This is a genomic window from Burkholderia ambifaria AMMD, from assembly GCF_000203915.1.
Classification (GTDB): Bacteria; Pseudomonadota; Gammaproteobacteria; order Burkholderiales; family Burkholderiaceae; genus Burkholderia; species Burkholderia ambifaria.
Map to the genome: position 1 here is coordinate 2512380 of NC_008391.1, position 115343 is coordinate 2627722.

General features: G+C 67.3%; 102 protein-coding genes and 1 riboswitch (1 of these 103 only partly in view). Of the genes, 71 read left to right on the forward strand and 31 right to left on the reverse strand.

All coding sequences use genetic code 11. The features are described 5' to 3' along the window. The first annotated feature begins 61 nt into the window (after positions 1-61). Positions 62-868, forward strand: a complete 807-nt coding sequence (locus BAMB_RS27180) for a hypothetical protein (protein ID WP_041491601.1) — start codon at positions 62-64, stop codon at positions 866-868. Positions 869-1011: 143 nt separating this feature from the next. Here BAMB_RS27180 and argG read toward each other — a convergent pair whose 3' ends face one another. The 3 genes from argG to BAMB_RS27195 all read right to left on the reverse strand — a co-directional run bounded on the left by argG (position 1012) and on the right by BAMB_RS27195 (position 5475). After that, the gene (argG, locus tag BAMB_RS27185; RefSeq protein WP_011660368.1) at positions 1012-2349 is read right to left on the reverse strand and encodes an argininosuccinate synthase; all 1338 of its coding nucleotides are present in this window, start codon (positions 2347-2349) and stop codon (positions 1012-1014) included. A gap of 351 nt (positions 2350-2700) precedes the next feature. Further along, a complete protein-coding gene (locus BAMB_RS27190) occupies positions 2701-3771 on the reverse strand; it encodes an FUSC family protein (RefSeq protein WP_011660369.1) in 1071 nt (356 codons plus the stop codon). 171 nt (positions 3772-3942) lie between these two features. Further along, positions 3943-5475: a GGDEF domain-containing protein gene (locus BAMB_RS27195; protein WP_011660370.1), complete on the reverse strand. Its 1533-nt coding sequence runs from the start codon at positions 5473-5475 to the stop codon at positions 3943-3945. A 571-nt stretch (positions 5476-6046) separates the two neighbouring features. On the opposite strand from BAMB_RS27195, the gene BAMB_RS27200 reads away from it, so the two are divergent. The 4 genes from BAMB_RS27200 to BAMB_RS27215 all read left to right on the forward strand — a co-directional run bounded on the left by BAMB_RS27200 (position 6047) and on the right by BAMB_RS27215 (position 10273). Next, positions 6047-7582, forward strand: coding sequence for an amino acid permease (locus BAMB_RS27200; protein WP_041491602.1), 1536 nt, complete (start codon positions 6047-6049; stop codon positions 7580-7582). A 259-nt stretch (positions 7583-7841) separates the two neighbouring features. Next, on the forward strand, positions 7842-8087 hold the full coding sequence (locus tag BAMB_RS27205) for a DUF3717 domain-containing protein (protein ID WP_006761486.1): 246 nt from the start codon (positions 7842-7844) through the stop codon (positions 8085-8087). 294 nt (positions 8088-8381) lie between these two features. Continuing rightward, positions 8382-9299: a LysR family transcriptional regulator gene (locus BAMB_RS27210; RefSeq protein ID WP_011660372.1), complete on the forward strand. Its 918-nt coding sequence runs from the start codon at positions 8382-8384 to the stop codon at positions 9297-9299. Between the two features lie 116 nt (positions 9300-9415). Further along, a complete protein-coding gene (locus BAMB_RS27215; protein WP_011660373.1) occupies positions 9416-10273 on the forward strand; it encodes an alpha/beta fold hydrolase in 858 nt (285 codons plus the stop codon). A gap of 42 nt (positions 10274-10315) precedes the next feature. Here BAMB_RS27215 and BAMB_RS27220 read toward each other — a convergent pair whose 3' ends face one another. Together BAMB_RS27220 and BAMB_RS27225 are read right to left on the reverse strand one after the other, a co-directional pair. Beyond that, entirely contained in the window at positions 10316-10669 is a 354-nt protein-coding gene (locus tag BAMB_RS27220) for a hypothetical protein (protein WP_012365480.1), read from the reverse strand. Between the two features lie 221 nt (positions 10670-10890). Then, a complete protein-coding gene (locus BAMB_RS27225; RefSeq protein WP_011660375.1) occupies positions 10891-11511 on the reverse strand; it encodes a TetR/AcrR family transcriptional regulator in 621 nt (206 codons plus the stop codon). A 94-nt stretch (positions 11512-11605) separates the two neighbouring features. Between BAMB_RS27225 and BAMB_RS27230 the strand changes: the two genes are divergently transcribed. Next, the gene (locus BAMB_RS27230; protein ID WP_011660376.1) at positions 11606-12853 is read left to right on the forward strand and encodes a glycosyltransferase; all 1248 of its coding nucleotides are present in this window, start codon (positions 11606-11608) and stop codon (positions 12851-12853) included. Positions 12854-12869: 16 nt separating this feature from the next. On the opposite strand, the gene hutC is transcribed toward BAMB_RS27230, so the two are convergent. Further along, the gene (gene hutC, locus BAMB_RS27235; protein WP_006750813.1) at positions 12870-13565 is read right to left on the reverse strand and encodes a histidine utilization repressor; all 696 of its coding nucleotides are present in this window, start codon (positions 13563-13565) and stop codon (positions 12870-12872) included. A 494-nt stretch (positions 13566-14059) separates the two neighbouring features. On the opposite strand from hutC, the gene BAMB_RS27240 reads away from it, so the two are divergent. From BAMB_RS27240 to BAMB_RS27280, 10 genes are all read left to right on the forward strand, one after another. Then, positions 14060-14833 (forward strand): ABC transporter substrate-binding protein, encoded by a 774-nt coding sequence (locus BAMB_RS27240; protein WP_011660377.1) that lies wholly within the window; start codon positions 14060-14062, stop codon positions 14831-14833. A 66-nt stretch (positions 14834-14899) separates the two neighbouring features. Then, positions 14900-15589 (forward strand): ABC transporter permease, encoded by a 690-nt coding sequence (locus BAMB_RS27245; protein ID WP_011660378.1) that lies wholly within the window; start codon positions 14900-14902, stop codon positions 15587-15589. After that, positions 15586-16299 (forward strand): ABC transporter permease, encoded by a 714-nt coding sequence (locus BAMB_RS27250; protein ID WP_011660379.1) that lies wholly within the window; start codon positions 15586-15588, stop codon positions 16297-16299. Before BAMB_RS27245 ends, BAMB_RS27250 begins: the two co-directional genes overlap by 4 nt. An 18-nt stretch (positions 16300-16317) precedes the next feature. Beyond that, a complete protein-coding gene (locus tag BAMB_RS27255; protein ID WP_011660380.1) occupies positions 16318-17085 on the forward strand; it encodes an ABC transporter ATP-binding protein in 768 nt (255 codons plus the stop codon). A gap of 319 nt (positions 17086-17404) precedes the next feature. Beyond that, on the forward strand, positions 17405-17542 hold the full coding sequence (locus tag BAMB_RS35610; protein WP_166488190.1) for an HHHH-motif protein: 138 nt from the start codon (positions 17405-17407) through the stop codon (positions 17540-17542). Between the two features lie 382 nt (positions 17543-17924). After that, positions 17925-19163 (forward strand): Crp/Fnr family transcriptional regulator, encoded by a 1239-nt coding sequence (locus BAMB_RS27260; RefSeq protein ID WP_041491603.1) that lies wholly within the window; start codon positions 17925-17927, stop codon positions 19161-19163. Between the two features lie 23 nt (positions 19164-19186). Continuing rightward, positions 19187-19951, forward strand: a complete 765-nt coding sequence (locus BAMB_RS27265; RefSeq protein WP_011660383.1) for a flagellar motor protein — start codon at positions 19187-19189, stop codon at positions 19949-19951. A gap of 18 nt (positions 19952-19969) precedes the next feature. Then, positions 19970-20656 carry an OmpA/MotB family protein gene (locus tag BAMB_RS27270; RefSeq protein WP_011660384.1) on the forward strand — a complete coding sequence of 229 codons (687 nt, stop codon included), beginning with the start codon at positions 19970-19972 and terminating at the stop codon, positions 20654-20656. 149 nt (positions 20657-20805) lie between these two features. Continuing rightward, positions 20806-22668 (forward strand): methyl-accepting chemotaxis protein, encoded by a 1863-nt coding sequence (locus tag BAMB_RS27275; RefSeq protein WP_011660385.1) that lies wholly within the window; start codon positions 20806-20808, stop codon positions 22666-22668. A 101-nt stretch (positions 22669-22769) separates the two neighbouring features. Further along, positions 22770-23558, forward strand: a complete 789-nt coding sequence (locus tag BAMB_RS27280) for a hypothetical protein (protein ID WP_041491604.1) — start codon at positions 22770-22772, stop codon at positions 23556-23558. A gap of 82 nt (positions 23559-23640) precedes the next feature. Here the strand turns inward: BAMB_RS27280 and wecB are convergent, their stop codons facing one another. After that, the gene (gene wecB / locus BAMB_RS27285) at positions 23641-24858 is read right to left on the reverse strand and encodes a non-hydrolyzing UDP-N-acetylglucosamine 2-epimerase (RefSeq protein WP_011660387.1); all 1218 of its coding nucleotides are present in this window, start codon (positions 24856-24858) and stop codon (positions 23641-23643) included. 1234 nt (positions 24859-26092) lie between these two features. Between wecB and BAMB_RS27290 the strand changes: the two genes are divergently transcribed. The 7 genes from BAMB_RS27290 (at position 26093) to glmS (ending at position 36051) form a co-directional block, all read left to right on the forward strand. After that, the gene (locus BAMB_RS27290) at positions 26093-27622 is read left to right on the forward strand and encodes a glycosyltransferase family 2 protein (protein ID WP_011660389.1); all 1530 of its coding nucleotides are present in this window, start codon (positions 26093-26095) and stop codon (positions 27620-27622) included. A 3-nt stretch (positions 27623-27625) separates the two neighbouring features. Further along, positions 27626-28621, forward strand: coding sequence for a bactofilin family protein (locus tag BAMB_RS27295; protein ID WP_011660390.1), 996 nt, complete (start codon positions 27626-27628; stop codon positions 28619-28621). A gap of 13 nt (positions 28622-28634) precedes the next feature. Continuing rightward, positions 28635-29699 carry a YaiO family outer membrane beta-barrel protein gene (locus BAMB_RS27300; RefSeq protein WP_041491605.1) on the forward strand — a complete coding sequence of 355 codons (1065 nt, stop codon included), beginning with the start codon at positions 28635-28637 and terminating at the stop codon, positions 29697-29699. A gap of 14 nt (positions 29700-29713) precedes the next feature. Next, positions 29714-30469 carry a hypothetical protein gene (locus BAMB_RS27305; RefSeq protein WP_011660392.1) on the forward strand — a complete coding sequence of 252 codons (756 nt, stop codon included), beginning with the start codon at positions 29714-29716 and terminating at the stop codon, positions 30467-30469. A gap of 352 nt (positions 30470-30821) precedes the next feature. Next, positions 30822-32990, forward strand: coding sequence for a polysaccharide deacetylase family protein (locus BAMB_RS27310; RefSeq protein ID WP_011660393.1), 2169 nt, complete (start codon positions 30822-30824; stop codon positions 32988-32990). 91 nt (positions 32991-33081) lie between these two features. Then, the gene (locus tag BAMB_RS27315) at positions 33082-34170 is read left to right on the forward strand and encodes a hypothetical protein (RefSeq protein ID WP_011660394.1); all 1089 of its coding nucleotides are present in this window, start codon (positions 33082-33084) and stop codon (positions 34168-34170) included. Between the two features lie 63 nt (positions 34171-34233). Then, the gene (gene glmS / locus BAMB_RS27320) at positions 34234-36051 is read left to right on the forward strand and encodes a glutamine--fructose-6-phosphate transaminase (isomerizing) (protein WP_011660395.1); all 1818 of its coding nucleotides are present in this window, start codon (positions 34234-34236) and stop codon (positions 36049-36051) included. Between the two features lie 101 nt (positions 36052-36152). Here the strand turns inward: glmS and BAMB_RS27325 are convergent, their stop codons facing one another. Further along, positions 36153-37130, reverse strand: a complete 978-nt coding sequence (locus BAMB_RS27325) for a hypothetical protein (RefSeq protein WP_011660396.1) — start codon at positions 37128-37130, stop codon at positions 36153-36155. A gap of 319 nt (positions 37131-37449) precedes the next feature. On the opposite strand from BAMB_RS27325, the gene BAMB_RS27330 reads away from it, so the two are divergent. Then, entirely contained in the window at positions 37450-37860 is a 411-nt protein-coding gene (locus tag BAMB_RS27330; protein WP_041491737.1) for a TIGR02594 family protein, read from the forward strand. 63 nt (positions 37861-37923) lie between these two features. On the opposite strand, the gene BAMB_RS27335 is transcribed toward BAMB_RS27330, so the two are convergent. From BAMB_RS27335 to BAMB_RS27355, 5 genes are all read right to left on the reverse strand, one after another. Then, the gene (locus BAMB_RS27335) at positions 37924-39378 is read right to left on the reverse strand and encodes an efflux transporter outer membrane subunit (RefSeq protein WP_011660398.1); all 1455 of its coding nucleotides are present in this window, start codon (positions 39376-39378) and stop codon (positions 37924-37926) included. 16 nt (positions 39379-39394) lie between these two features. After that, entirely contained in the window at positions 39395-40969 is a 1575-nt protein-coding gene (locus tag BAMB_RS27340) for a DHA2 family efflux MFS transporter permease subunit (protein WP_011660399.1), read from the reverse strand. 13 nt (positions 40970-40982) lie between these two features. After that, on the reverse strand, positions 40983-42074 hold the full coding sequence (locus BAMB_RS27345) for an HlyD family secretion protein (RefSeq protein ID WP_011660400.1): 1092 nt from the start codon (positions 42072-42074) through the stop codon (positions 40983-40985). A gap of 64 nt (positions 42075-42138) precedes the next feature. After that, a complete protein-coding gene (locus tag BAMB_RS27350; protein WP_011660401.1) occupies positions 42139-42570 on the reverse strand; it encodes a MarR family winged helix-turn-helix transcriptional regulator in 432 nt (143 codons plus the stop codon). Positions 42571-42677: 107 nt separating this feature from the next. Further along, positions 42678-43598, reverse strand: a complete 921-nt coding sequence (locus tag BAMB_RS27355) for a LysR family transcriptional regulator (protein ID WP_011660402.1) — start codon at positions 43596-43598, stop codon at positions 42678-42680. A 108-nt stretch (positions 43599-43706) separates the two neighbouring features. On the opposite strand from BAMB_RS27355, the gene BAMB_RS27360 reads away from it, so the two are divergent. From BAMB_RS27360 to BAMB_RS27370, 3 genes are all read left to right on the forward strand, one after another. Continuing rightward, positions 43707-44135, forward strand: coding sequence for a MarR family winged helix-turn-helix transcriptional regulator (locus BAMB_RS27360; protein ID WP_041491606.1), 429 nt, complete (start codon positions 43707-43709; stop codon positions 44133-44135). A 66-nt stretch (positions 44136-44201) separates the two neighbouring features. Next, positions 44202-45449 (forward strand): aconitase X, encoded by a 1248-nt coding sequence (locus BAMB_RS27365; RefSeq protein WP_011660404.1) that lies wholly within the window; start codon positions 44202-44204, stop codon positions 45447-45449. Beyond that, the gene (locus BAMB_RS27370) at positions 45442-45891 is read left to right on the forward strand and encodes an aconitase X swivel domain-containing protein (RefSeq protein WP_011660405.1); all 450 of its coding nucleotides are present in this window, start codon (positions 45442-45444) and stop codon (positions 45889-45891) included. Before BAMB_RS27365 ends, BAMB_RS27370 begins: the two co-directional genes overlap by 8 nt. A gap of 9 nt (positions 45892-45900) precedes the next feature. Here BAMB_RS27370 and BAMB_RS27375 read toward each other — a convergent pair whose 3' ends face one another. Next, on the reverse strand, positions 45901-46983 hold the full coding sequence (locus BAMB_RS27375; protein WP_011660406.1) for an AraC family transcriptional regulator: 1083 nt from the start codon (positions 46981-46983) through the stop codon (positions 45901-45903). Between the two features lie 75 nt (positions 46984-47058). On the opposite strand from BAMB_RS27375, the gene BAMB_RS27380 reads away from it, so the two are divergent. Further along, positions 47059-49092, forward strand: a complete 2034-nt coding sequence (locus BAMB_RS27380) for an NADPH-dependent 2,4-dienoyl-CoA reductase (protein ID WP_011660407.1) — start codon at positions 47059-47061, stop codon at positions 49090-49092. Between the two features lie 179 nt (positions 49093-49271). Here the strand turns inward: BAMB_RS27380 and BAMB_RS27385 are convergent, their stop codons facing one another. Further along, positions 49272-49676 carry a DUF2471 family protein gene (locus BAMB_RS27385; protein ID WP_006750278.1) on the reverse strand — a complete coding sequence of 135 codons (405 nt, stop codon included), beginning with the start codon at positions 49674-49676 and terminating at the stop codon, positions 49272-49274. A gap of 175 nt (positions 49677-49851) precedes the next feature. Further along, complete coding sequence (locus BAMB_RS27390) at positions 49852-50745, reverse strand: LysR family transcriptional regulator (RefSeq protein WP_011660408.1); 894 nt, start codon at positions 50743-50745, stop codon at positions 49852-49854. Positions 50746-50831: 86 nt separating this feature from the next. Here BAMB_RS27390 and BAMB_RS27395 point away from each other — a divergent pair, with 86 nt between their 5' ends. Continuing rightward, entirely contained in the window at positions 50832-51617 is a 786-nt protein-coding gene (locus tag BAMB_RS27395) for an NAD(P)H-dependent oxidoreductase (protein ID WP_011660409.1), read from the forward strand. A gap of 61 nt (positions 51618-51678) precedes the next feature. Here the strand turns inward: BAMB_RS27395 and catC are convergent, their stop codons facing one another. The 3 genes from catC to BAMB_RS27410 are packed head-to-tail and all read right to left on the reverse strand — an operon-like array spanning position 51679 to position 54085. Beyond that, positions 51679-51969: a muconolactone Delta-isomerase gene (gene catC / locus BAMB_RS27400; RefSeq protein ID WP_006479534.1), complete on the reverse strand. Its 291-nt coding sequence runs from the start codon at positions 51967-51969 to the stop codon at positions 51679-51681. A gap of 43 nt (positions 51970-52012) precedes the next feature. Continuing rightward, positions 52013-52915, reverse strand: coding sequence for a catechol 1,2-dioxygenase (gene catA, locus BAMB_RS27405; protein WP_011660410.1), 903 nt, complete (start codon positions 52913-52915; stop codon positions 52013-52015). Between the two features lie 36 nt (positions 52916-52951). After that, on the reverse strand, positions 52952-54085 hold the full coding sequence (locus tag BAMB_RS27410; protein WP_011660411.1) for a muconate/chloromuconate family cycloisomerase: 1134 nt from the start codon (positions 54083-54085) through the stop codon (positions 52952-52954). Positions 54086-54176: 91 nt separating this feature from the next. Between BAMB_RS27410 and BAMB_RS27415 the strand changes: the two genes are divergently transcribed. Continuing rightward, the gene (locus BAMB_RS27415) at positions 54177-55067 is read left to right on the forward strand and encodes a LysR family transcriptional regulator (RefSeq protein WP_011660412.1); all 891 of its coding nucleotides are present in this window, start codon (positions 54177-54179) and stop codon (positions 55065-55067) included. Positions 55068-55413: 346 nt separating this feature from the next. Here the strand turns inward: BAMB_RS27415 and andR are convergent, their stop codons facing one another. Next, positions 55414-56373, reverse strand: a complete 960-nt coding sequence (gene andR / locus BAMB_RS27420; protein ID WP_041491607.1) for an anthranilate 1,2-dioxygenase regulatory protein AndR — start codon at positions 56371-56373, stop codon at positions 55414-55416. 209 nt (positions 56374-56582) lie between these two features. Here andR and andAc point away from each other — a divergent pair, with 209 nt between their 5' ends. From andAc to BAMB_RS27445, 5 genes are all read left to right on the forward strand, one after another. Further along, the gene (gene andAc / locus BAMB_RS27425) at positions 56583-57872 is read left to right on the forward strand and encodes an anthranilate 1,2-dioxygenase large subunit AndAc (RefSeq protein ID WP_041491608.1); all 1290 of its coding nucleotides are present in this window, start codon (positions 56583-56585) and stop codon (positions 57870-57872) included. After that, positions 57869-58357: an anthranilate 1,2-dioxygenase small subunit AndAd gene (gene andAd, locus BAMB_RS27430; protein WP_011660415.1), complete on the forward strand. Its 489-nt coding sequence runs from the start codon at positions 57869-57871 to the stop codon at positions 58355-58357. Before andAc ends, andAd begins: the two co-directional genes overlap by 4 nt. A 17-nt stretch (positions 58358-58374) precedes the next feature. After that, positions 58375-58701 carry an anthranilate 1,2-dioxygenase ferredoxin subunit AndAb gene (gene andAb, locus BAMB_RS27435; RefSeq protein WP_006756593.1) on the forward strand — a complete coding sequence of 109 codons (327 nt, stop codon included), beginning with the start codon at positions 58375-58377 and terminating at the stop codon, positions 58699-58701. Continuing rightward, positions 58691-59911 (forward strand): anthranilate 1,2-dioxygenase system ferredoxin--NAD(+) reductase, encoded by a 1221-nt coding sequence (gene andAa, locus BAMB_RS27440; protein ID WP_011660416.1) that lies wholly within the window; start codon positions 58691-58693, stop codon positions 59909-59911. Before andAb ends, andAa begins: the two co-directional genes overlap by 11 nt. Before the next feature lie 187 nt (positions 59912-60098). Beyond that, positions 60099-61385: a DUF445 domain-containing protein gene (locus BAMB_RS27445; protein WP_041491609.1), complete on the forward strand. Its 1287-nt coding sequence runs from the start codon at positions 60099-60101 to the stop codon at positions 61383-61385. Between the two features lie 51 nt (positions 61386-61436). On the opposite strand, the gene BAMB_RS27450 is transcribed toward BAMB_RS27445, so the two are convergent. Both BAMB_RS27450 and BAMB_RS27455 read right to left on the reverse strand, forming a co-directional pair. Then, positions 61437-61736 (reverse strand): addiction module antidote protein, encoded by a 300-nt coding sequence (locus BAMB_RS27450; protein ID WP_006750245.1) that lies wholly within the window; start codon positions 61734-61736, stop codon positions 61437-61439. Positions 61737-61739: 3 nt separating this feature from the next. Then, positions 61740-62057 (reverse strand): type II toxin-antitoxin system RelE/ParE family toxin, encoded by a 318-nt coding sequence (locus BAMB_RS27455; protein ID WP_321572861.1) that lies wholly within the window; start codon positions 62055-62057, stop codon positions 61740-61742. 324 nt (positions 62058-62381) lie between these two features. On the opposite strand from BAMB_RS27455, the gene BAMB_RS27460 reads away from it, so the two are divergent. The 13 genes from BAMB_RS27460 (at position 62382) to BAMB_RS27520 (ending at position 79731) form a co-directional block, all read left to right on the forward strand. After that, positions 62382-64022 (forward strand): acetolactate synthase large subunit, encoded by a 1641-nt coding sequence (locus BAMB_RS27460; RefSeq protein ID WP_011660419.1) that lies wholly within the window; start codon positions 62382-62384, stop codon positions 64020-64022. 28 nt (positions 64023-64050) lie between these two features. Then, positions 64051-65484 (forward strand): aldehyde dehydrogenase family protein, encoded by a 1434-nt coding sequence (locus BAMB_RS27465; RefSeq protein ID WP_011660420.1) that lies wholly within the window; start codon positions 64051-64053, stop codon positions 65482-65484. Positions 65485-65727: 243 nt separating this feature from the next. After that, positions 65728-67311 carry a Na+/H+ antiporter gene (locus BAMB_RS27470; protein WP_011660421.1) on the forward strand — a complete coding sequence of 528 codons (1584 nt, stop codon included), beginning with the start codon at positions 65728-65730 and terminating at the stop codon, positions 67309-67311. A 575-nt stretch (positions 67312-67886) separates the two neighbouring features. Then, positions 67887-69020, forward strand: a complete 1134-nt coding sequence (locus tag BAMB_RS27475) for a hybrid sensor histidine kinase/response regulator (protein WP_011660422.1) — start codon at positions 67887-67889, stop codon at positions 69018-69020. Between the two features lie 120 nt (positions 69021-69140). Further along, a complete protein-coding gene (locus BAMB_RS27480; protein WP_011660423.1) occupies positions 69141-70817 on the forward strand; it encodes a methyl-accepting chemotaxis protein in 1677 nt (558 codons plus the stop codon). Then, entirely contained in the window at positions 70814-71326 is a 513-nt protein-coding gene (locus BAMB_RS27485) for a chemotaxis protein CheW (RefSeq protein ID WP_011660424.1), read from the forward strand. Before BAMB_RS27480 ends, BAMB_RS27485 begins: the two co-directional genes overlap by 4 nt. Further along, positions 71323-72885 carry a CheR family methyltransferase gene (locus tag BAMB_RS27490; protein WP_011660425.1) on the forward strand — a complete coding sequence of 521 codons (1563 nt, stop codon included), beginning with the start codon at positions 71323-71325 and terminating at the stop codon, positions 72883-72885. The genes BAMB_RS27485 and BAMB_RS27490 overlap by 4 nt, the downstream gene beginning before the upstream one ends. Before the next feature lie 45 nt (positions 72886-72930). Next, a complete protein-coding gene (locus tag BAMB_RS27495) occupies positions 72931-73638 on the forward strand; it encodes a chemotaxis protein CheW (RefSeq protein ID WP_041491611.1) in 708 nt (235 codons plus the stop codon). Continuing rightward, positions 73635-75944 (forward strand): hybrid sensor histidine kinase/response regulator, encoded by a 2310-nt coding sequence (locus tag BAMB_RS27500; RefSeq protein ID WP_011660427.1) that lies wholly within the window; start codon positions 73635-73637, stop codon positions 75942-75944. The genes BAMB_RS27495 and BAMB_RS27500 overlap by 4 nt, the downstream gene beginning before the upstream one ends. Further along, positions 75941-76960: a chemotaxis response regulator protein-glutamate methylesterase gene (gene cheB, locus BAMB_RS27505; RefSeq protein WP_011660428.1), complete on the forward strand. Its 1020-nt coding sequence runs from the start codon at positions 75941-75943 to the stop codon at positions 76958-76960. Before BAMB_RS27500 ends, cheB begins: the two co-directional genes overlap by 4 nt. Positions 76961-77019: 59 nt before the next feature. Continuing rightward, a riboswitch (Fluoride riboswitch) is annotated at positions 77020-77123 on the forward strand. Between the two features lie 79 nt (positions 77124-77202). After that, positions 77203-78444 carry a voltage-gated chloride channel family protein gene (locus tag BAMB_RS27510; protein ID WP_011660429.1) on the forward strand — a complete coding sequence of 414 codons (1242 nt, stop codon included), beginning with the start codon at positions 77203-77205 and terminating at the stop codon, positions 78442-78444. Positions 78445-78520: 76 nt separating this feature from the next. After that, complete coding sequence (locus tag BAMB_RS27515) at positions 78521-79153, forward strand: shikimate kinase (RefSeq protein WP_227739357.1); 633 nt, start codon at positions 78521-78523, stop codon at positions 79151-79153. Then, the gene (locus tag BAMB_RS27520; RefSeq protein ID WP_011660431.1) at positions 79150-79731 is read left to right on the forward strand and encodes a hypothetical protein; all 582 of its coding nucleotides are present in this window, start codon (positions 79150-79152) and stop codon (positions 79729-79731) included. Before BAMB_RS27515 ends, BAMB_RS27520 begins: the two co-directional genes overlap by 4 nt. An 18-nt stretch (positions 79732-79749) precedes the next feature. Here the strand turns inward: BAMB_RS27520 and BAMB_RS27525 are convergent, their stop codons facing one another. Together BAMB_RS27525 and BAMB_RS27530 are read right to left on the reverse strand one after the other, a co-directional pair. Continuing rightward, positions 79750-80463: a riboflavin synthase gene (locus BAMB_RS27525; RefSeq protein WP_011660432.1), complete on the reverse strand. Its 714-nt coding sequence runs from the start codon at positions 80461-80463 to the stop codon at positions 79750-79752. A 220-nt stretch (positions 80464-80683) separates the two neighbouring features. After that, the gene (locus BAMB_RS27530) at positions 80684-82546 is read right to left on the reverse strand and encodes an ABC transporter ATP-binding protein (RefSeq protein ID WP_011660433.1); all 1863 of its coding nucleotides are present in this window, start codon (positions 82544-82546) and stop codon (positions 80684-80686) included. A 506-nt stretch (positions 82547-83052) separates the two neighbouring features. Here BAMB_RS27530 and BAMB_RS27535 point away from each other — a divergent pair. Continuing rightward, positions 83053-83934: a Dyp-type peroxidase gene (locus BAMB_RS27535; protein WP_011660434.1), complete on the forward strand. Its 882-nt coding sequence runs from the start codon at positions 83053-83055 to the stop codon at positions 83932-83934. A 142-nt stretch (positions 83935-84076) separates the two neighbouring features. On the opposite strand, the gene BAMB_RS27540 is transcribed toward BAMB_RS27535, so the two are convergent. Next, positions 84077-84478 (reverse strand): OsmC family protein, encoded by a 402-nt coding sequence (locus tag BAMB_RS27540; RefSeq protein WP_011660435.1) that lies wholly within the window; start codon positions 84476-84478, stop codon positions 84077-84079. Positions 84479-84596: 118 nt separating this feature from the next. Then, complete coding sequence (locus BAMB_RS27545; RefSeq protein ID WP_011660436.1) at positions 84597-85517, reverse strand: LysR family transcriptional regulator; 921 nt, start codon at positions 85515-85517, stop codon at positions 84597-84599. Positions 85518-85936: 419 nt separating this feature from the next. Between BAMB_RS27545 and BAMB_RS27550 the strand changes: the two genes are divergently transcribed. The 6 genes from BAMB_RS27550 (at position 85937) to BAMB_RS27580 (ending at position 91890) form a co-directional block, all read left to right on the forward strand. Next, a complete protein-coding gene (locus tag BAMB_RS27550; protein WP_041491612.1) occupies positions 85937-87010 on the forward strand; it encodes a helix-turn-helix domain-containing protein in 1074 nt (357 codons plus the stop codon). Continuing rightward, complete coding sequence (locus BAMB_RS27555) at positions 86959-88275, forward strand: Nramp family divalent metal transporter (protein WP_041491613.1); 1317 nt, start codon at positions 86959-86961, stop codon at positions 88273-88275. Before BAMB_RS27550 ends, BAMB_RS27555 begins: the two co-directional genes overlap by 52 nt. Before the next feature lie 81 nt (positions 88276-88356). Then, entirely contained in the window at positions 88357-88944 is a 588-nt protein-coding gene (locus tag BAMB_RS27560) for a phosphatase PAP2 family protein (RefSeq protein ID WP_041491614.1), read from the forward strand. A gap of 437 nt (positions 88945-89381) precedes the next feature. Then, the gene (locus BAMB_RS27570) at positions 89382-90170 is read left to right on the forward strand and encodes an SDR family oxidoreductase (RefSeq protein WP_011660440.1); all 789 of its coding nucleotides are present in this window, start codon (positions 89382-89384) and stop codon (positions 90168-90170) included. Between the two features lie 35 nt (positions 90171-90205). After that, positions 90206-91222 carry an NADP-dependent oxidoreductase gene (locus BAMB_RS27575; RefSeq protein WP_011660441.1) on the forward strand — a complete coding sequence of 339 codons (1017 nt, stop codon included), beginning with the start codon at positions 90206-90208 and terminating at the stop codon, positions 91220-91222. A gap of 164 nt (positions 91223-91386) precedes the next feature. After that, positions 91387-91890, forward strand: a complete 504-nt coding sequence (locus BAMB_RS27580) for a hypothetical protein (RefSeq protein ID WP_011660442.1) — start codon at positions 91387-91389, stop codon at positions 91888-91890. Positions 91891-91899: 9 nt separating this feature from the next. Here the strand turns inward: BAMB_RS27580 and BAMB_RS27585 are convergent, their stop codons facing one another. From BAMB_RS27585 to BAMB_RS27600, 4 genes are all read right to left on the reverse strand, one after another. Then, positions 91900-92952, reverse strand: a complete 1053-nt coding sequence (locus BAMB_RS27585; RefSeq protein ID WP_041491616.1) for an AI-2E family transporter — start codon at positions 92950-92952, stop codon at positions 91900-91902. Positions 92953-93177: 225 nt separating this feature from the next. Continuing rightward, positions 93178-93762, reverse strand: a complete 585-nt coding sequence (locus BAMB_RS27590; RefSeq protein WP_011660444.1) for a BPSL1445 family SYLF domain-containing lipoprotein — start codon at positions 93760-93762, stop codon at positions 93178-93180. 70 nt (positions 93763-93832) lie between these two features. After that, entirely contained in the window at positions 93833-94222 is a 390-nt protein-coding gene (locus BAMB_RS27595) for an ElaB/YgaM/YqjD family protein (protein ID WP_011660445.1), read from the reverse strand. 337 nt (positions 94223-94559) lie between these two features. Further along, complete coding sequence (locus BAMB_RS27600) at positions 94560-96362, reverse strand: ExeM/NucH family extracellular endonuclease (protein WP_041491739.1); 1803 nt, start codon at positions 96360-96362, stop codon at positions 94560-94562. Between the two features lie 207 nt (positions 96363-96569). Between BAMB_RS27600 and BAMB_RS27605 the strand changes: the two genes are divergently transcribed. The 8 genes from BAMB_RS27605 to BAMB_RS27640 all read left to right on the forward strand — a co-directional run bounded on the left by BAMB_RS27605 (position 96570) and on the right by BAMB_RS27640 (position 103547). Beyond that, positions 96570-96923, forward strand: a complete 354-nt coding sequence (locus BAMB_RS27605; RefSeq protein ID WP_011660447.1) for a YciI family protein — start codon at positions 96570-96572, stop codon at positions 96921-96923. A gap of 131 nt (positions 96924-97054) precedes the next feature. Then, a complete protein-coding gene (locus BAMB_RS27610) occupies positions 97055-97477 on the forward strand; it encodes a YciI family protein (protein WP_011660448.1) in 423 nt (140 codons plus the stop codon). 26 nt (positions 97478-97503) lie between these two features. Continuing rightward, the gene (locus BAMB_RS27615; RefSeq protein WP_011660449.1) at positions 97504-97920 is read left to right on the forward strand and encodes a VOC family protein; all 417 of its coding nucleotides are present in this window, start codon (positions 97504-97506) and stop codon (positions 97918-97920) included. Continuing rightward, positions 97917-99185, forward strand: coding sequence for an RNA polymerase sigma factor (locus BAMB_RS27620; protein ID WP_011660450.1), 1269 nt, complete (start codon positions 97917-97919; stop codon positions 99183-99185). Before BAMB_RS27615 ends, BAMB_RS27620 begins: the two co-directional genes overlap by 4 nt. Before the next feature lie 211 nt (positions 99186-99396). Then, positions 99397-99819 carry a rubrerythrin family protein gene (locus tag BAMB_RS27625; RefSeq protein WP_011660451.1) on the forward strand — a complete coding sequence of 141 codons (423 nt, stop codon included), beginning with the start codon at positions 99397-99399 and terminating at the stop codon, positions 99817-99819. A 125-nt stretch (positions 99820-99944) separates the two neighbouring features. Next, positions 99945-101282 (forward strand): heterodisulfide reductase-related iron-sulfur binding cluster, encoded by a 1338-nt coding sequence (locus BAMB_RS27630; RefSeq protein ID WP_011660452.1) that lies wholly within the window; start codon positions 99945-99947, stop codon positions 101280-101282. A 48-nt stretch (positions 101283-101330) separates the two neighbouring features. Beyond that, positions 101331-101912, forward strand: coding sequence for a DUF3501 family protein (locus tag BAMB_RS27635; protein WP_011660453.1), 582 nt, complete (start codon positions 101331-101333; stop codon positions 101910-101912). Positions 101913-102605: 693 nt separating this feature from the next. Then, positions 102606-103547 (forward strand): transposase, encoded by a 942-nt coding sequence (locus BAMB_RS27640; protein WP_011660454.1) that lies wholly within the window; start codon positions 102606-102608, stop codon positions 103545-103547. A 121-nt stretch (positions 103548-103668) separates the two neighbouring features. Here BAMB_RS27640 and BAMB_RS27645 read toward each other — a convergent pair whose 3' ends face one another. Beyond that, positions 103669-105195, reverse strand: coding sequence for a mannose-1-phosphate guanylyltransferase/mannose-6-phosphate isomerase (locus BAMB_RS27645; RefSeq protein ID WP_011660455.1), 1527 nt, complete (start codon positions 105193-105195; stop codon positions 103669-103671). Between the two features lie 439 nt (positions 105196-105634). Here BAMB_RS27645 and BAMB_RS27650 point away from each other — a divergent pair, with 439 nt between their 5' ends. The 8 genes from BAMB_RS27650 to BAMB_RS27685 form a co-directional block, all read left to right on the forward strand. Continuing rightward, complete coding sequence (locus BAMB_RS27650) at positions 105635-107008, forward strand: undecaprenyl-phosphate glucose phosphotransferase (RefSeq protein WP_041491740.1); 1374 nt, start codon at positions 105635-105637, stop codon at positions 107006-107008. A 67-nt stretch (positions 107009-107075) separates the two neighbouring features. Beyond that, entirely contained in the window at positions 107076-108488 is a 1413-nt protein-coding gene (locus BAMB_RS27655; protein WP_011660457.1) for a UDP-glucose dehydrogenase family protein, read from the forward strand. 40 nt (positions 108489-108528) lie between these two features. Beyond that, complete coding sequence (locus BAMB_RS27660) at positions 108529-108972, forward strand: low molecular weight protein-tyrosine-phosphatase (RefSeq protein ID WP_006752506.1); 444 nt, start codon at positions 108529-108531, stop codon at positions 108970-108972. Then, complete coding sequence (locus BAMB_RS27665; protein WP_011660458.1) at positions 108966-110144, forward strand: polysaccharide biosynthesis/export family protein; 1179 nt, start codon at positions 108966-108968, stop codon at positions 110142-110144. Before BAMB_RS27660 ends, BAMB_RS27665 begins: the two co-directional genes overlap by 7 nt. Positions 110145-110194: 50 nt before the next feature. Beyond that, the gene (locus BAMB_RS27670) at positions 110195-112420 is read left to right on the forward strand and encodes a polysaccharide biosynthesis tyrosine autokinase (RefSeq protein WP_011660459.1); all 2226 of its coding nucleotides are present in this window, start codon (positions 110195-110197) and stop codon (positions 112418-112420) included. Positions 112421-112481: 61 nt separating this feature from the next. Beyond that, positions 112482-113441, forward strand: coding sequence for a glycosyltransferase family 2 protein (locus tag BAMB_RS27675; protein ID WP_011660460.1), 960 nt, complete (start codon positions 112482-112484; stop codon positions 113439-113441). Positions 113442-113551: 110 nt separating this feature from the next. Next, positions 113552-114688 (forward strand): glycosyltransferase family 4 protein, encoded by a 1137-nt coding sequence (locus tag BAMB_RS27680; protein WP_011660461.1) that lies wholly within the window; start codon positions 113552-113554, stop codon positions 114686-114688. A gap of 10 nt (positions 114689-114698) precedes the next feature. Further along, positions 114699-115343, forward strand: partial view of an O-antigen ligase family protein gene (locus BAMB_RS27685; RefSeq protein ID WP_011660462.1) — the 5' end (the start) only. The gene runs 822 nt beyond the window's last position; 645 of the gene's 1467 nt are visible here — the first part of the coding sequence; its start codon is at positions 114699-114701; its stop codon lies off the right edge, out of view.

Below are 115343 nucleotides of genomic sequence, written 5' to 3' on the forward strand. Positions count from 1 at the left end.
ACGCGCCGTGTGCGACGGCCCGATGAACACGTTCCGTCAACAACAAAACGCCACTCATCCAATGAAGAACCCCTCCAAAGCCACCCTGTTCGGTTGCGGCCTGCTCGTCACGCTGCTGTCCGGTTGCGTCACGTTGCCGAACACGGACATGAAACCCGAAGCACGTCAGAAGCTGCATTCGATCGCGATCCTCGACGTCACCGAGCCGAAGCGTGTCGCGGTCGTCAACCTCGGCGGCGCGGCGGCCGGGTTCGGGCTGATCGGCGCGCTCACGCAAGCCGCCGTCAACTCAAGCCATACGAGCACCTACACGGATCACGTGACGGCCGGCAAGATCGCGTTCGCACCGGACATCGTCGACGGCGTAACGGGCCGCCTTACCGATACCGGATATCAGGTCGTGAGGCTCAATGGCCAGAAGGTGAAGCTCGCCGATGACGGCAAGTCGGATGACTATTCCGCGATCCAGACCGACGCGGATGCGATCATGAACGTATGGTTCACGTCGTTCGGCTATATCTCGCCGCCCAACCAGCCCGATTACATCCCGTGGGTGGTCGTCCGCGCGCGCATTCTCGACGCGAAGACGAAGCAGGACATCTATTTCAAGACGTTCGCGTGCGGCTACGACATCAAGGCGAACAGCGTCCACGTCGACAGCGATTTCGCTTACACGTACGGCAGCTTCAGCGATCTCGAGAAGAACTTCGACAAGTCGCTGGAAGGGATCAAGTCGTGCGAGAAGTCGGTCGCGGACATGATCGGTCGGGATCTGGCACGCACGCCGGCGCCGGTGACTGCTGCCACCACGATGACGACGACTGCGGCCACTGCGACCGCGACGGCCACGGCCACGGCAGCGAAATAATCGTGATGCGCGTGCAGGATCGTCGCGACACGCGTTCGCGATCCGAATCCGGCAGTGCTTGAAGAAAAGGCGGAGAGGGAAGTGCTGCGGGCGGGCAGGCGGTTTTCATACCACCCATCCGCCCGCCCGCGAAAGCGACCGGCTTACTTGTCGCTATCGCCCTTGATCTGCGGCAACGCCGACGATTCACCCGGCGTCAGCAAGCCGACTTGCGAATACACGCGCAGCTTGTCGCGCGTATCGGTGATGTCGAGGTTGCGCATCGTCAGCTGACCGATCCGGTCGCGCGGCGAGAACGTCGATGCAACCTTCTCCATCGACAGGCGTTCCGGCTGGTACGTGAGGTTCGGCGACTTCGTGCTCAGGATCGAGTAGTCGTTGCCGCGGCGCAGTTCGATCTTCACTTCACCGGTGATCGCGCGTGCAACCCAGCGCTGCGCCGTTTCGCGCAGCATGATCGCCTGCGGGTCGAACCAGCGGCCCTGATACAGCAGGCGGCCGAGACGGCGGCCGTTCTCGCGGTACTGCTCGATCGTGTCTTCGTTGTGGATGCCGGTGACGAGACGCTCGTAGGCGATGTACAGCAGCGCGAGGCCCGGGGCTTCGTAGATGCCGCGGCTCTTCGCCTCGATGATGCGGTTCTCGATCTGGTCGCTCATGCCGAGGCCGTGGCGGCCGCCGATGCGGTTCGCTTCGAGCAGCAGTTCGACCGGATCCTTGTACTCGACGCCGTTCAGCGCGACCGGCTGGCCGGCTTCGAAGCGCACCGTCACTTCCTCGGCGGCGATCTTCACGTCGTCACGCCAGAACGCGACACCCATGATCGGGTTCACGATCTTGATGCCGCTCTCGAGGCTTTCGAGATCCTTCGCCTCATGCGTCGCGCCGAGCAGGTTCGAGTCGGTCGAATACGCCTTCTCGGCCGACATCTTGTACGCGAAGCCGGCCTGGTTCATGAATTCGGACATTTCGGCGCGGCCGCCGAGTTCGTCGATGAACGTCTGGTCGAGCCACGGCTTGTAGATCTTCAGATCCGGGTTCACGAGCAGGCCGTAGCGGTAGAAGCGCTCGATGTCGTTGCCCTTGTACGTGCTGCCGTCACCCCAGATGTTGACGCCGTCTTCCTTCATCGCGGCGACGAGCATCGTGCCCGTCACGGCGCGGCCGATCGGCGTCGTGTTGAAGTACGTGACGCCGGCCGTCGTGATGTGGAACGCGCCGCTTTGCAGCGCCGCGATGCCTTCGGCGACGAGCTGCGCGCGGCAGTCGATCAGGCGGGCGCCGGCTGCGCCGTATTCGATCGCGCGTTTCGGGATCGCGTCGTAATCGTCTTCGTCGGGCTGGCCGAGGTTCGCCGTGTATGCGTACGGGACGGCGCCCTTCAGTTTCATCCAGTGCAGCGCGGCGCTGGTGTCCAGGCCGCCGGAGAAGGCGATACCGACCTTCTGGCCGGTCGGGAGGCTTTCGAGAATCGTGCTCATAGGAATTACCGTGGATTGAAGCCGGTGGGATCGTATTTCGCGGAATACGCGAGTATCGGCTGTCCGGGAAGTTGGGGCAAGACCTGATTTTCGCGCCAATGCATCGTCGCGCCTGTCGCGGCGGGCCTGGCGGGCGGTTAACCGCCCGGAGAATCCGCCGCGAAGCGGCCCCGAAAGGCGGTCGAAACCGGTGGGCACGCGCCGGTACGTAAGCGCTGTTTCCAGGGCCGGATCGGCCGGAAAGTGCGGCCGATGTCGTCAAGACGCGGTCTCGCCCCGATGAAAGAAAGATGAAAGATTTCCGGCGTCTGCCTAAATCCGTCGGCTTCAGACATTCACGCCTTCACACCTTCAAATATTCCACGCCTGCGCGGTATCGAGCAGTTTCTCGCGCAACTGATCCACTTCGGCGGCCAGCTTGGCCGTGATCGACACGTAGCCCGACAATTCCGGCGGCGGCGCGTCGTGCGGCGCATCCGCCGGCCGGCGGCGCGGCGCGAGCCGGCTCGGCGTGCCGAACTTGAGCGCTCGGCTCGCGCCGACGAGCGTGTCGCGGATGCGCCGGTTCACGGCCTTCATCGCGGTTCGCATGTATTCGCGGGCGGCGAGGTCGTCGCGGGCCGGCACGGCGCTCGACAGGATCTCCAGGTAGCCGATGCACAGGCGCAGGCTGCGCTGGATCGCCTCGAGGTGCGTAACCGAGATCTCGCACTCCTTCGACACCGACGGCATCAGCGAACGCAGCTGCACCAGCAGCGCGCTCAGCGCGGCCATTTCCTTCAGGTGCGCGTCGTCGCTCACGGGGCGGTCGCCCGCGAGCCGTGCGTGCACGGCCGCGCACGCGCGCAGCGCGTCGGCGAGCTTGTAGCGCCACGAGTAGGTCGCATAGAGCGGCAGCGCGAACGAGAACGCCAGCGCGATCGCGATGCCGACCAGCACGTTCACCGCGCGCCACAGGCCGTCGACGATCTCGTTGTCGCCGTGTCCGGCGACGATCACCATCGTGATCGCCGACAGCAGCGCGATGTAGCCGGCCTTGCCGATCGCGTGATACGCGCAGAGCCCGCACGCGATCGACATCAGCAGGTAGATCGCGAACGGCATGTGCAGGACCGAATACAACACGATCAGAGCGAGCCCCGCGAGCGCGCCGATCGACGTGCCGAGCGCGCGCTCGGCCGCCTTCTTGCGGATGTTGCCGTGATGCTGCAGCCCGCCGACGACGATCAGCACGGTGATCGTCGACCATTCGCCGTGCGGCACGCGCAGGCCGGTGGACAGGCCGATCGACACGAGGATCGCGAGCGCGACGCGCGCCGCATGGATCAGCTTCGCGTGCCGGTAGCGGCGGTACGGGTCCAGCAGAGGACGGAGCGCGTGGCGCAGGATGGGCGGCAGTCGGGCAGGGAGCTGGGCAGTCATGACGGAGCGGGGGTGGCCGGCGGGGTGGCCGCCGGGGTGGCCACAATACGCGCGGGCGGCCTGCGCGGGCCGGCGCCGCGCCGCACGCGCAGCTGACGTAACGCTAGCCGAACCCGCGCGGGCTGTCCACGGCGAGGCGGCGGAGCGTCGGGGGAGTGGGCGGCCGCCGCGTCACGCGTCGGCCGTGCTCGCCTCGGCATCGGACACGCGATTGCGGCCGCCGGACTTCGCGCGGTACAGCGCCTCGTCGGCCTGCCGCAGCAGCGCCGCGGCGTTCACGCGCCCGCCGGTGGCGGTCGCGGTGCCGATGCTCGTCGTCACGTGCCCGTACGGGCTGCGGCCGTGCGCGATGTCGAGCCCGGCGATCGCGCGGCGGATCGTCTCGGCGACGGTCGCCGCGCCCCGCGCATCGGTGTCGGGCAGCGTGACGACGAATTCCTCGCCGCCGTAGCGCGCGACGTGGTCGCTGTCGCGACGCAGGCAGCGCGACGCGGATTGCGCGACACGGCGCAGCACGTCGTCGCCGGCGAGGTGGCCGTAGTAGTCGTTGAACGCCTTGAAATGATCGACGTCGACGAACAGCACCGACAGCGGGCGGCCGCTGCGCGACGCGCGCTGCGCTTCCTTCGCGAGCACCGCGTCGAAGGTGCCGCGGTTGTCGAGGCCGGTCAGCGAATCGGTGTGCGCGAGCCGGTACAGCTTCGACTCGGCGATCTGCCGGCGCCTGAGTTCGCGCGACAGCGCGAGCGAGCCCCACGCGATGAACGCGGTGAACAGGCCCATCAGCACGGCGGTCCAGATCGCGCGATGGCGCCACGATGCGTAGATGTCGATCTCGGCGGGCGCGACGTCGACGAGCAGCGGCAGATTCGCGAGATGCTTGTAAACATAGATACGGCGCACGCCGTCGATCGCGCCGACGCCCGTGAGCGCGCCTTCGCTGCGGCGCTGCGACTCGATGAAGAGCGGCGAGTCGTGCAGATCGAGGCCGACCACGCGCGCGTCGTACGGCAGGCGGGACACGAGCGCGCCGTTGTCTTCGATCACCGCGGCGCTGCCGTGCCTGCCGACGGCGATCCCGTCAAGCAGCGCGCGGAAGTAGTCGATGTTCAGCGTGCCGACGACGATCCCGCCGAACGTGCCGTCGGCCTTGACGATCCGGCGGCTGAGCGCGATCGTCAGTGCGCCGCCGCGCAGCCGGGACGCATAGGGCCGGCTGATGTAGAGGCCCGGCGCAAGCCGGTCACGATGCACGGTGAAATAGTCGCGATCGGCGAAATTGCCTGGCCGCGGCGGCGATGTGGCCGAATCGATCACGATATTGCCGTGCGGGTCCATCACGAAAATGGCGCCGAGATACGCGCCGGTCGCGGCGCGGTCGAACAGCAGCCGGTGACGCTGGCGCGGCGGCAATGCCATCAGTTCCGGATCAGAGAGACCGTCGACCACGTTTTGTAGTGACAGATCATAAAGTTCGATATTGCGTGAAATATCGCGCTCGATCAGCAGCATCAGATTGCGCGCATTTTCGACCGCATGGCCGTACGCGTCGTTGCGTGCCTCGATTAAAAGCGACGTCGAAAATCCCCAGCTGAGCAGCAACAGCACGATGCCCGCGACGAGTACGCCGCGGGGCGACAGAATGCGGGCCACGGCCGACACGGTATGGCGGCGCAGCGTAGCAGGCAGCGGGTATGAATTCATCCTCGGGGGCGGCAGGCGGCGGATATTGGTGTGTCGGGGGGTCCGCGCGCTGAATATTTCGAATTAACCCGTATTATCTCGCGAAATCTTGAAGCTGGCCGCGCGATGCAAAACATGCTGCGCAAACTACCGGGTTTCAGGCGGTTACGCATCATTACTGCATGGCTCGGGGCCGATTTTGATTTGAATCAATCGTCAGTCCGTAACATTTTGTCTGATTATTACGGTGTATGTCGATTGATTTGTCGCTTTAATGCGAGATCGGCATAGGAGGCGAAGTCGATTACCGGTGGCTTGGGTTGGAATGACGGATAACCGGTCGGCGAATAGGCGTTTCGCCGCCTGCGCGGCCGCGTGCGGCGGGTGGCCGCTCGTGCGCCGTCCAACCCGTTGATTCCGTGGGCGTTCGGACCCGAGCGATCCCGATGACGAATCAGGTAGAATCCGCGCTTCGCCGCAGGCGCCCGCCGCGCAACGCGTATCGGGGCCGCATCGAATGCATCGCAGGCGGCGCCCCCGATCCCGCTTGCGCCGGCTCCGGATGCCGGCCCGCTCAACGTTCGTCTCGTTTATGTCCGCACTTCCGAATTCCGACCCATCCGGTTCGCCCGCGAACCCACCCAAGCTTCATCGCGCGCTGAAGGCGCGCCATCTGACGATGATCGCCATCGGCGGCTCGATCGGCACGGGCCTGTTCGTCGCGTCCGGCGCGTCGATTTCGCAAGCCGGCCCCGGCGGCGCGATGGTCGCGTACATGCTGATCGGCCTGATGGTCTACTTCCTGATGACGAGCCTCGGCGAAATGGCCGCGTTCATGCCGGTGTCGGGCTCGTTCGCGACCTACGGCGCGAAATACGTCGACGAAGGCTTCGGCTTCGCGCTCGGCTGGAACTACTGGTACAACTGGGCGGTGACGATCGCGGTCGAACTCGTTGCCGCGCAGCTCGTGATGCACTACTGGTTCCCGGACGTGCCGGGCGTCTGGTGGAGCGCCGCGTTCCTCGCCGTGATGTTCCTGCTCAACGCGCTGACCGTTCGCGGCTTTGGCGAAGCCGAATACTGGTTCGCGCTGATCAAGGTCGTCACGGTGGTCGCGTTCATCGGCGTCGGCCTGCTGATGATCTTCGGCATTCTGAAGGGCGCGCCGGGCAACGGCTGGGGCAACCTGACGATCGGCGACGCGCCATTCGCGGGCGGCCTGCCGGCGCTGATGGGCGTCGCGATGATCGCGGGCTTCTCGTTCCAGGGCACCGAGCTGATCGGCGTCGCGGCCGGCGAATCGGAGAACCCGCGCACGACGATCCCGCGCGCGGTGCGCCAGGTGTTCTGGCGCATCCTGCTGTTCTACGTGCTCGCGATCTTCGTGATCGGCGTGCTGATTCCCTATACCGACCCGAGCCTGCTGAAGAGCGACGTGACCGACATCGGCGTGAGCCCGTTCACGCTCGTATTCCGCCACGCGGGCCTCGCGTTCGCGGCCGGCGTGATGAACGCGGTGATCCTGACGGCCGTGCTGTCGGCCGGCAACTCGGGCATGTACGCGTCGACGCGGATGCTCTACAACCTCGCGACGGAAGGCCGTGCGCCGAAGCTGTTCGCGAAGCTGTCGCCGGGCGGCGTGCCGCGCAATGCGCTGTACGCGACCACCGCCGTCGGCGCGCTGTGTTTCTTCACGTCGCTGTACGGCGACAAGACGGTGTACCTGTGGCTGTTGAACACGTCGGGCATGACCGGTTTCATCGCGTGGCTCGGCATCGCGATCAGCCACTACCGGTTCCGCAAGGGCTACGTGAAGCAGGGCTACGCGGTCGACCAGCTGCCGTACCAGTCGAAATGGTTTCCGTTCGGGCCGCTGTTCGCGTTCGTGCTGTGTCTCGTGATCGCGCTGGGGCAGGACTATCAGGCGTTCCTCGCGAACCGGATCGACTGGGCGAGCGTGGCCGCGACCTACGTCGGCATCCCGCTGTTCCTCGTCGTCTGGCTCGGCTACCGGTTCCTGAACAAGAGCCGCTTCGTGCGCTACGAAGACATGGAAATCGCGCCATGGGTGGCCGCGAACCGCGGCGCGCAGACGCAGCGCGTGGCGAACCGCGAAACCGCGGGCTGATAGCGGTGCGGCAGGGCCGCGCGAGATGCGATGAAACGGGAAGCCGCGCGCTTCCCGTTTTTTTTGTCGGCTTTCCCCTGCACGGGGTCAAAGCCGGTTATATTTCCCGACCCTACCGGGCCACGGCCCGGCCGGCGCGACGAGCGCGGCGCGGATCGGGCATCCGGCGCGCGCCTGTTGCGGCGGCCGGCGGCGCCCGGCGATTCAATCGTTCCGCCGCGGCCGGCACGGCCCGCGGAGCGGCAACCCAGAGGAATTCATGAGCGCATCACCCGCCGAGCGGAAGGCCGGACCCGTTTCCATCGTGCGAATCGAAGCCGCGATCAATGCGTGGCGCGAAGTGTATCCGCCGGCGCCGGACGGCGAGGACGGCTACGCGCTCGACGCCGGCAGCAACTGCCTGGCCGAGCTGTACGGCGCGATGATTTGCTATCGGCTGCCGGACGTGCCGCTCGATTCGCTGAGCGACGCGCAGCGCGATGCGCTGTACGCAACCGAGGCGTGACGCGCGGCCGGGACGATGCCGCGACGCGGCGTCGATGAACGAACGGGAAGCCTCGCGGCTTCCCGTTTTGCTTTGCGCGGTGCGCGACGCGCGCGTGCGGGCGCGACGCTGCTCGCGCCGGTCGCGGCACGCTGTGAGGTATCGTCATGGCATCGGGATCAGGCGAGCACGGGGTGACCGGCGTGGGCGACCAGCGTGGGCGACCAGCGTGGGCGACCAGCGTGGGCGACCGGCGCGGGACGCATCCGCGCGGGGCCGAATGAACGTCCGTGGCCTGTCCGGGAGGGTTCGAACATGGAGTTGAGACACCTCCGCTACTTCGTCGCGGTTGCCGAGGAGCGGAATTTCACGCGTGCGGCCGAGCGCCTGCACATCGCGCAGCCGCCGCTCAGCCGGCAGATCCAGCAGCTCGAGGAGGCGCTCGGCGTACCGCTGTTCGAGCGCAGCGCGCGGCCGCTGAAGCTGACCGACGCGGGACGCTTCTTCTATTCGCACGCGGTGCAATTGCTCGCGCAGACGACCGAGCTCGAATCGATGACCAAGCGGGTCGGCAAGATCGAGCGCAGCATGTCGGTCGGTTTCGTCGGCTCGACGCTGTACGGGATGCTGCCGAAGATCATCCGGCGCTTTCGCAGCGAGTATCCGGCCGTCGAGCTGAGCCTGCACGAGATGTCGACGATGGACCAGATCAAGGCGCTGAAGGAAGGGCGTATCGACGTCGGGTTCGGGCGCATCCGTCACGAGGATCCAAGCGTGCGGCGCGTCGTGCTGCGCGAGGAACGGATGATCGTCGCGCTGCCGGTCGGTCACGTGCTCGATGGCGCGAAGCCCGTGCTGTCGCTGCACGATCTCGTAAACGACACGCTGATCATCTTTCCGAAGGCGCCGCGGCCGAGCTATGCGGACCAGGTGCTCGCGGCATTCCACGATCGCGCGCTGCAGCCGCGGCGCATCTACGAGACGCGCGAGCTGCAGATCGCGCTCGGGCTCGTCGCGATGGGCGAGGGCGTGTCGGTCGTGCCGCACAGCGTGTACGGCCTGAAGCGCGACGACATCAGCTACAAGCCGCTCGACGATCCGAACCTCGTGTCGCCGATCATCATGAGCATGCGGATGCTCGACGAATCGGAGGACATCCGCGCGATGCAGGCGCTGATCTACCGGCTCTACGACGAGGCGCAGATGGAGTATCTGCCGCCGCAACCCGAATGAGCGTGCGGGCGGTGGGGGCTTGCTTGACGCCGCGCGCGTCGCCGGGCCACCATCGTCGGCATTCGATGCGGCACGCCCGCGTGCGGCCGCCTTCATGCAGACGACGACATACACACATGACTGACATCGTGACCGAGGAGACCTGGGTCGAGACGCCGCAAGGGCGTCTCTTCGCGAAGCGCTGGCGCGGTGCGCCTGCGGGGGAAACGGCCGCGCCTGAGCCGGCCGCACCTACGCCGGCCACACCTACGCCGGTCGCACCTAAGCCGGCCGCACCGATCGTGCTGCTGCACGATTCGCTCGGCTGCGTCGAACTATGGCGCGACTTCCCCGCCCGGCTCGCGCGCGCCACCGGCCGCGACGTGATCGCGTACGACCGGCTCGGCTTCGGCCGGTCCGATCGTCATCCGGGGCAGCTCGCCGCGACGTTCGTGCGCGACGAGGCTGGTCACGGATTCCATGCGCTGCTCGAACGATTCGGCATCGATGCGTTCGTCGCGTTCGGACACAGCGTCGGCGGCGGGATGGCGGTCGGGTGCGCGGCCGCGTATCCGGCGCGTTGCCGCGCGCTGGTGACGGTCGCCGCGCAGGCGTTCGTCGAGGATCGCACGCGCGACGGCATTCGCGACGCGGCGCAGCAGTTCGACGCGCCCGGCCAGCTCGACCGGCTCGCGCGCTATCACGGCGAGAAAGCCGAATGGGTGCTGCGTGCGTGGGTCGACACGTGGCTGTCGCCGGCGTTTCGCGGCTGGAGCCTCGACGACGAACTGCCGCGCGTGCGCTGCGCGACGCTCGCGATTCACGGCGAGCAGGACGAATACGGGTCGGACGTGCATCCGAAGCGGATCGCCGCGCGCGTCGCGGGGCCGTCGACGTTCCTGCTGCTCGACGGATGCGGGCACATGCCGCATCGCGAGCGGCCCGACGACGTACTCGCGGCGGTGGCGACGTTGCTGCGCGACGCGCCTGCCTGAACGTACCAACCTATGTGACCGGCGGGGCGAACCCGCCGGCGCTCAGAACGCCAGCTGGATCGCGAGATCGATCGCGAGCAGAGCGATCGAGCAGCCGATGCCGAGGACCACGTTCGGCAGGCGGTGCTCGAAATCGCGATGGTCGCGGCGCATCGCGGCGCCAAGCAGGAAGATCGCCTCGACGACGATCTGCAGCCCGACGAACAGCAGCATCAGCAGATACTCGTAACCCATCTGCTTGAACGCGGCGAATTGCATCCCGTGATCGCGGATCCACTGGCCGACGCGCAGCAGTTCGTAGACGAACAGCAAGGCGGGAAACAGGTAGCTGATGAAATACGTCGGCGCGGTGGCGTGCCGTAGCTCGAGGTGGAAGTGCTGATGTGTCGTAGCCATCACGAAGCCCTCCTTGCAATGCATGATTGCGGATGCGACGGCCGCGCGGCGACGTGCGGACTAGGGGATTGCCCGATGTATCGGGCGCGGCCGTACGACACCAGCATACTGCCGCGCGGGAAATTTGGCATCCCGTCTGATCATTCGTTGTAAAAACCCCTGCGCGTCGGGCGTCGCGCGGCGCCCGCGCAATCAGCGCGGTATCCGACCGCGGCGGCCGCTCACGGCTTCGCTTGCGCGCCCTCGACGAACAGCTTCGCGACTGACTGGAATTCCCGTTTCAGCGACAACCCCGGCACCGTCAGCCAGCGCAGCATCGCCGCGAGATACAGGTGATGGAACCACGTGGCGAGCTGGTCGGCCGCCAGCGCCGGGTTCAGCTCGCCGGCCTGCTGGCCGGCCGCGATCAGCTGCTGCCACACGAGCGCGATGTCGCTGCCGTGCTCCGTCGCACCTTCCGCTTGCACTGCCCCGATGCTCAGGAATCGATGCCGCAGGTATGCGAGCAGATACACCGGATGCTGTTCGCACCACGCGGCCGACGCATCGAGCATGCAGGCGATTCGCGACGCGAAGCTTTTCCGTCTTGCGACGTCGCGCTCGAGATGGGCGAGGTCGCGCGCGAGTTCGCCTTCGAGCCAGTGCGCAAGCACGGCTTCCTTCGTCGGGAAGTGGTTGTAGAGCGTTCGTTTCGCGACGTCGGCCTGCGCGGCGATCTGCTCCATCGTGACGGCGTCGTAGCCGTGCGCATCGAACAGGCGTGCGCCGGTGGCGGCGAGGTGCGTGAGCATCTGGATGCGCTTGCGCGCGCGGCGGCCCGGATCGTCGGTCGTCATCGGCATGGCTCGGGGTTGACGGAAAGTGTACGAATTGCATTAGTATACGACGTGCACTTTTTTGAATCCACTCGTTCTCGCCGTGCACGAGGAGTCACGCATGAAACTCGTCATTGCCACCTACGGCACCGAAGGTGACACGCGCCCGCTCGCGGCGCTGGGTTGCGCGCTGATGGCGGCCGGCCATGAGGTCCGGTTGCTGGCCGACGCCGCGACGCTCGGTTCGGCCGCCACGCTCGGCGTGCCGTGCGCGCCGTTGACCGGCGATATCCGCGCGGCGATCGCGCCGGATGGCGCGTTGGCCGATGCGGTGCGCGGGCGCGGCGGCTTCAACGACACGTCGAAGGCGCTCGCGGCGATCGCGAATGCGAATGCGAACACGGAAGCGTGGATGCGCGAAGTCGCGGATGCGTCGGCCGGTTGCGATGCGATCCTCGTGTCGGGGCTGGCGTCGTTCGTCGGGCTGTCGGTCGCCGAGTATCGCGGCGTGCCGGCAATCGGCGCGGGGATGATCCCGATCACGCCGACCGCGGCGTTCGCGTCACCGTTCCTGCCGCCCGGCAAGGTGCCGCGCCGGCTGAATCGCGCCAGCCATCGGTTCGTGAACGCGCTGCTGTGGCAGGCATTCAGGAAGGCGACCAATGCGGCGCGCGCCAGCGTGTGCGGATTGCCGCCGCGCCGGCGCGTATGGACCGATCATCCGATGCTGTACGGCGTGTCGCCCGTGCTGCTCGCCGAGCCGGCCGACTGGCCGCCGAATGTGCTGGCATGCGGTCAGTGGCGTATCGACGCGCCGGCGTGGACGCCGCCGCCCGCTCTCTCGGCCTTTCTGGAAGCGGGCGATCGGCCCGTGTATATCGGCTTCGGCAGCATGGCCGGGTTCGACCGCGCCGCGATGGTCGACGCGCTGGTGCAAGCGCTCGACGGCCGGCGTGCGCTGTTCCAGCCGGGCTGGAGCGGCATCGATGCGTCGATGCTGCCCGCGCACGTGTGCGTGATCGGCGACACGCCGCACGACTGGTTGTTTCCGCAAGTATCGATGGCGATCCACCACGGCGGATCGGGCACCACGCATTCGGCCGCGCGGGCGGGCATTGCGTCGGTCGTCGTGCCGTTCGCCGGCGATCAGTTCTTCTGGGCGAACCGGCTGCAGCGGCTCGGTGTGGCCGACGCGCCGGTGGCCGGGCGCCGCGTGCGCGCCGCCGGGCTCGCACGCGCGATCGCGTTCGCGGCGCGGGCCGACACGCAGGCGCGCGCCGCTGAACTCGGTGCGCGGCTCGGGCAGGAGGACGGGTTGCGTGTCGCGGTCGACGCGATCGAACGCTGCGCGCGTCGCGGCGCGCAATGAACGCGCGAGCCGCGCGTCAGAAATGCCCGGTGAACCGGTAGCGGCTGCCCGGGTGCCATAGATTCGCGACCGACGCGACCATCCCCTGCGACCACGTGCGCCGATGCAGCAGCAGGCAAGGCTCGCGTTCGTCCATCGTCAGGTGGCGGCGCGTCGGCGCATCGGGCATCGCGGCCTCGATCCGGTATTCGACCCGCTGTAGCGGCGCGACGCGCGTCAGGTACTGGTTCGGCGTCGTCGTCGTGAAGTCCTGCAACGCGTATTCGGGCGCGCAGGCCGGATTGACCCAGCGTTCCTCGAGCTGCACGGGTGTGTCGTTTTCGAAGTGCAGCACGCGCGAATGGAAGATCGGGTTGCCGGTGTCGAGCCGCAGCTCGTCGGCAAGCTGCGCGTCGGCGATGGCCGCGCCCACCTCCAGCACCTGTGCCCGATACGCATGGCCGCGCGCGGCGACTTCATCCGAGATGCTGCGGATCGCGACCAACGTCGATTCGTATTTCGGCGACGCGACGTACGTGCCGGAGCCGCGCGTGCGCGTGAGCACCTGCTCGGCCGTCAGCTCGCGCAGCGCGCGGTTGACCGTCATCCGCGCGACGTTGAATTCGCGCGCGAGCTCGTTCTCCGACGGCACCTGGTCGCCTTCCGCCCACTCGCCCGCGTGGATGCGCGCGAGGATGAAGTCCTTGATTTCCTGATAGATCGGTGTGGTCATGGGGTTGCTGTTCAAGTGACGGCGGCCGCGTGCCGTCGCAGTCCGGCCTTCGTGCGAGGCCCGGCGGAGTGTACCGGGTTCGTTGCGGGATCCGCCCGGCCATCGACGCATGATCCCCATTATTTCGGCACATATCCACACGGGAAATCGCGCACAGGCGTGATTCCGGCGAACGTCGCGCACGAGGCGCGCGCGCACGGCAAACGGAAAAGTATAGACAAATGCGCGTGCGGCCGAGAAGCACGGACTCGTCGCATGAAAGCTCCGTTACAGCCGGACGTAAGCATAATCGATTGAAATATAAGGGAATCTGATGCTCAGGCGGCGCTTTTCACGCAACTAGAGATAAACACGGATTGCCCGGGGGCCCCTGCAAAAGGCAAAGTTGTATGTACAACTTGGAGCGCCGTCTAGATGGCGACCTCCCGGTTGGAAGGGTTCGCGGCGGCGACGCCCGACGGGCCCGTGCCCAGTTCGCCTATGACAGGAACGCCATGAAGAAACTCGCCCTCAGTATTGCCCTCGCCTGTATCGCGGTGGGTGCCCACGCCAAGGATTGGTCGACGATCCGGTTCGGCGTCGACGCCAGCTATCCGCCATTCGAATCGAAGGACGCAAGCGGCAAGGTCGTCGGCTTCGACGTCGATCTCGGCAACGAAATCTGCGCGCGCCTGAAGGCGAAATGCGTGTGGATCGAGAACGACTTCGACGGGATGATCCCGGCGCTGAAGGCGAAGAAGTTCGACGGCGTGCTGTCGTCGATGTCGATGACGCCGGCGCGCGCCGAACAGATCGCGTTCTCCGACAAGCTGTTCAACACGCCGACGCGGCTCGTCTCGAAGAAGGGCGCGCACCTGCAGCCGACGGCCGAATCGCTGAAGGGCAAGTCGGTCGGCGTCGAGCAGGGCACGATCCAGGAAACCTACGCGAAGGCCTACTGGGCGCCGAAGGGCGTGCAGATCGTGTCTTACCAGAACCAGGACGGCGTGTACCAGGACCTGATGTCCGGCCGCCTCGATGCCGCGCTGCAGGACGCGGTGCAGGCCGACCTCGGCTTCCTGAAGACGCCGCGCGGCGCGAACTTCGAATTCGCGGGCAAGGACATCGACGATCCGAAGACCCTCGGCAACGGCGCGGGCATCGGCCTGCGCAAGGACGACGCCGACCTGAAGGCGAAGATCGACCACGCGATCGCCGACATCATCAAGGACGGCACGTACAAGAAGCTCGAGAAGAAGTACTTCGCATTCGACGTCTACGGCGGCTGACGCCTTCGCGGCGCACGCGGCTCCGGCCGCGCTGCGCCGCCCGTCTTTCTGGATGGATACGCTGACATGATTTTCCAGGGATTTGGCCCGCTGCTGTGGGCCGGCACGGTGGAAACCGTGAAGCTGGCGGTGCTGTCGCTCGCCGCGTCGCTCGTGCTGGGGCTGGTCGGTGCGAGCGCGAAACTGTCGACGAACCGCGCGCTCAAGGCGCTCGGCACGTTCTATACGACACTGATTCGCGCGGTGCCCGATCTCGTGCTGATGCTGCTGCTGTTTTACGGGATCCAGATCCTGCTGAACATGGCGACCGACGCGCTCGGCTGGGATCAGATCGACATCGATCCATTCGTCGCCGGGGTCATCACGCTCGGCTTCATCTACGGCGCGTACTTCACCGAGACGTTCCGCGGTGCGTTCCTCGCGGTGCCGCGCGGCCAGCTCGAAGCGGGCTTCGCGTACGGGATGAGCGGCTGGCGCGTGTTCCACCGGATCCTGTTCCCGCAGATGATGCGCTTCGCGCTGCCGGGCATCGGCAACAACTGGCAGGTGCTCGTGAAGGCCACCGCGCTGGTGTCGATCATCGGCCTCGCCGATGTCGTGAAGGCGTCGCAGGACGCCGGCAAGAGCACGCTCGATTTCTTCTTCTTCACGCTCGCGGCGGGCGCGATCTACCTCGCGATCACGACGGTGTCGAACGTCGTGCTGCACCATCTCGAGAAGCGTTATTCCGTCGGCGTCCGGAGGCTCGCACTGTGATCGAACTCATCGGCCAGTACTGGCAAAACTATCTCTACACCGACGGCTACCGCTTCAGCGGCCTCGCGATCACGCTGTGGCTGCTGGTCGTGTCGATCGCGTTCGGCTTCGCGCTGGCCGTGCCGCTCGCGATCGCGCGCGCGTCGTCGAACCGCTGGATTTCCGGCCCGGTGTGGCTCTATACGTACGTGTTCCGCGGCACGCCGCTCTACGTGCAGCTGTTGATGTGCTACACGGGCATCTACAGCCTGCAGGTCGTGCACGACCACGTGCTGCTCGACACGTTCTTCCGCAACGCGATGAACTGCACGCTGCTCGCGTTCGTGCTGAACGAATGCGCGTACGCGACCGAGATCTTCGCGGGCGCGATCAAGGCCACGTCGGCCGGCGAGATCGAGGCCGGGATGGCGTACGGGATGTCGCGCTTCAAGCTCTATACGCGCATCATCCTGCCGTCCGCGCTGCGCCGCTCGCTGCCCAGCTACAGCAACGAAGTGATCCTGATGCTGCACGCGACGACGCTCGCGTTCACCGCGACCGTGCCCGACATCCTGAAGGTCACGCGCGACGTCAACTCCGCGACGTACATGTCGTTCCAGGCCTACGGCATCGCGGCCGTGCTGTACGCCATCGTCGTGTTCACGCTCATCTGGGCGTTCCGCAAGCTCGAGACGCGCTGGCTGGCGTACCTCTCGCCGCGCGGCCATTAATGCAAGGAAGGATCAAGCATGTACAAGCTCACCGTTGATAACCTCCACAAGAAGTTCGGCGACAACGAGGTGTTGAAGGGCGTGTCGATGAAGGCGAAGGCCGGCGACGTGATCAGCATCATCGGCTCGAGCGGCTCCGGCAAGAGCACGTTCCTGCGCTGCATCAACTTCCTCGAGCAGCCGTGCTCGGGGCAGATCACGATCGGCAGCGAGCCGATCGAGACCACGCGCGACCGCAACGGCTCGCTGCGCGTGGCCAACCAGAAGCAGCTGCAGCGGATGCGCACGAAGCTTGCGATGGTGTTCCAGCACTTCAACCTGTGGTCGCACATGACGGTGCTCGAGAACGTGATCGAGGCGCCGATGGCCGTGCTCGGAATCGGCAAGGGCGAAGCGGTCGAGCGTGCGCGCCAGTATCTGGAGAAGGTCGGTCTCGCGCCGCGTGTCGAGGGCATGTATCCGTCGCATTTGTCGGGCGGCCAGCAGCAGCGTGTCGCGATCGCGCGTGCGCTCGCGATGGAGCCCGAGGTGATGCTGTTCGACGAGCCGACTTCAGCGCTCGATCCGGAACTCGTCGGCGAAGTGCTGAAGGTGATGCAGAAGCTGGCCGAGGAAGGTCGCACGATGGTCGTCGTCACGCACGAGATGGGCTTCGCGCGCAACGTGTCGAATCATGTGATCTTCCTGCATCAGGGGAAGATCGAGGAAGAGGGCGATCCGCAGGAGATTCTCGTCAATCCGAAGAGCGAGCGGCTCGGGCAGTTCCTGTCGGGGCGGTTGAAGTAAGTCGCGAGATCGCGTGCCGCGCCACGCGGTGGTTTTTCGTATCGGTTCTCATTGCCTGTCGGCGCGATCGGTCATCGCGCCGTTTCTCTTCCTGACCCTTCTTCTCGCGTACGTTCGCCCGTTCCGGCCGCGTCGCTTCATTCGAAGTCCAGACTGTTGTGGTGATGAAAGCTTCGAAAGCATGCGGGTGCACAGCCGCCTTCGAGCGGCCGATGTCAAAGATCGTCAATTGCGGGCAGGTGCGGTGCACGGAGATCGGGTGATCGGCGTTAAGCAGATACCAGCCGGATCACCGGCTGACCTATCCCGGAGAATGTCCATGAACCGCATCGCGAAGATCCTGACGGCCACCGCACTGGCTTGTGCCGTTCTCGTGCCGGCCCTTGCCGAAGCGCACTCGCACCGCGTGTGCCATTTCAATTACCACCACCATCGCGTGTGCCACTGGGTGCACTAAGCAGGGTTTTCCCGGCGCCGCTCCGGGAAGGCGAAGACGAAGGGCTTCCATCCGTCGCACGGCAAGGCCTGCTCGTAAGCGGCTGCGCGAGTCCGTCTCGCGCATTGCCCGAAAGTGGTTTGCCGCGCATCACGCCCCGCCGTTTCGGCGGGGCGTTTTTTATTTGGGCTTCGATTCGGCTGCGCGGATCGGGGGCGCAATGGATTTTCCGCGCGCGCCGATCCGCAAACGTTTCACCTTGATTTACGTCGGAAAAGAGTACGAATTCGCTAAAGGATGCCCGCGCCGATGACGTTAAAACGGGCACGGGGACGACTGTCGATGGCATGCATGCGACATGCGACGTGCAGTCCGAAATAACCAGCGCAGCAGGGGAATCGACTTGAACCGTCAGCAATCATGGACGCGCACGGCCGCGCCCGGCGAGATCATCTACTCGGAGGGCTTCGCCGGCGAGCCCGTCATCTTTCTGATCGCCGACGGCAAGGTCGAGCTGTCGACGCGCTGCGAAGACAAGCGCGTCGTCGTCGCGACGCTCGGGCGCGGCGAGTTCTTCGGCGAATCGGCGCTGCTCGCCGCCGAGCCTCGCGCGCATACCGCGAAAGCGCTGTCGTTCTGTCAGCTCACGGTCGTGCCGGCCGCGGTGCTCGACGAAGAGATCGAGCACGTGTCCGCGCTGCTTCGTCATGTCGTGCGCACGATGATCCGGCGCGTGAAGCGCAAGGACGACCAGCTCGCGACCTATACGCACGCCGACTTCATGCCGGGGGTGCTGTCGTATGCGCATGTGCTGTCGCTGATGGCGGGCGCCGACACGCGCGGCTCCGACGACGCGTGGTCGCGCCGGCCGATGCAGGCGCATGCGGCGGAAACGTCGGTGCCGCTCGCGGACGTGATCCGCCGCTGTCGCGCGATCGCCGGCCATTCGCGCCCGCACGTGCTCGCGATGCTGCACCGCATGGAGAAGCTCAATCTGGTCACGATCGAAGCCGCGCAGGCCGAGCATGCCGGTAGCGCGGGCGATTACGCGGGTTCGTCGGATGCGCGCCAGGTCGTCACGTTCGATGCTGCGCGCGTGATCGATCGCGCGCAGCAGGTCGCCGATCACGATCTCGACCTGTCGATCAACAGCGAGCTGGAGCTGATCGAGCTGGCCGACCTGGAGGCGCTGATCGGCGTCGACCGGAAGCTGCTGCTCAACAAGCTGTCGCACGGTGAAATCGCCGACGAGGTGTTCGCGTTCCGCAAGTCGAAGGTGCTCGGCTACGTCGAGCAGAAAGGCGTCGCGTATTTCTCGCGCCGCAGCCCGCGCGCCGGCGGCGACGTGCGCGCGCTCGAGGACATCGTGTGGATCGATCAGCGCACGCTGTTCGACGTGATCAGCGCATTCGACACGTACGATCTCGCGAAGCTGATCGCGAGCCTCGATGATCGCGCGGTGGCCGACAAGCTGTTCTCGGTGATGACGGAAGCGCGGCGCAACGAGGTGTCGTGGGTGATGCGTCGCGAGTTGAAGCTCGATCCGATCGAGATCGAGGAGATCGGGCAGCGCGTGCTCGATGCCGTGCGTGTCGCCAAGGCGCCGGCGCCGTCCGCGCCCCTGGCTGCATCCGACGCGTAACACTCGACCCGACGGAGACGCATATGGACCTGTTGACCCTGGCCGGCGTGATACTCGGCGGCGCGGCCATCGTATTCGGCTTCGCGCTGGAGGGCGGCCACTTCTCGATGCTGTTCCAGTTCGAGGCGCTCGTCATCGTGCTCGGCGGCACGCTCGGCGCGGTGATGATCCAGAACACGTGGGCGCGCTTCTTCGATGCGGTGAAGCAGTTGCGGCTCGCGTTCGTGCGCGCGCAGGAAGTCGATCGCAAGCACCTGACCGACCTGCTGGAGTGGGGCGATCGCGCGAAGCTCGACGGCTTGCTCGCGTTCGAATCGATGGACGTGAGCGGCATTCATCCGTTCGCGCGGCGCGGGCTGGAACTGCTCGCGAACGGCGTGTCGACCGCCGTGCTCGAGGACGCGCTGCACCGCGAGCTCGACGCGTACGAGCGCAGCCGGCTCGCGGCCGCACGCGTGTGGCATCAGGCCGGCGGCTATGCGCCGACGTTCGGTATTCTCGGCTCGGTGCTCGGGCTGGTGCAGGTGACGAGCCACATTCTCGAACCGGCGCAGCTCGGGCCCGGCATCGCGGTCGCGTTCATCGCGACGCTCTACGGCCTCGCGTTCGCGAACCTCGTGTTCCTGCCGCTCTACGGCAAGCTGCGCGCGCAGATCGATAGCGAGCTGCGGTTTCGCAAGCTGTATCTCGACGGCTTGCTCGCGATCTCGCGCAAGGAGTCGCCGCATACGATCGAAACGCGACTGACCGGCGACGTGCGTGGCCGCGCGGCGGAGTCGCTCGCATGACGCATCGGGAGCTTCGACATGACGGCGCGAACTGACGGCGCGCGCGCGGCTTCGGCCGCGGCCGCCCGCGACGACGATGAAGCGGAAGGCACGCAGTCCGGACGCTGGCTGATTTCCTACGCGGATCTCATCACGACGCTGATGGTGTTGTTTCTCGCGCTGTACGTGCTGCAGCTCGCGAAATACAACGCGCTCGATGCGCGCTATCAGACGCTCGCGCGGCACGACGGCGGTGCGTCAAGCGTGATGGCGGCCGCACCTGCGACACCCGAGCGCGCGCCCGCATGGCTGACGTCGCTCGATGCGCTGAAGACGAACGGCCGCATCTCGCTCGTACGCGCGCCGCACGGTATCGAGATCGGCATCGATGCGAAGATCCTGTTCAACGTCGGCGATGCGCGCCTGCTGCCCGACGCGACGCCGGTGCTGAGTGAGATCGCGCGCGCGTTGAGCGAGCATGCGACCGGCGACATCCTCGTCGAGGGGCATACCGACAGCGCGCCGATCGCGAACGCGAAATACGAATCGAACTGGGAGCTGTCATCCGCGCGGGCGGGCAGCGTCGTGCGCTATCTGGCCGAGCGCGGCGTCGCGCCCCACCGGCTCGCGGCGATCGGGCGAGCCGACACGCAGCCGCTCGTCGCCGGCGACGATGCGCCCGCGCGGGCGCGCAATCGCCGCGTGACGATCTTCGTCGCATATTGATCGCGCGACGCTCGACGGGCACGCCACGCCCACCCGTCGACGCCATATCGGATCCCGCATGACGGACATGTGAAATCGACGATGCGATTTCGCGTGCGCCTGCCGATAACCCAAGCTGGCTCAGACCGAGCGGTTATCGAGGGTTCCCCATGCATTTCTGGCGCAAGCTGTCCATTCAGAACAAGCTGATTCTCAGCATGACGAGTTGCCTGCTCGTGTTCGTCGCGATCTCGAGCGGGTTGAGCGTCCGCCTGATCGGTCACGCGGTGCGCGATCGCGTCGTCCGCGAAGAGTTGCCGACGGCCGTCAGCGGCATTCGCGCCGACGTGCAGCGGCAGATGGCCGGGCCGATCGCCGCGTCGCGCCTGCTCGCGCGCGATGCGTTCCTGCTGCAATGGGAAGCCGACGGCGAGCCCGACGCCGGCACGCGCAACTGGATCCAGCTTGCGAAGAACGTGAAGGACGAGCAGAAGGCGGCGTCCGTGCAGTGGGTGTCGGTGAAGAGCGGCAACTACTACAACGAAGGCGGCCTGCAGCGCAAGGTCACCGACGAGGATCGGTGGCTGACGAACTTCCTCGCATCCGGCAAGGCCTTCGACGTGAACATGGATCGCGAAGTCACGCTCGGCGGCTACATGATGTTCATCAACAGCCGCGTGGAGCTCGACGGCACGCCGATCGGCGCGGCCAGCATGAGCCTGTCCGTCGATGCGCTTGCGAAGGGCATCGCCGCGTACCGGATCGGCGACACCGGGTTCGCGTACCTCGTGCGGCCGGACGGCGCGTTCATGATGCATCGCGATACGTCGCTGATCGACGGCAAGCACTTCCTGAAGGACGAAGCGGGCCTGCCCGGCGACGCGGCGTCGACGCTGCTGGCCGGCAAACCGTATGCATACCTGAGCTACGACGGCGACGGCGGTGCGCGCTTCATCGCGACGTCGTTCATTCCGGAGCTGAATGCGTATGTAGTCGTCGAAGTGCCGCAGGCCGAACTGCTTGGCCCGGTGACACGCGCGATTCGCAGCGCGGCGCTGGTCGCCGCGGTGGTGGGCCTCGGCGTCGCGCTGGTCGTGATCTGGCTGGTCGGGCGCGCGATCGCCGCGCCGATCCGCCGCGCGGCGACGCTGCTGTCCGAGATCGCGAGCGGCCAGGGCGACCTGACGCGCCGGATGACGGTCGAGAGCGAGGACGAGATCGGGCAGTTGTCGGACGCGTTCAACCGCTTCGTGTCGTCGTTGTCGACGCTCGTGCACCGGATTCGCGCGGCGTCCGCGTCGATCGCGACCGGCTCCGCGCAGATCGCGTCGGGCAACGCGGATCTCAGTGAGCGCACCGAAGGACAGTCGAGCAACCTCGAGCGCACGGCTTCGTCGATGGAGGAAATCACGGCGGTCGTGCGCAACAACACCGAAACCGCGACCACGGCCGCGAAGCTGATCACCGGCGCATCCGATACGGCGTCGCGCGGCGGGCAGGTCGTCGGCGAAGTCGTGTCCACGATGGAGCAGATCAGCGATGCGTCGCAACGAATCTCCGAGATCATCGTGATGATCGACAGCATCTCGTTCCAGACGAACATCCTCGCGCTGAATGCCGCGGTCGAGGCGGCACGGGCTGGCGAACAGGGGCGCGGGTTCGCGGTCGTCGCCGCGGAAGTGCGGAATCTCGCGCAGCGCAGTGCGCAGGCGGCGAAGGAGATCAAGGCGCTGATCGAGCACAGCGCGGGCACGGTGAACACCGGGTCGCGGCTCGTCAGCGAGGCCGGCAAGGTGATGCGCGATGTCGTGTCGCAGGTGCAGGGCGTCAGCGCGATGATGAGCGAGATCGCCGAGGCGAGCCTGGAGCAGAGCGCGGGCATCGACCAGATCGGCGACGCGGTGCAGTCGCTCGATCAGATGACGCAGCAGAATGCGGCGCTGGTCGAGGAGAGCGCGGCGGCCGCTGAGAGCCTGAAGCAACAGGCGGCGGAACTGACGCGACTGGTATCGGCGTTCAAGGTCGACGAATGAAGCCTGCGCGACGTTAGAATGAAGCGTTTCTGAGGGACGGCTGCCGCGGGATGACGGCAGCCGTTTTCGCTGTCGGCGCGGGGTTCGGTAACGTCAAAAAAATGAAGCGCATATCAAGACTGAAGGTCGGGGCGGGGGTGGTGGTGGTCGCGGCGCTGCTCGCCGTAGTCGGGGCGAAGGTGATCGCATCGCCGGCGCAGTCGTATCTTGCCTATCGGAGCAAGGCAGCGGCGACCGTCGCGGCGGCGCGCATCGAGGATCGGGCGGCCCTCGACAAGCAGTACACGGCCGACGTGAATGCACGGCTCGCGAAGCTGATCGGCACGGTCCGCGCGAGAGGGTTTGCCGCGAAGGCGGAGGGCACCGTGCAGAGTGTCGGCCCTGTCGACGGAATGCCCTCGGGGCCGGACGGGTTGTCCTTCAAGTCGGACGACGGCAAGACGAATCTCGTCGTGACGACGGTTGCGCTGCTGAAGGCGTGGGCGAGTACCGCGGATGCGGGCATCAAGCCGACCGACGACGTCGCCGCGATGTTCGACAATGAAACGCTTTACACGAATGTGTTCGGCGACGACGCCGCGGCGTTTCGCTTCGCCGAAGTGCCCGTCAAGCGGCAGCCGGCCGACGGCGTCGTGAAGGCGTTGCTGCTCGGCGAAAGCCAGGACGGCGTGCCGGACGGGCCGAACACGCTGGCCGTGTCGGTGCGGCAGGGCCAACGGGTGTACATCCTGTGGAAGAGCGTGACGCTGCGCCCGATCGCGGCATGCAGTGCGGCGCGCGTGCCCGAGGATGCGCGGCAGGCGTGTTTCGCCAAACAGGTGGCGTCCCAGCGGATTTACCCGCGGCTGATCGCGCAGGCGCAATCGATGGCCGACGCGGTGGCCCGATAGTGGACGGCAGCGACGGGCAATAGGCAACGGGCAACGACACGCACGCGTCGCCGCCCGTCGGGATGCCGTCGGACGATGGCGCTCAAGGCGAGCGCAACGCCTGCAACCCCAGCGCGAGCGCGTTGAACGGCATCTCCGCGGCGCCCATCGAAAAGCTCGTCGCGTTCGCGCTCGCTCCCGGCATATGCATCAGCGCGTGAACGATCCGCTCGCTCGCATGGCCGTCGCCATACGGATTGCTCGCGCGCGCCATTTCCTCATACGCGCTCTCGCTGTCGAACAGCCGTGACGCTTCCCAGATGATCCGTTCCTGATCCGTGCCGACGAGCCGTGCGGTGCCGGCCTGGATCGCTTCGGGGCGCTCGGTCGTCTCGCGCGTGACGAGCACCGGTTTGCCGAGCGCCGGCCCTTCCTCCTGGATGCCGCCAGAATCCGTGATGATGAAATGCGCGCGTGACATCAGGAATACGAACGAAAGATATTCCTGCGGATCGATCAGGTAAATGTTCGGCACGTCGCCGAGTAGCGCGCGCGCCGGCTCCCGCACGTTCGGATTCATGTGCAGCGGATAGACGAACTGCGCATCGCGATAGCGGTTCGCGAGCGCGCCGAGCGCGTTGCAGAAATGCCGGAACGGCTCGCCGAAGCTCTCGCGGCGATGGCCGGTGATCAGCACGACGCGACGCGACGGCTCGAGAAACGGAAAGTGCGCGGCGACGGTATCGTTGAGCTCGGCATTGTGATCGAGCATCCGTTTGACGTCGTGCAGCGCGTCGATCACGGTGTTGCCGGTCATCACGACCGCGCCCACCGGGATGCCTTCGCTGAACAGGTTGTCGCGCGCCTGGCCGGTTGGCGCGAAATGCCATGACGACACAGCGTCGGTCACGCGGCGATTCAGTTCCTCGGGCCATGGCGACCAGATGTCGCCGCTGCGCAGACCGGCTTCCACGTGACCGACCGGCAGGTAGCGATAGAACGCGGCGAGACTCACGGCCAGCGTCGTCGTCGTATCGCCGTGCACCAGGACGACGTCCGGATGGAAGTCCTCGAAAACGACGCCGATCGCCTGCAGAATGCCGGTCGTCACGTCGGTCAGCGTCTGGCTCTGACGCATCAGATTGAGATCGTAGTCGGGCTTGATGCCGAACAACGTGAGGACCTGATCCAGCATTTCCCGATGCTGGGCGGTGACGCATACCCGGGCGTCGACATCCCTGCGCGCCTTGAGTGCGCGCACGAGCGGCGCCATCTTGATGGCTTCCGGCCGAGTCCCGAACACAAGCAAGATCTTTTTCATCGTTATCCTCGTTGAGCTTCTTCGCACCGTACGACCCGGTACCTGGCGCCAAGCAGGGTGGCTGGCGAACCGTCCCGTGCCCGCACGCGGTCGCGCCGACCGGCGCCGGCCGCGCGACATGCGGCGGCGGTGCGGGCGAGCGCGCCGCTTCTATCCGCGCGGTCTGCGCCACGCAATCGTCGGACTACGCCCTTTACCTTGGATCTCGTCGATCACGTCATGAGCGTTCCTCGCTGTATCGATCGTCACGTCTTCCGTCACACCTTTCGCACTGCCACGCGATGGCGCACCCGGCGGGTGTCCCTGCGTTCGATACAGCAATATTCAAACCAGCCGCCCTCCGGAATGGTCCGGATCGCGGGGCCCGCGCGGTTCGTCAAGGAACGTTTCACAACTGCTACGGACGCCCCATCGGCGGGCGGTCGCGACGCAGATAAACGGGCGGCCGCGCGTGCGATCGGCCCGCTCGCATCATTCGGCGAACAGCGATGGGTGCCGTGCATCGGTGGGCGGTCGAACGTCACGCATCCTTCGAAGCGCATTGAATCGCTTCGATATGCGAATTTTGTCTGGGCAATGAACGCAGCGTCATCGCGCTTCCGATTCCGGTCGCGCATGCGTGATTTCGCCGCCGTGGGGCAGCGCCGGCGTCGTTCGGGCTGACAGGTTGGAAATGTTGCGTATCTGTAACGCGCGGCCGGAATGACGCGGCCGCATCGTGTCGCGCCCATCAGTGGCGCACCGCGGCGGGCGCCGCGCACGCTTGCCGCCCACGGCGCATGCCACGGCGATTCGCGATCGGTTGCGTCCGTGAGCCGCGTCGCGCAAGGCGACACGCGCGCGATGAGCAGACGATTCGCCGCCGGATGCGTACGCGGCGCGAGTCCGGGCCGCGCGTATCGCCGAAAAGCTGATTCGCAGATGAATCAAAAACTCCGCCCGCGGCCCCGACCGCGCGCGCCGCTTGCTGGCTAGCCCTTGCCGCACGCGGCACGGCGGCCGATGGCTCGCCGCTTGCTTGTTCTGGCCGGACAGGCGCGTTCCGACGTGTTGCTACGACAGCGGACGGAGCGCCACAGCAGCGAATCCGGAAAGCGGCACACCACGCTCGTCCTGCGCGGAAGAAGGCCGCGCATGCGCGACGAACGTGCAGCCGCTTCCCATTGACATCCGCGCGACTCACGGCCCGGGCTCCAACGCTCGGCGGCCGCCGTCGCCGGCACGGGGGCAGGACATGAAGAACCGTCGGTCGGTGTCGCTCTGCATCGAAGGCATTCTGCTGTTGATCGTGCTGGCCTGCTCGCTGGCCGTGCGCGACACCGCCACGCGGCCGGCGGCCTCAGCGGTGCGCGTCGGCATGTCGGTGGCCGATGCGGCCGAGCACGGCGTGCGCGATGCCGCGCCGCTCGCGGTGCGCGAGTCGACCGATGCGAACGCGCTGCTCCAAACGACGCGGGCCGACGACGCGCCAATCACGTTCGATCCCGACACGCTGCTGATGCCGGGCGTCGCGTACCTGTGGCTGTTCACGCTGCTGACCTGCGTCTACGCCGCGCGGCATTACGTATTCAGTCTCGACCGCCTGTTCAAGCCGCAGCACGCGCCTTATCAGACGATTACCCACGGCGAATGGCCGCGGCTCACGGTGTTCGTCACCGCGCACAACGAGGAGGCCGTCGTCGTCGATTGCCTGATGGCGTTGCTCGCGACGACCTATCCGCGTGACCGGCTGACGATCATTCCGGTCAACGACCGTTCGACCGACAACACGCGTGCGCTGATCGACGAGGTGCAGGCGCTGGCGCCCGATCTCGTCAAGCCGTTTCACCGCGAGAGCGGCAAGCCGGGCAAGGCCGCCGCGCTGAAGGACGCGCTGCGTTTCATCCGCGGCGACATCATGGTGGTGTTCGACGCCGACTACCTGCCGCGCCCCGGGCTGCTGAAGGAGCTCGTCGCGCCGTTCTTCGATCCGGAAGTCGGCGCGGTAATGGGCCGCGTCGTGCCGCAGAACGCCGACAGCAACCTGCTCGCACGGTTGCTCGATCTCGAGCGCGCGGGCGGCTACCAGGTCAACCAGCAAGCGCGCAACAACCTGAACCTGGTGCCGCAATACGGCGGCACCGTCGGCGGGATCCGCAAGAGCGCGCTCGATGCGGTCGGCGGCTGGTGCGACGACACGCTCGCCGAGGATACCGACATGACCTATCGCCTGCTGTTGAGCGACTGGCGCACGGTCTACCTGAATCACGCCGAATGCTATGAGGAAGTGCCCGAGCGCTGGGCGGTGCGCGCGCGCCAACTGACGCGCTGGGCGAAGGGCCATAACCAGACGCTGCTGCGCTATCTCGGCCCGGTGTTGCGCAATCCGCTGCTGTCGCGGCGCTGCCGGCTCGACGGCGCGCTGCTGCTCGGCGTGTTCCTGATGCCCGCGCTGCTCGCGATCGCATGGGCGACCGCGATCACGCTCTATCTGCTCAACGGCGTCAACTCGACGGCGCTCGGCCTGCTCGTGTCGCTGTTCGCGCTGTTCGGCTTCAGCACCTTCGGCAATTTCGGCGTGTTCTTCGAGATCGTCGTCGCCGCCCGGCTCGACGGTCGCGCGACCCGCCTGCGGCTCGTGCCCGTCAACGTGGTCGGCTTTTGCGTGACGATTGCGGCGGTGGTGTCCGCGCTGTGGGGGCTCGCGCTCGACGTCGCCTTGCGCCGCGAACTGAAATGGGACAAGACCGAGCGCTTTCGCCGGCAACTGAAACCGGGGCGATGAACGATGACGACCTTCAATGTGATGGTGCCGGTGGCCGGGGTGCTCAGCCTGCCGTTCCTGCCGTTGCTGCATGAACTGATCCGGCGCAGCGACGTCGCGGCGCTGCCGATCGGCGACGGACCGTTCGTCGACCAGGCGCTGCTCGCCGCGCGCTGGCACGATGCGCTGCGCATGCACGCCGACGATGCGCCGCCAGCCGATCCGTCCGCCGCGCCGCCATGGCACGCGCTGGGGCTGCTGGTGCGGCATGACGAAGAGATTCGCGTGTTGCGTCACGAGCATTGCGACGACGTGCTGTACGCGGATCGCGCGATCACGCTCGACGGCGGCGCGCGGGCCGCGTATGCGTTCGCCGAGCAGCGCATCGACATTCACGCGGGCGCGACGATCGGCATGCTCGCGCACGCATCGCACATCGACGTCGAAAGCGCGGTGCTGCGCGGCGTCGTGGTCGGCGGGACGATGTACCTGCACGGCGCGGGCGGCTTCGTGTGCCTGTACGGCGAGCCGATCGTGTTCGGCAAGGCCCCGGAGCTGCCGGCAGCCGATACGGCCGGCGCGCCGCGCCGCGCGGTCTCGCTGACGCGCCACTTCGCGAAGCTGCCGTATCGCTACGTGCATGGCCGCTACCTGCTGCCCTGCGATGTGCGTCTGCCCGCGCACACGGTCGTGCAGGGCAACCTCGTGGTGGACGGCACGCTGGTGCTCGGCGACGGCTGCGTGCTGCGCGGCAGCGTCAAGGCGCATCGCGTCGAGCTCGAACGCCACGCATTCCTGCACGGCGCGGTGTTCGCGCGGGACGACGTGCTGCTCGCGAGCGGCAGCTGCATCGACGGGGTCGTGTCCGCCGGTGGCCTGCTGCGCCTGACCGGCGGGCGCATCGGCGCCCCCGGCCATCCCGTCAGCGCTTGCGCACGCGACGTCTCGGTCATCGGTCATGCCTGCGTGCACGGCGACCTCGTCGCCTGCCGCAGCGGCTGGTTCCACGCATCCCGTTAAGGAGCGCCTTCTCATGTCCGATCGTTTCCGTCGTCGCGGCGCGCGCGCGCCGGTCGCCGCCCTGGCGGTGCTGTACGGCGTCGCCGTCGGCCCGCTGCCGGCGCTCGCGGCGCAGCCGGATGATGCCGGCGCGCCGCCGCCCGCGCAGTCGCCAGACGTTGCCGTGCCCGTTGCCGCACCCGTTGCCGCGCCTGTCTCCGTGCCCGTCGCCTCGCCCGTCATCGTGCCGCGCACGCTCGACGCTCCCGTGTTCGTGCGCGTGACGCCCGAAGGCTTGCCGGATGGCATGTCGCTCGCCGAATTCACGCCCGAGGATACGAATCGGCCGCCGTTGCCCGACGCCGTGATCGCGCACGTGCAGGCGCCGAGCGAATCGCATGCCGAAATGTCGCTCGGCGTGTCCAGCGCGCACCTGACGCACGGCTATGGCAACTGGTACGGCGTGCATGTGCGCGGCATCTATCAGGACGGCGGCCGCACGATACTCGGCGAGCTGGCGCAACTGCACCGTTTCGGCGAGAACACGCAGCTCGGCTCGCTGACGTACGTGCAGGACATGGGACCGAACTGGTTCGGCGGCATCGGCTTTGCCGGCACCACGTCCGGGACGATCCTGCCGAGCATGCGCGTCGACCTGTCGATCAACCGCAAGCTGCTGCCGGACCGTTCGCTGATCGTGTCGCTGGGCGCCGGCTATGCACGCAACCGCAGCGGCCACAAGGATCAGCTGTATCACGCCGGCGTGATCTGGTACGCGCTGCCGAAGTGGATCTTCGAGGCGGGCGCGAACTATACGGTCGATTCGCCCGGGTCGGTGAAGGCGCCCCAGTACTACGGCGCCGTCACCTACGGCGAAGTCGGCAAGAGCGTGATCGTGCTGCGCGGCGGGTTCGGCCGCGAGGCGTATCAGATCACCGGTTCCGGCTCGCAGATCGCGGATTTCCGCAGTCACGAGCTTTCCGCGAAGTGGCGCTACTGGTTCACGCGCAAGTGGGGTACCCAACTCGAATTCGACTACTACCATAACCCCTACTATTCACGGATCGGCGGCGAGCTGAGCGTGTTCTATCGTTGGTAGCGGGACCGGGCGCCATGCAGACGCATCCCGTCCGTCCTTCTGTCGACCGGTCGCTGCGGATCCACCCGCACCCGCAGCGCTGGCTGACGTCGATCGTGCTGCTGACACCCACGCTCTATGCGTTGCTGTGGCTCGGCCTGCCGATGGCGTGGCGCTACTGGCGCGCGGTCCTCGCCTGGGGCGCGCACGAGCTCGATCCGGCGCTGCACGTGATCGCGCTCGGCTATCCGCCCGACGCGCCGCGCGTGGCGCTGCTGTCGATCGATCTCGCCGCGCGGATGCCGAGCGCAACGCAGCTGGCCGTGACCGCCGCGATTTGCGCGATCGGCTTCGGCGCGTCGTTTTTCCGGCGCGCGAAGTGGCTGCCCGTTGCATATCTGTTACGTATCGCGAGCTTTTCGCAGCTGCTGATCTGCGCGTATTTCTGGCTGGCGCCGGGCGCGTTTCCGTACGTGCCGATGCTGCATCTGCGCGACATGTTCGTGCTGCACGGCGCGGCGATCGCGGTGATTCCGCTGGTGATGGCGGCGCTTTACTATCCGCTCGACTTCTCGCTGCTGCAAAAGATCGTCGCATCGGTGCTCGTCGTCGGCTATTTCGTGTTCGCGCTGCCGTTCGTGATGCTGCTGCACGCGGTCATCATCCATCACGGCTCGCTGCTGTTCCTGCCGTTCTGTTATTTCCTGCTCGGCGGCCCGCTGCTGATCGGCCTGCTGGTCACGCTCTACACCTACTGCGCGAGCTGGCCCGGCTCGCTGACGAATCCTTAGATGGTTCGCGCGGAGATCGCGCGCAAACGCCGCCGTATCAGTGATGAAACGATTCGGCCTCGTTTTCGGCCGGCCCGCCGGGAGCCCGGCGCACGAAGCGAGCGCGACCGGGGCTCTGGCGCCAATGGCACGTTGTTCGCTTCTTTTCCTTCGTCGCATCGATTCGTTTTCCACGGAAAAGACGGCGCGGCAAGCCGGGGCGGATTCACCGGTCCGGCTGCCGATGGCAGATGCCGTTCGATGCTCGACGAACCGGGCAGCCCCACACATCCACCGGGCAAGGTTGGTTGACCTGACGGCACGCGCAGCGCTGCCGCCGCGCGCCACTCATTCCTGAAGCGAGGAGCACACCATGTTGGCAAAGTCAGGCAAGTTCTTGCGGATTCTGTTTGCGTTGTTCGCGCTCGCGATCGCATTCAGTCCGGGCGTCGTCCGGGCGGCGACCAACCAGCTGCTGCTGCTGGTGCCCGACACGCTGACACTGCCGGATCCGCGCGTGTCCGCGTGGCTCGATACCGCGCAGGAAGAAGGGCTGCAGATCAAGGTAATGACCGACAGCCAGTTCATGGCCGCCGGCTCGACGCTGTCGCAGTATCCGGGCCTGATCCTGCCGGACCAGATTCATACGACGGCCGCCGACACGCTCGTGACGGCAATCCAGAACTATGCGCTCAATGGCGGCAAGGTGATGCTCGTCTACGATTTCGGCGTACTGAACTCGGCAGGCTTCTATGTGAGCCCGAAATCGCGCTTCAGCAGCATGGCCGGCGTCGACTACGTGCTGTATGACCAATACGGCGGCAACATGATCGGCCTCGGCAACGTGACCGGCATGAGCAGCTGGCTGCGCACGCTGCAGGTGCCTCCGGGCAAGTCGATGGCCTGGACGACGACTGCGTCGGGCACGACCGCCAGCCCCGCGACGTCGTTCGCGTCGACGAGCAGCTCCGGCACGTCGTCGACTTCGGCATCGACGTCGAAGTCGACGTCCACGTCCGGCAGCGCGCTGTTCCTGCTCGCAAGCCCGTCGAACCCGGGCGGCCTCGCGAATTACAACCACGGCGCGTGGTTCCAGTACTCGACGCCGCCCGCAGGCAGCGGCGTGCTGAGCCAGTCCCTGCCGAAGATCACGGGCGCCGTGACCGGCAAGCTGAAGAAGACCACTTCGTATAGCGCCGGCTCGCTGCTGAGCACCGCGACGGGCACGACGGCCAGCACGCTGGCATCCACGTTGGCGACCACCACCGACACGCTCGAAGGGATCTCCGGCTACGTGTACGGCTTCCTGACCTATCCGAGCTTCGTCACGCAAGGCACGTACACCGGCACCACGATCCTGACCTCGCCCACCTTCGGGCTGGTATCGGGCTACAACACCTACGGCAACGGCGGCGTGCTGTTCGTCAACCTGCCGCTGGCCTACCTCGACGGCCAGACCGACGGGATGCTGATCCACGGCTACCTGCATTATTTCGGCATGAAGCTGCTGAACCTGCCGTCGCTGTCGCCGCTGCCGAAGGCTCAAGCCGGGCTCGTGTTCAACTGGCACTTCTGCGCAGGCGACCAGATCCAGCCGGCGCTTTACCTGAAGAGCCTCGGTGTGTGGAACAACGGGCCGTTCTCGCTCGTGGTGACGGCCGGCCCCGACGAAGCAGCCTTCGGCGACGGAGGCGGCATCAATCTCGCCAACAATCCGTCCGCGCAGAATCTCCTCAAGTACTTCCTGCTCAAGGGGCATCGCGTCGGCAGTCACGGCGGCTGGATCCACGACTACTGGGGCGCGAATGCAAGCGAAACGAACGCGAGCACGTTCACGCAGTACCTGGTGATGAACCATCAGGCCGTGCAGGCCGTGACCGCTCAGCCGGACGTCGAATACGCGGCGCCGGAAGGCAACACGCCGACCTGGTCGGTGAACTGGCTCGAAAGCAACGGTTTCAACGGGTACTACTTCACCGGCCACACCGGCTCGGCGCCGACCCGCGCATATCGCAACGGCGCGATGCTGAACCCGGGCCTGTGGGCTTATCCGGTGATGCCGTTCGGCAAGTACGCGACGTTCGAGGAGTTCCAGCAGTTTGCGGTGCCGACGAGCGACGTGAACAACTGGTACGCGTCGCTGATGAACTTCGTCGTCGCGAACCGCACGAGCCGGCTGATCTATGCGCACCCGCTCGGCGCATCGTCGTACACGTCCACGCTGTCCGCGATCTTCTCGCAGGCCAACACGCTGAAGCTGAGCGGGCAGTTCAGGTGGTACACGATGACCGACATCACGGTGTTCGACCGCGCACGCCTGAACGTCACGTGGTCGGCCACCGACACGGGCACCGGCTGGGCCTTCTCGGCCAGCCACCCGACGAGCCTCGCGAACATGACGTGGTTGCTGCCGAAGGCCAGCTTCGGGACGCCGATCATCACGCAAGGCATCGGCACCATCGGCATCACCGACTCGACGTACTGGCTCGTGACCGCGACCAGCGGCACCAGCCTCAAGTTCAGCAGCGTCAAGCTGCACTGAGTCACACCGTCGACCTGTTCGCCGGACGCGACGCGGCCAACGCCGCGTTCGGCGACGAATGCGCAGGACTACCGCGCAGGAGCCCCACATCATGAACTGGCCCGCGCTTTTCCCCGCCGCACGCACGTGCGTGGCGGCCACCGTCAGGCTGTGCCATGCGTGGCGCGTTGCCTGCTGCGTCGCCGCGTGCTGCTCCGTGCTGCACGCGGGCGCCGCCGAACTCCAGCTCAACGGGCTGTATCAACGTCCGGACGGCGCGATCACCGTGCGCCTGAACGGGGCAGGCATCGATCCTTATTTTGCGGCGAAGGCGCTGCTTGCCGCGGCCGATACGCGGATGGACGCCCGTCAGTCGGCACTCGCGTGGATCGCATGGCTGTTGCCGCGCCAGCGCCCGGACGGCGGCTTCGACCGCTATTGCGTGAAGGACGGCCTGACGAACCGGTGCGCGGAAGCCGACGCGGACGACGCGATGATGGCGACCTGGATCGAGCTGCTCGCGCGCTTTGCGCCGCCCGACGGGATGCCGGCCGCGTGGGAGCTCAGCCTGAACCGCGCGGGCGCGCATCTCGACGCGCTGCTCGACAAGCCGACCGGTGTCTATCAGATCTCGTCGTCGCTGCATGTCGCGCTGCTGATGGACAACGTCGAGGTGCACAGCGCATTCCAGGCGTTCGCCGCGTATTACATGCGCCGCGGCGACGCCGCGCGCGCGGCGCCGTGGAGCCAGCGCGCCGACCGGCTGTCGTCGGCGATCGTGAAGGTGTTCTGGCGCGGCACGCAATCCGGCTTTCGCGCGAGCACGCAGAAGATCAGTGACGCGAGCTTCTATCCGGCGAAAGTCGCGCAGATTTTCCCGATCCTGTCGGGCATCCAGGTGCCGGACCAGTCGAACGACCGGATCTATGCGCAGTGGATGCAGAAGTACGGCAAGACCTGGATGCAACTCGCCGGCTCCGATTTTCCGTGGGGGCTGATCGCGCTGGTCGCATACAAGATGAACGACTGGAACACCGTCGCCTGCTGGTATGCCCGCTCGGGCCCGTATCGTCACGGCCCGCACTGGAATGTACTGGAGGAGGCACTGTACCTGGCATTCGAAAACAGGATGACCGATCCGCTCGCGCCCGCCAAATGCGGGTTCACGACGGCGGAGGTCACGGTGACCGGATCGCGCTGAGTGATACAACGGCGCACGGTTCGGCCCGCGGTTCATGAACGGACAAAGGGAAGGAGACGTGTCATGTGTGGCATCGTCGGCGCGGTCGCGCAACGGAACATCGTTCCGATTCTGATCGAAGGTTTGCGCCGCCTCGAATATCGAGGCTACGATTCATGCGGCGTGGCGACCGTCGTCGATGGCCATGCGCGCCGCGAGCGCAGCGTGTCGCGCGTCGCGGATCTCGACGCGCACGTGCGCAGCGCCGGGCTGTCCGGCACCACCGGCATCGCGCACACGCGCTGGGCGACGCACGGCGCGCCCGCCACCTGCAACGCGCATCCGATCTTCTCGCGCGACGAAATCGCGCTCGTGCACAACGGCATCATCGAGAATCACGAAACGTTGCGCAGGCAACTGTCTGACGAGCACTACGAATTCGACGGCCAGACCGACACCGAGGTCGTCGCCCATCTGATCCACAGCAAGTATCGCGGCGACCTGCTCGCCGCCGTGCGCGATGCGACGTCGCAGCTGCACGGCGCATATGCGATCGCGGTATTCAGCAAGCACGAGCCGCAGCGGCTGATCGGCGCGCGTGTCGGCTCGCCGCTCGTCGTCGGCCTGAAGGATGACGAATGTTTTCTCGCGTCCGACGCGCTCGCGCTCGCCGGCATCACCGATCGCTTCATCTTTCTCGAGGAAGGCGACATCGTCGAGCTGACGCCGGGCGGCGTGCGAATTCTCGAGCGCGGCGGCACGCCGGTCGAACGCCCGATCCAGACCGTCTCGTCGACGCAGGGCGTGGTCGAGCTCGGGCCGTACCGGCATTTCATGCAGAAGGAAATCTTCGAGCAACCGCAGGCCGTGGCCGCGACCATTCCCGATGCGGGGCTGTTCGATCCGGCGGCATTCGGCCCGGATGCCGCGCGGGCGTTCGAGCAGATCGACAACGTGCTGATTCTCGCGTGCGGCACGAGCTACTATTCCGGCCTGACTGCGCGCCGCTGGCTCGAGACGATCGCGCGCCTGCCCGCGCAGGTCGAGATCGCGAGCGAATACCGTTACAGCGACGCGCTCGCGCTGCCGAATACGCTGGTGGTCAGCGTGTCGCAATCGGGCGAGACCGCCGACACGCTTGCCGCGCTCAAGTACACGCAGGCGCTCGGCCATGTCGACACGCTCGCGATCTGCAACGTGCCGACCAGCGCGATGGTGCGTCAGACCAGCCTGCGGTTCCTGACGCGCGCCGGCCCGGAAATCGGCGTCGCGTCGACCAAGGCGTTCACGACGCAGCTCGTCGCGCTGTTCATTCTCGCGGTGACGCTCGGCCGGCTGCGCGGCTATGTCGACGATGCGCAGCTCGCCCGCTATGCGACGCAACTGCGACGGCTGCCGGACGCGCTCGAGGACGTGCTCGGGCTGGAGCCGCAGATCGAGCGCTGGGCGGTGGAGTTCTCGCGGCACGAGAATGCGCTGTTTCTGGGGCGCGGGCTGCATTACCCGATCGCGCTAGAAGGGGCGCTGAAGCTCAAGGAGATTTCGTATATCCACGCGGAAGCGTATCCGGCCGGCGAGCTGAAGCACGGGCCGCTCGCGCTCGTCACGCACGCGATGCCGGTCGCGACGATCGCGCCGAACGACGCGCTGCTCGAGAAGCTCAAGTCGAACATGCAGGAGGTGCGGGCGCGCGGCGGGCAGCTTTACGTGTTCGCCGATGCCGATACGCGGATCGACAACGGCGAAGGCGTGTCGGTGCTGAGGATGCCGGATTACTACGGGCTGCTGTCGCCGATCCTGCACGTCGTGCCGCTGCAATTGCTCGCCTATCACGCGGCGTGCCTGCGCGGCGCGGATATCGACAAGCCGAGGAATCTCGCGAAATCGGTGACGGTTGAGTGACGGGAAGGGGCTCGACGCGGCTGCTTCGGCGCGATGCGGAGCGGCCTCGGAATGGGGGCGGTGGGCAAACCGACGCGAATCGTGCACGGCCGCCCGGTCCGTTACGATTTCGCGTCGTCGGCTGGAGCGTCGTCGTCGATGCGGAACACGATCGGATCGCGCGGATAGTGCTTGATATCCGGCGATAAAGCGTACCTGCCCTCGGCCCAGTAATACGCGAAGGAAACGATCAGGATCGCCACCGAAAAGGGCAGCGACATGCGCTCCCATGCCCAGAAGGCGAGAAGCCCGAGCGCGCCGATAATCGAAAAAGCGATCATCGCTGGGCGTCGCGCTGTTGCGAGCGGCTGCCAGGTTTCCGGGTGAATCCCCGCGGCGATGAACGCCCTCGGATTGAAACGCAGCCCCTGATGCGCGAGGCCGCACAGCAGCGCGACAACCAGTTCGTGATGATTCTTGAAGCGAACGCAGCGGATGGCACTGTCGGCGTCGTAATCCACGAGACTCGTGCGCAGCGTGAATCGCGTCGCCGGTTCGCGCTTGGCACCGCGTCGCCAGAACTGGAAACTCGCCGGCCTCATGGCCACTCGGGATGCCGTGTCGTATTCGACGTCGCAGCGCAGGTCCTGGCTGGGTACGACTTCATGCCATTCGATGTGACGTTCCTGCTGCAGGGCCGCCGCATTCGAGCGCTTGCCGATCCCATATCGGAAGCCGGTTGCATCGACATGAAACCAGCCGCCCGTATTCCGCATGGCCCGAATGACGACGACCACCGCCCACGCGAGGCAGCCCAATATGCCGAGCCACAAAACGAATCCAATGAAGCCGCCTCGCGCGAAAGACGCATCCCCGAAGGGCGCGGTGAGCAGCCCGACGAACATCGTGCCGAAAAACAGCAGCAAGCCGATATTGACCAGATAGGTATTGAACAGGTCGGGAATCCCTTCACACGACGGAATTTGCCGAAGATGCGCCGGTAGCGTAATGACGCGCGGGTTTGCGCCGGTGCCCTGTCTTGATGGGTTCGACGTGTCGGCGATGCCGGACGACAAGGTGCCGTCTGAGCGGGTAGTCATGGCGCGTGGCTCTTTTCCGGACGAGGGGTTCTGGAGTTCGACGAATGATCAGATGGTAGTCGATCTCGCGGAACGGCTCGCATCCAGCATCCGGAATTCGCACGAATGCGAAAGGCGAAAAAATCCGGCCCATTGTTCGCGCCTGTGTCGGAAATCGAGTAGACGATGGTGGTCGGATATCGCGGGCTGCTCACGAAGCGGTGCACTCACAACGCCGCCATTCGTGCGAACATTAACCCTCCATCCGACAACCAAACCCGAGACCGTCGTGATCCGATCGAATCCCGAAGGCAATCCGCAATCCGGTCATCCGCCGTGGATGTCCGTCGCGCTGGCCGAGCTGGGCATCCGCCGTTTCCCGTCCGGCAGCATCAATCCGCGCATCGTCGAATACAACAACCACACGAATCTCGTCGGCTACGACGACAAGATTTCGTGGTGCTCGTCGTTCGTCAACTGGTGCATGACGCATGCCGGCATCCGCGGCACGGGGTCGGCGCTCGCGCGTTCGTGGCTCGAGTGGGGGCGGCCGCTGACGCGCCCGGTGTACGGCTGCATCGCGATCCTGACGCGCGACGATCCCGCGAGCTGGAAAGGCCACGTCGGGTTCTATCTGCGTCATGACGACGAGCACGTGCATCTGTTCGGCGGCAATCAGCTGGACGAGGTGCGCGAACTCGCGTATCCGCTGAGCGAGGTGATCGGCTACCGGTGGCCCGACGCCGGCTGATCGCGCGGCTGCCCGGCGCCCCGTGCATGCACGGGCGACGAATGCGTTGCCGGGTGGCCGCGGTCAGTCCTTCGCGACCGTGGCCGCAGCGGCCACCGCTTGCGTGTCCGTCCCGCCCGCCGCATCGTTCCTGCTCCATCCACCGCCAAGCGACCGATACAACGCAACCGCGGCCAGCGCATGCTCGCGCCTCACCTGATTGAGCGCATCCGAGTCCCGCAGATAGACCTCCTGCGCGGACAGCACATCCAGAAAATCCGTCGCGCCGCCCTTGTAGAGCTGATTCGCCAGCCCGAGCGCCTTGTCCGACGCCGCGAGCGCACTGTCGAGCCGCCGTGCCGCTTCATCGCTGCTGACGAGGTTCGCGCGCGCATCCTCGACTTCCCGCAGCGCCTGCAGCATCGTCTGCCGCAAACCGAGTTCCGACTCGCGCATCCGGCTTTCGCTCTGCGTGATGTCGGCCGTGATCCGCCCCGCGTTGAAGATCGGGCTGGTCGCGCTCAACGCCGCGCTGAACAGGTTGTCGGTCAGCGTCGGCAAGCCGAGGTACGACGCGGCAAGAATCCCGTCCGCCAGATTCAGCGAGAACTTCGGATAGCGCTCGGCCTTCGCGACACCGACCTGCGCCGCGCGCCGTTCGACCTGCGCGTAAGCGGTGAGCACGTCAGGCCGTCGCAGCAGCGCCTGCGAAGGCAGCGTGGTGGGCGACCCGGCGGGCGGCGCGGGAATCGCGCCGGCCTGCGCGAGCACGAGCCGGTCGACCGATTCGGGCGTGCGGCCCGAATACACGGCGATCAGGTTGAGCTGATGCGCGATCTGCGCCTGCGTCGGCGGAATCCGCGCTTCGAGCGCATCGAGTTGGTTCTGCGCGCGCGTGACGTCGAGTTCGGTCGACAGCCCGAACGCCTGGCGCTTGCGCGTGAGCTCGAGCGCATGCCGACGGATCGCCGCGTTGTCCTGCAGGATCTTCAGTTCCTGCTGCGCCCAGCGCAGGTCGACGTACGCGGACGCCGCATCGGCCGCGAGCGCGAGCCGCATCGCGTCTTCCGCATGCCGTTGTCCGACTAGCTCGGCCTGGGCGGCCAGCAGGTCGAGCCGTTCCCCGCCGAACACGTCCGGCGACCAGCTCAGCGCGAGCCCGATGCCGGCCTGCCGCACGTAGCCGAGCGGCGGCGGCGTGTTCTGGCGCGCGTCGGACGCCCGCGCGGTCGCGTCGAGTTCGGGCAGCAGCGCCGCGCGCTTCTGCACGGTCAGCGCCTGCGCCTGCTTCACGCGCTCGGTGGCGGCCTGCAGATCGAGGTTGCCGTCGAGCACGGTCGCGATCAGCCGGTCGAGCACGGGATCGTGGAAGCGCGCCCACCACGCGGCGGCGTCGATGTCCGCGCGCGGCACGTCGGTGTCCCACGCGGCGGGCGCGAGCGATTGAACGGAATCGTGCAGCGCGGGATGCTGCGCGGGCTGCACCGCGCAGCCGGCGGCGAACGCGCTGACGGCCAGCGCGACGAGTAGCTTTTTCATGACGGTGACCTCGGCTTCAGTGCGCGTCCGGCGGCGGCGCGTTCAGGGTAATGGGACGGGAAAACGCGACGGCGATCAGCGCGACGATGAAGCACAGCGACAGCGCGTAGTACGCATCCGCGTAGGTGAGCGTCAGCGCTTCGCGATAGATCAGGCGATGCAGGTTCGCGAGGCCGGCCTGGGCGGTATCCAGCGTGTTGCCGGCCACCGAGGTCCAGTACGCGGCCTGGCGATCGAGCAGCGACGCGATCTGCGGCTCGCCGGCGCTCACGTGCTCGTTCAGCCGCAGGTAGTGAAAGTTCAGCCGGTCGTTGAGCATCGTCGCGCTCACCGCGATGCCGATCGCGCCGCCCAGGTTGCGCATCAGGTTGAACAGGCCGCTCGCCGATTTCAGCCGCGACTGCGGCAGCGAGCCCAGCGCCATCGTCACGATCGGCGGCACGCTGAACTGCTGGCCGATGCCGCGCAATGCCTGCGGCAGCAGCAGTTCGCGCCAGCCCCAGTCGTGCGTGATCGGCGTGTACAGGTAGCAGCCGAGGCCGAAGCAGATAAGCCCGAACACGAGCAGCGCGCGCATGCTGAAGTAGCGCGCGGCGAACGCATACGCGCAGAGCGCGAGCAGCTGGAACGCGCCGACCGACAGCAGCGCGATGCCGATCTGCAGCGAACTGAACGCGCGCACCTGCGACAGGAACAGCGGCGTGAGGAATACCGTCACGAAGATGCCGATGCCCGTCACGAACGACAGCAGGCTGCCGATCCCGAAGTTGCGCACGGCGAGCGCGCGCAGGTCGACGACCGGATCGTCCGCGGTCAGCGCGTGCACGATGAACAGGAAGCCGCAGATGGCGGAGATCCACGCGCAGATCACGATCGCGTCGTCGCTGAACCAGTTCTTGCGCGGGCCTTCCTCCAGCACGTATTCGAGGCAGCCGAGGAAGCCCGACATCAGCGCGATGCCGAGATAGTCGCCGCGCTTGAGGAGGCTCGGGTCGGGTTCGTCGATATGCACGTAGCGCGGCACCAGCACGGCCACGGCGATGCCCGGCACCAGGTTCAGGTAGAACAGCCAGTGCCAGGACCATTGATCGGTGATCCAGCCGCCGATCACCGGCCCGATCGCCGGCGCGAGCGACGCGAGCGCGCCGATCGTCGTCGATGCGATCAGCCGCTGCCTGCCCGGGAACAGCACGAACGCGGTCGTGAACACGGTCGGGATCATCGCGGCGCCGAGCGCGCCCTGCAGCCCGCGGAACAGGATCATCGAGTTGATGTCCCACGCGAGCCCGCACAGCATGCTCGTGATCGTGAAGCCGACCGCCGACGCGACGAACAGCCAGCGCGTCGACATCACCTTCGACAGCCAGCCCGACATCGGGATCACGATGATCTCGGCAATCAGGTAGGCCGTCTGCACCCACGACAGCTCGTCCTGGCTGGCGGACAGGCCGCCGCCGATGTCACGCAGCGACGACGCGACGATCTGGATGTCGAGCGTCGCCATGAAGAAGCCGACGCACATCAGCGCGAACGCGAAGACGCGCTGCTTCGTCGGTTGCGACGCGGGGTCGCCGGAAAACGCGGTGGTCATGGTCGGCTCCCGGTCAGTTCGCGTGGTCGGTGTGCACCGTGACGGCCGCGGACAGGCCGGGGCGCAGCACGTGCTCGAGGCCCGGCTGCGGATCGAGATGCACGCGCACCGGCACGCGCTGGACGATCTTCGTGAAGTTGCCGGTCGCGTTCTCGGGCGGCAGCACGCTGAAGGTCGCGCCGGTCGCGGGCGCGAGGCTGTCGACGCGGCCGTGCAGGCGCGTGCTCGACGCATCGAGCGTGACGTCGACGCGATCGCCCGCGCGCATCTTGCGCAGCTGGTCTTCCTTGAAGTTCGCGTCGATCCACAGCCCCGACGCGGGCACGACCGTCAGCAGCGGCACGCCGACATTCGCGAGCATCCCGACGCGGCTCGTACGGTTGCCGACGTAGCCGTCGACCGGCGAGCGGATCGTCGTGTATTCGACGTTCAGCGCCGCGACGCGTTGCGCGGCGAGCGCCGTGTTCACGCGGGCCCGCGCATCGGCGAGTTGCGCGCCGAGCACGTCGAGCTGCCGCTTCGACGCGAGCAGCGCGGCGTCGCTGCGGGCGACGGCCGCGTCCGCCTTCGAATAGTCGGCATCCGCGCGCTCGACGATCTGGTTCGACACCGCATCGGATTTGACGAGCTCGCGGTAGCGCACGCGGTCGGACGACGCACGCGTGAGCTCGGCCGATGACGCATTGCGGTCCGCCGCATGCTGGCCGATCACCGCGTATTGCAGCTGCTGCTTCGCTTCGAGTTCCGTCACCGCGGAGCGCGCGCTGTCGACTTCCGCGGCGGCCTGCGCGAGCTTCGCATCGTAGTCGCGCGCATCGAGCTGCACGAGCACGTCGCCGGCCTTCACGCGCTGGTTGTCGGTCACGAGGATCTTGTCGACGAAGCCGTTCACCTTCGGCGCGAGCACGGTGACGTCGCCGCCGACATATGCGTCGTCGGTGCTTTCCTGGAAGCGCAGCACGAACAGCCAGTCGAGCGCGGCCGCAGCCACGACGACCACCACGGCGCCCACCGCGATGCGCATCCACGGCACGCGGCGCTGCTGCTTCGCGGGCGGGTCGATTGTGGCTGCTTCGCGGGAAGCAGCGGCTTGGGTCGTTTCCATCGAGTCACCTATGTATATGCACTTATCAAAACGATCGACGACGTCGCATCGATCGGGAAAGAGGCTAGCGCTCCGGCAGGTTGTGCGTAATCCGAAACAATTCGTCTCTGAGGCGGGCCGCCTGGGCCGACCCGAACCGCTGCTCGAACGCTTGCTGCGCGGCGAGCCAGTGCACATGCGCGTCGGCGATCCTGGCTTCGCCGTGCTCGGTCAGCGCGAACGTCTGGCGGCGGCAACGCGGCTCCATCCGGCCCGTGACGAGCGCCGCGCCGATCAGCGGCTTGAGCGCGCGCAGGAGCGCCGTGCGCTCGATCACCAGCACCGCCGACAGCGTCGCCATCGTCAGGCCCGGGCGCTCCCGCAGCAGCGCGAGAATGCTGTACTGCGACGGCGTGACGCCCGCCCGCGACAGATAGCGTTCGTAGAACTGCGAGATACGCCGCGCGGCCTGCCGGATCGCGAAGCAATCGTCATCGGTGAGGGTGGTCGTGTGCATGTGCACATATTAGGTGGCGAGGCGGGCTGAAGCGAGCGGCGGCGCGGGATCAGATTGGTGTCGTGGCTGTACCAATCGGCGGCCGGACGGCGCGTTTTCGCGCCGGATCACGCGGCGGCGGGAACAATCCGGCCGTCGTGGTCGCAGTACGCGGCCGTGTAGTCGATGAACGCCTTGACCTTCGCGGGCAGCAGCGCGCGGTTTGCGTAAGCGAGCTTGATCTCCACGAACGCGTCGACCAGATCGGCGTCTTCCAGCAACTGCACGAGGGCGCCCGACGCGAGTTCGGCCTCGACGAGCGTTCTCGGCACGACGCCGATGCCGAAGTCGTGCATCACCATTTCACGGTTGAAGACGGGGCTGTTCGACGAGACGTCGAAGCTCAACGGCACGGTCAGCGTGTCGCCGTCGACGCGGAACGACAGCGCGGGCCGGCGCAGCGACGGCGACAGCGGCACGAACGCATGCTCGGCGAGCGCGGCCGGCGTCTCGGGACGCGGATGCGCGCGCAGATACGCGGGCGTCGCGACGATCACCACCGGAATGCGTTCGACCAGGCGCACCACGGTCGTCTCGCTCGTCAGCATGTACGGCACGACGATGCCGATGTCGTAGCCTTCGCCGACGAGGTCGACCGGGCGCTCGGTCAGCGTGACGTCGAGGCGCACCTTCGGATGCGCGGCCTTGAAGCCGGCGATCAGCGGCACGAGCCGGTTCAGCGCGGCCGTCGTGTGCGCGACCAGGCGCAGCAGCCCCTCGGGCTCGCGCGTGTGCGACTGCGCCTGCGCTTCCAGCGAGTCGAGTTCGTCGAGCACGGCCGCGCAGCGCTCGTAGATGCGCTCGGCGGTTTCGGTCAGCGAGACCTGGCGCGTGGTCCGGTGCAGCAGGCGGCTGCCGAAGCGCGCCTCGAGATCCGCGACCGCCCGCGACACGACCGGCCGCGCGAGGCCGTGCATGTCGGCGGCGCGCGTGAAGCTGCGCATTTCCACCACCGACCGGAAGATCCGCAGCTTGTCGATGTAGTCCATGTTCGTCTCCTCGCGGCGATGGCGGCGCGCAGTGAAAGCGGCCTGCCCGGCCATGTTACGGCGGAGTGTACATTGACTTTATGCATATGCACATATAAATTGCCGTTCATGAACGATATCCAGATCGCCCAGGCCTGCAATTGCCTCGCGCTGCGTCAGGCAGCGCGCTTCGTCACGCAACTCTACGAGCGGCATCTGGCCCCGGTCGGTGTCACGCCCGCGCAGTTCTCGATCATGGCGAACCTGTCGCGCCGGCCCGGCCTCGTGATGAGCGAGCTTGCCGATACGCTGGTGATGGACCGCACCACGCTGTTGCGCGCGCTCAAGCCGCTGCAGCGCGACGGCTTCGTCGCCGCGGCCGCGTCCGAGCATGACGCCCGCGCGCACGCGCTCAGCCTGACGAAGCTCGGCGAGCGCACCTATGCGCAGGCGAAAGTCGCGTGGCAGGCCGCGCAGGATGAGTTCGACACGCAGTTCGGCCGCGACCGCGCCAAGGCGCTGCGCGACGAGTTGTTCAGCCTGACGGCGCAGCGATAGCCGCAACGCGCGGTAGTATGACAAAAGCGATCCGGGCCCGCCGGACGAGACACGAGGAGCACCCCCATGCTGCAGTTGAGCGAGCGCGACGACGCGATGTTGCGCGGCGCATTCGGCGACGGCGTCGCACGCGCGATGCGGATCGTCACGCGCACGGCCGAGGTCATGTCGGCGCCGCACCTGATCGACATCACGTCCGCGCATATCGACGGCTGCCTTTACCACGGCCAGACGAGCCTCGACTTCGTCGAGTATTTCGTCGACACCGGCGCGCGCGTCGCGGTGCCGACCACGCTGAACGTCGGGTCGCTCGACCTGATCCATCCCGAGCTGTATCACGGCGATCGCACGATCGAGCGTGACGCCCGGCGGCTGATGGAGGCGCATCTGCAGCTCGGCTGCGAATCGAGCTTCACGTGCGCGCCGTATCAGCTGAAGAATCGTCCGCGCGTGGGCGAGCAGATCGCGTGGGCCGAATCCAATGCAATCGTGTTCGCGAATTCGGTGCTCGGTGCGCGTACCAGCCGCTATGGCGACTTTCTCGACTTGGCCGCCGCGATCACCGGGCGTGCGCCGTATGCGGGCCTGCACGTCGAATCGAATCGCGCGGCGCGGATCGTATTCAACGCGCCGGACTTCGGCAACCGGCCGTCGCGCGACATCTATTTCGCGGCGCTCGGGTTGCTGATCGGCCGGATCGCGGGCGCGATCGTCCCCGCGATCGTCGGGCTGCCCGCGGACACCACCGAAGACGAACTCAAGGCCCTCGGCGCGGCCGCCGCATCGAGCGGGGCCGTCGCGCTGTTCCATGCGGTGGGCATCACACCCGAGGCGCCGACGCTCGACGCCGCGTTGCACGGGCAGGCCGCGCAGCGAACGGTCGATGTCGCGATGGCCGACCTCGACGAGATCCGCCGCACGTTGAATCATGGCGCGGCCGGCGATGCGCTCGTCGCGGTCGCGCTCGGCACGCCGCATTTTTCGCTGGCCGAATTCCGCACGCTCGACGCGCTGCTCGATCAGTTCGACGGCAAACCGAAGTGCGATTTCTACGTGAACACGAGCCGCTTCATCCTGTGGGAGCTGGGCGAGCTCGGGCTTGCCGACAAATTCGACGCGCGCGGCGTCCAGATCGTCGTCGACACCTGCACGTACATCACGCCGGTGATGAAACAGCTGTCGGGCCTGGTGATGACCAACTCGGGGAAGTGGGCGTCGTATGCGCCCGCGAACATCGGCGTGACGGTCGCGTACGGCAGCATGCGCGAGTGCGTGCGCTCCGCGTTCGAGGGAAAGGTGCGATTCGATGACTGACGCAACGATGAGGCAGCTGACGGGCGACACGCTCGTGCCGGGCAGCGCATGCGCGAACACGGTCGTGCTCGACAAGCCGCTCAGCTTCTGGGGCGGCTACGACTCGGGCGTGGGGCGAATCGTCGATTGCGGGCATCCGCAGGCCGGCGCAAGCCTGGCCGGCCGGATCATGGTGATGCCGCACGCGAAGGGTTCGAGTTCGAGCAGCAGCGTGCTCGCGGAAGCGGTGCGCAACGGTACGGGGCCGGTCGGGATCGTGCTGAAGGAGCGCGACCTGATCATCTCGATCGGCGCGATCGTGGCGGCGGAACTCTATGCGATCGCGGTGCCGGTGGTCCGCGTGACGGACGACGTGTATGACGCGATTGTCGCGGCGACGGGCGAAGTGCGGATCGAGGCACGCGAAGGCGATGGCGGCGCGCGGATCGACGTCGGCAGCTGACCTTCCGGCTTACTCGCGTGCCGGATTGCCGGCCGCCTCCCGATAGGCACTCGGCGTCTGCCCGGCCCACCGTCGAAACGCCCGCGTGAAATTCGCCGGGTCGGTGAATTGCAGCCGCTCGGCGATCGTCTTCAGGTCGAGGTCCGAGGCCGCGAGCAACTGCTTCGCATCGCGAAACCGCGCTTCGTCGAGCAGTTGCCGGTAGCTCGACCCGGCTTCCTCGAGCCGGCGCCGCAACGTGCGCGTCGACACGAGCAGCGCGTCGGCGAGCGCCTCCGGGCTCGAATAGTCGCCGGCCGTGCGCGCCAGCTCCGCGCGCACGCGCTCGACCAGATCGCCTTCCTCCTGACGCACCTGCGCATACTCGCGCTCGACCTGCACGAGCGCCTGCCGGTGTGCGACTTCATCGGCGAGCGGCAGCGGCCAGTCGAGCACGTCGCGCGCGATCCACAGCGCATTCGCCGCGCAGCCGAATTCGACCGGCGGCAACTGGTCGCGATAACGCGCGAAATAGCCGGGCTCCGGCCACGCGAAGCGCAGCGCGATCGGCGGCGACGCGCGCCCGGACCACTGCGAGATATTTTGCGCGAGCCCGGTCAGCACGAACTCGAACATCACGTGATGCTGCAGCACGGGGCTCGCCTGCACGCCGTGCAGTTCGAGCGTTGCGCCGTGTTCGTCCTCCGCGTAGGTCAGACGATATTGGCGATTGCGCATCCGGAAGTAGCGCTGCGTGACGACCAGCGCGTCGCGGATGTCCCGCGCGGTCAGCGTCGCATAGCCGAGGAAGCCGTGCACGGTCGGCTTCAGCAGCAGCCCGAACGCGAGCCCGATGCCCGGATCGCCGCCGATCCCGATCGCATTCAGCACGAGCCGGCCCCATTGAGATGGCGCGACGCGTGCGTCCGGTTCGGCCAATACCGCGTCGCGCAGCCCGGTGCCGGCACGCACCGCGGCCAGATCGACGCCGCGTGCGGCCAGCGCCTGCAGCAGCAGGCGCGGATAGGCGACCGGAATCGTCGGCCGGCGAAGCCCGAGGTGATCCTTGCGTGACGGGGAGGTCATGTCGATTTGGCCGAAAATGACAAGCATTATGGCTGTTTGCCCCCTCACGTTCAAGGCGGCGCGCGCCTACGATGACACCCATCGCTTATCGGCAGACTCATCATGACGACCCCCTTTCCGCACCTGCTCGCACCGCTCGACCTTGGCTTCACCACGCTGAAGAATCGCGTGCTGATGGGCTCGATGCACACGGGCCTCGAGGACAGCCGCAAGACGCTGCCGCGGCTCGCCGACTATTTCGCCGAACGGGCGCGCGGCGGCGTCGGCCTGATCGTGACCGGCGGCTTCGCGCCGAACGTGGCCGGCTGGACCAAGCCGTTCGGCGGCACGCTGATGACGTCCGCCGGCGCGCGGCGCCATCGCGTGATCACCGACGCCGTGCATGCGGACGACGGCAAGATCGCGCTGCAGATCCTGCATACCGGCCGCTACGGCTACCACCCGTTCGCGGTCGCGCCGTCGAAGATCAAGTCGCCGATCTCGCCGTTCGCGCCGCATGAGCTCAGCGCGCGCGGCGTCGAGCGGCAGATCCGTGCGTTCGTCCGCTGCGCGCAGCTCGCGCGCGAGGCCGGCTACGACGGCGTCGAGATCATGGGCTCCGAGGGCTACCTGATCAACCAGTTCATCTCGATGCATACGAACAAGCGCGGCGACCAGTGGGGCGGCTCGTATGAAAACCGCATCCGTCTGCCGATCGAGATCATCGAGCGCACGCGCGAAGCGGTCGGGCGCGACTTCATCCTGATCTACCGGCTGTCGATGCTCGACCTGATTCCGGACGGCAGCGACTGGAGCGAGACCGTGCAGCTTGCGAAGGCCGTCGAGCGCGCGGGCGCGACCATCATCAACACGGGGATCGGCTGGCACGAGGCGCGCGTGCCGACGATCGCGACGTCGGTGCCGCGCGGCGCGTTTGCGTGGGTGACCAGGAAGATGAAGGGCGAGGTCGGCATCCCGCTCGTGACGACCAACCGGATCAACCGGCCCGAAGTGGCCGAGCAGATTCTCGCGGACGGCTGCGCGGACATGGTGTCGATGGCGCGTCCGCTGCTTGCGGATGCCGAGTTCGTCGTCAAGGCCGCGCAGGGCCGCGCCGACGAGATCAACACCTGCATCGGCTGCAACCAGGCGTGTCTCGACCACGCGTTCAAGAACAAGATCGCGTCGTGCCTGCTGAACCCGCGCGCGTGCCACGAGACGGAGCTGGTCTACGCGCGGGTGCAGCAGCCGAAGCGCATCGCGGTCGTCGGCGCGGGGCCGGCCGGGCTCGCATGCTCGACCGTGCTCGCGCAGCGCGGCCACCACGTCGACCTGTTCGACGCGGCCGCGGAGATCGGCGGCCAGTTCAACATGGCGAAGCGGATCCCGGGCAAGGAAGAGTTCGATGAAGCGCTGCGTTACTTCGGCCGGCAGGTCGAGCTGACCGGCGTGAACCTGCACCTGAACCGCCGCGTCGCCGCGAGCGACCTGATCGCGGGCGGCTATGACGAGATCGTGCTCGCCACCGGCGTGGCGCCGCGCGACCCGAAGATTCCCGGGCAGGACGGGCCGAACGTGCTCAGCTATATCGACGTGCTCGCCGGCAGGCAGCCGGTCGGCCGGCGTGTCGCGGTGATCGGCGCGGGCGGCATCGGCTTCGATGTCGCCGAGTATCTGGTGCAGGACGGCGCGTCGCCGACGCTCGATCTGGAAGAGTGGAAAGCGGAGTGGGGCGTGACCGATCCGGCCGCGACGCGCGGCGGCGTGACGCGCGCGCAGGTCGCGGCGCCCGCGCGCGAAGTGACGCTGCTGCAACGCAAGGCCGCGCCGCTCGGCAAGGGGCTCGGCAAGACGACCGGCTGGATTCACCGCGCGACGCTGAAGATGAAGCAGGTGAAGATGATCGGCGGCGTGAACTACGAATTGATCGATGCGCGCGGGTTGCACGTGTCGTACGGCGAACAGCGCACCGATCACGAACTGATCGAAGCCGACACGATCGTGCTGTGCGCGGGGCAGGAACCGCAGCGCGCGCTGCTGGTGCCGCTGCAGGCGGCCGGACGACGGGTGCATCTGATCGGCGGCGCGGAACTGGCTGCCGAACTCGATGCGAAGCGTGCGATCGATCAGGGTTCGCGGCTTGCCGCGCGGCTGTGACGGGCTATCGTTTCGGGTTTCGGGATGGCGTGCGTCGCGCGGCGGTGGTTTGCCTGCGCGACGGCTCGCGGTTCTCCGCTCCGTGATTCCACAGGGCGGTTGAGCACGTCGAACCGATGTGCCGCGTCACCACGCGGCGGGATCCCCACACACGGCCATCCGCCACCGGCCCGCGTGTATCAGGCCGCTTCGGCCCGTTCCTCTTCTTCCGCTTCCAGCATCGCCTTGACGATCAGGTAGACGGCCGGCAGGTCGTCGTCGTCGCGACGCCAGTCGACCGGCTCCTCGACGTCCGCCGCGACCAGTCGGCTGTCGCGCAGACGGATGAACGCGTCGACGACGGTCGGATCGTTGCGGCTCAGGAAACCGGCGTTCGAGAACGCGAGTTCCTCGACGTTCAGCAGCGCCTGCCAGCTCATCGTGCGGACGGCGGCCGGATGCGTGCGGCGTCGCAGGCCGAGCGCGCGCTGCGCAGGGCCGCCGACGACACGCTGCAGATCGACGACCGCGCGCTGCGCGGCGCGCTCGAAGTGGCCGGGGTTGAAGCCGGGTTGCTCGGGATCGAATGCGGATGACTGAAACATGGTCGCCTCACAAAAGTCCGTCCGTCATGGGTGACGGAATTCGGGTCAAATGGTGCAAAAGCACTGTAAATATATACAGTGTTCGAGGCGGTTTCAAGTGCTGAATGAATGCACGTGTGCCGCGGCCCGTTTCGGACGACGGGGAAGGTGCGGTTGCGTCCGTACCGCGAAAGATTCACACCGACGCGGCGATCGTCTCGCGCAGCCATCGATGCGCGGGATCGCGATGCACGCGTTCGTGCCACAGCATCGACATCTCATAGCCGGGGACTTCGACCGGCGCTTCCACGACGCGTAATGCGGGTATGTTGCGGACCAGCCGCTCGGGCAGCATCGCGACGAGATCGGTGCTGGCGACGGCCGACATCACGAACAGGAAATGCGGAACCGACAGCACGACACGCCGCGCAGCGCCCGCTTTTGCGAGCACTTCGTCCGTCACGCCGAAGAAGCCGCCGCCGTCGGGCGACACGATCACGTGTTCCAGCGTGCTGAACTGCGCGAGCGTCGGGCGCCGTTTCAGCTTCGGATGACCGGCACGACCGACGAGCACGTATCGCTCGACGAACAGCGGCAGGCGCCGCATCCCTTCCGGCGACCCTTCGCTCGTATGGAACGCCAGGTCGATGCCGTTGCGCTCCGCGTCCTGCTCGATGCGCGGCGGCGCGAGTTCGACGACGGCGAGTCGCGTAGCGGGGGCGGCCGAGCGCAGCGTGTTCAGCGCGGGCAGCACGATCGTCGATTCGCCGTAGTCGGTCGCGGCCACGCGCCACGTGTTCGTCGCGGTCGCCGGATCGAACGGCGTGGCCGTCAGCACTGCCCGTTCGAGTGCGTCGAGCGCGTCCCGCAACGGCTCGCGCAGCGTCTCGGCGCGAGCGGTCGGCCGCATCCCGCGCGGCCCCGGCAGCAGCAGCGGATCGCCGAACAGGTCGCGCAGTTTCTGCAACTGCACGCTGACCGACGGCTGCGACATGTTCAGTTTTTCAGCCGCCCGCGTGACGTTGTGCTCGGCGAGCAGCACGTCGAGCGTGACTAGCAGGTTCAGGTCCAGTCGTCTGAGATTGTTCAAGGCTATACCTGGAATATCGGGAATTCATTTCCAATATACCGTTGGCGACGGCATCCTGCAGTCATTCAATCAACGGAGTAGTGAACATGAATGTGCTGATCGTCTATGCCCATCCCGAACCGCGTTCGCTGAACGGCGCGTTGCGGGACTTCGCGGTCGAGCATCTCGAAGCAGCGGGCCATGCCGTGCAGGTGACCGATCTGTACGCGATGAACTGGAAGGCCGCGTTCGACGCGCATGACGTGACCGACCGTGCGCCCGACGCGCGCTTCGATCCCGCGCTCGATTCGAAGCGTGCGTTCGAGACGGGCACGCAGCGCGACGACATCGCGCGCGAACAGGAGAAGCTGAAGTGGGCCGACGCGGTGATCCTGCAGTTTCCGCTGTGGTGGTTCTCGATGCCGGCGATCATGAAGGGCTGGGTCGAGCGTGTGTATGCGTATGGCTTCGCGTACGGCGTCGGCGAGCATTCCGACCAGCACTGGGGCGACCGTTACGGCGAGGGCTCGCTGGCGGGCAAGCGTGCGATGGTGATCGTCACGACGGGCGGCTGGGAGTCGCACTACAGCGCGCGCGGCATCAACGGGCCGATCGACGACGTGCTGTTTCCGATCCAGCACGGGATTTTGTATTACCCGGGGTTCGACGTGCTGCCGCCGTTCGTGATCTACCGGACGGGGCGGATGAACGACGTGCGCTTCGACGAAACGCGCGCGGCGCTCGGCAAGCGTCTCGACGAACTGTGGACCGCACGGCCGATTCCGTTCCGGCGGCAGAATGCCGGGGACTACGAGATTCCGGCGCTGACGCTGAGGGCCGGGATCGCGCCGGAGAAGGTGGGGTTTGCGGCGCACCTCGCGCACGAGCAGTGAGGGGGGCGATCAGCCTCCCGCCCATGCCGCCGGCCCCCCGGCGGCATGGCCCACCCACAACTCACCGATCGTCGTCCCGAACGGACGAAGGATGCCGGCACAGCGCCCGCACTTCCATCTCCATATACGGAAACAACGGCAGCTGACTCAGCACGTCATGCAGCTGCTGCACGCTCTCGACATCGAAAATGCTGACGTTCGCATACTGCCCCGCGATCCGCCACAGATGCCGCCAGACTCCTTCGTTCATCAACCGCTGGCACATCGCCTTCTCTTCGGCCTTCAGCGTGGCCGCCTTGACCGGATCCATGTCCGCCGGCAGACGGACGGTCATTTCCACATGAAACAGCATTCTGTACTCCTTGCGTTATCGATGCGTCGAACCGGACGGCCGCTCAGGCTTGCGCCCGCGCCCGCTCGACTTCGCTCGCCGGCACGTCCTGCTTGTCCTTGAGCAGCGAAAAATCGAAGTCGATCAGCGCGAACTGCCCGTCGACGCCATACGGCTTGCCTTCCGCGCCCTCGGCCTGATTGATCTTCGGGATCAGCCCTTCGCGGGTCGCGAACGCGAAGTCGTCCCAGATGTGCGGATCGCCTTCGATGTTGATCTGCGTCGTCAGCTTACGATATCCGTCCGCGGAAACGAAGAAGTGGATGTGCGCCGGACGATGGCCGTGGCGGCCGAGCTGGTCGAGCAGCTGCTCGGTCTTGCTGCCCGGCGGGACGCTGTAGCCGACCGGCAGCACGCTGCGGAAGCTGTAGCGGCCATCGGCATCGGTGCGGATCGAGCGCCGCAGATTGAACGCGGGCTGCGATTGATCGAAGTACGAGTAGTTGCCGAGATGGTTCGCGTGCCACACCTCGACGAGCGCGTTCGCGATCGGCGCGCCGTCCTGACCGAGCACCCGGCCGCGCATGATCAGCGTCTGGCCCGGATCGGTGCCGTCGTCGAGGCGCGCATGGCCGACCGATTCCGGTGCGCCCGCGACATACAGCGGCCCCTCGATTGTGCGCGGCGTGCCGCCCTGGAAGCCGGCCTTCTCCTCGGCCTCGTCCATCCGCACGTCGAGGAAGCGCTCGAGGCCGAGGCCCGCGGCGATCAGCCCGAATTCACGGCCGGCTTCGTTCAGGTAGTTGAGCGCGGTCCAGAATTCGCTCGGCTGCACGTCGAAGTCCTCGATCGTGTAGCAGATGTCCTTCACGATCCGGTTGACGATCGCGCGCACGCGCGGGTTGCCGGGCTTTTCCGCGGCGTCGTCGAAGGTCTTCAGCAGGGCGTCGATGGCTTGCTTGTTCATCTGTGTCTCCGGTTTCGGTAGTCGTGTCGTGGGGGATCAGCGGGCGTCGCGTCGCATCCGTTCGATGCGAGCCCAGTCGAAGGTGATGCCGAGGCCGGGCGTCGCCGGCAGGTGCAGCTTGAAATCCTGGTAGCGCAGCGGCTCGACGAGAATCTCCTCGGTGAGCAGCAGCGGGCCAAATAGCTCGGTGCCCCATTTCAGCGAGCCGAACGTGCTGAACAGCTGCGCGGACGCCATCGTGCCGGCCGCGCCCTCGAGCATCGTGCCGCCGTACAGGTCGATGCCAGCCGCCGACGCGATCGATGCGACGCTCGCCGCGCCGAGTAGCCCGCCCGATTGCGCGATCTTCACCGCGAACACGTCGGCCGCGCGGTCCTGCGCGAGCGCGAACGCATCGACGGGGCCGTGCAGCGCTTCGTCGGCCATGATCGGAATCCGCGCGAGCTGCGTGAGGCGTTTCAGCCCCGCGCGATTGGTCGCCGCGATGGGCTGTTCGACGAGGCTCACGCCGGCGTCCGCGAGGCGTGCGCCCGCCCGGATCGCATCGGTTTCGCTCCATGCCTGGTTCACGTCGACGCGGACGTCGCCGCGCTCGCCGAGTGCGCGCTTGATCGCGATCACGTGCGCAACGTCGTCGTCGACCGCGTTCGAGCCGATCTTCAGCTTGAATGCGCGATGGCGGCGCGCGTCGAGCATCGCCTCGGCTTCCGCGATGTCGCGCTGCGTATCGCCGCTCGCGAGCGTCCATGCGACGTCGACCGCATCCGTCGTGCGGCCGCCGAACAGTTCCGACAGCGGCACGCCGACGCGGCGCGCCTGCGCGTCGAACAGCGCGGTTTCGATCGCGCACTTCGCGAACCGGTTGCCCTGGAACAGCTTGCGCGCACGCGCCATCGCGGCGCCGGGACGCGTTGCGTCCATGCCTTGCAGCAGCGGCGCGAAGTAGGTGTCGATGTTGACCTTGATGCTCTCGGGGCTCTCCTCGCCATATGCGAGACCGCCGATCGTCGTCGCCTCGCCGACGCCTTCGATACCGTCCGTGCATCGAACGCGGACCAGCACGAGGGTCTGGCAATTCATCGTGGCGACCGACAGTTTGTGGGGCCTGATCGTTGGCACGTCAACGAGCAGCGTGTCGATGCGCTCGATGGTGGCGGCAGTTGCTATCATGCGATTCCTCCTGTTGGTGCACATGGTAGGAATTCCCGCCCGGCGTCGTCCAACACTCTTTCCGACTACTTCCATACCTTTGAGGCATGAAATGGAATTGCGTCAGCTCCGGTACTTCATCGCGGTCGCGGAGGAAATGAACATCACGCGGGCGGCGGAGCGGCTGCACATGACGCAGCCGCCGCTGAGCCGCCAGCTTCAGGCGGTCGAGGACGAGCTCGGGTTGCCGCTGTTCGAGCGCGGGGCGCGGCCGCTGAAACTGACCGACGCGGGACGCGTGTTCTACGCGCAGGCGAAGCGCGTCGTCGAGCAGGCCGACGAGCTCGGGCCGCTGACGCGGCGGCTCGCGCAGTTGTCGGAGCGGATCGTGATCGGCTTCGTGCCGTCGACGCTCTATGGCGCGCTGCCGGACGTGATCCGCGCGTTTCGCGAGGCGCAGCCGAACGTCGAGCTGTCGCTGATCGAAATGTTCACGCTCGAACAGCTCGGCGCGCTGAAGGGCGGGCGGATCGACGTCGGGTTCGGCCGCCTGCGCTTCGACGACGACCAGCTCGTGCGCGAGGCGCTGATCGAGGAAAAGCTGATCGCGGCGCTGCCGGTCGGGCATCCGCTCGCGGATCCGGAACGGCCGCTGACGCTGGCGGACATCGCGAACGAGACGCTGATCGTCTATCCGAGCACGCCGCGGCCAAGCTTCGCGGATCAGCAACTGTCCGCGCTGCGCGACGGCGCGCTGGTGCCGGCGGCCGTTCACGAGGTGCGCGAGCTGCAGACGGCGCTCGGGCTCGTCGCCGCGCAGGTGGGTGTGTCGCTGGTGCCGGAAAGCGTGGAGGGCGTGCGCGTGAGGGGCGTCGTCTACCGGCGGCTGCCGGAACCGACGGCGACGTCGCCGATCATCATGAGCCGCCGGCTGCACGGCGAAAGTGCGGCGACGAGCGCGTTCTGTGCGATCGCTCGGGAGATGATCGTGCCGGTGGGGTAAGGGCGGTGCCGCTCGCACGTTGACTGCAACTAACGGTCGGTTTTGGCGCGCCCGGTCGAAGGCAGAGACGGCGTCGCGATGCGATGTGGTTCGCCGGTGACGCAGGCGGGCAGCGCGCCTGCAAGCCGGCCCAGCGCGAAAGCCCAGCCCCAGCCCAGCCCAGCCCAGCCCAGCCGACCCAGCAAGCGGACCTAGCAAGCGGACCCAGCAAGCCGACCCAGCAGGCCGACCCACCAAGCCGACTCGGCCAGCCGGCCCAATAAGCGAGCCAGCAAGCCGACCCCAACGACCTGACGGCAACAACCCGACCGACTCGGCAGCCGACAAAGCGGTGCACCTGCACCCCCTACCGCTTGCCGTCGAGCGTCTCCGACGGCGATTCGCCGAACTTCTCCCGATACGCGAGCGCAAACCGCCCGAGGTGCGTGAACCCGCAATCGAGCGCGATATCGGCGATCCGTCGCTCGGACATCGACCCGCGCAGCAACTCCCGCGCATGGTCGAGCCGCGTCGCGCGCAGGTACTGCATCGGGCTCATCCCGCGGAACTGCAGGAAGGCGTCGCGCAGCGTCCGTTCCGGCACGTTGGCGGCCTGGACGATATCCGCGAGCTGCAGCGGCTGCGCGTAGTGCGCGTTCACGAACTCCTGCGCGCGCCGCACGAAGCCCGGCGCCGGGTCGCGGTGCGACGCCCGCAGCACGGACGGCGGGTGGCCTTCGATCAGCAGGTCGATCAGCAGGTGCTCGAGCTGCGACGCCACGCGCGGATTGGCGTTCGCGCGTTCGAGCAGTTCGGGCGAGCGGGCGACGAGCATCAGCTGCTGGCGCCACGCGGCGAGCGCGGCGTCGCTGATGTGCAGCACGGGGTCGAGCGTCGCGCGCGGGTCGCCGGTGAGCGAGCCGACGGTCGCCGCGTCGATGCGCAGCACGAACTGCTCGCAGTCGGCGGACAGCACCGCATCGAAGCGCTCGCCGGGCGCGCACAGCACGCCGGTCTGCCCGTCGACGCCGAGCTGGCGTCCCATCGCGTGGACTTCCGCCTGCCCGGACAGGCAGAACATCAGCAGGTAATAGCCGTCGACCGCGTCGACCTGCACGCGCATCGCGTCGCCGAATGCGATGGTGCCGATCCCGAGCCCGCCGAGCCGCACGAAATCCATGTGCGACGCGCCTTGCACGCGGCCGCTCGGCAGCAGCGCGTGCGGCTGCATCACGCGCGAGATCCGCTCGCGCGTCTCGTCGAGATCGCGGGATTCGAACAGCCGGTGCGCGCGCAGCGCATACGGCTCGAACGACGTTGGGGACATGGGCATCGGCCTTGGTGTGGACGCGCGCTTCGATCCGACGAATGGGTCGCGATCGTGCGCGGGTCGCGTGTGTCGCCATGCTAGCGCAGAAATCCGCCGAAAGTGGATATTGCGCCGCCGCAATCGCACTTTCCGGATAGACGGCGAATATTAGCTTTTCAAAAATGGGCGCCATGCAATCAACGAAACGGAACCACAAGGAGTCCGACATGGAGCAGACAGAATCGCCCGTCGTATTCGCCGCGCGTGACGACGCGTCCGATGTGCGTTTTCCGCACGACGACGGCTCGCGCGTGCCCTATAAGGTGTTCAGCTCACGCGCGGTCTACGATCGCGAGCAGGAACGCATCTTCCGCGGGCCCACTTGGAACTTCGTCGCGCTGGAAGCGGAAATCCCGAAGGCCGGCGACTTCAAGAGCACGTTCGTCGGCGATACGCCGGTCGTCGTCACGCGCACCGAGGACGGCACGCTGTCCGCGTGGGTGAACCGCTGCGCGCACCGCGGCGCGCAGGTCTGCCGCAAGTCGCGCGGCAACGCGAGCTCGCACACGTGCGTGTACCACCAGTGGAGCTTCGACAACCAGGGCAACCTGCTCGGCGTGCCGTTCCGGCGCGGCCAGAAGGGGATGACCGGGATGCCGGCCGACTTCGACCCGAAGCAGCACGGGCTGCGCAAGCTGCGCGTCGACAGCTATCGCGGGCTCGTGTTCGCCACCTTCAGCGATGAAGTGATGCCGCTGCCGGATTATCTCGGCGAGCAGATGCGGCCGTGGATCGACCGAATCTTCCACAAGCCGATCGAGTATCTCGGCTGCACGAGACAGTATTCGAAGTCGAACTGGAAGCTGTACATGGAGAACGTGAAGGACCCGTATCACGCGAGCATGCTGCATCTGTTCCATACGACCTTCAACATCTTCCGTGTCGGGATGAAGGCTCGCTCGATTCCGGATGCGAATCACGGGCTGCACAGCATCATCACGGTGACGAAGACGGGCGACGACACGTCGGCCGCGTACAAGCAGCAGAACATCCGCTCGTTCGACGAGGGCTTCCATCTGGAAGACGAGTCGATCCTCGATCTCGTGTCCGAATACGACGAGGACTGCACGAACCATATCCAGCCGATCTTCCCGCAGCTCGTGATCCAGCAGATCCACAACACGCTGGTCGCGCGCCAGATCCTGCCGAAGGGGCCGGACAACTTCGAGCTGATCTTTCACTTCTTCGGCTACGCGGACGACACGCCCGAGCTGCGCGCGCTGCGCATCAAGCAGGCGAACCTGGTCGGGCCGGCCGGCTACATCTCGATGGAGGACACCGAGGCGACCGAGCTCGTGCAGCGCGGCACGGTGCGCGACGCCGATGCGACGTCGGTGATCGAGATGTCGCGCGGCAATCCGGACCAGCAGGACACGGTGATCACCGAAAGCCTGATCCGCAAGTTCTGGGTCGGCTACCAGAAGCTGATGGGCTATCGAAGCGGGAGCGCGGAATGATGGAAAACCTGACGGAAGACATGAAGACGTGGTTCGAGATTTACATGCTCCAGAACCGCTACATCGGCCACCTCGACAACGACCGGCTCGAACACTGGCCGGAAATGTTCACCGAGGATTGCACGTACGAGATCGTGCCGAAGGAGAACGCGGATCTCGGGCTGCCGGTCGGGATCGTCCATTGCACGAACCAGCGGATGCTGCGCGATCGCGTGGTGTCGCTGCGGCACGCGAACATCTATGAAGAGCACACGTACCGGCACATGACATCGGGTCTCACGATCGTCGCGCAGCGCGACGGCGAGATCGACACCGAGAGCAACTACGTGGTCGTGCAGACGCGCAGCAACGGCGAATCGAACGTGTACCAGGCCGGCAAGTACTACGACACGGTCGTGCGCACGCCCGACGGGCTGCGCTACAAGACCAAGCGCGTGATCTACGACACGTCGCGCGTGCAGACGCTACTCGCGACGCCGATCTGACAGCCAAGGAAACCGACATGACCGAAGCTACGCTCGCCGAATGGCATCCGCTGGGCGCATTCGACGAATTCTCCGAAGACGAACCGGCGGCGCGCGTCGCCGGCCAGAAGCCGATCGCGGTGTTCCGGATCGGCGACGAACTGTTCGCGATGCACGACCTCTGTTCCCATGGTCACGCGCGCCTGTCCGAAGGCTATGTGGAGGACGGCTGCGTCGAGTGTCCGCTGCATCAGGGGCTCATCGACATTCGCACGGGTGCGCCGAAATGCGCGCCGATCACCGAGCCGGTGCGGACCTATCCGATCCGGATCGTCGACGGGCAGGTGGAAGTCAATGTCGACTGACCCGTTCGTGATCGTCGGCGCCGGCCACGCGGCGCGGCGCACGGTCGAGGCGCTGCGCGCGCGCGACGCCGATGCGCGCATCGTGATGATCGGCGCGGAGCGCGAGTTGCCGTACGACCGGCCCGCGCTGTCGAAGGACGCGCTGCTGAGCGACGGCGGCGAACAGCGAGCGTTCATTCGCGATGCCGCGTGGTACGACGCGCAGCGCGTCGAGCTGCGGCTCGGCACGCGCGTCGAGGCGATCGAACGCGATGCGCGGCGTGTGCGGCTCGACGACGGCGCGACGTTGCCGTACGCACGGCTCGTGCTCGCGACGGGTTCGCGGGTGCGTGCGTTCGGCGGTCCGGTCGACGAAGGCGTCGTTCCTCATTACGTGCGCACCGTTGCCGACGCGCGTGCGTTGCGGGCGCAACTCGCGCCCGGGCGTCGCGTGGCGGTGCTCGGCGGCGGCTTCATCGGCCTGGAAGTGGCGGCCGCGGCGCGCCAGCGCGGCTGCGACGTGACGGTGATCGACCCGGCGCCGCGCTTGCTGCAGCGTGCGTTGCCGGAAGTCGTCGGTGCGTATGCGCGGCAACTGCATGACGCGCACGGCGTGAAGTTTCAGATGACGACGCTGCCGAGTGCGATTCGCCGCGCGGCGGGCGGCGGTGCGATCGTCGAGACCGATCGCGGCGACGTGCCGGCCGATATCGTCGTGGTCGGGATCGGCGTGGTGCCCAACGTCGAGCTTGCGCAGGCGGCCGGCCTCGAGGTCGACAACGGGATCCGTGTCGATGCGGGCTGCCGCACGGCCGATCACGCGATCTTCGCGGCGGGCGAGGTGACGATGCACTTCAATCCGCTGCTCGGGCGTCACGTGCGGATCGAGTCGTGGCAAGTCGCGGAAAACCAGCCGGCCATCGCGGCCGCGAACCTGCTCGGCGCGGACGAAACCTATGCCGAGCTGCCGTGGCTGTGGTCCGATCAGTACGACTGCAACCTGCAGATGCTCGGCCTGTTCGGCAGCGAACGCACGACCGTCGTGCGCGGCGATCCGGCGAGCGGGCCGTTCACGGTGTTCGGGCTGGGCGACGATGGCAGGATCGTCGCGGTGGCCGCGGCGAACCTCGGGCGCGACATCGGCGCGTCGCGCCGGCTGATCGCGGCAGGGGCGGTGCCCGACCCGGTGAAGCTCGCCGACCCGGCGGTGAACCTGAAGACGTTCCTCTGACGCAGCGCGCGAACGCGGCCCGAGTGGCCGGGTTCGCGTCGGTGGCCGGCGTCTGCCGGCGGGCGGCCGGAAAGTCGATCGAAGGAATGCCTTCCGGGCAACCGTCCCGGCGCGCGCGATGCGCGCGGGTTTGTCGTGGGCCGGCGATCGGTGCATATTAACGGCATTGCCGTTTCACCGGTCGCCCATGACGCCAGACAAAGCCCTCGAACTGAAGCGCAGCAAGCGCCGCGCGTTATGGCTGCTGCTCGCCGCCGTCGCGGTGTTCGTCACGACGATCCTGCTGCCGCGCGGCCCGTGGGTCGACGGTATCAAGGCGGTAGCCGAGGCCGCGATGGTCGGCGCGCTGGCCGACTGGTTCGCGGTCGTCGCGCTGTTCCGGCGCGTGCCGATCCCGTTCGTGTCGCGCCACACCGAGATCATTCCGAAGAACAAGGACAAGATCGCCGACAACCTCGCGGTGTTCGTGCGCGAGAAATTCCTCGGCCCCGACGCGCTCGCCGCGCAGATTCGCCAGCACGATCCTGCCAGCAAGCTCGGCGCATGGCTCGGCGAACCGGCGAACACCGACGCGCTCGGCGGCTACGTGACGAAGCTGATGAGCTTCGCGCTCGACATGACCGACGATGCGCGGATCCAGTCGTTCGTCCGCGATGCGTTCCGCGCGGTGATCGACCGGATCGACCTGTCGCAATCGGCCGGCGTGATTCTCGACACGCTGACGAAGGACGGCCGGCACCAGGCACTGCTCGACGACGCGATCGAACAGGTGGTCGACGTGCTCGACAAGGAGGAGAACCGCGAGGTGATCGCGGGTTTCATCGTCGAATGGCTGAAGACGCAATATCCGAAGGTCGAGAAGATCATGCCGACGCAGTGGTTCGGCGAGAACGGCGCGCGCATGCTGGCGGGCGCGGTGAGCCGCGTGCTCGAAGGGGTGGCGGCCGACCCCGAACACGAGCTGCGGCAGCGCTTCGACCGCACGGTCGTGCGGCTGACCGAGCGGCTGAAGCATGATCCCGTGTTCATCGCGAAGGGGGACGAGATCAAGCGCTACATCCGCGACGGCGACGCGTTCAACGACTATGCGCGCGATCTGTGGGATCAGTTGCGCGCGTGGCTGAAGGCCGATCTCGCGCGCCCGGATTCGTCGCTGCACCGGCAGGCCGCGACGCTGGGCGGCTGGCTCGGCGCGCGGCTCGCGGAAAGCCCGGCGCTGCGCGCGTCGATGAACGAGCATATCGAGAAGGCCGTGCACGAGATCGCACCGGATTTCGCGGATTTCCTGATGCGTCATATCCGCGATACGGTTCGCAACTGGGATGCGCGAGAAATGTCGCGGCAGATCGAGCTGAACATCGGCAAGGACCTGCAGTACATCCGCATCAACGGCACGCTGGTCGGCGGGCTGATCGGGCTCGGGCTGTACGTGGTGTCCCTGGTGCCGCATTGGGCCGGCGGATGGCTGCATTGACGTGGCCGTTGCCGCCATCGTGCACATGGCGCGCCTTCGCGCGCCGGCGACTCACGCGTGCGCCTTCGCGCCGTGCAGTTGCAGGCCGAGCGCCTTGATCACTTTCAGGATCGTGCCGAAGCTCGGATTGCCGTCGTGCGACAGCGCCTTGTACAGCCCTTCGCGCGACAGGCCCGCGTCGCGCGCGACCTGCGACATGCCGCGCGCGCGGGCGATCACGCCGAGCGCATGCGCGATGAAGGCCGGGTCGTCGCCGGCTTCCTGCAGACAGGCCTCGAAATAGTCGGCCATGTCGTCGTCGGTTTTCAGGTGTTCGGCCGAATCCCACGGCCGGGTCTTGATCTTGTCCATCGATCACTCCAGGTCGAGCCGCGCGAGCATCGCGTGCGCGGCGCGGATGCCCGCCCGTTGCGTCGACTTGTCGCCGCCGCAGAGCAGGATCACCCATATCGTTCCGCGCCTGACGTAGTAGACGCGATAGCCGGGCCCGTGATCGACACGCATTTCGACGACGGGAGAGCCGGCGGATTTCCAGTCGCCCGGATTGCCCATCGACAGACGGTCGATGCGCGCCTGGATGCGCCGCTTCGCGACGCGATCCTGCAGGCCGGCAAACCACGCGTCGAAGACGTCGGTGGTCCGGATACTGAATGCAGGTGCACTGTATGGCATGAATGGCAGCATGTCAACCATGGTTCACAGATTCGATGAATGGAATTCGGTTGCCTCCACAGTAGGGCCGCGCGCGCCGTTTGACGTCGAATTGGCCGTCAGGCCGATCCTGCCGCGAGGCCAGCCTCGGCCATTCGGTCGAAGTCGGGATTGCGCGAATCCGTCTACAATCGAAAACGTCCTTGTCGACCGCGCGTGCTTGCCGCGCGCGTGCCGTGTCGTGGTTTGTGTCCAGTAGGTAAAGCGTCCGCGTGCCGTAGGCCGGCGCGCGTTCTGAACGTCGCGCGCCCGTAAGCCGGGCAGGCGGCATAACCGAGAGTCCCCATGAAAGCATCGGATCTGTTTGTGAAGTCGCTGGAAGCCGAAGGCGTCGAGTATGTATTCGGCATTCCCGGCGAGGAAAACCTCGATCTGCTCGAATCGCTGCGGCGCTCGAAGATCAAGCTCGTGCTGACCCGGCACGAGCAGGCGGCCGGCTTCATGGCCGCCACCTACGGCCGCCTGACGGGCCGCACGGGCGTGTGTCTCGCGACGCTCGGGCCGGGTGCGACCAACTTCGTGACGGCCGCCGCGTATGCGCAGCTCGGCGGCATGCCGATGCTGATGATCACCGGGCAGAAGCCGATCAAGTCCAGCAAGCAGGGCCACTTCCAGATCGTCGACGTCGTCGACATGATGCAGCCGCTGACGAAATTCACGCGGCAGATCGTGTCGATCGGCAACATTCCGTCGGCGGTGCGCGAGGCGTTTCGGCGCGCGGAGGAGGAGCGTCCGGGCGCCGCCCACCTCGAGCTGCCGGAGGACATCGCGCATGAGGAGGGCGACGGCAAGCCGATCCCGCGCAGCTACAGCCGGCGGCCGATCGCCGAGGAGAAGGCGGTCGCGCACGCGATCGACGCAATCCAGGCCGCGCGCCATCCGCTGTTGATGATCGGTGCGGGCGGCAACCGCAAGACGACCTGCAAGATGCTGCTCGAATTCGTCGACAAGACGGGCATCCCGTTCTTCACGACGCAGATGGGCAAGGGCGTGATCGACGAAACGCATCCGCTGTGGCTCGGCAACGCGACGCTGTCGGACGGCGACTTCGTGCATCGCGCGATCGAGCATGCGGACTGCATCATCAACGTCGGCCACGACGTGATCGAGAAGCCGCCGTTCTTCATGCGCGCGGACGACAAAACGGTGATCCACGTGAACTTCCTCGGCGCGCAGGTCGATCCCGTCTATTTCCCGCAGATCGAGGTGGTCGGTGACATCGCGAACGCGGTGTGGCAGATGAAGGAATCGGTCACGCGCCAGCCGCACTGGGATTTCGAGCGCTTCACGATGATCAAGGAGCATTTCGACGCGCACCTGCAGAAGGGCCAGCACGACCCGCGCTTCCCGATGTATCCGGTGCGGATCGTGAACGACCTGTACAACGCGTTGCCGGTGGACGGCATCGTCTGCCTCGACAACGGGATGTACAAGATCTGGTTCGCGCGCTACTGGCGTGCGCACGAACCGAACTCGCTGCTGCTCGACAACGCGCTTGCGTCGATGGGCGCGGGCCTGCCGTCGGCGATCGCGACGAAGATCGTGCATCCGCAGCGCAAGGTGATCGCCGTGTGCGGCGACGGCGGCTTCATGATGAATTCGCAGGAACTCGAAACGGCCGTGCGGCTGAAGCTCGACCTTGTCGTGATGATCCTGCGCGACGATGCGTTCGGGATGATCCGCTGGAAGCAGGAGAACATGAATTTCCCCGATTTCGCGATGACGCTGAAAAATCCCGATTTCGTGTCGTATGCGCAGAGCTATGGCGCGCATGGGCATCGAGTCGAAGCGGCCGACGATCTCGAGCCGCTGCTGCGCGACTGCTTCGCGACGCCGGGTGTGCACGTGATCGACGTGCCGATCGACTATTCGGACAACGAGCGCGTGCTCAACCGCGAAATCAAGCGCCTGTCGGCGCAACTCTGAATCCGCAGTTCACCGGAAGGAGCGTTCCATGTTGAAGGATACCTATCCGTATTACCTGGCCAACGAAGCCGTCTATGCGAACACCGATCTCGACGTGACCGACAAGTTCAGCGGCAAGGTCGCGACGCGCGTCGCGCTCGCCGACGCGAAGGCGATCGACGCGGCCATCGGCGCGGCGGTCGATGCCGCGAAGCCGATGCGCGAGTTGCCGGCCTACAAGCGGCAGGCGGTGCTGGATCACTGCGTCGCGCGCTTTCGCGAGCGTTTCGACGAGCTGGCCGAGGCGCTGTGCATCGAGGCCGGCAAGCCGATCAACGATTCGAAGGGCGAAGTGACGCGGCTGATCGATACGTTCCGCGTCGCGTCGGAGGAGTCGGTGCGCATCGACGGCGAAGTGATCAACCTCGAGATCTCGGCGCGCGCGCAAGGCTACACGGGCTATACGCGGCGCGTGCCGATCGGCCCGTGCTCGTTCATCTCGCCGTTCAACTTCCCGCTGAACCTCGCCGCGCACAAGGTCGCCCCCGCGCTGGCGGCCGGCTGCCCGTTCGTGCTGAAGCCCGCGAGCCGCACGCCGATCGGCGCGCTGATCATCGGCGAGGTGCTCGCGGAAACCGACCTGCCGAAGGGCGCGTTCTCGGTGCTGCCCGCGCATCGCGACGGCGCGGATCTGTTCACAACCGACGAGCGCTTCAAGCTGCTGTCGTTCACGGGCTCGCCGGCCGTCGGCTGGGCGCTGAAGGAGAAGGCCGGCAAGAAGAAAGTCGTGCTCGAACTCGGCGGCAACGCGGCGGCGATCGTCGATGCGGATCAGCACGACCAGCTCGACTACGTGGTCGAGCGTCTCGCGTTCGGCGCGTATTACCAGTCGGGCCAGAGCTGTATCGGCGTGCAGCGCATCCTCGTGCATGCCGATCTGTACGACGCGCTGCGCGACAAGCTGATCGCGAAGACGCGTTCGCTGAAGATGGGCGATCCGAAGGATCCGTCGACGTTCGTCGGCCCGATGATCTCCGAATCCGAATCGCGCCGGCTGTCCGGCTGGATGGATGCGGCCGTCGCGGCGGGCGCGAAGATCGTCGCGGGCGGTAAGGTCGACGGCGCGATGTTCGAGGCGACGCTGCTGGAAAACGTCGGCCGCGAGCAGGACCTGTACCGCAAGGAGGCGTTCGGCCCGGTCGCGATCCTCGAGAAGTTCGACCGCTTCGACGATGCGCTCGCGCGCGTGAACGACAGCGACTTCGGGCTGCAGGCCGGCGTGTTCACCGATTCGCTCGCGCATGCGCAGCGCGCGTGGGACGAGCTGGAGGTGGGCGGCGTCGTGATCAACGACGTGCCGTCGTTCCGGGTCGACAACATGCCGTATGGCGGCGTGAAGGATTCCGGCCTCGGCCGCGAAGGGATCCGCTATGCGATCGAGGACATGACCGAGCCGCGGCTGATGGTCGTGCGGCGCCGCTAGCGCGATCGCAGGCGGCAAGGCGGCACGCGGGCGGGCGATCGCGGGATCGCGCCGGCCGCGTGCCGTTTTTCATTTCGACACCCCGCGGCGATTCCCCGCCGTGTGGTATCGAAGCGGCACCGTGCGCCGCGCCTGCCGAACGCGCTCGACTGCCGGCATCGCATCGTGATGTAATCGCGCGAAATGGCCAACCAGGGTACGACACCGGTTGGCGTGCGCATTCATTCTTCACGAGGTCGATTCATGTCCCCCGTCTCGGCGTTCAAGCTGGTTCTGTTGTCGTTTCTCGCGATCGTCGCGCTCGAATGCATCGCCAAGCGGTTGCGGTTGCCGCCTGCGGCCGCGCTGCTGATCGGCGGCATCGGCATCGCGTTCATTCCTGGTCTGCCGCCGATCAACCTCGATCCGGAGCTCGTGCTGCTCGTGTTCCTGCCGCCGCTGCTGATGGACGGCGCGTATTTCTCCGTATGGGAGGAGTTCAAGCGCAACGTCGGCGGCATCCTGATGCTCGCGATCGGCGCGGTGGTGTTCACGACATTCGCGGTCGGTTTTGCCGTGCACTGGGTCGTGCCGTCGCTGCCGTGGGCCGCATGCTTCGCGCTGGGCGCGATCGTGTCGCCGCCCGACGCGGTGGCCGCGAAGGCGGTGCTCGAACGCGTCGCGCTGCCGCGCCGGCTGATGGTGCTGCTCGAAGGGGAAAGCCTGTTGAACGACGCGGCCGGCCTGGTGCTGTTCCGCTTCGCGGTCGCCGCCGCGCTGACGGGCGCGTTCAGTTTCGAGCACGCGGTCGTGCGCTTCGCGGAGCTCGGGCTCGGCGGCGTCGTGGTCGGCTACCTGGTCGGTAAGCTCGTCGTGTGGTTCCTGAAGCTGCTCGACGACGACTATCTGGTGATTACTGTCGCGGTGATCGCCGGCTGGATCGCATACATCGCGGGCGAGATGGTCGAGGTGTCGGGCGTGATCGCGACCGTGACGGCCGGCATGATCGTCGGCTGGCATCAGCACGAGGTGTTTTCGGCCGCCGTGCGCACGCGCGGCACCGCGTTCTGGCAGGTCATCGTGTTCCTGCTCGAGGCGATGGTGTTCGTGCTGATCGGGCTGTCGCTGCGCGGCGCGATCCACCGGCTCGGCGGTTTCGAGCAGGTGCTCGCCACGATGGTGCCGCCGGTGCTCGCGGTGCTGGCGGCGGTGGTCGTGTCGCGCTTCGTGTGGATCTACGCGGTCGAGGCGCTGAAGCTGCCGGTGCGCGGGATCATGAGGCGCGGTTTCGCGCCCGACTGGAAGGCCGCGACGATCATGAGCTGGGCCGGGATGCGCGGGGTCGTGACGCTGGCGATCGCGTTGTCGTTGCCGGAGGCGATGCCGGGCCGAGACGTGATCCTGGTCGCGTCGTTCGCGGTGATCCTCGTCACCGTGCTGCTGCAGGGCACGACCATCGGGCCGCTGATCCGGCTGCTGCGCCTGCCTCCGCACGAAGCGCGCGCCGCGCATCACCTGACCGAGCCGATGGCATGGGCGCATATCGAGGCGGCGCAGCTCGCGGCGATCCAGCCGCTGGTGCGCGACGAGCGCGGCAACGTGATTCACCCGCGCCTGCTGGAGCAATACACGTATCGCGCGCAGCTGACCGAGCGGGCGAAGAACGAGCCGGCGTATCCGGCGGAGGTGCGCACCGCGCACTACGACGTCGTGCTGGCCGCGATCAAGGCCGGACGTGCGGAATTGTTGCGCCTGCATCGTTCGGGGCGCATCCACGACGAGATGCTGCACATGCTCGAGCGGGATCTCGATCTGCAGGAAGTGTCCGCGCAGCACGCGCGCGGGTAGGCTGCCGCGCGCGTGCTGCGCACGGCGCACGCCACACGCCACACGCCGTCGGCGTGGGCGTGGGCGTGGGCGTGGGCGTCGCGATTGCGATTGCGGTTGCCGGTGCCGGTTCCGGCCGGCCGGCCGCCCGGCCACGCCCCGGGCATTCGCGTCGCGGCCAATCCGGTCACGGCGCGCTACTTTTCCCCTCCATTTCCCCCGATTCCGTCGGATCGGAATCCGGCCCCAATACCACCAACACGCAAGCCTTGCAGCACATGCAAGCCTCGTGGCATCGGCCTCGCAAACGTTATCGTGTTTCGCGTCCGGAAATGATCTGATTTAACTGAATCCCTCTCTTTCACCATATTTGGCAAAACTAAACCGGAAGGAGATAGATGCTGTGTTCTAATTTCATTTAGAATCAGCCGGTTATCTTTATTGAGAGAAAGCACGCGGAGGTAATACGACCGTCGTCGGGGGAAAATCGGCGCTCGGATCCCCGTGAGGCAATGCCGACAGGCCAGGTCGGCGACAACAAGCGGATTTCTCGACCGCTAAATTAAGATGGCGTCCAAGTCGGATAAACAACTCCTATGAAAGAATCAATTGGAGATTTGGCGTTTGAAACGGTATTTATGAAAGAATCGAGCGGTGAAAATGCGCCGGATTGTCTCGAATCGGGGCTATCGGTTCTGCTCGTCGACGATCAGCCGTTCGTCGGCGAGGTGATCCGCCGCGCGCTGCGCAGCGAGCACGATATCGACCTGCATGTGTGCACCGACGCACACCGGGCGATGGCGGTCGCGCGCGATGTGAAGCCGACGGTCATCCTGCAGGATCTGGTGATGCCGGAAATCGACGGCCTCGACCTCGTTCGCGCGTGGCGCGCGGACGCCGGCACCGCACGCGTGCCGATCATCGTGCTGTCGGCGAAAGAGGAGCCGATCGTCAAGCGCGAGGCGTTCATCGCCGGCGCGAACGACTATCTCGTCAAGCTCCCGGACGCGATGGAGCTGACCGCGCGCATCCGCTATCACTCGAATTCGTACCTGATGTCGCGGCAGCGCGACGAAGCGCTGGATTTCCTGTCGCACGACATGCGCTCGCCGCAGACGTCGATCCTCGCATTGCTCGAGGTTTACCGCACCGAGCACGGCGACATGCCGGCGATCATGGAGCGCATTGCCGGCCATGCACGGCGCGCGCTGGCGCTGGCCGACGGCTTCATCCATCTGACCCGCGCGCAATCGGAACGCCGCGCGCACGAGGTGCTGAGTCTGAACGAGATCGTGCTCGACGCCGTCGATCAGCTGTGGGAAAGGGCGGCCGGCTTCGGCAGCCGCGTCGTGGCCCACGTGCCCGACACCGAGTGCGTGACGATGGGCGACCGCATGATGCTCACGCGCGCGGTCGCGAACCTGATCGACAACGCGCTGAAATACGGTCCGGCCGGCACGGACGTGCATTGCACGCTGGGCGACGACGACGGCGCGTGGCTGATCGGCGTCGAGGACGCCGGCAATGGCATCGCGCCCGAGCAGCGCACGGCCGCGACCGAGTCGTTCGTGCGGCTCGAATCCGTGCATGGCGCGGCGCGCAGCGGCTTCGGCCTCGGGCTTGCATTCGTGCGCGCGACGGCCGCGCGGCATCGCGGTCAGATCCTGATGCGTAATACGGCGCGCGGCTTCATGGTCGCGCTCCGGCTGCCGGCGCAAGCGGACCGGTGATTTCGCGGCGCGGCCCCCCGGTGCCGTGCCGCCCGCAGACGATGCGCTCGTGGCGCGCCGTGCGGCGTGCAGGCGGGCGCGGTTTTTTTTAACGCTGATTTTAGAAAGCCCATAACGAACATGGCCACCGTGACGCCCCGCGCGACCAATGAAAGTCTGCATCCGACGATCGGCGCTGGCCGGCTGACGCTCGGCAACCGCATCCTGCTCAGCTTCGGCGTGCTGTTCGTGCTGATGCTGGTGACCGCCGGCGTGTCCTACGAGCGTCTGCATGCGATCAACACCGAAGCCGTCAGCATCGAACGCGACTCGCTGCCCGGCGTCTATCTCGCGGCGTCGCTGCGCGGCTCGGTCAACGAATCGTTCGCCATGCTGCAGCAGGCGACGTTCGTCGATACCGATCCCGAACTCGTGCAGCGCGATTTCGCGAAGATCTCCGAGGCGCTCAAGGAAGTCGAGTCGTTGTCGGTCGACTACCAGAACACGACGTTCCGCGATGACGACCGGCAGCGTTTCTCGACGTTCCGCGGTTCCTACGACCGCTACGTGCCGCTGCTCAACGATGCGATCCAGAAGAGCCGCGTGTCGCGCGAGGAAGCCGTCGCAGCCTACGCGCGGACGCTGCCCGCATGGACCGAAGTCGTGCGCAACGCGAATATCCTGGTGCAGGAGAACCGCAAGTTCGCCGACACTTCCGCGAAGCTGATTCGCCAGTCCGTGCAGGACACCGAGGTCGTGCTCGCGCTGGCGCTGGGCCTCGTGCTGCTGTCCGCGCTCGCGCTCGGCTACGGGCTGTTCCGCGCGGTCACCGTGCCGATGGCGCGGCTCGTGGAAGTGCACGACGTGATGCGCACCGGCAACCTGACGCGCCGCCTCGATCTGCGCCGTCATGATGAGTTCGGCACGCTGGAAACGGGCTTCAACCGGATGGCCGACGAACTGACCGAGCTCGTCGCGCGCGCGCAGCAGTCGTCGCTGCAGGTGACGACGTCGGTGGCCGAAATCGCGGCGACGTCGCGCGAGCAGCAGGCGACCGCCAACGAAACCGCGGCGACGACGACCGAGATCGGCGCGACGTCGCGCGAGATCTTCGCGACCTCGCGCGACCTGCTGCGCACGATGAACGAGGTGGCCGGCGTGGCCGAGCAGTCGGCGACGCTCGCGGGCGCGAGCCAGAGCGGCCTCACGCGGATGGGCGAGACGATGCGCAGCGTGATGGACGCGGCCGGTTCGGTGAACGCGAAGCTCGCGATCCTCAACGAGAAGGCGTTGAACATCAACCAGGTCGTCGCGACGATCACCAAGGTGGCCGACCAGACCAACCTGCTGTCGCTGAACGCGGCGATCGAGGCCGAGAAGGCCGGCGAGTACGGCCGCGGCTTCGCGGTCGTCGCGACCGAGATCCGCCGCCTCGCCGACCAGACGGCGGTCGCGACCTACGACATCGAGCAGACGGTGAAGGAGATCCAGTCGGCGGTGTCGGCGGGCGTGATGGGGATGGACAAGTTCTCCGAGGAAGTGCGCCGCGGGATGCTCGACGTGCAGCAGGTCGGCGGGCAGCTGTCGCAGATCATCGCCGAGGTGCAGACGCTCTCGCCGCGCTTCCAGATGGTCAACGAAGGGATGCAGACGCAGGCGAACGGCGCTGAGCAGATCACGCAGGCGCTGTCGCAGCTGTCGGAAGCCGCACAGCAGACGGCCGAATCGCTGCGCCAGTCGTCGCAGGCGATCGATGACCTGACGCTGGTCGCGAACCAGTTGCGCACCAGCGTGTCGCGCTTCAAGGTCGACGCGTGACGCGCGCCGAGTCGCACGGCGGCGCGCATGCGCTGTTCCTGATGTTCGAGCTCGACAGCGAGCGCTATGCGCTCGACGCGGCCGACATCGACGAAGTGTTGCCGCTCGCGACCACCAAGGCCGTGCCCGGCGCGCCCGACTGGATCGCCGGGCTGCTGATGCGGGGCGGTCAGCCGGTGCCCGTGATCGACGTGCCGATGCTGGCGCTCGGGCGGCGCGCGCATGCGCTGCGTTCGACGCGGCTGGTGATGGTGCGCTACCGCGTCGAGCCGCTCGATCGCGAGCGCGTGATCGGCCTGATCGTCGAGCGCGCGACGCAGACGCTGCGAATCGATCGCGCGGCGTTCCGCGCCAGCGGCGTGTCGACCGCGCGCACGCGCTGGCTCGGGCACGTCGCGAACACGCCCGACGGAATCGTGCAGCAGGTGTCGGTATCCGACCTGATCGACGACGTTGCGCGCCTGTATCTGTTCGACGGCCTGCCGGGCCACGGAGGGGAGTCCGCATGAAAGAATCCGATTCGCGATTTCGCGGCTGGCTGCTGCGCGAGACCGGCATCGACCCCGATTCGCTCGGCAACGATTTCCTGAGTCGCGCGCTGACCGAGCGCATCCACGCGTTGCAGGGCGACGGCGAGCGGCTGCCGTCGGCGGCGCGGCCGGCCGTCACGCCAGAGGCGCTCGACGCCTACTGGCAGCAGCTCAACGCGTCGGCCGACGAACGGCGCGCGCTGATCGAGCTGTTCGTCGTGCCGGAGACGTGGTTCTTCCGCGATCGCGAGGCATTCGCGACGCTCGCGCGGCTTGCGCTCGAACGGCTTGCCGCGACGCCCGGGCGCGTGATCCGCGTGCTGAGCGCGCCGTGCTCGACCGGCGAGGAGCCGTATTCGGCGGCGATGGCGCTGCTCGACGCCGGGCTCGATCCGGCCAGCTTCATGATCGATGCGCTCGACCTGAGCGTGCGCGCGATCGAACAGGCGCGGCTCGGCTGCTACGGACGCAATGCGTTTCGCGGCACGGCGACCGAGTTCCGCGCGCGCTACTTCACGCCGGCCGCCGACGGCTGGCTGCTCGACGAGCGCGTGCGTGCGCGCGTCCAGTTTCGCCAGGCGAACCTGATCGAACCGGGCGTCGATACGGGCATTCGCTACGATTTCGTGTTCTGCCGCAACGTGCTGATTTACTTCGACCGCGACGCGCAGGACCGCGTGATCGGTTCGCTCGACAGCTGGCTCGCCGACGACGGGATGCTGTTCGTCGGTCCGGCCGAAACGGGTGTCGCGATGCGGCACGGGTTGCGTTCGGCGCGCGTGCCGCTGGCGTTCGCGTTTCATCGCGATGGTGGCGGCGCGGCGGTGGGGGCGGCGGCGGACGCGAGCGCGGCGCGGTATGCGGCACCGACGCCCGTGGTTGCGCCGTACCGGCGTGCCGAGCGCTTGACGGTGGCGCCGCCCGCCGCGGCGCGCCCGCTGCTGGCCGTCGTGCCGCCGACGTGGAGCGGTAACGCGTCGTCGCCCGCGGCGCTTGCGCCGGCCGAGCGCCGGACGGCGTTCGAGCCGTTGGCCGACATGCGCGCCGGCTCGCTGACCGCCGCAGCCACCGCAGCCACCGCAGGCCATGCAGCCCATGCAGCCAGCGCGACCAACGCGGCCAGCGCGGCCAACGCGGCCAACGCAACCACCGCAGCCCACGCAGCCAGCGCAGCAAGCGCAGCCAAAGCAGCAAACGCCGCCAACGCAGCCCTGCCACCACCACCCGCCGACATCGCCACCCCAACGCTCGAGGAAGCACAGGCGCTGGCCAACGCGGGTGCGTTCGACGAGGCCGAGCGCGTGCTCGCGCGATTCTCCGCGCACGCCGGGCCGCACGCGGACGCGTTCTACCTGAACGGGCTGATCGCGGATGCGTGCGGGCGTGTCGCGGAAGCGGGCGACTTCTACCGGAAGGCGCTGTATCTGCGGCCGACGCACCACGAAGCGCTGACGCATCTCGCGACCTTGCTCGACGTCGGTGGCGATGGCGCCGGCGCGCAATGGCTGCTCGAGCGTGCGCGGCGCGCGGCAGGGTGATGAGGATACGGGTTGGGAGCCGACATCGGGATGACCGAGGAAAGAATGAACCGCGACGCCGTTGCCACTGACGACACGACGATCGGCGTCGACGATTGCTGGAACCGGATCGGCACGCGCGGCGACCGCTCGTGCGAGCGGCTGGCCGACTGCCTGCGCTGCCTGAACTGCCCGGTGTACGCGTATCACGCGGCGAAACTGCTTGAGCGCCCGCTCGGCGCGGCCGAGATGGCCGACGCCACCCGGCGGATCAGCACGTTCGACGCGACCGGCGCGCACGGCGCCGACGATACGCGCCAGGCGGCGCTGGCGTTTCGCGTCGCCGACGAATGGCTCGCGCTGCCGATCGGCGTGCTGCGCGAGATCGCCGGCACGCGCCGGATCCATTCGCTGCCGTATCGCCGCCATTCGGCCGTGCGCGGCGTGGTCAACATTCGCGGCACGCTGCGCATCGCGATCTCGATCGGCGCGCTGCTCGGCCTCGAGGCGGGCAACAGCGGCGGCAGCAGCGGCGGCGACGGCCGGTTCACACGACTGCTGGTCGCCGCGCACCAGGGCGAGCCGGTGGTGTTTCCGGTCGACGAAGTCGAGGGCGTGCTGCGCTTCGGCGCATCCGAATGGGTGCCCGTGCCGGCGACGGTCGGGCGCGCGAGCGCCGGCCTGTCGCGCGGCGTGCTGTCGTGGCGCGGCAAGTCGGTGGGCCTGCTCGACGACGACCGGCTGTTCGACGCCGTCACACGGAGCATGCGATGAGCGGCGATGACGATCTGAGCCACCTGTCGCTGCTCGAGCTGTATCGCGAGGAGACGCGCACGCAAACCCAGGCGCTGTCCGAACGCCTGCTCGCGCTCGAATCGGGCGAGCCCGATTCCGTCGCGCTCGAGGCGTGCATGCGCGCCGCGCATTCGCTGAAGGGCGCCGCACGCATCGTCGGCGTGCCGCTCGGCGTCGAGATCGCGGGGCGGATGGAAGAATGCTTCGTCGCCGCGCAGGCCGGCACCATCGCACTGACGGCCACGCATGTCGACGTGCTGCTCGCCGGCGTCGACCTGCTGGTGCGCGTCGCCGATCCGCAGGCGCCGCCCGTGTCGTCGACGGAGATCGACGCGTTCGCGCTGGCGCTCACGGGCGCCGACGGCGCGCACGCGATGCCGGCACCGACCTTCGCGCCGCCGCCGGCGCCGCCGTCCAGCGTGCCGTTTCGCGATCACGACGGCGCCGCGAACGAGCCCGTGGGGGCCGGCGCCGCGGTGCCGCCGCTCGCCCTGTCGGCGGCGGTGCCCGATCCGGTCCCGGCGGGACGTGCGGCCGGCGCGGGCGCGATGCGCCGCGTGCGGGCCGATACGCTGAACCGGCTGCTGAGCCTGTCCGGCGAGTCGCTCGTCGAATCGCGCTGGCTCAAGCCGTTCGCGGAATCGATGCTGCGCGTGAAGCGTGCGCAGCGCGACGCGGCCCGCTCGCTCGATCTGTTGTACGAACGGTTCGCCGACGAGCTCGATGCGGGCGTGCTCGCGTCGGTCAACGAAGTGCGGCACATGCTCAACGACGTACAGCGTTCGCTTGCCGAGCGCATGGAAGAATTCGACCGCTTCGAGCGCCGCAGCACGCACATCGCCGAGCAACTGTACGACGAGGCGCTTCAATGCCGGATGCGCCCGTTCGGCGACGCGACGCGCGCGTATCCGCGCATCGTCCGCGATCTCGCGCGCTCGCTCGGCAAGCAGGTGCGCTTCTCGATCGTCGGCGAAGGCACGCAGGTCGACCGCGACATCCTCGACCTGCTCGACGCGCCGCTCGGCCACCTGCTGCGCAACGCGATCGATCACGGCGTCGACTCGCCCGATGCGCGTCGCGCGCGCGGCAAGCCGGCCGAGGCGAGCGTGACGCTCGAAGCGCGACACAGCGCCGGCTCGCTGCTCGTCAGCGTGATCGACGACGGGCCGGGCGTCGACATGGACGCGCTGCGCGCGGCGGTCGTGCGCCAGCGCCTGACCGACGACGAGACGGCCGCGCGGCTGTCCGATCCGGAACTGCTCGAATTCCTGCTGCTGCCGGGCTTCTCGATGCGCGATGCGGTGACCGACGTGTCGGGACGCGGCGTCGGCCTCGATGCGGTGCAGGAAATGGTGCGCGGCGTGCGCGGCGCGGTGCGCATCTTCAACGAGCCCGGCGCGGGCATGCGCTTCGTGCTGCAGCTGCCGCTCACGCTGTCGGTGATCCGCAGCCTGCTGGTGGAGGTCGGCGGCGAGCCGTACGCGTTCCCGCTCGCGCACGTGCGCCGCACGCTCGAACTGTCGCACGACGACATCGACGTGCTCGAAGGACAGCCGCATTTTCCGTTCGACGGCCGGCGTGCGGGCCTCGTCGGCGCGCACCAGCTGCTCGATGCGGGGGAGCCCGCCGTCACGCGCACGAGCACGGCGGTCGTGGTCGTCGGCGGCGAGCCCGAGCTGTACGGCGTCGCCGTCGACCGCTTCCTCGGCGAACGGATGCTCGTCGTGCAGCCGCTCGACAGCCGCCTGCAGAAGATCCAGAACATCGCGGCCGGTGCGTTGCTCGAGAACGGCGACCCGGTGCTGATCGTCGATGTCGAGGATCTGATCCGCTCCGTCGACAAGCTCGTGCGCGGCGGCCAGCTCGCGAAACTCACGCGCGATCCGCAGCTCGCACGGGCCGACCGGCGCCGCCGCGTGCTCGTCGTCGACGATTCGCTGACGGTGCGCGAGCTCGAACGCAAGCTGCTGGAAAAGCGCGGCTACGACGTGACCGTCGCGGTCGACGGGATGGACGGCTGGAACGCGGTGCGCAGCGATGCGTTCGACCTGGTCGTCACCGACGTCGACATGCCGCGCATGGACGGGATCGAGCTCGTCACGCTGATCAGGAGCGATCCGGCGCTCAAGCGGGTGCCCGTGATGATCGTGTCGTACAAGGATCGCGACGAGGATCGCCGGCGCGGGCTCGATGCCGGCGCCGACTACTATCTCGCGAAGAGCAGTTTCCACGACGAGGCGCTGCTCGATGCGGTGCACGACCTGATCGGCGGGGCACGCGGATGAACATCGGGATCGTCAACGATCTGCCGCTTGCCGTCGAGGCGCTGCGCCGCGTGATCGCGCGGCGCAGCGATCACCGCGTGCTGTGGGTGGCCACCGACGGCGACGAGGCCGTGGATTTCTGCGTCGCGCATCCGCCCGACCTCGTGCTGATGGACCTCGTGATGCCGAAGCTCGACGGCGTGGCCGCGACGCGGCAGATCATGGCGCGCGCGCCGTGCGCGATCCTGATCGTGACCGCGAGCGTCAGCGCGAACACGTCGTCGGTCTACGAGGCGATGGGCGCCGGCGCGCTCGACGCGGTCGACACGCCGACGCTCGCGCTCGGCCTGCCGTCGGATGCCGCGCCGCAGCCGCTGCTCGCGAAGATCGACCAGATCGGCCGGCTGCTCGAAAGCCGGACCGCGACGCTCGTGCCGCCCGTGCCGGCGCCCGCGCGCGGCCAGCCGACGCTGATCGCGATCGGCGCGTCGGCGGGTGGGCCGACCGCGCTCACCGCGCTGCTGCGCGCGCTGCCGGCCGATTTTCCGGCCGCGCTCGTGATCGTGCAGCATGTCGACCAGGCGTTCGCGCTCGGCATGGCGGAGTGGCTCGACGGCTATACACGGCTGCCCGTGCGCGTCGCGCGGCCGGGCAGCGTGCCGCAGGCGGGCGAGGTGCTGCTCGCGGCGTCCAACGACCACCTGTGCCTGTCGCCGCGCGGCGTGCTCGGCTATACGCGGCATCCGGCCGAGACGCCGTACCGGCCGTCGATCGACGTGTTCTTCAACAGCGTCGCCGACGGCTGGCAGGGCGACGCGCTCGGCGTGCTGCTGACCGGGATGGGGCGCGACGGCGCGCTGGGACTGAAGGCGATGCGCGCGAAGGGCTGCTACACGATCGCGCAGGACGAGGCGACGAGCGCGGTCTACGGGATGCCGAAGGCGGCCGCGGCGATCGGCGCGGCGTCCGCGATCCTGCCGCTCGACCGGATCGCGCCGCAGCTGATCTCGCGCGTGACGCGCGTGCCGCTCGACTGACGGTGCGCGGCGGCCCGGCCGGGCCGCATTGCGTGCGATGTGCGGCATCGCGTACAATCGCCGCCAGCGGAGATGGCATGCCTCCCTGCGGTCGATCCCGGCGCCTCGCGTGCGGTTCGGCCCTCAACCGCCGGTTCGCCCGGCTGATGATGCCTGCGTGTTCCTGGGTCGTCAGGAGGTCGCAGGCCGTCCATGCGGTATTCTGCCGCCCAGGTTTTGATGTCCTGTCGAATCTGGAAATCATGTTTTTCTCGACTTCTGCCGATTTTTTCGCGACCGTGCGCTACGTGTGCCGCTGGCTCGCGCTCTCGGCCTTGCTCGGCGCGCTGGCCGGCACGGCTTCCGCGTTGTTCCTGCTCGCGCTCGACTGGGCGACCGGCACGCGCGTCGCGCATCCGTGGCTGTTGTGGGGGCTGCCGGCCGCCGGCTTCGCGACCGGCTGGGTCTACCACCGGTTCGGCCAGTCGGTCGCGCGCGGCAACAACCTGCTGATCGACGAGATTCACGACCCGAAGGCGCTCGTGCCGAAGCGGATGGCGCCGCTCGTGCTCGTCGCGACTGTCGTCACGCACCTGTTCGGCGGCTCGGCCGGGCGCGAGGGGACGGCCGTGCAGATGGGCGGCGCGCTCGCCGATCGCGTCACGCACCTGTTCCGGCTCGATCGCGAACATCGGCGCGTGCTGCTGATGGGCGGCATCGCGGCCGGGTTCTCGTCGGTGTTCGGTACGCCGCTCGCGGGCGCCGTGTTCGGGCTCGAGGTGCTCGCGATCGGCCGCGTCCGGTACGACGCGCTGCTGACTTGCGTCGCGTCCGCGATCGTCGCGGACGTCGTGTGCCGCGCGTGGGGCGTGCATCACACCGTCTATGCGATTCCGTTCGTGCCGGCCGTGTCGGCGACGGGGCTGGCCGCGACGGTCGTCGCGGGTGTCGCGTTCGGCGTCGTCGGCCGGCTGTTCGCGTTCGCCACGCATGCGCTGACCGCGTGGTTCCGGCGCGTCGTCCGCCATGCGCCGCTGCAGCCGGTGCTCGGCGGCGCGATCGTGGCCGTGGCGGCCACCGTGCTGAACGTGCCGCAGTATCTCGGTCTCGGGATTCCGACGATCGAGGCCGCGTTTCACGGGCCGCTGCCGGCTTACGATTTCGCGGGCAAGTTCGTGTTCACCGTCGTCACGCTCGCGTCGGGATTCAAGGGCGGCGAAGTGACGCCGCTGTTCTACATCGGCGCGACGCTCGGCAACGCGCTCGGGCAGGTGCTGGCGCTACCGGTGCCGGTGCTCGCCGGGCTCGGCTTCGTCGCGGTGTTCGCGGGGGCGGCCAACACGCCGATCGCGTCCACGATCATGGCGATCGAACTGTTCGGCGCGGATGTCGGCGTGTATGCGATCGTGGCCTGCGTGGTCGCCTATCTGTTTTCCGGGCACGCGGGGATTTATCGCGCGCAGCGGGTGGCGGTGGGGAAGGGCGCGCAGGTGGAGGTGGAGTGATGCGGGCGCGGAAGGCAGATTCGTCGCCGCTCCTGCGGGAGCGCGATGCATGCGATGTCGGAGGGAGGGCCTGTCGTTGCTGGTACATCTGATCGGGCCGGGCGGCGCCGGCAAGACCACGGTCGGGGCGCTCGTCGCGGCGCGCCTGAACTGGCGGTGCCTCGACGTAGATCAATACTTCCTGGCGGCGCACGGGAGCATCGCCGACTTCATCCGGGACCGCGGCTATGTCGAATACGCCGCGCACAACGTCAGGCTGTACGAGCAACTCAAGCGCGGTACTTCGGTGCCCACGATCTGCGTGATGTCGTCTGGTTTCATGCTGTATCCGCCCGAGGTCGCGCCGGCCTATCCGGCGCTTCGCCGTGGCATCGAGGAGGACGGATACACCGCACTCCTGCTGCCTTCGTTCGATCTCGAACGCTGCGCGAAACTGGTCGTGGGCCGGCAAATGTCCCGGCCTTATCTGAATGCGAATGAAGACGACGAGATGCGCAAGATCCGCGATCGGTTCCCCGCGTTCATGCGCCTGAACTGCAAGCGGTTTGCGAGCGACGGCCCACCCGAACACGTGGCGGCCGACATCGAACGGTTTATCGTGGCGTCGATGCCATCGGGTGAACACGGTCCGTATCCGGTCGTGGTCGATCGCCCGACGCGCCCATGCGGTACCTGCGGCCCAAGAAGCGAGGAGAACGACATTCAATGACGCTGGAAGACTTTCTGATCGAAGCGCGGCGCCTCGCCAGGCCATCCCGTCAATACCGCTTCGCGGACGACGGCGAACCCGTCACCGGCTACTGGCACGGGGTCGACGCCGGCGCGTTGTGCATCTCCATCGAGCGTGACGGCATGTGGCTGAACGTGCATCTCGACGCAAGCGATGCGTCAGGCCACGTGGAAACTACTACGCAACCTGTCCGTTCAGACCGCCCGCTGTGCCGATCCGACGCGATGTCGCTGCCGCCGGTCGATGCGGTGTTCCGCTTTGGCTCCGCCGCGATCGGCGCCTACCTCGACGCGCATGGCTGGCAGCGCGACTGGGGATTCAACGACAACTTCGAGGGCACGGCCGCGCACGACTACGCGCGCGAGTGGATCGCGCAATGCCCGCTCTACACGGGCGGCGTGGTGGCCGTCGCGGGCGGGTGGAACATGCCGTGGCCCGACGACGGGGACGAGCCGGTCGATCTCGAACTCGTCCTCTGGACGTTCGAGGAATCGGAACCGTGGATCGAGGTGTTTTTCGACGGCAGCCGGTACTCGGTGATCCAGCGGATCACCTAGCACGCGGGTAATCCCACGTTACTGCTTCGGCAGCCGCGCGACATTGCGCGCCAGCAGTTCCTCGATATCGATGCCTTTTTCCGCCAGCAGCGCGGTGACGACGCCGTTCAATTCGCCGAGCGTTTCCTTGACCGATTCGCGGATCGTATCCACGACGACCTGGGTGCTACGCTCGATCTCGATATTGACCTTGGCGTCGACGCCCTTCGCATCGAACGTGGTCGCGCGGCGCGTTTCGGGAATCAGCCAGACTTCGAACCAGCCTTCGTCGCGATTGACGTCCGACACGGTCAGGCTGCAGCCGTTGATCGCGATATAGCCCTTCGCGAAGACATAGCGTTTGAATTCGGCCGGCACGCCGATGCGGATCATCCGATTGTGTTCGGAGGACGCGATGTGCAGGATGGTCCCCATGAAGTCGACGTGACCGGACAGCGGATGTCCGCCGATTTCCGCGCCGTCCTTCGCGGCCCGCTCCACGTTGACGCGGGCGCCGGTCGTCAGGTCGGCCAGCGTGGTGATTCGCAGGCTCGGCAACATCACGTCGAAGTCGATCAGCACCGGCGAGTGGATGGTCGTGACCGTCAGGCAGACGCCGTCGACCGACACGCTCGCGCCGATCTCGATATCGTCGGTGAAGCGCTCGGGGAATTCGATGCTGAACGTTCTCAGTTCGCCGTGATCCTTGATGGCGCCGATGGTCGCCACGCCCTGAACAATGCCTGTAAACATGATCGATCCCTTGTCGCAAATTGGCTGGCCGACATGATAAGTGATCTCGGCGGCGAGCACGCCGCGGCGCGCGGTTCGGCGCCGGCGGGCACGTGCGGTGGACGTAAAAAAAGCCGTGCGCGCGGCACGGCCTCGATCCGGATCTGTGTCGACCCGATCCGGCGGCGATGACCGCGCCGCCGGGCCGGGCCGCATTGCGTCGCGTCGCGACGCGCTTGCGTCACACCTTCGCCGGCTCCCCTAGCGGCCCGGCATCGCGATCCGCGAGGCGCCGCGGCGAATCGGCGAGCCCTTTCGCCAGCTCCAGCGCCTGCCGCTCGAACAACCGGCGATATGTGCCGCCGTCGATGCGGATCAGCGCGTCGTGGCTGCCTTCCTCGATCACCTTGCCGCGATCGAGCACGAGCAGGCGGTCGAGCGAGCGCACCGTCGACAGCCGGTGCGCGACGACGAGCGTCGTGCGGCCGACCATCAGCCGTTCCATCGCCTGCTGGATCAGCAACTCGCTTTCGCTGTCGAGGCTCGACGTCGCTTCGTCGAGGATCAGGATCGGCGCATCCGCGAGGAACGCACGCGCGATCGCGACGCGCTGGCGTTCGCCGCCCGACAGCTTGATCCCGCGCTCGCCGACGAGCGTGTCATAGCCGTCCGGCAGCGCGACGATGAAGTCGTGCGCGCTGGCCAGACGCGCGGCGCGCTCGATCTCCGCGCGGCTCGCGTCGGGGCGTGCATACGCGATGTTCTCCGCCAGCGTGCGGTGGAACAGCACGGGCTCCTGCTGGACGATCGCGATCTGGCTGCGCAGCGAATCCTGCCGCACCTGCGCGATGTCCTGGCCGTCGATCGTGATGCGGCCGCCCGACACGTCGTACAGGCGCTGGATCAGCTTGATGAACGTCGTCTTGCCCGACCCGGAATGACCGACGAGGCCCACGCGCTCGCCGGGCGCGATGCGCATCGAGAAGTCGTCGTACAGCGGTACCGGATGATTGCCGTAGCGGAACGTCACGTGCTCGAAGCGGATCTCGCCTTGCCCGATCCGGATGGCCGGCGCGCCGGGACGATCGTCGATGCCGAGCGGCTGGCGCTCGAGCGCGACGAGCTCTTCCATGTCGTTGACCGAGCGCTGCAGGTTGCGGATATGCATGCCGACGTCGCGCAGGTAGCCCTGCAGCATGAAGAACATCGTCAGCGAGAATGCGATGTCGCCGACGCTCGCTTCGTCGTTCGCCCACAGCCGCAGCGCGACGCCGATCATCGCCGCCTGCATCGCGACGAGCATCGCACCCTGCAGCCCGCCGTTGAGCGTGCCGCGCACCCACGTGCGGCGCGTGCGCTGACGCCACTTGCCGATCACGCGCGCGAGCCGCGCTTCCTCGCGCGTTTCCGCGCCGAACGCCTTGACGACCGCGTTGCAGCTCACCGCGTCCGCGAGTGCGCCGCCCATGCGGGTGTCCCACATGTTGCCGAGCCGCGCGGCCGGCGCGACGATGCCGAGCGACACGGCGACCGTCACCGAGATGTACAGCAGCGAGCCCGCGCCGACGACGAACCCCATCACCGGCCAGTGCGTGCCGAGCAGCACGGTCGCGCCGACGAGCATCGTGACCGACGGCAGCAGCGCGATCAGCACCGTGTCGTTCAGCAGGTCGAGCGCCCAGATCCCGCGCGTGATCTTGCGCACGGTCGAGCCCGCGAAACTGTTCGCGTGCCAGTCGGTCGAGAAGCGCTGCACGCGATGGAACGACGCGGCGGCGATCTCGCTCATCATCTTCAGCGTGAGCGTGATGATGTTCAGGTAGACGCCTTGCCGCAGCAGCGTCGCGGCGATGCCGAGCGCGGCCAGCGTGCCGAACGCGGCGAGGGCCGAATGCCACGCGGCGGCGCGCTCGGTCAGGCCGGTCGACAGCGCATCGACGAGGCGCCCGGCGAACAGCGGCGTGAGCACGTCGGCGAGCGCACCGAGCAGCGCGAGTGCGGTGATCGTCGCGATGCGTACCGGCTGCTTGCGCCAGTAGCGGAAAGTGAAGCCGAAGACGGCCTGGAATGCCTGGCCGCCCAGATGGGTGGTTTTTCTGGTCATATTTCGTTGCCCGGCGCATCGCGCGACGGGACTTTCCGGTTCGGAGAACGTCGAAAACGCAACAGCCGGGCCGCGCGAACGACGCGGGCGGAATGAGACGGGCTGTCGGGAAAGTGCGCGGGCCGGCGGGTCAGCGAAGAACCCGGGAGCCGGCGCGGACGACGGGCTGGATCAGCCGCGTCGCGAGACCACGTTCGGGAAGGCTGCTGGCATTCGGAACATCTGCACCTCCCTGAAGTGAATGATTGAAAGGGCGTCGAAAAGACGTGTAGGGAGTTTATCAGCAGTGCGGGACTCGCCGCAACGTCTGACGAATGCGGCGTTGCAGCGTCGATACGGTCGGCCGGTCAGCGTATGCGACGCTTCGGCCCTTTTCCCCCGCGTGCGTTCCGCGGTGTGGCGCCGCACAGTAAAAAGGCCGGCGTGCCGCATCGATTACACTTTGCGGTTGCGCGCCGGCCGCAGCGGCCCCGCGGATTCACCCCCGATACATTCCTGAGGAAACGATGAGCGACGTTCAGCAAGGCATCCTGGCTCCGATCGACACGGCGGCCCGGTACCTCACTTTCACGATTTCGGACAACGCCAATGTGGCAACGGCGCTGAGGGCATTGCGCGAGCTCGTCGACGGGCGCGGCACGGTCGCCGGCTTCGGGCATGCGCTGGCCGCGCACCTCGGGCGCCCGGTGCCGGGCCTGACCGAATACCCGGCATTCGCGGTGAACGACCGCACGCTGCCGATCACGCCGGCCGACGTGTGGGTCTGGCTGCGCGGCGACGATCGCGGCGATCTCGTGCTGCGCACGCGGGCGATCGAGCGGGCGCTGGCGCCGGCATTCGCGCTGCAGGACGCGGTGGACGGGTTCCGCTATTCGAACGATCGCGACCTGTCGGGTTACGAGGACGGCACCGAGAACCCGACCGGCGAAGACGCGCTCGCCGCGGCGATCGTCACCGGGCAGGGCGCCGGGCTCGACGGGTCGAGCTTCGTCGCGGTTCAGCAATGGCTGCACGACTTCGACCAGATGGAACGCATCGCGTCGGGCGACATGGATCACATCATCGGGCGCCGCCGCTCGGACAACGAGGAACTCGACGACGCACCCGAGTTCGCGCACGTGAAGCGCACCGCGCAGGAGAGCTTCGAGCCGGAGGCGTTCATGCTGCGCCGTTCGTCGCCGTGGTCCGATGCGCGTCGCGCCGGGCTCTACTTCGTCGCGTTCGGTTGTTCGTTCCGCGCGTTCGACGTGCAGATGCGCCGGATGAGCGGCGCGGATGACGGCATCGTCGACGGCCTGTTCCGCTTCACGCGGCCGCTGACGGGCGCGTATTTCTGGTGCCCGCCGGTGAAGGACGGCAAGCTGGACCTGTCCGCGCTCGGCCTTTAAGCGCCGGACGATATCCGCAAACGGGCGGGCCGCGCATCGTGCGCGGCCCGCCCGTTTTGTTTGTGATGCGTCGATCGCGTGCGGCGCAGCGGTGTGAATTCCGTTCGCCCCCGCCCAACCCGCACGCCCGGCACGGCGCGCGTCAGCTCAGCGTCGTTTCGATGCGCGTGCCGCGCTTGATGAACAGCGTCACCGGCGTCTTCTCGCAGATTTCCGCGAGGCGCTGGCGCTGCGCGTCGTCGAGCGGACCCTCGAGCGTGACGGTGCGGCGCACGTATTGCTGGCCTTCGCGATCGGCATGCAGTTCGGTGTGCACGTCGATGCGCACGGCCGGCCACGTCTTGCGCTGCATGTACATGCGCAGCGTCGCGGCCGTGCATTGCGCGAGGCCGGCGAGCACGAACTCGAACGGCGCCGGCCCGAGGCCCTGGCCGCCTTCGCGCGGCGCTTCGTCGCCGGTCAGCGCATGCGTGCCGGCCTGCAGCTGGACGACGTAGTTGGGCGCGTCGGCGGCGAGGGTGGCGGCAGCGTGGATGAGCGGCATGGCAAGTCTCCGTTAAGCGGGAAAGAAGGGGCCGCGACGATGCGCGGCGTACGAGCCGTCAGCATACCGTCCTGCCGAAAACCGCGGGCGCAGCGTGCTTCGACGACGCTCGACGGGATCAGACGGCGACGCCGGCAGTCCCGCGCACGAGCGCGGCGACGCGTTCGCGCACCCACTGATGCGCGCGGTCGGTCTCGCGCGATTCGTGCCAGTACGCGAGCAGCGGAAACGGTTTGAGCCGCAGCGGCAGCGGCTGCACGGCGACCGGCAGCAGCGCCGCCATGCGCAGCGCATACGAGCGCGGCAGCGTCAGCAGCAGATCGCCCGCCGCCGCGATCTGGCACGCGGCGAAGTAATGCTGGCACACGAGCTGGATGTGCCGGAAGCGTCCGTCGCTGCCGAGCAGCACGTCGAGCGATTGCGGTTCGCCGAGCGGCGACACCGCGATATGCCGCGCGGCGAAATAGTCGGCGCGTCGCAGCGGGCCGCTCGTCAGCGGATGATCGTGCCGCATCGCGACGACGAGCGAATCGTCGAGCAGGTGTTCGGTCGCGATGCGCGGGCCGGTTTGCACGCGTCGATCGACGGCGAGATCGAGATTGCCCGACGCGAGTTCGCGTTCGATGTCATGCACCGCGACGCGGCGGCTCACGAATCGCAGGCCGGGAGCTTCGTCGGCGAACGCGGCGACGATCTGTGGCAGCGCGATCGATTCGATTACGTCGCGAATGCCGACCGCGATGCTCAGGTCGAGCGTCGCCGGGTCGAACGCCGACGGGTCGCGCGCGGTGCGCTGCAGTCCGGCGAGGTGAAGCTGCACGTCGGCGATGATCGCGCGCGTGCGCTCGGTCGGCACGACGCGATTGCCCTGGCGAACGAACAGCGGGTCGTCGAAATGCGCGCGCAGCCGGTTGAGCGCATGCGTGACGGCCGGCTGCGTCAGATGCAGCGCGCGGGCGGCCGCGCCGATGCCGCCGTTCACGTAGACGGCGTCGAGCACGCGGAACAGGTTCAGGTCGAGACGATGATCGGCGGGCACGGACGAAGTCGGCGTGGTGGACGTTGAGCGATTCTAATTGACACGCGGACAACGGAACGCATGTGGCATGCGCGCGTTCGTTCGCACCCGGCGTTGCCGCGAATATCGCGAGGATCGGCAACGCCGCGCATGCGCCTTTCATGCGTATTTCCACGTGGCTATACCAGCGCTCGGCAACAGCCTGTAGTAATCCGCCATCATGCTGTCACGGTCGGCCATTTCGCGCCAAATAGAGGACCCCTTCGGCTAAGATGCCGTCGCTTCATATTTTGAGATAGCCGTCCTGTCGCACGTGTCCAAACCAAATATAAGCCTGACAGTTCGACGGTAATACAAGAAGTCGAAACAGTCCGGGGGCTTGGTCAGTGGAAGCAGCAGATCAGAGATGGGTCGTTGTCTATTTGAGTACGGGGTTTTCCTTGGCCCAGGCCGCGCGTCTCGGCGAGGCCTTCAACCTGGCGAATCGCCTGCATGCGCTCAGTGCGGATTACCAGTTGAAGTACGTATCCGAAAGCGGGGGATTGCTGCAATCGTCGTCCGGCGTGCAGATCGCCGCCGATGCGCTCGGCGACGAGCACGGCCATCGTGCGCGCGCGTTCTTTCATCTTCACGGTGATCGTGCGTCGGTCAACTGGAGCGATGCGTTGCGCCGCCGCCTGACCGACATTCATCGGCATGCGCGCTGGATCGTCGATGCGATGGACCTGTCGACGCTCGCGGCGTCGCAGCGGCAGACGGATGCCGGTCAATCGCGAACGGATCGCACCCGCGGCGCGGCGGTCACGATCGAACCGCAGGGCGGCGAGGCCGACGTGTTCGCGGCCGTGCTCGACATGTTCCGCGCCGATCTCGGCGACAGCGCCGCGCAGGAGATCGCGAGCAACCTGATGCGGCCGGTCGAACAACGCTATACGCAGTCGATGTGGGCGTTTCGCGAGCTGAGCGCGAGCCCGTCGATCCGGATGTCGGCGCAGCGGCTGCGCGCGCAGAGCACGAGCCGCATTTCGATCGCGGAAGTCGCGCGGACGGCCGCCATGAGCGAGCGCAATTTCCTGCGGCGCTTCAAGAAGGAAATTGGCGTGACGCCGACCGAATTCGTGCAGCACGTGCGGCTCGAGCGCGCGTGCCACATGCTGATCCACACGACGCTGCCGGCCGACAAGGTCGCGCGGCGCACGGGCTTCGGCAGCGGCGAGCGGCTGGCAAAGCTGTTTCGCCAGCGTCTGCTCATGTCGCCGACCGAATTTCGCATTGCCGAGCGCGAGCGGATCCTGACGAACGGCGCCGGGGCGGCCGATCCGCAGTCCGACCCGCAGCCCGCGCCGCGGCCCGCGAAAACCGACGGCGAGCGGGCGAATCGGGGCGGGCGCGCCGAGCCGCGCGGGAAAACGGAGCGGAAGACCGTAAAATCACCGTGTCGCGATCACGATCCCCGGTTTCCATGCCCTTGCTCCCCACTACCGCCACCGCCCCCTTCTGCCCGTCGGAAGTAAAGGGCAGTATCACGATCGACGCCGGCGCGTCGCGCTGGATGAAGCTCAAGCGCTTCTTCGGCCCGGGCCTGCTGGTCGCGATCGGCTATATGGATCCGGGCAACTGGGCCACCGACATCCAGGCCGGCTCGCAATTCGGCTATTCGCTGCTGTGGGTCGTCGCGTTCTCGAGCGTCGCCGCGATCTTCCTGCAGATGCTCGCCGCGCGGCTCGGCCTCGTCGCGGGCAAGGATCTCGCGCAGGCCAGCTACGATCGTTACGGCCGCTTCGGCCGCGTCGTGCAGTGGGTGACCGCCGAGGTGTCGATCATCGCGTGCGACATCGCCGAAGTGCTCGGCTGCGCGCTCGCATTCAAGCTGCTGCTCGGCGTGCCGCTCGCGTGGGGGATCGTGCTGACCGCGCTCGACACGGTGATCGTGCTCGGGCTGCAGGGCAAGGGCGTCCGGCAGATCGAGGCGATCGTGCTCGGGCTGATCGCGACGATGGCGTTCTGCTTCGTCGCGCAGGTCGCGATCACGCCGCCCAACTGGCATGCGGTCGCGAAGGGGCTCGTGCCGGGCAATCCCGGCCACGACAGCAAGGACGCGATCGTGCTCGCGCTCGGCATCGTCGGCGCGACGATCATGCCGCACAACCTGTATCTGCATTCGTCGGTTGTACAGACGCGCCATGTCGTCGGCGGCGCGCGCGGCCTGATTCGCGACACGCTCGCGCTGGTGCGGATCGATACCTGCGTGTCGCTGTTCGTCGCGATGCTCGTCAACGCGGCGATCCTGATCGTCGCGGGCGCGGCGTTCCATGCGACCGGCCAGCACGACGTCACCGACATCGAACAGGCGTACCGGCTGATCACGCCGATCGCGGGCGGCGCGGCCGCGCTGCTGTTCGGCATCGCGCTGCTCGCGTCCGGGCAGAGCTCGACGCTGACCGGCACGATCGCCGGCCAGGTGATCATGGACGGCTTCCTGCACACGAAAATCCCGTGCTACCAGCGTCGGCTGATCACGCGCGGGCTCGCGCTGGTGCCCGCGCTGATCGGCGTGCTGTGGCTCGGCGAAGGGTCGGTCGGGCAACTGCTCGTCTGGAGCCAGGTGCTGCTGAGCCTGCAACTGCCGTTCGCGATGTGGCCGCTGATCCAGTCGGTCAGCGATCGCAAAACGATGGGCGAGCATGCGATCGGCCGCAAGATGCAGTTCGCCGCATGGGCGCTGTTCGTCGTCATCACCGGCACCAACCTGCTGCTGATTTCGGGTGTCGCCGGCTGATACAGGCTGTCACAGGCTGAAACAGGCGCGGCGCGCGCTTGCGTTAAACTGCCCCCTTTCGCTAGCGGTTCGATGTGTGTTATGTGGAGTGAAATCAGCAACCTCGGCGACGCCGCGCTGACCCTGCCGGTCGCGCTGACGTGCGCGGTCTGGCTCGCGCTGTCCAACTGGCGGCTCGCCGTGCGCTGGATCGTGCTGCTCGCGGCCGGCATGAGCCTGGTCGGGGCCACCAAGATTCTCTATGCGGGCTGCGGGGTCGAGATCCCGCAGTTCGATTTCCGCGTGATCAGCGGCCATACGATGCTGTCGACGTCCGTGTGGACCGTCGCGCTGTCGATGCTGTGGCAGGCGTTTCGTCCGGGCAAGGCGCCGGGCGTCGCGGCCGGTCTCGCCGTCGGCGCGGTGACGGCCGTCGCGCGCGTGTTCGACCATTCGCACACGATTCCCGAAGTCGTCGTCGGCTGGCTGCTCGGCGCGCTGGTCGCGCTCGTGTTCCTGCGCGCGTACGCCCACGCGCACAAGCGCTCGTCCTCGCCGCGCGTCGCGGCCGTCTGCCTGCTGCTCGTGTCCGGCATCGCGTACGGCAATCGCGCACCGTTCCAGCAGATGATCGACACGCATTCCCCGCAAGTCTGCGCGTTCATGCGCGCGTCCGGCGACGGGTTCTGACGGCGGGTGGTTCCGGGGCATCGATGCCTCGGTGCCGGATGCGGTCGTGGCCGCGGCGCTGCCCGCGCCTTCTTCCTCGTTTCATTCGTTCCCTGTCATCGGCAAACGCCCGCGTGCGGCCTTCGTCGCATCGGTATTCGCGGTAATCGGCCGCGTTGCGCCTGCGCCCGCGCGTTGCACCGGCTGCGGCCGCGGCTGCGAAGGCCATCAGCCGCATCTATGACTGGGCATTACGAATATTCATTTCATCGATTGGCGGCAATCGCGTACGCTGGCGTTCGTTCGATCGGGGCGTGCAGCGGCGGCCTGCCCGATGGGTTCGGCGCGGTGCGACCGGCTCGCTATACTCGCGCAAACCGCGCGGCCGTCGGCCGGCGCACGGCAACCGCCGTCGCGGCACCGGTCCGCCACGACGATTCACGATAGGAGCAGGTCCCATGACAGTCGTTTCCTCGCGCCTCGCAGGCAAGTGCGCGTACATCACGGGCGCCGCCGGCGGCCTCGGACGCGCGATCGCGCGCCGCATGGTCGAGCAGGGCGCGCGCGTGTTCCTGACCGACATCGCCGACGCGGCCGTGCTCGACGCCTTCGCGCACGAACTCAATGCAGGGCACGCGGCGCCTGTCGCGTTCGCGGCCACGCAGGACGTGCGCGACGAGGGACACTGGCAGGCGCTGCTCGCGCAGGCGAACGAAGCGATGGGCGGCTTGTCGGTGCTCGTCAACAATGCGGGCGTCGGGTCGATCGGCACGCCTGCGCAGATCGAGATCGACGAGTGGCGGCGCGTGATGGCGATCAACGTCGAGAGCATCGTGCTCGGCTGCAAGCATGCGCTGCCGTACCTCGGCGCGAGCCGGCCGGCGTCGATCATCAACATCTCGTCGGTGGCCGCGTTCAAGGTCGAGCCGGAATTCACCGCGTACAACGCGTCGAAGGCCGCGGTCGCGTCGCTGACGAAGTCGGTCGCGATCGATTGCGCGCGCCGCGAGCTCGACGTGCGCTGCAACTCGATTCACCCGGCGTTCATTCGCACGGGGATCGTCGAGCCGCTGTTCCAGTCGCTCGGCGAACGCGATGCGACGCGCAAGCTCGCGCGCGGCATTCCGTTGCGCCGGCTCGGCGATCCGGATGACGTCGCGCATGCGGCCGTCTATCTGGCGTCGGACGAAAGCCGCTTCGTGACGGCCGCCGAACTCGTGATCGACGGCGGCATGTGCGCGGTCTGACGCGCAATCGATAACACCACCCGGAGGAGAACATCGTGTCGACACCCGTGAACCGCCAGCTGCTGCTGAAAACGCGCCCGGAAGGGCGGGTCGGCCGCGAACACTTTTCGCTCGTCGAAACCCCCGTGCCGGCGCTCGCCGACGGCGAAGTGCTCGTGCGCGTGCTGTATCTGTCGATGGATCCGACCAACCGCGTATGGATGAGCGACGTGCCGCAATACCTGCCGCCCGTCGCGATCGGCGAGGTGATGCGCGCGCTCGGCATCGGGCGCGTGGTCGCGTCGCGCCACGCGGGTTTCGCGGAAGGCGACCTCGTGCAGGGGCTCGTCGGCTGGCAGGACTATGCGGTCGTCGCGGCCGACCAGGCCGCGCAGCTCGTGAAGCTGCCCGCGCAGTCGGGCCTGCCGCTGCCGACGCTGCTCGGCGCGTGCGGGATGAGCGGCCTGACCGCGTACTACGGGCTGACCGACATCGCGCCGGTGCAGCCCGGCGAGACGCTCGTCGTGTCGGCGGCGGCCGGCTCGGTCGGCTCGATCGCCGGCCAGATCGGCAAGATCCACGGCGCGCGGGTGGTCGGCATCGCGGGCGGCGCGGACAAGTGCCGCTACCTGACCGAGACGCTCGGCTTCGACGCGGCCGTCGACTACAAGGCCGACGATTTCCGTGAGCAGCTGAAGGCGGCGACGCCGGACGGCGTGCACGTGAACTTCGAGAACGTCGGCGGCGAAGTGATGCGCGCGGTGCTGTCGCGGATGGTGATCGGCGGGCGCGTCGCACTGTGCGGCGTGATCTCGAACTACAACAGCGGCCGCGCGGCGGACGACGTCGGCGTGCTGATCTCGAAGCGCATCACGATGCGCGGCTTCCTGATCCTCGACTACCGCAAGAGCCGCGAAGCGGTGCAGACGCTCGCCGGCTGGCTGCGCGACGGCCGTCTCAAGGCCGAGGAAACCGTGGCCGACGGGCTCGAAAACGCCCCCGACGTGCTCAATCGCCTGTTCGACGGCGACCATCGCGGCAAGCTCGTGCTGCGCGTCGATCCGGGCGCGTGAACGGCAGCGGCGGCGCGCATTGAGTTCGAACCGCCGTGCATCGATTTAGGACGTGTCCCATCGATCGTTTCGGTCGCTCTCCTGACAGTATTCGCCAGCTAACGGCGGCGTGACGTGCGTGTCACGCCGCCGTTTTCATTGGCGTGGCGAGACGGGCGGGAAACATGCGAACGAAGGCAACGCACGCGGCATCGGCGGTGATGCGCGATCGAACGATGCGGCGCAGGTGCGACAGGCTGCGGATCGTCGCAGTGGGGATCGGCATCGCGTGCGCGATGTCGGGTGCCGGCGCGGCCGGGCACGCGCATGCGGATGGCATCGTGCGATTCACCGGTGCGCTCGTCGATCTGTACGACGTGACATTCGACGCGCCGTCGATCGAAGCGGCGGACACCGCGACGGCGGTGACGCTCCGGTTCGATGCGCACGGTCGGCACCTGCCGGGTGCGCACGTGGCGCTCGTGAGGCCGGACGGCGAGCCGCTGGTGCAGTCGGCGGGAGCGGAGATTCGCGCGACCTGGCGCGATGCACGCGACGATCGAAGCGTGCCGCTCGTATCGGGGCGAGCTCATCGCATTGGCCCGCATGGCGGCGTGATGACGGTGGCCGCGCCGGAAATGCAAACGGGCGCCGTGGCGCCCGTCGTGATCAGGATTCGTCATCCGTGACGCGCGGCGTCATTCCCCCTGTTCGGAGCGTGCGTAGATGTCCCAGCTTGCCATGAACAACGCGGCGACGAGCGGTCCGATCACGAAGCCGTTGATCCCGAACAGCGCCATCCCGCCGAGCGTCGAGATCAGCACGACCCAGTCGGGCATCTTCGTGTCCTTGCCGACGAGGATCGGGCGCAGCAGGTTGTCGACGAGGCCGATCACGCCGACGCAGAACGCGACGAGGATCACGCATTTCCAGATCGCGCCGATCGCGAGGAAGTAGAGCGCGGCGGGTATCCACACGAGGCTCGCGCCGATCGCCGGCAGCAGCGACAGGAACGCCATCAGCGCGCCCCACAGCACGACGCCCTCGATTCCGAGGATCCAGAAGATCAGGCCGCCGAGCGCGCCCTGCACGAGCGCGACCGCGATATTGCCTTTCACGGTTGCGCGCACAACGGTTGTGAACTTCGCGAGCAGCAGGTTCTTGTGCTCTTCGTCGAGCGGTATCGAGCGGCGCACGCGGCGGCCGATCTCGCCGCCGTCGCGCAGCAGGAAGAACAGCATGTACAGCATCACGCCGAAGCTGACGACGAACTGGAACGTGTTCTGGCCGATGCTGAGCGCCTGGGTGGCCGCGAACTGGCTGATCTGCGCGGCGCCGTCGGTCAGCTTCTTCTGGATGCCGGGGATGTTGGACAGCCCGTATTTCTGCAGCAGGTTCTGGATCGACGTCGGCAGCGCGTGAATGATGTCGTGGAAGTACCGCGAATAATTCGGCTGTGCGTCCTTCAGTTCCTGGTACACGTACGCGATTTCCTGCACGAGCGTCGCCGTGACGAACACGAGCGGCAGGATCACGATCAGGATGATCAGCGACATCGACACGAGCGCGGCGAGATTGCGCCGCTTGCCGAAACGCGCGGCGAGCCAGCGCTGCACCGGCTGGAACAGGATCGCGAGAATGGTGCCCCAGAAGACGGCGCCGGAGAACGGCGCGAGTATCCAGCACAGTCCGACGGTGACCGCGAACAGCAGGAAATAGAAGAATTTTTGGTGATCGTGTCCGCTATCCATGGATGGTTCGCGCATTGATGCCTGGTTTGATTGAATCTCGTCGCTTCGGGCGCGATCGGCTCGCGAACGTCACGGGTTCGCGGCGAAGCACGCTGCGGGCGGCCCGACCGGCAGTATGCCCGCAAAGGTGTCGCCATCATAGCCGCTGCGCGCGGCGCACGCGAAAACGCCGCGGGCGAAGCCGCGGCGTTGGCGGAAGGGGCGCGGCGGTGCCGCGCCGGATCGTCAGATGTGGAGCCGGGTGATCTTGGTGCCGTTCACCGACAAGTCGCCCATCAGGCCGGCGTTGGTCAGCACCAGCACCTGGACCGGTGCGGTGGCCGTGTTGGAATCGACCGCGCCGTTCGCGCCGACCTTCACGACCGCGACGGACGCATCGGCACCGGCCGACCAGCCTTCGGACTTACGGAACGAGTCGAGCGCATCCTGCGTCATGAACAGGAACACGATCGCCTTCGATTGCGCGCCGGCCTGCAGGCCGACCGACAGCGACGACGTGTTGTAGTAGCCGACGGTGTTGCCGCCGACGCGCAGTGCGCCGTTGCCGGACTGGCCGCCGACGATCAGGCCGGCTTGCAGCACGTTCGGGAACACGAGCACGCCGCGCGACTTCGCGACGAGCTCACGCGAGCCCGGCACCGTCGAATAGAGGCGCGACAGTGTCGCATTCACGCTCGCGTCGATCGACTGGCGTTTCGACGCGCTGGCTGCTGCGTTGTCGGGTTTGTCGGACGTCATGGTGCAACCGGCAAGGGCGAGACTGCCGACCACGACGGCGGTGGCGGCTTTCAGGGCGAGGGATTTCTGCATGGCGATTCTCCTTCGTTGTCGGGTTGAGGACGGACGGTCCGGGTGCGTGCAGCGGGGCGGCCGGCCCCGTTCAACGGCGGGAAGAAAGGAGCAGGCCGGCGACGAACGCGAGGCCCGCGACGACGCCCGCGGTCTGCCACGGGTTGTCGTGCACGGCTTGCGACACGCGTTCGGCGGATTCGCGCAGCCGGGCGGCCGCGGTGCCCGACGCGTAGTCGAGCGTGCTGCGCGCTTCGTCGAGCCGCGCCTGCACCCGCTTGCGCAACGCGGCGATATCGCCGTCGCCATCGTTCTTCAGCAGGTCTTCCAGTTCGTCGACCAGCCCGCGCAGATCGTCGGTCACATCCGCATGCAGGTCGTGGGCAGCCGAGCGCGTCGTGCGTCCGACACGCCGGCCGGTGCGACGGATTTCGGACAGGCCGCGATCCAGCTTGTGTTCGATCGAGTCGGTGAGCGCCATGGTGTTTATCCTCCTTCGATTTGATTTACAGGCCAATTTTAAGATAAGACGAATCCCAGCAACCTGTGTGATTCAAATCAGCCAATTGAGTTTCGAGACAAATTTTCAATTCGTCGGCAAGATCCCTTGGAAGCCCCGCGAGTGGGGCCGGACAGCGGTTGAAAAAATTTCGAGATCGAGCGAAGCGACATAAAGAAAACCATTGCCGGGCGTGAAAAGCCCGGTAAATATGGCGTCGCCCGGCCTGTCAGGTAAATAGTGCCGTTGCATGCGTTCTGTTGATGCAATTGCACTACTCGCCATGCTTTGGTGGAGCAGGGTTTGTGCCCGCCCTGCTTCAGGTGGCGCCTTCCTCCAGCGCAACGTCGATGACGACGGGATCATGATCCGACGAACGGTATGCATCGGGCGCGTAATAGGCGGCCTGTTGCGCCGGGGTTTTGTAATCGGGCACGGCTTGGAGTGCAATCGGTTCATCTGCATTGATGTGCCACGTGTGCACGGCTTTCACGCGGGCGGCGAGCGGCGGCGTCGCGAGTGCGTGGTCGAGGTTGCCCGCTTCGCCGTGGAATACATACGTGTAGCCGGCATTGCCGACGAAGCGGGCGACGAGGTTGGTGTAGCCGCGCGATTCGAGCGCGCGCAGCGGGTCTTCCTTCGCATAGCTGTTCAGATCGCCGATCAGCAGCACGCCGTCGGCCGCGGCGCCGGTCGGCGACGTCGCAAGCCAGCCGGCGACGCGTTCGGCTGCGCGCGTGCGCGTTGCATTCCAGCAGCCCTGGCCGTCCGACTGGTCGAGATCCGGGCCGGTGGCGTGCGGGCAATTCTTCGACTTCAGGTGGTTGACCGCGACCGTGAACGCGCGGGTGCCGTCGACGCGACGGAACGTCTGCGCGAGCGGCGGGCGATTCCGGCCGTCGAGCGCGACGGTCGCGGCGCGCCCGACGGGCTCGATCGTCCGGCTGTCATACAACAGCGCGACCGCGATCGCATCGCGCCCGAGCCGTGCGGTGCCGGGGTCGACCGCGCGCCAGCCGCCGCCGAGCCGGGCCGCGAGCCGCTGCACGGCGCTCGCCGGGCCGTGCCCGTTGTTCGCGATTTCCATCAGGCCGATCACGTCGGCGCGCAGGGCACGCAGCGCGGCCACGAGCTTCGCTTCCTGCCGCGCGAAGGCGGCGGGGGTTTTCGCGCCACGGCCGGACGGATCGCCGAAGCCGCCGCCCGCGCCGTCGCCGTTGAAGTAGTTGAATACGTTGAACGACGCGACCCGCACGTCGGCTTGCGGATGCCGTGCGGGCGCATCGGCCCGCGGATTCGACGCGGCCTCGAAGGTGGGTGGCGAGGACGATACGGGCTGCAATCGCCACGTGCCGTAGCGCAGTTCGAGCACACCTTCGATGCCGCGCACCGTGTAGCCCGCGCGCAGCGTGTTGGCGGCGCTCAGCGCAGGCGGCGGATAGCGGGCGGTTGCAGGGTTCACGCGGCTCGAACCGTCGTCGAGCACGATGCGGTTGCGTGCATTGGCCGCCGCGTGCGCAGCGGCTTCGGCCGGCGGCGCCACGTGAGTCGGCATGTACAGGCGGCCGTGGCTGAGCACGATGCTGCCGTAGCGGCCGAGTTCGTAAGTATCGCTGACCGTCAGCGTTTGCGGAAAGCGCACGCGCATGCCTTCATGCGCGGCGAATACGGCGTCACTATCGACCGGCAGCATCAGCGCGGCCGGCGTGACGCTCTGCCCGCGTGCGCAGACGGCCACGCGGCCCGCCAACGCGAGTTGCGTCCGGCCGTATTTCTGTTCGATCCTGCCGGTGATGTGCACGCGCTCGCCCGGCTGCACATGCGCATGCGGCGCATATACGAACAGGCCTTCCGGCACGCCCGGCCGGTGTCGCCGCTGCGCGTCCGCCTGCTGGACGAAGAATCCGCCGAAGCCATCGGGGCCGCCGAACGCCGCGGTGACGACTGCTTCGATCGACGTGGTGTGCCCGGCCAGCGGCGAGCGGCCCGCGGGATGCCGGATGTCGGCGATCGCGGTGGTGGCGCCGCCGCAGCCCGTGCTCACCGGCAGCGCGGCGGTGGCGGGCGGAACGGAGAGAACAAGAAAGGCGGCAAGCGCGAGCGATGACGGCAGGAGTGACATGGCGTGGCACACAGGAAGAAAATTCGAAGGTTCGGGACGCATCTTGACGGCAAAATCGCGTGCCGCGATCGAATTGGCCATCAGGCCAGTGCCGAATGGCCAACGATGACGGCAAGGCCGGCCGGGGCTGTTACGCTTCGCACCTGACGTGTCATTCCGGCCTGCGATCCGCACGCTTCCGCGCACGGCCCCCAACAGGAGATTTCCATGTCCTACATGCTGTTGATTGTCGAACCGACCGGCCAGCGCGCCGAACGCACGCTCGAAGACGGGCAGGCGCTTTACGCGCGAATGGTCGATTTCGCCGAGACGCTGAAAGCGCGTGGCGTGCTGCGCGGCGTCGAGTCGCTGGAGCGCTCGGAACGCGCGACGCGCGTCGAGGTGCGCGACGGGGAGACGCGCCTCGTCGACGGCCCGTTCGCCGAGGCGAAGGAAATGGTCGGCGGCTTCTTCATCGTCGACGTCGACACGCGCGACGAAGCGATCGAGATCGCACGGCAGTGCCCGGCGGCACAATGGTGCACGGTCGAAGTGCGCAAGGTCGGCCCGTGCTTCCTGTGACTGTAACGGCCGTGCCTGGTGTTTACCCGCGCTCGTCGTGCGGCACGTCGATCCGGCAGCCTGTCGCCCGTCGTCCGGATAAGGCGCCGATGAACGGACGCCGCTTTTCCACCGACGACAAGGAGTGAACGATGCGATTCATGATCATGATCCGGGCGAATGCCGTCAGCGAATCCGACGCATTGCCGGACAACCGGCTGGTCGAGGCGATGACGGTCTATCACGAGGAACTGGCCAAGGCCGGCGTGCTGCTCGATGCGAACGGCCTGCGGCCGAGCGCGCGGGGCTGGCGCGTGCGGTACACGGGCGGCAAGGGCACGGTGATCGACGGTCCGTTCGCGGAGACGAAGGAACTGATTGCCGGCTATACGCTGATCCAGGTGCGCTCGCGCGACGAGGCGCTCGAATGGACGCGCCGGTTCCCCGCGCCGTTCGGCGCGGAAATGGACTGCGAGATCGAGGTGCGTCCGCTGTTCGAGCTCGACGATCTGACGCCCAGCGACGCGGTCGAGCGGTTCCGCGAACTCCAGGTCGGACGCGGCCAGGCCGTCTGAATCCACCGTCGCCGGGAGCGAGCTTCATGCACAAAACGATCTTCATCAACCTGCCGGTGGCCGACCTGCCGCGCGCGACGGCGTTCTACGTCGCGCTCGGCTTCGAGGTCGTGCCGGCCTACACGACCGAGCAGGGCGCCTGCATCCGGATCAGCGACGCGATCTTCGTGATGCTGCTGGTGCGGCCGTTCTTCCAGACCTTCACCGGCAAGACCATCGTCGAACCGGCGACGCACGTGCAGGTACTGCCGTGCCTGTCGTGCGACAGCCGTGCCGAGGTCGACGCGGTGGTCGCGAAGGCGCGGGCGGCCGGTGGCACCGTGCCGCGGCAGGCGCAGGAGTACCCGGGCATGTACAGCCACGATTTCGCCGATCCGGACGGCCACGAATGGGGGCTGGTATTCGTGGAGCAGGCCGCGGCCGGGCAGGAGCCGGCGTCGTGACGCTCGAGGCGACCCACCGTGCGATCGAGGCCGTCTGGCGAATCGAGGCGCCCAAGATCATTGCCCGCGCCGCACGCGTGGTGCGCGACGTCGGCGTGGCCGAGGAACTCGCGCAGGACACGCTCGTCGCGGCGCTCGAGCACTGGCCCGTCGACGGCGTGCCCGACAATCCGGCCGCTTGGCTGATGACGGCCGTGAAGCGGCGCGCGCTCGACCGGGTCCGGCAGGAGTCGCTGCATGCGGCGAAGCGCGATCAGCTCGGGCATGAAATGGACGCGCTCGAAGCGCACGTCGTGCCCGACATCGCGGAGGCACTCGCCGACGCGAGCGACGACGACATCGGCGACGATCTGCTGCGGCTGATCTTCACGTCGTGCCATCCGGTGCTGTCGACCGATGCGCGCGTCGCGCTCACGCTACGGCTGCTCGGCGGGCTGACCACGAGCGAGATCGCGCGTGCGTTCCTGGCGCCCGAGCCGACGATCGCGCAGCGCATCGTCCGCGCGAAGCGCACGCTGGCGGCGGCGCACGTGCCGTTCGAGGTGCCGTCCGCCGCCGCGCGGCCCGCACGGCTCGCGTCGGTGCTCGAAGTGATCTACCTCGTGTTCAACGAAGGCCATGCGGCGACCGCCGGCGACGACTGGACGCGTCCGGCGTTGTGCGACGAGGCGCTGCGGCTCGGCCGCGTGCTGGCCGGGCTCGTGCCGGACGAAAGCGAAGTGCTCGGGCTGGTCGCGCTGATGGAGCTGCAGGCGTCGCGCATGCATGCACGCACCGATGCGCAGGGGCGGCCCGTGCTGCTGCTCGACCAGGACCGCAGCCGCTGGGATCCGCTGCTGATCCGGCGCGGCCTCGCGGCGCTCGAGCGGGCGACCAAGCTCGGCGGCGTGCGCGGCCCGTATGCGCTGCAGGCCGCGCTGGCTGCGTGCCATGCACGCGCGCGGCACGCGTCGGAAACGGACTGGGCGCAGATCGTTGCGCTGTACGACGCGCTCGCCGAAGTCGCGCCGTCGCCGGTCGTCGAGCTGAACCGCGCGGTGGCGGTGGGGATGGCGTTCGGGCCCGCCGCGGCGCTGGAAATCGTCGACGTGCTGCGCGACGATCCGGCGCTCGCGCGCTATCACTGGCTGCCGAGCGTGCGCGGCGATCTGCTCGCGAAACTCGGCCGCACGGACGAGGCGAAGGTCGAGTTCCGTCGCGCGGCGGAATTGACCCGCAACGAGCGCGAAAGGGAATTGCTGCTCAAGCGGGCGACGGACGCATGACGCACGGCAAGCGCCGCCGGAGCGGGGACCGAAACCGTCCCCAATTCCGTCGGCGCACTATCGCCAGCATTGAAAAAGCCTATTGGGGGATGCGATCGTGAGCGGCTAGATTAAAAGGCACGATGCGTGCGCCATCATGCACGCATCGTGCCCTACATACATCATCGGCCCGGCTTCGCACGCGGCTGCGCCGACTCGAACGGAGGCGCAAATGGCTCAACTCAAGGGCAGCAAAACCGAAGAGAACCTGAAGGCCGCATTCGCGGGCGAATCGCAAGCGAACCGGCGCTATCTGTATTTCGCTTCGAAGGCTGACGTCGAAGGCCAGAACGACATCGCCGCGCTGTTCCGCTCGACCGCCGAAGGCGAAACCGGCCATGCGCACGGCCACCTCGAATATCTCGAAGCAGTCGGCGATCCCGCGACGGGTTTGCCGTTCGGCTCGTCGCGGCTGAACCTCGAATCGGCGATCGCCGGCGAGACGCACGAATACACCGACATGTATCCGGGCATGGCGAAGGCGGCACGCGAAGAAGGCTTCGACGAAATCGCGAACTGGTTCGAGACGCTCGCGAAGGCCGAACGCAGCCACGCGAACCGCTATACGAAGGCGCTGGACGCACTCGTCGACTGACGCGGCCCCTGCAAGGCCGCACGGCCCGGTCGGAAAATTTCGCCGGCCGGCGGCCGTGCGTCGATCGCTGCCCGCACCGCGCGGGCGGCGCGTCCGCGCGCATGCGCGCCACGCTGGAGCGCCCCATGCCCCACAAGGAAGGTAGCCTCGAAGCCCCGACCCGGCATCCGCTCGACTGGCAGTCCGAAGCGTTCTACGACCAGGCCGCGATCGATGCGGAAATGACGCGCGTGTTCGACATCTGCGCGGGGTGCCGGCGCTGCGTGTCGCTGTGCGGCGCATTCCCCACGCTGTTCGATCTCGTCGACGACACCCCGACGGGCACCATCGACGAAGTGCCGAAGGCGGCGTTCGGCAAGGTCGTCGACCAGTGCTACCTGTGCGATCTCTGCTACATGACGAAATGTCCGTACGTGCCGCCGCACGCGTGGAACGTCGACTTCCCGCACCTGATGCTGCGCGGGAAGGCCGCGCGCTACCAGCGCGGCGAAGCGCCGCTGCGCGACAAGGTGCTGTCGAACACCGACGCGCTTGGCCATTTCGCCGGCATTCCGATCGTCACGCAGGCGGTGAACGCGGTGAACCGCACGCCGCCCGCGCGGCACGCGCTCGAAGCGGTGCTCGGCGTCGATCGCGACGCGTGGCTGCCGGAGTTTGCGCCGCGCAAGTTCCGGCGCACCGCGAAGCGCTCGGACGGCCCGCCGGTGCGCGACGGCGAGCGCACGCCCGGCAAGGTCGCGATCTACGCGACGTGCTACGTAAACTTCAACGAGCCGGGCATCGGCCACGACCTGCTCGCGATCCTCGCGCACAACGAGATCCCGTACGAGCTCGTCACGCGCGAAGCCTGCTGCGGCATGCCGCTGCTCGAGCAGGGCAATCTCGCGGGCGTCGCCGCGAAGAAGGCCGTGAACATGCCGGTGCTCGAGCGCTATGCGCGCGACGGCTACGCGCTGATCGGCGCGATCCCGAGCTGCGTGCTGATGTACAAGAGCGAACTGCCGCTGATGTTCCCCGACGACGAAGCCGTGCGCGCGGTGGCCGACGCATTCTGGGATCCGTTCGAATACGTGATCGCGCGGCATCGCGACGGTTTGCTGAAGACCGATTTCAAGCAGGGCCTCGGCACCGTGTCATATCACGTGCCGTGCCACGCGCGCGTGCAGAACATCGGCCGCAAGACGGCCGACACGCTGTCGCTCGTGCCCGATACGCGCGTGAATGTGGTGGAGCGCTGTTCGGGGCACGCGGGCACGTTCGGCGTGAAGAAGGGCTTCCATGCGGATGCGATGCGGATCGGCGCGCCCGTGTTCAAGGCAATGGCCGAGCCGCAGCCGGACTTCGTGTCGTCGGACTGCGCGCTCGCCGGCCATCACATCGTGCAGGGCATCGACGAGAAGGGGCTGCCGGCCGCGCCGCTCGCGCATCCGCTGACGCTGCTGCGCCGCGCGTACGGCATCTGAGGCGGCGGCCGCGCGGCGAACCCATCGACTCCCATCCGAGGACATCCCATGACGCTGACCCGCGACTCGCTGCTCACGCTCGAAGCGTACGCGAAGATCCGCAAGGCCGAACACGCGCGGCTCGTCGCGTACAAGCGCCGCCGCGCGGTGGCGCTCGGCAACCATCTGCGCCTGCTGTTCGAGGACGAGACCACGATCCGCTATCAGATCCAGGAGATGCTGCACATCGAGAAGATCTTCGACGAGGCGGGCATCGAAGGCGAACTGGAAGCCTATCTGCCGCTCGTGCCCGACGGCACCAACCTGAAGGCGACGCTGCAGATCGAATACGAGCACGAGGCCGAACGGCGGGCGGCGCTCGCGCGGCTGATCGGCGTCGAGGATCGCGTGTACCTGCAGGTCGACGGGCATCCCGCGGTGTATGCGATCGCCGACGAGGATCTCGATCGCGACAACGCGGAGAAGACCTCGGCCGTGCATTTCGTGCGCTTCGAATTGAGCGCGCCGATGCGCGCGGCGCTCAAGGACGGCGCGACGCTGTCGATCGGCTGCGACCACCCGGCCTATTCGATGCCGCCGCAACCATTGGACGCGGACGTGGCCGCGTCGCTCGCCGGCGATCTGCGCTGATCTACGGTCGCGCGCATCGTTTCGACGCTTCCACCCGCTCTATCGCGCGACCGACTGCCCTTCACTCCGAGGATGTAACAAGCCCGTGCGCGCTTGCATGCCGGGAAACAATGTGCATTGCACGTCAGGTCGCTTTCATTACTCGCAGGTAAACAATAAAAAGATTGTGCACGGAGATAATTCGGTTCAGCGGTATTTGAACGATTTACCGATCCGTGAATATCTTGTTACGAAATTTTCCCTGATTTACCGATTTTAGGCGGCAATCTCCGCGATTGTTACGGCGCAGGGTCGGAACAGCCGGGAAGCGCCGCCGGCCGCGCGTCGGGCGCACCCCGCAGAGCCCCGCCAGACGGGGCTTCCCAGCCTCACGCATAAAGATCGCGTAAAAAAATTCAAGCGTAAATGGTTTGCGCATCCATGGCAGGTTGTTTCAGTACGTAACATTAAGTCATTGTCATATTGAGAGAAACCCTGAGGATGGTATGCTTCGTGCACAAAAATTCCCACATTGGAGTGAGACCGTGATTTGTGCGCCATTGCCGGGAATGGCGGCACCGCGAACGTGCGGTGTCGCGCCGGCATGCACAACATTCGGATAACCATAATGTGCAACCGGGCCGCCCCGTCACGCGATGCGTGACGACGGCGCCGACAATCGCAGCCCGGCCTGGCTGCGTGGAGAGATCTACTATGTTCTTCGATGAGCTTAACGATGAAGAGTGGGTTCGTCTTTCAACGCTGATCGCCGATGAACCCATCCGGCTGAACCGTCGAGGCCGCCCACGTGCAGAACCGCGCGTTGTCGCCAACGCGGTCCTGTGGATCCTGACGACCGGTGAAGCATGGTCGAAATTGCCCGGGCGCTATCCGTCCGGGCCGACGTGCCGTCGCCGCTACGAAGAGTGGCTCGCGAACGGCACGCTGTTGCAGATGATCGACATGCTGACTCAATTCAGCGGGCGTACGTTCGCGTATGTGCCGCCGCCGCCCGTGCCCTCGGCACCCGCGTGCCGTGCCGAGCCGGTGCCCGACAACGATCGTCTGCGCGGCGTGTTCTGGCAGAACCCCGAGTCGTGGCAATTGCCGGTCGCGCAGGCAAACGTTTGGGATGGCGAGGGCGCGACGGTGGCCGCGAGGCCGAGCACCGGTGCGGACCAATCGTCCGGCGCGTCGTTCGCTGTGCCCGGCGCGCAGCCTGCCGGGCTGCGTCGCGGGCGGGCGGGCGCGACGAGCTTCGCCGCGGCCGAGCCGCAAGTCGACGAGTATCGCGGCTATACGATCTATGGCAGCGCGCAGCCGGTGCAGAACCTGATGTACCGCGCGTGGGCCGAGATCATGCAGGACGACCGGCGCGTCGAGCGCTCGGGCCTGATCGGCCCGCGCTTCACCGACGCGGAAGCCGCGGAGCAGTACGCGCTCGACTGGGCGCGCCAATGGATCGATCGCCATGGTGCGAGCGACGAACCGGTGCGCGTGCCGCAAAGCGAAGTGCTGGCCGGCCTGTCCGCGCTGGCGCGTGCGGAGTCGGACATCAAGCGCTTCATCGCCGAGCGTCGCGCGGGCGTGCTGTCCGAGGGCCGCAACGATCCGGTGCAGTCGGAGCGCCGCGAGTATGCGTATCGGGTAGGTTGATCGTCGTCCGAACGAAAACGCGCGGGTCGTCGTGTGTCACGGCGCCCGCGCATTTTTTTGTCTCCTCCATCCGCGTGATGCGGGGCGCACCGTCGACACGGCGCGCCCGGCATCCGCTGCGTCACTGGCGTCCGTAGGTATCGTCGTAGCGGACGATGTCGTCCTCGCCGAGATACGCGCCCGACTGCACTTCGATCAGCTCGAGCGGCATCTTGCCCGGGTTCTCGAGACGGTGCGACACGCCGAGCGGGATGTACGTCGATTCGTTCTCGGACAGCAGGAAGGTTTCCTCGCCGCGCGTGATGCGCGCGGTGCCGCGCACGACGATCCAGTGTTCGGCGCGGTGGTGGTGCATCTGCAGCGACAGTCGCGCGCCCGGCTTCACGACGATGCGCTTCACCTGGAAGCGCTCGCCCATGTCGACCGAGTCGTAATGGCCCCACGGACGGTGGACCTTGCGGTGATCGGTCGCTTCCGCGCCGCGTGCGGCCTTGATGCGCCCGACGATTTTCTTCACGTCCTGCACGCGGGACTTGTCGGCGACGAGCACGGCGTCGGGCGTTTCGACGACGACCAGATTCTGCGTGCCGACGCACGCGACGAGCCGGCTTTCCGAATGCGCGAAAGTCGACGTGGCGTCTTCGAACAGCACGTGGCCGCGGCCGACGTTCTCGGCATCGTCCTTCGGCAGGATCTGCCAGATCGCGTCCCACGAGCCGACGTCGGACCAGCCCGCGTCGAGCGGCACGACCACGCTTTCGCACAGCTGCGGCAGGTTCGCGAGCGGCTCCATCACCGCATAGTCGATCGAGTTCGACGGCGATGCGGCGAACGCGTCGCGATCGACGCGGAAGAAGTCGCCGTCTTCCTTGCCGTTGGCGACGGCCTGCTCGCAGGCTGCGTAGATCTCGGGTTCGAGCTGGCGGATCGCGTTGAGCCACACCGATGCGCGCACGATGAAGATGCCGCTGTTCCACCAGTATTCGCCGGACGCGACGTACTGCTGCGCGAGCTCGAGATGCGGCTTCTCGACGAAGCGGTCGAGACGGCGCACGTCGAGGTCGCCGGTGCCGGCGTCGCCGAGCGGCGCGCCGACGCGGATGTAGCCGTAGCCCGTTTCGGCGCGGCCCGGCACGATGCCCATCGTCGCGATCTTGCCTTGCGCCGCGCAGTGCACGCCGGCCGCGACCGCCGCATGAAAGCGCGGCTGGTCGGCCACCGCGTGGTCGGCCGGCATCACGGTCATCACGGCATCGCTGCCGCCGGCGACGATGCGCAGCGCGGCGAGCGTCAGGGCGGGCGCGGTGTCGCGGCCGAGCGGCTCGAGCATGATCGAAGCACGCTTGCCGGTCAGGCGCAGTTGCTCGGCGGTCGTGAAGCGGTGATCCTCGCCGCACACGATCAGCACGTCGTCGTTCAGCGGATGACCGGTCGAGAGGCCGTCGAGCCTCAGCGCGGTGGATTGCAGCAGCGAATGATCGCCGAGCAGGCCGATCAGCTGCTTCGGATAGTGTTCGCGCGACATCGGCCACAGACGCGTGCCCGAACCGCCGGCGAGAATCACCGGCTGCACCGCGACGCGCGTACCGGCGTCGGTTGCGGCGGAAGAAGATGGGCGCGTATCGGCTACCACGGCCGGAGCATTCATGATGACACTCTCCTCGATTGAAGTCAGTGCCTGTTTGTAGCATGAAGTAAATCGACAATAAAACCGCGCGCCTTGCACGATATTCGTCGTGCACGTTCGTCGCGCGCATATCCGGGAAAATTTTCCGCGATGACATCCGGCGCAAAGAAAAAATAAAAAATAATTCCGCGAATCGCGCGCGCATGCCTTGCCGCAAAGGCTCGGCGAGAACCGTAAAGTTTTCAAAAAATGCCCCGATTCGGGCTCGATTCGGGAAAAGGTGCCGATTTAATTCAAGAATATCGCGGCAAGAATTTCCGATTATTTTTCGAAATACTTGTGCGCTTGAGGATGAATTTTCTTACCGCTTCAATAGCGTCATGCAACGTTTGAATCGAATGTGCGGCACGGGCTGCACGAGGAGCTGTTCGGCAAACGCCTGTTCAAAGAGGAAGCGAACATGTTGAGCGTGCTGGCGAGAGTCATCGATATCGCGATGGTCGTGGTGGGGGCGTTGATCGCCGCCGCGCTGCACGGCGGCAGCATCTGGCTCAACGATCTGCAGCGCACGACGGTGTTGTTCGACTGCTTGCTGGTCGTCGTGTTCTTTCCGGCGATGGGCATCTATCAATCGTGGCGCGGCAAGCGTCTCGTCGGGCTGGTGGGGCGTGTCGCGTTCGCGTGGCTGGTGGTCGAGCTCGCGGGCATCCTGATGAGTTTCAGCTTTCACCAGTCGGGCGATCTGTCACGGCTGTGGCTCGGTTACTGGGCGCTCGTGACGATGGCGCTGCTGGCCGGCTCGAAGGCCTGCGTGCACGTCGTGCTGCGACAACTGCGGCGCGGCGGCTACAACCTGAAGGCGGTCGCGATCGTCGGCGGTACGCCGGCCGCGCGGCGGCTGATCGCGCAGATGCGGGCGCGCCCGGAAGCGGGCTTCAACCCGGTGTGCGTCTACGACGAAAGCGAAGTGCCGGGCGAAGTCGCGCTCGACGACGTGCGCATCGAGCGGCAGTTCGAATCGCTGGTGTGGCTGGTGCGCAGCCGCGCGATCAGCGAGCTGTGGCTCACGCTGCCGATCACGGAGGAGCGGCGGATTCATCAGATCGTGACGGTGTTCCGCCACGACTTCGTGAATATCCGCTTCATTCCGGACGTGCGCACGCTGTCGTTCTTCAACCAGGAAGTGGTCGAGGTGCTCGGCGTGCCGGCGATCAACCTCGCGGCGTCGCCGATCACCGACGTGCGGATCCTGCCGAAGTTCGTGTTCGACCGGCTGTTCGCGCTGGCGGCGCTCACGGCGCTGGCGCCGCTGATGCTGCTGATCGCGTGCCTGATCAAGCTGACGTCGCGCGGGCCGGTGTTCTTCCGCCAGAAACGCAAGGGCATCGACGGGCACGAGTTCGAGATCTACAAGTTTCGCTCGATGAAGGTGCATCAGGAAGTCGCGGGGCAGGTCACGCAGGCGACCAAGAACGACACGCGCGTGACGCCGGTCGGCCGCTTCCTGCGCCGCACGAGCCTCGATGAGCTGCCGCAGTTCATCAACGTGCTGAAGGGCGAGATGTCGGTCGTCGGCCCGCGGCCGCATGCGCTCGCGCACGACGACATCTACAAGGATCTGGTGAAGGGCTACATGTTCCGCTACCGGATCAAGCCGGGCATCACCGGCTGGGCGCAGATCAACGGCTTTCGCGGCGAGACCGATCAGATCGAGAAGATGATGGGACGCGTGAAGCTCGATCTGTACTACATGCAGAACTGGTCGTTCTGGCTCGACATCAAGATCGTCGTCCTGACGCTCTGGAAAGGCTTCACCGGCAGCAACGCTTATTGACCCAGCGCCCGCGCAGGCGTTCCGGTTTTACGAATTTCGAATCATTGGTCACGAGGTCCGACACATCATGAATCTGACTATCATCGGCAGCGGTTACGTAGGACTTGTCACCGGCGCCTGTCTCGCCGACATCGGGCACGACGTGTTCTGTCTCGACGTCGATCAGGCGAAGATCGACATCCTGAACAACGGCGGCGTGCCGATCCACGAGCCGGGCCTCAAGGAAGTCATCGCGCGCAACCGCGCGGCGGGCCGCCTGCGCTTCTCGACCGACATCGAGGCCGCGGTCGCGCACGGCGACGTGCAGTTCATCGCGGTCGGCACGCCGCCCGACGAGGACGGCTCGGCCGACCTGCAGTACGTGCTCGCGGCGGCGCGCAACATCGGCCGCTACATGAAGGGCTTCAAGGTGATCGTCGACAAGTCGACGGTGCCGGTCGGCACGGCCGAGCGCGTGCGCGCGGCGGTCGCCGAGGAGCTCGCGAAGCGCGGCGACGACCAGATGTTCTCGGTCGTGTCGAATCCGGAATTCCTGAAGGAAGGCGCGGCGGTCGACGATTTCACGCGGCCGGACCGCATCGTGATCGGTTGCGACGACGACGTGCCGGGCGAGCGCGCGCGCGAACTGATGAAGAAGCTCTACGCGCCGTTCAACCGCAACCACGAACGCACGCTGTACATGGACGTGCGCTCGGCCGAATTCACCAAATACGCGGCGAACGCGATGCTCGCGACCCGCATCTCGTTCATGAACGAGCTCGCGAACCTGGCCGACCGCTTCGGCGCGGACATCGAGGCCGTGCGCCGCGGGATCGGTTCCGATCCGCGCATCGGCTACCACTTCCTGTATGCGGGCTGCGGCTACGGCGGCTCGTGCTTCCCGAAGGACGTCGAGGCGCTGATCCGCACGGCCGACGAGCATGGCCAGTCGCTGCAGATCCTGAAGGCCGTGTCGTCGGTCAACGCGACGCAAAAGCGCGTGCTCGCCGACAAGATCGTCGCGCGCTTCGGCGAGGACCTGACCGGCCGCACGTTCGCGATCTGGGGCCTGGCATTCAAGCCGAACACCGACGACATGCGCGAGGCGCCGAGCCGCGAGCTGATCGCCGAGCTGCTGTCGCGCGGTGCGCGCATCGCCGCATACGATCCGGTCGCGCAGCAGGAAGCGCGCCGCGTGCTCGCGCTCGATCTCGCCGATCACCCGAGCTGGCTCGAACGCCTCACCTTCGTCGACGACGAGGCGCAGGCCGCGCGCGATGCCGACGCGCTTGTGATCGTCACCGAATGGAAGGCGTTCAAGAGCCCGGATTTCATCGCGCTCGGCCGGCAGTGGAAGTCGCCGGTGATCTTCGACGGCCGCAACCTGTACGAGCCGGAAGCGATGAGCGAGCAGGGTATCGAGTACCACCCGATCGGTCGCCCGGGCTCGCGTCAGGCCGTCGCCGCCCGCGTGGCGGGCGCCGCGCGCGCGAACGCGTAACCCGCGCGTCACCGTTCCCCGTTACCCGATTCGAGACGCCATGTTCCGCAACATCCTGATCGTCTGTCACGCGAACGTCTGCCGCAGCCCGGCAGCCGAAATGCTGTTCAAGTCGCACACCGCGTCGCGCGGCGGCCCGCGCGTGACGTTCCATTCCGCGGGGGTGCGCGCGAACGACGGCGACGGCATCGATCCGGTGATGCGGCAACTGCTCGCCGAGCGCGGCGTCGATGCGACGACGCATCGGTCGCGTCGGCTGTCGCGCCGGCTCGTGCGCGACGCCGACCTGATTCTCGTCAGCGAGCGCGGACAGATCGCGGCCGTCGAATCGGTCGATCCGTTCGCGCGCGGCAAGGTTCACCTGCTTGGCAAGTGGGAGGACGCCGAGATCGCGGATCCGCATGGCGGCCCCGAGGCCGACTATCGCGAGAGCTACTCATTGATCGAACGTCTGGTTCAAGGATGGCTGCAAAAACTATGCTGAAACGTCCCATGCGCCCGCTGGCGCTCGCCGTCGCGATGACGACATTCCTGTCGGCCTGCGCGACCGCGCCCGGCAACTATCTCGATTCGTCGAACCTGAAGGACGAGGGCCGCCAAGGCCAGGCCGAAACCTATCCGGTTCATTACATCGACGCGAAGCTGGTGATGGATCAGCTGCAGAAGCAGCAGGTCGAGCACCCGCTGCCGCCGGGCCGTTACACCGATCCGTCGCAGTACGTTTACCGCGTCGGCCCGCAGGACATCCTCGGCGTCACGGTTTGGGATCACCCCGAGCTGACGACGCCGCAGGGCCAGTCGTTCTCGAGCGGCGGCAACACGACGCAGTCGGTCGCGGGCGCGCTCCAGCAGCCGTATACGACCGCGCTGCCGGGTCAGGCCGATCCGTACGGCCAGACCGTGTCCGCCGACGGCTCGATCTTCTTCCCGTTCGTCGGCCGCATTCACGTGGCCGGCAAGACGGTCGCGCAGATCCGCGAGCAGATGTCGTCCACGCTCGCGCGCTATGTGAAGAATCCGCAGCTCGACGTGCGCGTGCTGTCGTTCCGCAGCCAGAAGATACAGGTGACGGGCGAGGTGAAGCAGCCGGGCCCGCTCGCGGTGAGCGACGTGCCGCTGACGCTGGTCGACGCGATCTCGCGCTCGGGCGGCTCGACCAACGAGGCCGACCTGCAGCGCGTGCGCCTGACGCGCGACGGCAAGCTCTACACGCTCGACGCGAACGGCGTGCTCGATCGCGGCGAAGTGAAGCAGAACGTGATGCTGCAGCCGGGCGACATCGTCAACGTGCCGGACCGCAGCGACAGCCGCGTGTTCATCATGGGCGAGGTCAAGACGCCGGTCACGGTGCCGATGCTCAAGGGCAGGCTGACCATCGCCGACGCGCTCACCGCCGGCGGCGGCATCCTCGACACCGATGCGAACCCGCGCAAGATCTACGTGATGCGCGGGATGCGTGACAACCCGACGAAGCCGGAAGTGTATCGCCTCGACATGACGCAGCCGGATGCGCTGATGCTGTCGAGCCGCTTCCCGCTCCAGCCGCTCGATGTCGTCTACGTCAGCACGGCCGGCTCGGTGCAGTTCAACCGTGTGCTGCAGCAGGTGTTGCCGACGATCCAGACGATCTTCTACATGCGGCAGATCACGCGCTGATAGCCCGCCGGGGCGGCACCTGCCCCCCGGCACCACTCAAGCGGGAACGAATGGTGAACACGCAAGCAAAACACACCTACGCGGGTCCGGCCGCGAAAACCGAGGAAGAGGACGTCGTCCTCGGCCAGTTGCTCCAGGTGATCATGGACGACATCTGGCTGCTGCTCGGCATCGCGGTGACCGTCATCGCGCTCGCCGGCCTGTACTGCTTCGTCGCGAAGCCGGTCTATCAGGCCGACGTGCACGTGCGGGTCGAGGGCAACGACAACACGTCGCAGGCGCTCACGCAGACGCAGACGGGTGCATCGATCAACAGCGGTCCGCAGCAGGCGCCGACCGATGCGGAAATCGAGATCATCAAGAGCCGCGGCGTCGTCGCGCCGGTCGTCGAGGAGTTCAAGCTGAACTTCTCGGTCACGCCGAAGACGATGCCGGGGATCGGCAGCCTGGCCGCGCGCATCGCGACGCCGGGCGAGCCGTCGCGCGCGTGGTTCGGCCTGCGGTCGTACGCGTGGGGCGGCGAAGTCGCCGATATCGACTCGATCAACGTCGTGCCCGAGCTCGAAGGCAAGAAGTTGACGCTGACGGCCGGCCCGGACGGCACCTACACGGTGGTCGACCAGAACGGCCGCCGCCTGTTGTCGGGCCGCGTCGGCGAATCGGAGCAGGGCGGCGGCGTCACGCTGCTCGTGCAGAAGCTCGTCGCGCGTCCGGGCACGCAGTTCACGGTGGTCCGCTACAACGACCTCGATGCGATCACCGGCTTCCAGTCGGGCATCCAGGTGAGCGAGCAGGGCAAGCAGACGGGCGTCGTGCAGATCTCGCTCGAAGGCAAGAATCCGGACCAGACGGCCGCGATCGCGAACGCGCTCGCGCGGTCGTACCTGAACCAGCACGTGATCGCGAAGCAGGCCGAAGCGACCAAGATGCTCGACTTCCTGAAGGGCGAGGAGCCGCGCCTGAAGGCCGACCTCGAGCGTGCGGAAGCCGCGCTGACGCAGTATCAGCGCACGTCAGGCTCGATCAACGCGAGCGACGAGGCGAAGGTCTACCTGCAGGGCAGCGTGCAGTACGAGCAGCAGATCGCCGCGCAGCGCCTGCAGCTCGCGTCGCTCGCGCAGCGCTTCACCGACTCGCATCCGATGGTGATCGCCGCGAAGCAACAGCTCGCGGAACTGCAGGGCGAGAAGGACAAGTTCAGCAACCGCTTCCGCAGCCTGCCGGCGACCGAAGTGAAGGCCGTCCAGCTCCAGCGCGACGCGAAGGTCGCCGAGGACATCTACGTGCTGCTGCTGAACCGCGTGCAGGAACTGTCGGTGCAGAAGGCCGGCACGGGCGGCAACATCCACCTGATCGACTCGGCGTTGCGACCGGGCGCCCCGATCAAGCCGAAGAAGGTGCTGATCCTGTCGGCCGCGGTGTTCCTGGGGCTGATCCTCGGCACCGGCGTCGTGTTCCTGCGCCGCAACCTGTTCCAGGGCATCGAGGATCCGGACCGCGTCGAGCGCACGTTCAACCTGCCGCTGTACGGGCTGGTGCCGCAAAGCGCCGAGCAGGTGAAGCTCGATGCGATGGCCGAGAAGGGCGGCGGCCGTGCGCGGCCGATCCTCGCGAGCCTGCGCCCGAAGGATCTGAGCGTCGAAAGCATGCGCAGCCTGCGCACCGCGATGCAGTTCGCGATGATGGACGCGAAGAACCGCGTGATCGTGCTGACCGGCCCGACGCCGGGGATCGGCAAGAGCTTCCTGACGGTCAACCTCGCGGTGCTGCTCGCGCATTCGGGCAAGCGCGTGCTGCTGATCGATGCCGACATGCGCCGCGGGATGCTCGACCGCTACTTCGGCCTCACCGCGCAGCCGGGCCTGTCCGAGCTGCTGAGCGATCAGTCGGCGCTGGAGGACGCGATCCGCGAGACGCCGGTGCAGGGCCTGTCGTTCATCTCGGCCGGCACGCGCCCGCCGAACCCGTCGGAGCTGCTGATGTCGACGCGTCTGCCGCAATACCTCGAAGGGCTCGGCAAGCGCTACGACATCGTGCTGATCGACTCGCCGCCGGTGCTGGCGGTGACCGACGCGACCATCATCGGCCGCATGGCCGGCGCGACCTTCCTGGTGCTGCGCTCGGGCATGCACACCGAAGGCGAGATCGCCGACGCGATCAAGCGCCTGCGTACCGCGGGCGTCGATCTGGAAGGCGGGATCTTCAACGGCGTGCCGCCGAAGGCGCGCGGCTACGGCCGCGGCTATGCGGCCGTCCACGAATACCTGAGCGCCTGACGCATTGCACGAAACCGGGCCGGCGCGCACCGCGCCGGCCCGGCCGACTGGAGAACCCTCGATGAAAATTTCCGTGCTCGTTCCGACCTTTCGGCGCCCCGCCGACCTCGCGCGCTGCCTGCTGGCGCTGCAGCGCCAGCAGCGGCTGCCCGACGAGGTGATCGTCGTCGCGCGCCCGGAGGACGATGCCACGCACGAGCGCCTCGCCGATCCGTCGGTCGGCGGCGCGCTGCCGCTGCGGATCGTGCCGGTCGACGTGCCGGGGCAGGTCGCCGCGCTGAACAAGGGGCTCGACTCGGCGAACGGCGACATCGTCGCGATCACCGACGACGATGCGGCGCCGCGCGCCGACTGGCTCGCGCGCATCGAAGCCGTGTTCCTGGCCGATCCGCGCGTCGGTGCGGTCGGCGGCCGCGACTGGGTGCACGAGAAAGGTCGCGTGCTCGACGAGTCGCGCGAACTCGTCGGCCAGCTCACGCTCGCCGGCAAGATCATCGGCAACCATCACCTGGGCGTCGGCGGCGCGCGCGAAGTCGACATGCTGAAAGGCGCGAACATGAGCTACCGCCGCGCCGCGATCGAACGGCTGCGCTTCGACACGCGGCTGCGCGGCGCCGGTGCGCAGGTGCACAACGACATGGCATTCAGCATGCAGGTGCAGCGCGAAGGCTGGAAGCTCGTCTACGACCCGGCGATCGCGGTCGATCATTTCCCGGCCGAGCGTTTCGACGACGACCGGCGCGATGCCGCCTCGCTGAATGCGATCAGCAACGGCGCGTACAACCTGCACCTGATCCTGCGCGAGCATCTGCCGCCGCTGCGGCGCGAGCTCGCGTGGTGGTGGTGGACGCTGGTCGGCACGCGCGTCTATCCGGGCTTCGCGCACGTGCTGCTGTCGCTGCATACCGCACAGCGCGAGCGCGTGCGCGAGCACTGGCGCGCGGTGCGCCGCGGCGCACGCGATGCGCGCCGCGCCAACCTTGCCCCCCATCGCGCGGCGATGCCGCCGGTGACGTCTTGAACGAGCCGCGCACGACGCATGGCCACCCCTGGAGGGCTTGATATGGTACGACCCGCTCATTTCCCTGAAGCCTGCCTGTCGGGGCATCCCACGGCACGGCGGAGGCTGACATGACTGCAACGAAGGTTCACGTCCACCTGTTTTACGGCGCCGATCCGCGTACCTACCGCAAAGGCGAGGACATCGGCTGCCTGTACGGCTATCACCACGCCGAATCCGACGAATTCCGCTTGACCTATTCGCAGGACCGGCGCGAGAACCGCGTCGCGAGCCTCGCGCGCCGTGCGCTGAAGGCGGCGCTCGGCTTCGACGTCGTGCACGCGTGGCGCAATCGCGCAGCGCTGCTGGACACCGACGTGATCTGGACGCACACCGAGCAGGAGCACCTCGCCGCGGCGCTGGTCCTGAAGCTTGCCGGCGCGCGGGGCAAGCGCCCGCTGCTGCTCGCGCAGAGCGTGTGGCTGTTCGACAAGTGGAACACGTTCGGCGGCGCGCGCCGCTGGCTGTATCGCAAGCTGCTCGCCCGTGCCGACGCGCTGACGACACTCGCGCGCGACAACGCCGAGCTGTGCCGCCGCTATCTCGGGCGCGACGCGGAGTTCGTGTACTACGGGCTGAACACGCAGGATTTCCCGCCGGTCGAGCCGCAGCAGTGGCAGCCGAACCGGCCGCTGCGGATCGCCGCGATCGGCAACGACCGCGACCGCGACTGGCGCACCTTCCTCGCGGCATTCGGCGGCGACGAGCGCTACGACGTGCGGCTAGCGACGCGCCGTCGCGTGCCGCGCGAGTGGCATGCGCCGAACGTGAAGATCGGCTCGGCATCGGGCCTCGCGAAGCAGCACGAACTGTACGCATGGGCCGACGTGATCGTCGTGCCGTTGCGGCCGAACTTCCACGCGTCGGGCATCACCGTGATGCTCGAGGCGGCGGCGGTCGGCAAGCCGATGATCGTGTCCGACGTCGGCGGGCTCAGCGACTACTTCCCGCACGACACGGCCGCCTACGTGCCGGCGTTCGATGCGCAGGCGATGCGCCAGGCCGCCGACCGCTTCGTGGCCGATCCGCTCGCCGCGCTCGACTGCGCGCGCGCCGCGGCCGCGTGCCTGCGCGAGCGCGACCTGACCACGCAGGCGTTCGCCGAACAGCACGTGCGGATCACGCGCGACATGCTGCGCCGGCGTCGCACGCCGGCGGCCGCCGGCCTCGCGATGCCGCTCGCGGATTCGCGTCCGTCGTCGCGGTGAGAGCGGATCGATGAGCACGATCGCCGCCGAACGCGAACCGTCGCGCAAGCGCAGCTGGCTGCCCGAGCGCAAGCACTGGGTCGGGCAGGCCGGGCTGTGGACGTTTACCGCCGCGCTGATCGCCATTCACCAGGGCAAGGTGCTGACGCTCGCGTTTCCGGTGCTGGCCATCGCGGTCGGCATCTGGCTGTATTTCAAGAGCCCCGCGCGCTACGTCGGCTTCATGTGGTGGGTGTGGTTCCTGAGCCCCGAGGTGCGGCGTCTGGCCGACTGGTCGAAGGGCGCGTTCACGCCGACCAGCCTGATCCAGGTCGCGCCGCTCGCGGTGACGATGATCGCCGCGTTCGGACTGATCAGGCATTACCGCGTGCTCGCGCAGCGGCGCGGCATTCCCGTGCTGCTGATGCTGTTCGGGCTGGCGTACGCGTATCTGGTCGGCATCGTGTCGAGCGGCGTGATGGCCGCGACCTACGATCTCGCGAACTGGGTGTATCCGGTGCTGATCGGCTTTCACATCATGGTGAACTCGCGCGACTATCCCGAGTACCGCGACGTGCTGCTGTCCACGTTCATGTGGGGCGCGGCCGTGATGGGCGTGTACGGGGTCGTGCAGTACTTCGTGATGCCGCAGTGGGACGTGCTGTGGATGATCGGG

Bases quoted from the DNA above. Each gene is read 5' to 3' on its own strand.
- BAMB_RS27200 (WP_041491602.1), top strand. From the start codon at position 6,047: ATGTCCGCACTTCCGAATTCCGACCCATCCGGTTCGCCCGCGAACCCA.
- BAMB_RS27495 (WP_041491611.1), top strand. From the start codon at position 72,931: ATGAACCGCGACGCCGTTGCCACTGACGACACGACGATCGGCGTCGAC.
- andAd (WP_011660415.1), top strand. From the start codon at position 57,869: ATGATGGAAAACCTGACGGAAGACATGAAGACGTGGTTCGAGATTTAC.
- andAb (WP_006756593.1), top strand. From the start codon at position 58,375: ATGACCGAAGCTACGCTCGCCGAATGGCATCCGCTGGGCGCATTCGAC.
- BAMB_RS27670 (WP_011660459.1), top strand. From the start codon at position 110,195: ATGGTGAACACGCAAGCAAAACACACCTACGCGGGTCCGGCCGCGAAA.
- BAMB_RS27635 (WP_011660453.1), top strand. From the start codon at position 101,331: ATGACGCTGACCCGCGACTCGCTGCTCACGCTCGAAGCGTACGCGAAG.
- BAMB_RS27445 (WP_041491609.1), top strand. From the start codon at position 60,099: ATGACGCCAGACAAAGCCCTCGAACTGAAGCGCAGCAAGCGCCGCGCG.
- BAMB_RS27595 (WP_011660445.1), bottom strand. From the start codon at position 94,222: ATGGCGCTCACCGACTCGATCGAACACAAGCTGGATCGCGGCCTGTCC.
- BAMB_RS27525 (WP_011660432.1), bottom strand. From the start codon at position 80,463: ATGTTTACAGGCATTGTTCAGGGCGTGGCGACCATCGGCGCCATCAAG.
- BAMB_RS27230 (WP_011660376.1), top strand. From the start codon at position 11,606: ATGAAACTCGTCATTGCCACCTACGGCACCGAAGGTGACACGCGCCCG.
- BAMB_RS27520 (WP_011660431.1), top strand. From the start codon at position 79,150: ATGACGCTGGAAGACTTTCTGATCGAAGCGCGGCGCCTCGCCAGGCCA.
- BAMB_RS27510 (WP_011660429.1), top strand. From the start codon at position 77,203: ATGTTTTTCTCGACTTCTGCCGATTTTTTCGCGACCGTGCGCTACGTG.
- BAMB_RS27340 (WP_011660399.1), bottom strand. From the start codon at position 40,969: ATGACCACCGCGTTTTCCGGCGACCCCGCGTCGCAACCGACGAAGCAG.
- BAMB_RS27290 (WP_011660389.1), top strand. From the start codon at position 26,093: ATGAAGAACCGTCGGTCGGTGTCGCTCTGCATCGAAGGCATTCTGCTG.
- BAMB_RS27540 (WP_011660435.1), bottom strand. From the start codon at position 84,478: ATGCCGCTCATCCACGCTGCCGCCACCCTCGCCGCCGACGCGCCCAAC.
- BAMB_RS27315 (WP_011660394.1), top strand. From the start codon at position 33,082: ATGAACTGGCCCGCGCTTTTCCCCGCCGCACGCACGTGCGTGGCGGCC.
- BAMB_RS27245 (WP_011660378.1), top strand. From the start codon at position 14,900: ATGATTTTCCAGGGATTTGGCCCGCTGCTGTGGGCCGGCACGGTGGAA.
- BAMB_RS27410 (WP_011660411.1), bottom strand. From the start codon at position 54,085: ATGATAGCAACTGCCGCCACCATCGAGCGCATCGACACGCTGCTCGTT.
- BAMB_RS27380 (WP_011660407.1), top strand. From the start codon at position 47,059: ATGACGACCCCCTTTCCGCACCTGCTCGCACCGCTCGACCTTGGCTTC.
- BAMB_RS27645 (WP_011660455.1), bottom strand. From the start codon at position 105,195: ATGAATGCTCCGGCCGTGGTAGCCGATACGCGCCCATCTTCTTCCGCC.
- BAMB_RS27190 (WP_011660369.1), bottom strand. From the start codon at position 3,771: ATGACTGCCCAGCTCCCTGCCCGACTGCCGCCCATCCTGCGCCACGCG.
- BAMB_RS27295 (WP_011660390.1), top strand. From the start codon at position 27,626: ATGACGACCTTCAATGTGATGGTGCCGGTGGCCGGGGTGCTCAGCCTG.
- BAMB_RS27660 (WP_006752506.1), top strand. From the start codon at position 108,529: ATGTTCCGCAACATCCTGATCGTCTGTCACGCGAACGTCTGCCGCAGC.
- BAMB_RS27275 (WP_011660385.1), top strand. From the start codon at position 20,806: ATGCATTTCTGGCGCAAGCTGTCCATTCAGAACAAGCTGATTCTCAGC.
- BAMB_RS27615 (WP_011660449.1), top strand. From the start codon at position 97,504: ATGCACAAAACGATCTTCATCAACCTGCCGGTGGCCGACCTGCCGCGC.
- andR (WP_041491607.1), bottom strand. From the start codon at position 56,373: ATGTCCCCAACGTCGTTCGAGCCGTATGCGCTGCGCGCGCACCGGCTG.
- BAMB_RS27665 (WP_011660458.1), top strand. From the start codon at position 108,966: ATGCTGAAACGTCCCATGCGCCCGCTGGCGCTCGCCGTCGCGATGACG.
- BAMB_RS27675 (WP_011660460.1), top strand. From the start codon at position 112,482: ATGAAAATTTCCGTGCTCGTTCCGACCTTTCGGCGCCCCGCCGACCTC.
- BAMB_RS27490 (WP_011660425.1), top strand. From the start codon at position 71,323: ATGAAAGAATCCGATTCGCGATTTCGCGGCTGGCTGCTGCGCGAGACC.
- BAMB_RS27465 (WP_011660420.1), top strand. From the start codon at position 64,051: ATGTTGAAGGATACCTATCCGTATTACCTGGCCAACGAAGCCGTCTAT.
- BAMB_RS27455 (WP_321572861.1), bottom strand. From the start codon at position 62,057: ATGCCATACAGTGCACCTGCATTCAGTATCCGGACCACCGACGTCTTC.
- BAMB_RS27360 (WP_041491606.1), top strand. From the start codon at position 43,707: ATGAACGATATCCAGATCGCCCAGGCCTGCAATTGCCTCGCGCTGCGT.
- andAc (WP_041491608.1), top strand. From the start codon at position 56,583: ATGGAGCAGACAGAATCGCCCGTCGTATTCGCCGCGCGTGACGACGCG.
- BAMB_RS27475 (WP_011660422.1), top strand. From the start codon at position 67,887: ATGAAAGAATCAATTGGAGATTTGGCGTTTGAAACGGTATTTATGAAA.
- BAMB_RS27330 (WP_041491737.1), top strand. From the start codon at position 37,450: ATGTCCGTCGCGCTGGCCGAGCTGGGCATCCGCCGTTTCCCGTCCGGC.
- BAMB_RS27570 (WP_011660440.1), top strand. From the start codon at position 89,382: ATGACAGTCGTTTCCTCGCGCCTCGCAGGCAAGTGCGCGTACATCACG.
- BAMB_RS27270 (WP_011660384.1), top strand. From the start codon at position 19,970: ATGACGGCGCGAACTGACGGCGCGCGCGCGGCTTCGGCCGCGGCCGCC.
- BAMB_RS27195 (WP_011660370.1), bottom strand. From the start codon at position 5,475: ATGAATTCATACCCGCTGCCTGCTACGCTGCGCCGCCATACCGTGTCG.
- BAMB_RS27560 (WP_041491614.1), top strand. From the start codon at position 88,357: ATGTGGAGTGAAATCAGCAACCTCGGCGACGCCGCGCTGACCCTGCCG.
- BAMB_RS27385 (WP_006750278.1), bottom strand. From the start codon at position 49,676: ATGTTTCAGTCATCCGCATTCGATCCCGAGCAACCCGGCTTCAACCCC.
- BAMB_RS27530 (WP_011660433.1), bottom strand. From the start codon at position 82,546: ATGACCAGAAAAACCACCCATCTGGGCGGCCAGGCATTCCAGGCCGTC.
- BAMB_RS27345 (WP_011660400.1), bottom strand. From the start codon at position 42,074: ATGGAAACGACCCAAGCCGCTGCTTCCCGCGAAGCAGCCACAATCGAC.
- BAMB_RS27590 (WP_011660444.1), bottom strand. From the start codon at position 93,762: ATGCAGAAATCCCTCGCCCTGAAAGCCGCCACCGCCGTCGTGGTCGGC.
- BAMB_RS27355 (WP_011660402.1), bottom strand. From the start codon at position 43,598: ATGGACTACATCGACAAGCTGCGGATCTTCCGGTCGGTGGTGGAAATG.
- BAMB_RS27210 (WP_011660372.1), top strand. From the start codon at position 8,382: ATGGAGTTGAGACACCTCCGCTACTTCGTCGCGGTTGCCGAGGAGCGG.
- BAMB_RS27280 (WP_041491604.1), top strand. From the start codon at position 22,770: ATGAAGCGCATATCAAGACTGAAGGTCGGGGCGGGGGTGGTGGTGGTC.
- BAMB_RS27240 (WP_011660377.1), top strand. From the start codon at position 14,060: ATGAAGAAACTCGCCCTCAGTATTGCCCTCGCCTGTATCGCGGTGGGT.
- BAMB_RS27255 (WP_011660380.1), top strand. From the start codon at position 16,318: ATGTACAAGCTCACCGTTGATAACCTCCACAAGAAGTTCGGCGACAAC.
- hutC (WP_006750813.1), bottom strand. From the start codon at position 13,565: ATGACCACACCGATCTATCAGGAAATCAAGGACTTCATCCTCGCGCGC.
- BAMB_RS27610 (WP_011660448.1), top strand. From the start codon at position 97,055: ATGCGATTCATGATCATGATCCGGGCGAATGCCGTCAGCGAATCCGAC.
- BAMB_RS27555 (WP_041491613.1), top strand. From the start codon at position 86,959: ATGCCCTTGCTCCCCACTACCGCCACCGCCCCCTTCTGCCCGTCGGAA.
- BAMB_RS27450 (WP_006750245.1), bottom strand. From the start codon at position 61,736: ATGGACAAGATCAAGACCCGGCCGTGGGATTCGGCCGAACACCTGAAA.
- BAMB_RS27580 (WP_011660442.1), top strand. From the start codon at position 91,387: ATGCGAACGAAGGCAACGCACGCGGCATCGGCGGTGATGCGCGATCGA.
- BAMB_RS27305 (WP_011660392.1), top strand. From the start codon at position 29,714: ATGCAGACGCATCCCGTCCGTCCTTCTGTCGACCGGTCGCTGCGGATC.
- glmS (WP_011660395.1), top strand. From the start codon at position 34,234: ATGTGTGGCATCGTCGGCGCGGTCGCGCAACGGAACATCGTTCCGATT.
- BAMB_RS27585 (WP_041491616.1), bottom strand. From the start codon at position 92,952: ATGGATAGCGGACACGATCACCAAAAATTCTTCTATTTCCTGCTGTTC.
- BAMB_RS27535 (WP_011660434.1), top strand. From the start codon at position 83,053: ATGAGCGACGTTCAGCAAGGCATCCTGGCTCCGATCGACACGGCGGCC.
- BAMB_RS27655 (WP_011660457.1), top strand. From the start codon at position 107,076: ATGAATCTGACTATCATCGGCAGCGGTTACGTAGGACTTGTCACCGGC.
- BAMB_RS27220 (WP_012365480.1), bottom strand. From the start codon at position 10,669: ATGGCTACGACACATCAGCACTTCCACCTCGAGCTACGGCACGCCACC.
- BAMB_RS27370 (WP_011660405.1), top strand. From the start codon at position 45,442: ATGACTGACGCAACGATGAGGCAGCTGACGGGCGACACGCTCGTGCCG.
- BAMB_RS27395 (WP_011660409.1), top strand. From the start codon at position 50,832: ATGAATGTGCTGATCGTCTATGCCCATCCCGAACCGCGTTCGCTGAAC.
- BAMB_RS27415 (WP_011660412.1), top strand. From the start codon at position 54,177: ATGGAATTGCGTCAGCTCCGGTACTTCATCGCGGTCGCGGAGGAAATG.
- BAMB_RS27205 (WP_006761486.1), top strand. From the start codon at position 7,842: ATGAGCGCATCACCCGCCGAGCGGAAGGCCGGACCCGTTTCCATCGTG.
- catA (WP_011660410.1), bottom strand. From the start codon at position 52,915: ATGAACAAGCAAGCCATCGACGCCCTGCTGAAGACCTTCGACGACGCC.
- BAMB_RS27470 (WP_011660421.1), top strand. From the start codon at position 65,728: ATGTCCCCCGTCTCGGCGTTCAAGCTGGTTCTGTTGTCGTTTCTCGCG.
- BAMB_RS27365 (WP_011660404.1), top strand. From the start codon at position 44,202: ATGCTGCAGTTGAGCGAGCGCGACGACGCGATGTTGCGCGGCGCATTC.
- BAMB_RS27180 (WP_041491601.1), top strand. From the start codon at position 62: ATGAAGAACCCCTCCAAAGCCACCCTGTTCGGTTGCGGCCTGCTCGTC.
- BAMB_RS27605 (WP_011660447.1), top strand. From the start codon at position 96,570: ATGTCCTACATGCTGTTGATTGTCGAACCGACCGGCCAGCGCGCCGAA.
- BAMB_RS27225 (WP_011660375.1), bottom strand. From the start codon at position 11,511: ATGCCGATGACGACCGACGATCCGGGCCGCCGCGCGCGCAAGCGCATC.
- BAMB_RS27350 (WP_011660401.1), bottom strand. From the start codon at position 42,570: ATGCACACGACCACCCTCACCGATGACGATTGCTTCGCGATCCGGCAG.
- cheB (WP_011660428.1), top strand. From the start codon at position 75,941: ATGAACATCGGGATCGTCAACGATCTGCCGCTTGCCGTCGAGGCGCTG.
- BAMB_RS27375 (WP_011660406.1), bottom strand. From the start codon at position 46,983: ATGCTTGTCATTTTCGGCCAAATCGACATGACCTCCCCGTCACGCAAG.
- BAMB_RS27215 (WP_011660373.1), top strand. From the start codon at position 9,416: ATGACTGACATCGTGACCGAGGAGACCTGGGTCGAGACGCCGCAAGGG.
- BAMB_RS27310 (WP_011660393.1), top strand. From the start codon at position 30,822: ATGTTGGCAAAGTCAGGCAAGTTCTTGCGGATTCTGTTTGCGTTGTTC.
- BAMB_RS27480 (WP_011660423.1), top strand. From the start codon at position 69,141: ATGGCCACCGTGACGCCCCGCGCGACCAATGAAAGTCTGCATCCGACG.
- BAMB_RS27325 (WP_011660396.1), bottom strand. From the start codon at position 37,130: ATGACTACCCGCTCAGACGGCACCTTGTCGTCCGGCATCGCCGACACG.
- BAMB_RS27265 (WP_011660383.1), top strand. From the start codon at position 19,187: ATGGACCTGTTGACCCTGGCCGGCGTGATACTCGGCGGCGCGGCCATC.
- BAMB_RS27640 (WP_011660454.1), top strand. From the start codon at position 102,606: ATGTTCTTCGATGAGCTTAACGATGAAGAGTGGGTTCGTCTTTCAACG.
- argG (WP_011660368.1), bottom strand. From the start codon at position 2,349: ATGAGCACGATTCTCGAAAGCCTCCCGACCGGCCAGAAGGTCGGTATC.
- BAMB_RS27600 (WP_041491739.1), bottom strand. From the start codon at position 96,362: ATGTCACTCCTGCCGTCATCGCTCGCGCTTGCCGCCTTTCTTGTTCTC.
- andAa (WP_011660416.1), top strand. From the start codon at position 58,691: ATGTCGACTGACCCGTTCGTGATCGTCGGCGCCGGCCACGCGGCGCGG.
- BAMB_RS27650 (WP_041491740.1), top strand. From the start codon at position 105,635: ATGTTGAGCGTGCTGGCGAGAGTCATCGATATCGCGATGGTCGTGGTG.
- BAMB_RS27500 (WP_011660427.1), top strand. From the start codon at position 73,635: ATGAGCGGCGATGACGATCTGAGCCACCTGTCGCTGCTCGAGCTGTAT.
- BAMB_RS27335 (WP_011660398.1), bottom strand. From the start codon at position 39,378: ATGAAAAAGCTACTCGTCGCGCTGGCCGTCAGCGCGTTCGCCGCCGGC.
- BAMB_RS27680 (WP_011660461.1), top strand. From the start codon at position 113,552: ATGACTGCAACGAAGGTTCACGTCCACCTGTTTTACGGCGCCGATCCG.
- BAMB_RS27625 (WP_011660451.1), top strand. From the start codon at position 99,397: ATGGCTCAACTCAAGGGCAGCAAAACCGAAGAGAACCTGAAGGCCGCA.
- wecB (WP_011660387.1), bottom strand. From the start codon at position 24,858: ATGAAAAAGATCTTGCTTGTGTTCGGGACTCGGCCGGAAGCCATCAAG.
- BAMB_RS35610 (WP_166488190.1), top strand. From the start codon at position 17,405: ATGAACCGCATCGCGAAGATCCTGACGGCCACCGCACTGGCTTGTGCC.
- catC (WP_006479534.1), bottom strand. From the start codon at position 51,969: ATGCTGTTTCATGTGGAAATGACCGTCCGTCTGCCGGCGGACATGGAT.
- BAMB_RS27460 (WP_011660419.1), top strand. From the start codon at position 62,382: ATGAAAGCATCGGATCTGTTTGTGAAGTCGCTGGAAGCCGAAGGCGTC.
- BAMB_RS27630 (WP_011660452.1), top strand. From the start codon at position 99,945: ATGCCCCACAAGGAAGGTAGCCTCGAAGCCCCGACCCGGCATCCGCTC.
- BAMB_RS27300 (WP_041491605.1), top strand. From the start codon at position 28,635: ATGTCCGATCGTTTCCGTCGTCGCGGCGCGCGCGCGCCGGTCGCCGCC.